This is a genomic window from Elusimicrobium sp. An273, assembly GCF_002159705.1.
In the GTDB taxonomy this organism is placed as follows: Bacteria; Elusimicrobiota; Elusimicrobia; order Elusimicrobiales; family Elusimicrobiaceae; genus Avelusimicrobium; species Avelusimicrobium gallicola.
The window spans coordinates 171,671-268,694 of the sequence record NZ_NFJD01000004.1; the positions used below are offsets into that span (position 1 = coordinate 171,671).

Here is a 97,024-nt window from a genome sequence, read left to right on the forward strand (position 1 = left end):
GGGGAACTTTTCCGCCGCGGACGTGCAAAACGCCGCCGCGTTTTTGCGGCCGTTAATGGGCGTGATGTGGTTTTTGGCCATTGTTTCCATGCAGAACAATGTGGTTGCCGCCGGCAGAAAAGTAAAAGAAAGCCTGCCGTATGCGCTTAGCTGTATTGGACTGTTTATTCTGTTGGTTCCGTTTACGATGAACCGATGGGGCGCGTTTGCGTTTCCCTACACGCAGGTGGGGTGCAATGTAGTCAGCTTATGGATTAATTACCGCTTGTTTAAAACGCATTTTCCGCAAATACGGTATATGCAGTCGCTGCGGGATGCGGGGCGGGTGCTGGCGGTGAACTTGCTTGCCTTGCTGCCGGCGGCGCTGTGCGGTTTTTACCTGGCGGGAAGCGGCGTACTGGCAACGTTGCTGGCAAGCGGAATCGTCTTTTTGGCGGGCGTATTTTTCTTATCGGTTAAGAGCGGCGAATGGCAGGCCTTTGCAAAACATTTTGCAGGCTCCCTTTCTTAATGCGGCAAAATCCGCCGCAAGGCCGCCAATACCGCTTGCGCGGTAATGCGTTCCACACACGGTGCGGGCTCGTGCCCAAGCGGGCAGCGCTTCATCCAATCCGGCGTGATCCACATACATCCGCCGCAGGGGCCGCAATCCAGATTTTCGTTTTTGGCATATCCTAAAAAATGGGCAGAGGACGGGCCGAACAACACCACACTGCGCACCGGCAAAAACTGCGCCAAATGCACTAGGCCGCTTTCCGTATCCAGGTGGGCCAGCGCACCGGCTAACAGAGAGGGCAGCTCCGCCACGGCGGTTTTGCCCACCAGGCACACGTCCGCCTCTTCATACACCGGGCTGTTGCGGCCGCCCAGCTGCACTAACTTAATTTGCGGAAATTCTTTTTTAAACAACCGAAAAAATTCACACCACCGCACCGCCGGCCACGCCCGCGTCGGGCGCACATGCGCCATCACCTGCGCTTCGCTGGTGCCGTCGTGAAACGTAATATATTTTACGCCTTCCAGCCCCCATTTTCGGCGGGGTTCTGCGTCCGTTTGGAGCTGTTCCTGCGCGTCGTGCGGAAGTTCCACGCCGCCCGTATACGAAAGCAGTTCAAACCGCCGGGCGCCTTGTTCATACAGCCACCGCCCCAATACGCCTTCGGTTAAAAAGACATCGTCCAATAAACTGCCCAGCGATTTTTGCGCTTCTTCGGCCCGCCGGACGACCTCCCCAAAACGCGGCGCCAGGCATTCTATCCGCTCCGGCGTAACCTGCAAAAATTTAACGGCCATACACGCCTGCAGAGCCAAGTCATAATCAAACGGCGAAAAATCGTCCTTTTCCAAAATGCGCGTGTTTTTATCCGCCCCAAACAGCATTTTCGCCACGCCGGGCAAAGGGGCATAAATGTCAAACCGGGCCTGCGGCAGGAAAAAACGGTAGGCCGTTACCAGCCGCTTGGCGCAGGCCGCATCCCCCAAGCCTCCGGGCAGCCAAAAAAGCACCCGCAAAGAATCCGTTTCCGCGGGCGTTTTTTTACGGCGAAGACGCCACTTAAGCGTGTTTAAAAATTTCTTTTTCCAACGGCTCCACGCAAACGCCCCCCGCACCAGGCGGCTGTCCCGCCCGCGCCAATCCAGCAGCTGCTGCCATTCGGCAATGCGTTGTTGTACGTCCGGATCCTGCCAGTTCATTTGACGGCTTCCTTGCATAACGTTTCGTATGCATCCAAGTATTTATGAAGCGAAAAGCGTTTGGTAATTTCGCGGGCTTTTTCGCCGAATTGACGGCGAAGCGCCTCGTCTTTCATCAACTCCGCCATTTTGGCGGCCAAGCGGTCTGTATAGTTTTGCTTGACCAAAAATCCGTCCACGCCGTCGCGCACGATGACGTCCGGCCCGGTGCAGTTAAAACTTACCACCGGCAGCCCAAACGACATGGCTTCCAGCAGCACCATCGGGAAACCTTCCGCCCGGGAGGACATCGCATACAAATCCACATGGCGGTACACGGCGTCCAAATTTTTGACCGGTGCCACGAACTGCACGCAGTACTGCACATCCAGCGTATCGGCCAAGCCTTTCAGTTCGGCTTCTTCCGGCCCGGCGCCGATAATGCACAGCCGCCAATCGGGAAAATCTTCACAAATCCGCCGCCACGCTTCCAGCAGGCGGTCAAACCCTTTTTGCTTGGCCAGCCGTCCTACGGCCAGCACATATTTTTTGCCTTCTTGCAAGAAATCCGGCCGCGGCTCAAAATTCTTTTGCGGCGGCAAGGCGGGGTTGTAAATAACCGCCGGCTTCCAGCGCGGGTGGTAAAGCGCAATAAACTTGCGGTCGCGCTCGGAAAGAACCGTTACGCGAAACGCTTTTCCCAATAAGAAATTACGCAAAATTTTCCATTTTAAAGAGTAGGCCAAGTGGCGCACGTCCAAGTGGTCGGCATAAATATACGGAATGCGCAACAGCCAGCACGCGGCCAAGACGCTAACCGTCATAAAACTGACGACCACTTCCGGCCGGGTGGCCCGCACGGCCCGCGTCAGCTTCCACAAGCGGGGAATCCCTCCCCAAAAACCGGCTTTTTTAAAGGTGGGCAAGCTGATATTCACGCGGCGCACGCCGTCCGGCACCGAATAGAAATCAGGCACGGAATCATCCAGCGTCAGCAGCGTTACTTCGTGCCCGCGCGCGGCTAAGCCCCCGCACAGGTACGTCATCACGCGTTCTGCTCCGCCGCCGCCCAAAGTGCCGATTACGCACGTAATTCGCATGTGGCTTCCTTTTGCAAAACGCCCCGGCCGAACGCCGGGGCATTGTTTATTTTAAAAGTTCGGCAAACACGCGGACAAAATCTTCAAACGGATATCTGTCTTTGAGTTTGCTGGCCTCCACCGCCAGGCCCACCCGTTTGCCCCAGTTGACCATTAAATCGTCCAAGGCAACGGTAAAAGGTTCTTCTTCGCCCGCATTGACGATGACCCCATTAATGCCATTGGCCACCAAATCGGTTACGGGCTCGCTTTCGCACGCCACGCACGGCAGTTTGCTGGCCATGGCGTCGAGCAAAATATCCGCGTTGGCAGGGTTTAAAGCGGGATACGCAAAAATGTCTGCATTGCGAAGCAGACTGTAGACATCGCCGTCGTCGGTAACGATTTCGGTGCTGTCCTGCAAATTGTTTTTAGCCACAAACTTGGCCAACGCCGCTTTGCCCGTTCCGTCCCCCACAATCGTTAAGTGCCATGTGGAGTGCGCAGGCGCCAAGCGGGCCCAAGTTTTAAGCAAATTTTCAAAGCCGCTTTCTTTGGCAAATTTGCCCACGGCCACAATGTTGTTTTCTTTCTTAAAGCAAGCGGGTTTGTTGTAGTTGTAATGTTCCACCCAAACCGCCGGATTGGTAACTTCCTGCACTTTCAAGCCGGCATACGCTTTTTTATTAAGCGGTTTTTCCGTCGTTTTGATGACGAGCACCTGTTTGGCTTTTTTAAGGATGGCCTTTTTATCTTTTACCGCTTTGTCTTCTTTAAAGCCTTCGTTTTCCGCATAGACAAAGGGAACCCCCGCTTCCAGCGCAGCTTGGCAGCCGGTTAAGTTCATAAGCGAAATCACAAAATCAGCCTGGTCTTTTTTAAGCGCGGCCGCCAAGGTTTTGGGTTTGGCGGTTGCCGCGTATTCCTGCAGGATAACGGCGGAATCTTTACTTTTTACTTTCCCCTTTACCGCACGCAGCGTCACTTCCAGGCCTTTGCGGGCCAATTCTTCGCCCAGTTTAACCCCTAAGCGGGAGGCGGTGAACGTCTTATTCCCCCCCACAAAAATGGATACTTTCATACTTCCTCCTCACAAACGGCAAACCCTGTTTTCTGTTCGTTTTTTTAGTCTAGTTTATTGTACATAAAAAACCGCCGAAAAGAAACTAAGTTGTCGTCTAACTTGGTTATTTGCCCCATAAAAAAACCGCCCTTAAGGGCGGTATATAATAAAAATCTTGCGGGGACTGGATTTGAACCAGTGATCTCAAGGTTATGGGCCTTGCGAGATACCAGGCTTCTCTACCCCGCAATATTATTATAACACTTTCCCCCGGCAAATGCAAACGCTTTCTTCATGCGCTCCGCCGAAAAACACCCCCGCGCGCTTTTCAAATAACTCCCCACAAAAAACCCTCCGCTGCCGCGGAGGGTTTTAACAATTTGCTTACTGGCAGGTACAGCTGCGGCTGGTGTACGTTAGCGTACAAGAGTACGAAGCGGGCGTTCCGCCGCTGTCTGCACTGGTAACCTTGCAATTAGAGAGGTACGGATTGTTGTTGCACAGCGCCCCGCTGGAATCGCAAGTACCGCCCGTGTTGCAGGTTGGGGGATTTGTCCAGCCTTCCGTACCGGCAATACTGAAGGAAGACGTAATATCCGACTGGCTGGAAATCTTTTCAAACAAGTCCCCTGCTGTATAGTCAATGGAGACCGTTTGCTGAACCGATTGTCCGGATCCCCATGTGCAATTTGTGCCAGGGGTAGTTCCCCCGGAAGAAGGAATTCCGCACACGTATTCTGCATGAGACCCGTTACCGGCGATTTTGCAATAACTGTTCTTTTCGGATAGGCTGACCGAGCTCATGGGGTCGCAGTTGCCAGAGGTTCCATCCGGATAGAAACAGCACACATTTACCGTACCGCAGCAATACGCGGCATCAGTAAAGGTCTCCCCCGTTTCCGGCTCATAAACAGAACTCCCTTTGCAGCACAAAGCGGTTTCTTCTCTTCCTCCCACTAAATCAAACGGGTGGCTGGAGCACGGGTCGGAACATTCCGCCTCCGTTTTGCTGCAGGCGCCCCAAGCGCCTGTTTGCCAAGCGCCCGTCGTGGTATCGCAAGTAACGCTTCGCGACTGTGTGCCGCAGCCGTTGCAGGTTTGCGTGCTGGCCGGTTCGGTGCCGGTGCACTGGCATACATCCGAAATACTGCAGCTGCCCCAAGCGCTCCATGTGCCGGTGGTCGTGTCGCAGGTGCGGCTTTGCGTCCCTTTATTCTGGCAGCCGCAGCTTCGCGTAGACTCTCCCACGCAGGCAATCACCGTCGGGCCTTTCTCGCCGGCGCACTCTTCGCCGCTTTGGTAATCCGCCCGCGCAATCAGCTCCGAGCAGAGCGGATAGTCTTTATTTAATTTCAAACATTCTTCTTCATTGTCGCAGCACAAACGCCCGTCTTTATAAGACGGCATTTTGAGTGTATAGCCGAATTTGCCTTTGCTTTGCGCCTCAATTCCCGTTCCCTCCGCATTGGTGCTGTACACAAAGTTTTTCGTATCCGTGGACGGGATAATATCCGACAGTTTGGAAAGATCCGATAAATAATCCTGATCCAAAGAGCACCGTTTTTCCTGTTCGGTGCGCACCGCGGCCATTAATTCTTCCGCTTCCGTAGTTTTGCGCGTCTCAATTACCTTGCTGAACTTAGGCAGCACTACCGCCGCCAAAACGCCGATGACAATAACCACCACCAACAGTTCCGTCAGGGTAAACGCTTTTTTCTTTCGTTGCGTTTTCATAAGCTCTCCTTATGGTTTAAAATGTTTGCCCCAAATTAATCATTTATACTCGTCCGTATTCGTATACAATAGTATACATTAGATTTTGAGGATTGGAATATCTTTTTGCCATTTTATTCTTTATACATCGGGTAAAAATAAATGCCCATATAGACCGGGTTATCCACAAAATTCTTTACGTTGGAACGCATCGCCCACAGGCCGGTGGGGTGCACGGTATAGATTTGCATGGCGTCTTCATACATAAAATTATGCACCTGGCGGTAGAGCAAGTTGCGTTTGGAAAAATCGGTCTCCGCGACGGCTTTTTCAATCAAGCGGTCGGCCAGCGGGTTTTTATACCCCTGCGACAGCGCATAGCGGCCTTGGCTGTGAATGAACGGGAAATAAAAGTTATGGGCGTCAGCATAATCGGCCACCCAGCCGCGGGCCCACATGGGCATTTGGCGTTTGGCGGTCTTTTCCAAAAAGGCGGGCCACGTTACGCCGCGCAAATCAATCTGGAATTTGGGGTTTAAACTTTCCACATTGCGTTTTAAAATTTCGCTGGCGATTTGGCGCATATCGCCGCTGGTGTTGTAGGTAATGGTAAATTTGAAACCTTTTTCCCACACTTGCCCGTTCCAAGCCTTTTGAAAATGTTCTTTGGCTTTTTCCAAATCGAAATGGTAGCGTTTAAACCCGTCATCATAGCGCACCAATCCCGCCGGGGCCGGGCCGATGGCCCGCTCGCCGCGGCCTTCCATAGACTGTTCCAAAAACGCATCGTAATCAAACGCATATTCAAACCCTTTGCGCAGGTCTTTGTCGGCAAAGAAATTGGACGGAATGCCCTGCCCGTCCAACTGGCCGGAACCGACGTCCGGGTTGGCCTGCATATTGATATCCAGCGTAAAGAAAATCACCGGGTCGGTGCGCAGGCGGGGCAGATTGTCGTAGACGGTAATGTCCGGGTTTCCTTTTAATTGGGCAGCAAACTTGGTGGAAATTTCCGCCACGTCCGCATCGCCCGATTCCAGCATCAGGCGCAGGGTGGAGGGTTCGTCCACCGTCATCATATGAATGGTTTTCAGCCGCGGCGCACCCGCAAAATAGGCTTCGTTGGCGGCCAGCGTCAGGCGTTTGGCGGCAATATCCCACCGCTCCACCCGGAAGGGGCCCGTTCCGTTTTCTTGGGAAAAGAAAGGAGAAGAATCTTTGGAAAAATTGTTAAACTGTTTCCACGTTTCTTCAGTTCCGTCCCACGCAGCGCGCTGAACGGCCCACTTTTTGCTTACCACATAGCTCCACCGCGCCACGATAGACAAAAACGGCGCAAACGGACGCTTGAGGGTAACTACCACGTTATCCCCTTCTACGCGCACGGCGTCGGCCGCGTCTTGGAAATTTACGATAATGTTTCCGTCCGCATCGCGCGTGGAGGAAACCCCTAAAATCGGCTCTAGCAGCAGGCTGGAAGGGCCGCCCGATACGTCCGAAAGCAGAAAGCGCAACAACGAGTAGCGCACGTCTTCCGCCGTAAGTTCCGTTCCGTCGTGGAATTTAACGCCTTTTCGAATGGGAAAGGTATACGTCAGGCCGTCGGGCGAGATAAGCCCGTTTTCTTTGGTGGGAACCTGCGTGGAAAGAGAAGGCTCCAGCTCCGTTAAGGAACTGCCTTTAAATTTAAGCAGCGTATCATATACGTTAATAAGCAACCCGTGGGTTACCCCGTCATACGAATAAACCGGATCCAGCGATTCCATTTCCCCTTTATGGGCCACAATTAAGGAATCTTTCATCTCCTGCTGGGCACACGCCGCGCAGAGCAGCCCGGCCAAGCAAAGCATCAGCCAACTTTTTTTCATTTTTTCCTCACTATATAAGCGGCTCCCCGTTTATGGCGGAGCCACGCATTTGCAAATTCCCGCGCGTTATACGCGCGCAAAACAGTTTGCTTTTTAAGCGCGGCCGGATCGGCTACGCACACGGCGCCGTTTTCCCACCCGCACACCACTACCAAATGTCCCGCCGTGCGTTCCATCGCCGCGCCGGTCAGTTCCCCTCGCTCGTAAGCGATACTGGCCAACACCAGCGAGTCGGGCGTAACAAAATCTTTCAGCTCCGAAAGCGCCCCAAAGCGGCGCACATAAGCCTGTACCCCGCAGGATCCGGCATACGCCGTATTAAACACCCAGTTCCCATAAATGTTGGCGGACGCGTCATACACGCCCTGCATCACTTCTTCGGCAGAACAGGCCACCCCCAACGCATTGAGGGCCATGCAAAGGGAAACCGGGCTGCATACCCGCCGCCGGTCGGGGTGGTTTAATTCCATTTGGGAAATAGGTGCAATTTCTTTTTGAAAATGACCGGCAGGCAATCGGGCCGCTTTATTTTCTTCATACTCAAAAGGACTTCGTACCGCCGAAGCCGCCAAAAGCGTCAGCTTGGCTTCCCCGCAAAATTGAATCCGGTAGCGGTACGCCTGCGCCGGGCGGGCAAGCGCCAATTCATCCGTCTCCACGCGGCCGAAAGCGCTATCCTGTGACGGGAAACTTTTTTTAATCCCTTGTGAAAAAAGCCCCAGCTTAAAAAAATCGCTCCACTTGCCCTCTTCCAACACTTGGGCTTCCAATAAAATAAAGCTGTCTTTGGGGGCCGCATAATTGAGCGAAAACACCAGCGAAGCAAACGGAAAAGCCGTTTGAATAGGGGCAGAAAGTTCCGTGCGGATACCGTCCGTGAACGATTCCCGTTCCACATCCGCAGGCGTATGAAAAGCATTTAAAACGGGCGACTGCCAAGACGCATGCTGAACCATAGCAAAACCTTATCGGGGCACCCGGACTTGAACCGGGAACCTCCCGCTCCCAAAGCGGGCGCTCTACCACTTGAGCCATGCCCCGAATGTGTATATTGTAGCAATTTTGCGCGCCTTTCCAAACGGAAAATCAGGAGCATCCCAACCCGCAAACAACCGAAGGGCGGCCCGGCTCGCGGTTTTGCCCTTGCAAAAGCGCAACGCAAAACATCGCTCCGCCTTTCAAGTCCGGCCGCGCACCAAGCAGTTGGTGCGCTTGGGCGCAAAAAACCCGCGCTTGCACGCGGGTTTAAATGCTCTTTTGCTTGCCTTCCGGTAAAATGCCTGACCGCATTTTCCTGCAGGCCCGGCTCGCGGTTTTGCCCTTGCAAAAGCGCAAAGCAAAACATCGCTCCGCCTTTCAAGTCCGGCCGCGCACCAAGCAGTTGGTGCGCTTGGGCGCAAAAAACCCGCGCTTGCACGCGGGTTTAAAACTGCGCCCACCAGGACTTGAACCTGGAACCCACCGATTATGAGTCGGTTGCTCTAACCGATTGAGCTATAGGCGCTAAATCTTTTTTTATTATAACAAATTAAAACCTTGGACGGGGAAATGCAAGCGAAAAACGAAAAATTTTCTCTTTTCCCAAAAATGTGCTAAAATATTTATGTTGATCCGGGATGGTGTAATGGTAACACGGATGCCTCTGGAGCATTAATTCTAGGTTCGAGTCCTAGTCCCGGAACCAGATTTTAACCGCCTGTAAGGGCGGTTTTTTATTGGCCGGGAAAGCAGGCCAACTGCTTGGCCTGCGCTAGGACGAGAAAGCCGCAGCGTTGTACGAGTTTGCCCCCGGCAAGGCGAGTACCGCGAGGCGGGGCCGACCGCGCCGCACGTCAGTAAGGCGACGGGTGGCAGAGGCCCGGCCCGGAACCAGATTTTAACCGCCTGTAAGGGCGGTTTTTTCTAGGTATAAATTCCCTTTGCCTCTAGGCCAAAAGACCTTTGCGCCGCACACGCAAAGACGGTACTATTATAATATGAACAAGTTTTTAAAATCCGTTTTTTGCCTTAGTTTTTTAGCAACTTTCTTACTGGCTCCGTCCACTCCGGCCCATGCCCAAAAATGGCGCACGCTTAAAAAAGCCTTGTTCCTGCCCCAAATACAAACTCAAGGCATTATCCTACAAACCCGGCTGGAACGCACGGTGCTGCGCGCCGTGAGGCGCATGCCCAAGCGCCCCTATCCCTTGCAAGTGTCCTTTCAGCAAGGCGCGTATCATTTTACTACTCCCAGCACACTGCTGGCTCCCGCCGGGCAGTTAACCTATAGCCGCAACCTGCCCCCCTTTCCGCTGCCCAACCAAAAAAACGAAATGTACCGCGGCATGGTGCTGGATGAACACGGGGACGACTTGCGCCATATCTTAAAAAACGGGTTGGAAGTATCCAAATCCCACTACGAAATTTTCGCGCCCTATAACGGGGTGGAGTATCCGGAAGGAACCAAAGCCATTTATGCCGCCGCCACTTCCCGCCAGGCCATTCCTTTCTTAATTCCCGATGCAGGCAAAACCGGCCTCTCGGTATTGCTGCACCTCAAGCGGGTGGGCTGGCGCCCGGTCGTTTCCATTCCGCACGACATTCCGCCTTCCTGGATTTTGCGCGTCAGCGCGTTATTAAATATAGACGGGCAGCTGCGCTGGGGCGAGCTGAAATTAAATAAAGACGGCACGTTTTCTTTCTTTCCTTATCCGCCGGCTCCCGTTTCTTCGGTTTCTCATCCATAAAAAAGGCCTCCCGAAACGGGAGGCCTTTTAAATCAGAAATTTTTCAGCGCAGCGGCTGCAAAATGGAAAGCACCAACATCGCTTGGCGGTAGTCGGTTTTTTCCTGGTCGGACAGTTGCGGATTTTCCGCCAAGGCTTGGGCCACGGTTTTGCCTTCCGGGCCGGGGAGGTCCGGGTCGGCCTTGGCCCGAAGCAGCGATTTAATGATACCGGCATTATTGTATTGCGCCGCCAAAAACAAAGCGGTATTTCCTTCGTTGTCCGCCGCGTTCACGTGGGCGCCGTTTTTGGTAAATTCTTCCAGCACGTCCACCGAAGGGTTATACTGCGCCGCCACCATAAGAGCCGTTTGGCCGTTTTCGTCGGCGATATGCAAATTGGCGCCCGCTTCCAGCAAGTCCCGCACCACTTGCGGATCCTGCGCCGCGCGGGCCGCATAAAAAAGAGCCGTCTTGCCGGATTTGTCGCGGATGTTGATATCTTCGCTTTTTTCAATCAGTTTCACGGTATCGTTTAATTCCGCATGGTTTTCAATGGAACGCATCAACCGCGTGGCGCCGCGTGCGTCGGTATCTTTGTTGTGATAGCGCAAATACAGCCCGCCGCACAGTATGCCGATGACAATTAAAACCGTTACTACCGTACTCATTTTCATATGCAAAAACCCCCGTGATTTATTGTATCAATTATTAATCCCTCCGCGCGTCCACTTCCCAATTTGCTACAATAGAATTAATACCAATGTAAGAGGTTTTACCGATGTCAACCGAACATACGCAACATACACACAACAACGCACTGGATGAAATTATCGCCCAGCGCTACGCGGAAATAGACGAAATCCGCAAAATGGGCATTGCCCCCTATCCCAACCGCTGCGAAAAACAGATTTCCTGCTTGGACGCCAAAAACGCGGCCGAAGGAACCGAAGCCGTTACCGCCGGACGCCTGATGCAGCTGCGCCTGATGGGGAAAGCTGCCTTTGCGCATCTGCGCGATTTTTCGGGCCGGGTGCAGCTCTATATTTCCAAAGACAATTTGGGCGAAGAATCCTACGCTTTTTTTAAAAAACATATCGCCGTGGGGGATTTTGTATCCGTTACGGGGCACGTATTTGTAACCAAAACCGGCGAGAAAACCATTAAGGTAACCAAACTTACGCTTTTGTCCAAAGCCATCCGCCCCATGCCGGAAAAATACCACGGCCTGCAGGACACGGAAGTCCGCTTCCGCAAGCGCCATTTGGATTTAATTGCAAACGAAGACGTAAAAGATATTTTCATCAAACGCGCCAAAATTATTACCTCTATTCGCAAAACATTGGACGACAAGGGATTTTTGGAAGTGGAAACCCCCATTTTGAACCCCGATGCCGGCGGCGCCGTGGCGCGCCCGTTTGAAACGTACCACAACGCGCTTAAAATGCCGCTGTATATGCGTATTGCGCTGGAACTGTATCACAAGCGTTTGATTATCGGCGGGATGGATAAGATTTATGAAATCGGGCATATGTTCCGTAACGAAGGCATTGACACCACCCACAACCCCGAATTTACGATGATGGAACTCTATCAGGCGTATGGGGACGTGAACACCATGGCGGATCTGTTTGACGAAATTTTGGGCAACGCCGCCAAAGCCATTGGTATTGAAAAAATTCACTTCCGCGGGCACGAAGTAGACCTGCGCCCGCCCTACACCCGCGTGCACATCCCGGAAAAATGGAAAGAAATGTTCGGCCGCGATATCCACGAAGTGTTAGACGGCCGCCAATTCAACCGCGCCAAATTGGAAGAAGTCGCCAAAGAACAAGGCGTCAAGTTTACGGCGGACGATTCCGACTCCGATATTTTTGACGAACTCTTTGAAGGCAAACTGCTGGCGGAATATCACAACCCCGTAATCGCGATGGATTACCCCACCGCGGTGAGCCCCTTCTCCAAGACCAAACCGGGCGATCCGGAAATTGTGGAACGCTTTGAAGTGTTTGTAAACGGGCAGGAGCTGGGCAACGCCTACACCGAGCTAAACGACCCGGCCGACCAGCTGCAACGCCTCAAAGACCAGGCCGCCGCCAAAGCCATCGCCAAAGGCGAAGACGCCAAAAATGCCGATATCGTGGACGCCGATTACATTGAAGCCATGGAAAGCGGCATGCCGCCTACTGGCGGGATGGGCATCGGGATTGACCGCATCGTCATGATGCTCACGGGGCAAGACTCCATCCGCGAGATTATCTTGTTCCCCACGCTTAAAAAGCTGGACGAAAAAGAAGAAAAAGCCGAAAAATAACTCTGACGTGCTTAGAAAAAAACCCGCACTTTTTAAGGTGCGGGTTTTTTCGTAAAAAGATCGTTTACAACTCTTCCACCATTACATTGTTTCCCATCGTGGCGAACATATCGCACACGGGCTTGCCCAGGGCCGATTCATATCCGCAATATCCTCCCCAATTGCTCCCGTCACTGGTACTTACATAGCCTTTATAATAATCATTGGTGTCGCCGTTATTGCGGTAAAACTGGATTTCGCACCTTTTCGTTTCACAAAAAATACTATAGGAATAATTTTTGCTCCCGCAGGTTCCCGCAAACGAGCCCTCGCAATCCAAACTGGAAGATACGTCTATATCCAGCAAACCTTCTTTTAAAAGTTCGGTGTGGTGTGGCCGCCGATTAATTGGTCGTCCAGCCGTTTTGCGTCAGCTGGTCGCACATCGTTTTCCCGGCCGCGGAAGACTGCGGCACGCAATAGCGTGACCATTTGCCGTTCATCAACAGCTCCTGCAGCATAAACATTGTATTGGAAGAATCAGACGGTTTATAAATGATGGCATATACCAAATACAGGTTCTGTTGGCCGCGGATGCTCCACCCTACCGACCAGCCGCCTCCCAAATCGCTGGTGCAGGTATTGGTGGTACAATTAATTCCAGTAACTTCTATATCCATAGCGTCCAGCAAATCTTTCTCCAAGATATTCACCGCCCCGTTTGCCAAATAAAAGGTATCAATCCCTTTTTTCAACGAATCCATCATCGTGAGCACCTGCGTAAAACGGGCCTTGTCTACCGCTTTGGTATACTGCGGCACGGCTACGGCCGCCAGAATGCCGATAATTAATACTACCACCAGCAATTCAATTAATGTAAACCCTTTTTCCATAAATTCTCCTTCCATAAATGGATTTGCTGATTATAGTTTAATACTTTTTTGGTGCGGAAGCAACCGCTTTATTGCAGGACAACCGCCTCTAATTAAGGTAAAATACAACTATGAAATTTGAACGCTTTGTAGCCGTGCGCTACTTAACCCGCCGCCAAGGGCTTTTTGCCTTTATCACAACGCTTATCGGCGTGGCGGGCGTAAGTGTGGGCGTGGCGGCTTTAATTACCACGTTATCGGTTATGAACGGGTTTCAGACCGACATCAAAGACAAAATCATCGGTGCGCAAAGCCATATTTTGGTGTTTGGACGGATGAGCAAGGACACCTATCAAAAAAACATCCGTTTGATTGAACAGCTGCCGCTGGTGGAAGCGGCGGCGCCGCATATTTACGGGCAGGGAATTATTACCTATGCCGGGCAAAGCGTGGGGCTCATCGTCCGCGGCTTAGACCCCGAACAGGAAAAAAAGATCAACACCCTGGCCGATTCGGTGGAAGAAGGTTCCTTTACGCCCGACTGGCCCGAAGACGCCCCGCCGCCCTTGGTGCTGGGCAGCGAACTGGCCGCCAACCTGGGGGCGGATATCGGCGACGACGTGGTGCTGATTTCCCCGCAATCCATTTCCACCTCGGCGGGAATGTTCCCCAAGATGAAAAAATTCCGCATCAGCGGCCTTTTGCGCACCGGATATTACGAATTTGACAATACCATCGCCTACACGCTTCTCTCCCACGCCAGCGACTTTTTGGGTCTGCGCCAAGGCACCACGGGCATTGCCGTCAAGCTCCACAACATAAACGACGCCGACAAAGCCGCCGCCCAAATTCAAGACGTCATCGGCCACGGCTATTCCGTGCGCACCTTCGCCCAGCTTAACAGCACGCTCTACGCCGCGCTGAAGCTGGAAAAAACGATGATGTTTATTATTTTGTTCTTAATCATCGGGGTGGCGTCGCTTAACATTGCGGGCAACCTGATTTTGCTGGGCACCGAAAAACTGCGCGACATCGGCATCATGCGCGCCATGGGCGCCAGCCCGCGGATGATACGCAAAATTTTTATGTGGGAAGCCATGGTGATTGCCGGGCTGGGCATTGTGCTGGGGCTGTTGCTGGCCTGCCTGCTGTGCTGGATTATCGCCACGTTTAACATTGTGGAACTGCCCGGCGACATTTACTATTTAACCAAAGTGCCGGTGCGCATGCAGCTGTGGGATATTGTGGCCGTCATCGGCGGCAGCTGCCTGATTTGCTTTGCGGCCGGGCTGTATCCGGCGGTGAAAGCGTCGCGCGTGCACCCCACGGACGCTATACGGTACGGATGATATGATAAAACTGGAACATATAACCAAAATCTACGGTCAGGGCGACGAAAACCTCTGCGTGCTGGAAGACGTAACGCTTACCCTTCCGCGCGGCAAATTTACGGTGCTTTTGGGGCCCAGCGGATCGGGAAAAAGCACGCTTCTAAATTTAATTGCCATGCTGGATAAGCCCACTTCCGGCACGATTTATCTGGACGGGCAGAACATTACCGCGCTTAAAAGCGAAACCGCCCGCTCGGCCCTGCGGCTTAAAAAAATGGGTTTTGTTTTCCAATTTGACGGCCTGCTGCCCGAGTTTTCGCTTCTGGAAAATGTAGACATGCCCGCTTTGATGCGCGGCCGTCCGGATCCTAAAAAGGCGCAGCAACTGCTGGAAAATCTGGGGCTGGGTGCCATCAGCCACAAGCTGCCGGCCGATTTGTCCGGCGGCGAAAAACAGCGCGCCAGCATCGCACGCGCCCTGCGCAACGACCCGCCGCTCTTATTGGCGGACGAGCCCACCGGCAATTTGGACACCGCCCGCAAACAGCAGGTGTTTGAAGATTTTGCCCGCATGAGCCGCGAGCAAGGCCTTACGGTATTGATGGTAACGCACGACGTACACGCCGCGGATTACGCAGACGAGGTCTACACGCTGGAAAACCGGAAACTGGTAAAAACCAAATGAAAAAACTATTGCTTTTGCTGCTTTTCCTCCCGCTCAGCGCCGCCGCCCTTTCGGACTGGGCTTACACCGACGCCGAACAGGAACAGCACAAACTGCGCCAAACGGCCGAAAAGCGGGCGTTTAAACAGGTAAAGGCCGAAGTAAAAGCCGGGTTTTCCGATTCTCTTGCGGATCTGGCCGATTTGTATTACAACGGCATCGGCACGAAACAGAATTATAAAAAAGCCTACAAATACTACCAACAAGCCGCGCAAAAAGGCGACGCATACGCCGCCTATTCCCAAGCTTTTATGCTGATGTACGGCCAAGGCGTAAAGAAAGACCCGCAGCTGGCATTTAACCAGTTGGAAACGCTCGCGCAAGAGGGTTCTTCCTGGGCGGCGCTGGAAATGTACCGTGCGTACCAAAACGGAAACGGCTGCCCCAAAGACCCCGTCCAAGCCCGCCATTGGCTGGAAACAGCCGCCAATTACCGCCTGCCGGCGGCGTTGCTGTACTTGGGGATGGAAACACTGCCGGAAGATCCCGCACGCGGGTTCTTTTTGCTAAAAGAAGCGGCCGACTTGGAAAACGCCCGCGCCCAATACCTAACGGCCCGGTGCTACCGCGAAGGCACCGGCACCGCCGTTCATCCGCACCAAGCCTTTAATTATATGCTCCTTGCCGCCAAACAGCACTACGGGCCGGCCCAATGGGAAATCGCGCAGTGGTACCGGCAGGGCTACGGCACGGAAAAGAGCCCGTACCAGGAATTTCGCTGGACGCGCTTGGCCGCCCAGGCAGGCGAAAAACCCGCCCAACAGCGCCTGGCACAAATGTACCAAGAGGGCATTGGCACGCCGGTGCATAAAAAGTTAGCTCAAAAATGGGCGAAAGAAGCCCTTAAAAAAACCGAACAGGAGGCCTCTTATGGAACAGCTGATTGAAACCCGCACCGGGTTAGCAATTATTTTTATTTTGGCGCTGGCGCTCTTTTTTCTGCGCAAACATTCATATAACCCCTTTAAAAAAACGCTGGAAAAAGCCTCCGCCGGCGACCCGCAGGCCCAATTTGAAATGGGCCGCCTGTATTACCGCGGCAAACACGTCGCGCAGGATTTTGTGCAAGCCTTAAACTGGTTTGACACCGCCGCCAAAAACGGCAGTGTGCCCGCCATGAATGCCCTGGCCGGGATGTACCACGCCGGGCAAGGATGCGAAGAGCCCAACCCGCAAAAGACGTTTTCCTGGTATCAAACCGCCGCCCACACGGGCGATTTTGAAGCGCGGGTGAATTTGGCCGTGTGCTACCTAAACGGCATCGGCACCGAGAAAAACGAAGCAAAAGGATTTGAAGTAATGAAAGCCGCCGCCGACGAAAAAAGCCCCATCGCCCAAACGCTGACCGCGGACTTGTACGAACGGGGCCTGGGTACCGAGAAAAATGAAAAACTGGCCCTGCACTATTATTTTTTGGCTTCCAAACAAGGCGAGCCCATGGCCAAACGGAAAATCAAAAAGCTGCAGGAAGAAGCCATGCGCCAGCTAAAATAATTTACCTTCCGCCCGTTAAAAAGGCCGCTCCTTACGGGGCGGCCTTTTGACAAACAAACAAGCTCTTTACAGCGCAATTTTAAGCTTCCGCGCCAACGCCCGCAGAATATCTTTCTTTTTGGCTTCTTCCCCCAGCGCCCGCAGCCCAAAAAAGACAAATTCCTGGGCGCGCACGGCATCGGGTTCGAATCCGAAAATTTCGGCGTAGTTCAAAAACTCCACCAGTTTCAGGGCGCAGGCCGTATCCGAAGGATTGCGCGCAAAAGCAAAAGCCAGCCGTTCCAGTTTCTCGCTTACGGCCTCGCGCACTGGGCCTTTGGAAACGTCCAGCCCCAGCGTTTTGACGTCTTCCATCAGTTCTTCTATTTCGTTGACGTTTACGTCCGCCGCGCGGAATTCCGCTTTCAAATCGTTGGAAAGCACAAACTCCGCCACCGTCAAAAACGGCTTGGGGATCGGCGCGCCGATTAACTGCAGGCCGCGCACCACCGGGTATTGGTCTTCAAATACTTTCGTAAATTTTTGGTCGGTTTCCTCGTCCATTTTCCGCAGTACCAAATCCACCACTTTGCGCCGTACGTCCAAAAACATGGATGACAGCGGATACTGCTTGGGAAAAGAACGGCGGATCAGCGCCGCGCAGTCTTCATATTTGGCGGCCTGAAAAAGTTCTTCCAATTGGCCGAATACGGCCCCGCGGTCCAGGGTGCCTTCCGTGCCGGCCGCGCATAAAAAGTCCGTCGCTCCGTGCTGAAAAACGGCGAAATGCATTTTCCGCTCCAACAGCGTGGTGCGGGATTTAAGGGTAATGTCCCCAAAGCACAAGTGAAACCCCGGCGCAGCAAGCTTTTTGGGGGCGTAGGCCAATACGTCGCATTCATAGGCTTTTTGCGGGTTTACCGTATCGTCTGCCAAAAGCGAGACGACGTGCTCCAGCGCAATTTTTTCAATCGGCATTACCTGCGGTTTTACATACCGTTCATATACCACGGCGCCGTTTTTAAGTTCTTTTAAATTGCTGGGCGCGGCGGAGAGTTTCTCTACAAACGCCGGCTCCAAATCCACCCCGCTGATCGCCCGGTTTAATTCTATCGCCCGCGCGGCATACTGCATAATCTGCACCGTTTCAATGCCGCTTATCTCGTCAAAGAACCACCCACAGCTGGTATACATCAGCATGGCGTTGCGCTGCATTTCCAGCAGGCATAGCGCGGTGGGGCGGTCGTTCCAGGCTTTTTCCGTGGCGTGTTTTAAGAAAAAGCGGTGCTGGGCGTCCAGCGAGCGGTCTAGCACCAAATCGATATAATCGTTGCGCGCGTCCCACGGGTTTTTGAAATACTGGGAGCCGACGGTCTCAAACGTTTTAATCATTTCGTCGCGCACAAAATCCAACGCTTGGCGCAGCGGCCCGCGCCATTTTTGGTGCCAGCCCGGTTTCATGCCGGAATTGCACCCGCAGTCGGCCCGCCAGCGCTCCACCCCGTGAAAACAGCTCCACGAGGAATTTTCCACAATCTGCGCTTCGTACAGCGGCGGATGTTTGGCCAAAAATTCGCCGTACACCGTCAGTTCCACGTCCGGCGTTTCTTCCACTTTTTTAAGGCAATATGCCAGCGCCATTTCGGCAAATTTCTGGTGGTGGCCGTAGGTTTCCCCGTCGGTAGCGATGTGCATCAGCTGGGGCTCGCCGCCCGCGTTGTAGGTGCCCAGCAGGCGGGCGGCAAATTTCTCGCCCGAGGAAAGCGTATCGGAAAACGCAATCCCCTGCGAAATGGGCCCGTCATAAAAGAAAAGCGCAATGTTCCTGCCGCTGGGCAAATTGCAGCGGTAGGCGCGTTTGGGGTCTACCCCGGCGCCGACCTCCTGCCATTTTTCTTCCCCTATTTTGCGGATCCGCTTGCATTGCCCCGGCGCCAAAATTACAAATTTCATCCCTTCCGCGGCCAATACTTCCAGCGTTTCGGTATTGCAGGCCGTTTCCGCCAGCCAGATGGCTTCGGGCTTGCGGCCAAAGCGTTTTTCAAAATCGGCAATGCCCCATTTGACTTGGGTTTCTTTGTCGCGCGCGTTGGCCAGCGGCAAAATCATATGGTTGTACACCTGGGCAATGGCGCCGCCGTGGCCGCCGAAGCGTTCGCGGCTGAGTTTATCGGCCTCCAACACGGACTGGTACACTTCGGGCTCGTTTTTTTCCATCCACGAAAGAAGCGTGGGCCCAAAGTTAAAACTGATGTGGGCGTAATTGTTGGCTAAATCAATCAGGTTTTTATTTCCGTCCAGCAGCCGCGCCAGGGCGTTGGGAGAGTAGCATTCCGCACAAATACGGCTGTTCCAATCGTGAAACGGGGCCGCACTGTCCTGCTGTTCAATTTCTTCCAACCAGGCGTTTTCGCGCGGGGGCTGGTAAAAGTGTCCGTGTATGCAAAGATATTTCATATATATATTTATAGCAATTAATGCTAAAATATGCACAACCCCGGGCCGCCCGAAGAGGGCTTGACGTCCGCCCGGACGCGGTTATACTATAAACAGACCCACAAAAACGTTCTGCTCAGAAGGGGTATACTTATGAAAAAAACATTTATTTTGGATACAAACGTCCTATTGCACGACGTAAACTGCCTGCATGCGTTTGAGGATAACGACATTATTATCCCGATGGCCGTCATTGAAGAATTGGACGCGTTTAAAAGCGAAGGCGACACCCGCGGCAAAAACGCCCGCATGGTTTCCCGCACGCTTGATGAAATGCGCAAGCAAGGCCGTTTGAACGAAGGGGTAAAATTGCCGAAAGGCGGCATTTTAAAAATTGAGTTGGATAAGCCCAATGCCCTGCCGCAGTCGCTGGCGTTTAATAAGGCGGACAATTCTATTTTAAACATTGCCTATACCCTAAGCAAAAAAGAAGGTTCGTACAAAAAGAACGCCGCCCCCGTGATTGTGGTCACCAAAGACATCAACATGCGCCTAAAAGCCGAGGCGTTGGGCCTCTCGGCGCAGGATTACACGTCCGACAAAGTGAATGTGGACGAACTCTACACCGGCGTGGCGGAAATGGAAGTATCCCCCGAGCAGATTGACGCGTTCTACCGCGACAAAAAACTGCCGGTGGATCCCAACGTCTATTTTCCCAATGAGTTTATTATTTTAAAATCGTCGGACGGGAGCAAAAAGTCCGCCATTGGGCGCGTGTCCAACGGGGCGGAATTTGTGCTGCGCCCGCTTTCTTCGCAGGAACCGGTGGCGTGGGGCATTAAACCGCTGAACAAAGAACAGCGCTTTGCCATGGAACTGTTGCTAGACGACAGTTTGGATATCGTTACCTTGGTGGGTACCGCCGGCACGGGCAAAACCTTAATCACGCTGGCTACCGGCCTGCAGCGCACCATGGACGAAAACGCCTACCGCCGCCTGGTGGTGTGCCGCTCCATCGTGCCGGTAGGCAAAGACATCGGCTTCCTGCCCGGCACCAAGGAAGAAAAACTGGAAGCGTGGATGGGCGCTATTTACGACAACCTGGCCTTCTTGGCAGACCGCAAAAACCCGGACGAAGGCGAAGAAAAAGCCCATTATTTGTTGGACAGCGGCAAAATTGAAATCGCCTCTGTTACCCACATGCGCGGCCGCTCGCTGCCCGGCCAATATATGATTGTAGACGACGCGCAAAACCTCACCCCGCACGAAATGAAAACCATTCTTACCCGCGCGGGCGAGGGCACCAAAGTGGTCGTAACCGGCGACCCGTACCAGATTGATACGCCGTATTTGGACGTGGAATCCAACGGGCTGACCTATCTGGTAGACCGCTTGAAAGGCCAAAAAAGCCACGGGCACATCACGTTTACCAAAACGGAACGCAGCCATCTGGCGGATTTGGCTTCCAAATTGTTATAGCCGTATTTGTGATCCGTTGCAGGGCCTACCCGGCGGGTAGGCCCTTTTGCTCCGAAGGCCTAGGCCTTTTGGCCTCTGGAAAAACCATCCAAAAACGGTACAATATACATAAGTAAAGCTATATCGTTTTAGAGGAGAACTTTATGCAATCTTTTCTGTGCCGTGTAATGGCGTTGGTCTTTTTATTTAACTGCATGCTGCCGGCCCCGGGCGCGTGGGCGCAGCCGAGAGTGTCGTCTGATCAAATTCGCCAGCATGTAGACCAATTCGTCACTGAGTACTTGGAAAGCAGCGTGGCGGCCGCTTCCGAAGAGCTGCAGTATGCCCAAACGCCTGCGGAAATAGCAACTGCCATTACCAAATTGCACAAAGCGGTAGAAGAGAGAGCCGCCGCCAAAAAGCAGGAAGAGGCCAAACGCCAAAAACTGAAGGAATCTCTCGTGGCTCCGCGTTCCTCTACTTACGTGGCCCCCCCGGTTAATCCGTACAAAGTTTTCAAATCGCTCAATCAAAACGAAGTGCTGCAAAAACTGGCCAAGGATGAACTGACGGTGGATGACATGATTAATTATATCGATCCGTTTGAACCGGCTGATTACAACCTTCAAAACCTCATCTACGCCAGCGAGGTGCTGGGCAACTCCATTGACGCCGTACTGGTGCAGCCGGATGAATTAGTCATCAGTCAAATGAACGGGCTCATCTTGTTTGCCCAACTGCGCGTGCTGTACCGCCTGGAAAAATTATCCAAAAAAGCGCCCGCCTCTATCTACGACGCCATGGCGCTGGGTTCTTTGCGCATTACGTTATGGAAACTGCATAACTTTTACGTGCAAACCGGGCAGGAAGACCCCCTCTTGGCTCCGGAAATCGGAGATCCTTTGTCCAACAGCTCCATTCCGGCACCGCAATTCAACCGCGAATTGCCTTGGATTGTCATGAACTCTTGGACCCAACGGGAGATTCCCTTCCAGCTGCCGCCGGATATTTATCAGCAAATCAACCATCAATTCTTAACGGAACTCAGCACGATTAAATCGCACAACCCCAAAGAAGGCAGTGCTGAATATCAGGTGATGCTGTCCCTGGCGGACTACGCCACCGTATACGCCATGCTGGAAGATCCGTCCCAAATTACCCCTTTAGTCAAACTGTTTGATGAGGGGCCGAAACGCTCCATGAGAGGAAAAGTTGTCCCCGGTAAATTCCAGCAGCCTTACAGCCCGGTGCTTAATGACATTTTTACCTCCGTATATGAGAGCGTCAAATACTTAGTGTCGGATTCGGCCGTCTGGTCGCAAATCATCTTTATGCTCAAAGATTTTTCCGACCCGGCCCAATACTCCCTGCCGACCAACATCTTTGCCTTGGAAGCGGCCAGCTTGATGTACAGCCAAAGCCAAAACTGCCAAGCGGCAGCGGGTGCTGCGGCGGCGGATTATCCCGTGTTTCTGCGCTGCAACAGCGGCAACATGCAAAATGATACGCTGCGCCCCTTGTTTGCCCAGCGCACCGCCGACTTGTATGCGCCGCTGACCCGCACGCACTATTTAGGAATTGAAGACTATGGGCTTGATTCCCAACAAATGCAAATGCTGGCAGACAAATTGGCCTTTATCTACAACGGATTTGCCAATGATGAGCTGAAATGGGATTATTCCCGCCCGCGTATGAAAGGCAGCTACGTCTTGGATAAAGGAGAGGATGGAAAATCGCTGATTTTAAACGACAAAAATTCTGTCCCGCGCTTGGTGCCGATTAACCGCGGCCACCAATTCCAATTGCCGGACGGATCGCTGAAAACCATCAGCGGCTTTGCCCGCATGTCCGACGGGACGTGGGTGGAAATGCAGCTTAAAAACGGATTAAACGCCAAAAAAGCATCCGATGAAGCAAACGCCAAGTTCTTTTGGTTTGTCGGAAACGCCATTTTCTGGATTTACGGCGGCGAGGTACTTACCTTCATCGGTACCGCCTACCGCACCACCAAAGGCGCCATGCTGGCCCTGCCCAAAGCGTTAAAAGCTGCGGCTCAAGCCAACAAAGGCCGCCGCGCGCTGAGCTTTGGCGTAGAAATTCAAAAGGGCGTGCGCTTTGCCAATTTGGCCAAAACGTTAAAGAAAAACGCTGTCACTTTGCAAGTGGAACGCATAACGGAAAAAACCGTTAAAGGCTCCCAAAAACGCATGCCGGCTCCCCAATCTTATACCCCGGCCATGGAGTCCAATTTTAAAACCATTACCACCCAACACGCTTTGGAAGGGAAGTATTCCAAATGGAATCCCAAACGCTGGGTCGGCAAAGAACCGGCGCCCATTACCCGTTTCTCCTTTGAGCAACCTATCCCCGGATTTGGCGGGGTTCGGCAAGGAACCGTAGAGGTAACGGGCACCTCGTTGGATAAGGGCGTGCGCAGCTGGGATGATTGGCGCAAACTGCGCAGCAGTTTCCGTCCGCTGGACGTTCCGCCTCCGAACACTTCCACAGAGGCGCTTTCCACCTTTACGAGAGGTTTCCGATCTTCCGCGGATCCGAAGGCCATCGTTTTTCCGCGGTTCTACGATTACACCACACGCAAAGGATTGATACAGGAACTGCTCTTAACCAATGCTATTACCAAGGCCGCAAAAGGTGGAGCCTTCAATGCCTGGGTACCGATTAAAACCCCCGTTTTTGAAGGAACGGCCGGCACGGCCAGCGGCGAAACGGTAACGTGGTGGAACGTCACCCGCTTAGGGGCGCCCGGCAATGAATTGGCGGCAGGATTTAACCACATTGTGTTAACGCCGGCCATTGGCGGCAAGGCGGCCCGCATCACGTCAATTGACCCGACCAAACTGAAAAATGCCATTGAAATTCCCCTGCAGCGAGTAACCAGCAATACCTGGCAGCCGACGGTCATCCACCATTATTTCAACGAGGTCGAGCGCACCGGCATCGGCAAATACTTATTGCCTAAATATGTGCCCAATGCCAATTATTGGCAGACGGCAAAATCCAACTGGCGTTTTGCTTTGCCGGTTCTCAAAAATACTGCTTCCAACACCCGTTTCTGGCAGGGGCTGGTAGGCAATATGGTGTTCTTCGGGACATGGGCGGGCTTGGATATGGTTACTTATCCGTCTATGCAAGGATGGATTATGTCCGCCGCGAAAGAAGACCAGGAAAAAGCAATGGCTAAATTTGGCGATGCTTTTGACCCGGAAAAATTAAAGGAAGACGTGCAGCGCCAGGAGGAACAAGCCCAGCAGGCCGGAGTAGATGCCTCGCAAAACGCCTCGTTGAGTACGTATCAAGACGTCTCGGCGGCGGTAAAACAAAGCTCGGAAGGGGCCTCGCTGACCTTCCCCATTATCAGCGTCAGACACGCGCTTCCGGAAGGATTTGGCAATTTGTCCTTTGTAACCGAACAAGATGAAGCCAAATTGGCGCAAATGGCTTCCCAACTGCAACTGAACCGGGCCCTTGTCAAACAGGCACAAGCCCAACAGGAAAAGTTTGCTCAGGCCGAAAAAGAGATGAAAGAAGAGTACTTGCAAATGATACTGGCCACCGTTGAAATAGATCAGGCGTCCTATGAAGACTATGCCTCGCGTTATGGAGGAGAAAATTATAAAAAAGACATCACGGCTATTTTCAACGAGTATAAAAAGCGCATTACGCAGACGATGAATTCTGATGAGCCGCTGGAAACCGTTAACAACAAATTGAATACCATCCAGCAGGATATTCAAAACAAGCTGACGCAGAAAATAGAAGAAATAGCCCGCATGATTGAATTGTTGCAGCAGCAAGCCGTAGAGGAAGAAGAATATCTCCCCTATGGCGATGACGGCGGAACGGAAGGCTATTTTGAAGAAACGCCGGTAGAAGCCTATTAAAACTTTGCCAACAAAAAAGCCCGCCTGAACCGGCGGGCTTTTTTATGCGTTGCTAAATTAATGCAAGCCGCATTTGCAAACGTGATCTTTTTCGTAGAGCTTCAGGCTTTCCGCTTCCTGCGGGCGGTACTCGCTGGTGCGGCGGATGAGTTCGTCAAAATCAATGGTTTTTGACGGGAACATCGGGCCATCCACACACGCAAAGCGCACCTTGCCTTCCACCGTTACGCGGCAGCAGCCGCACATGCCGGTGCCGTCTAGCATAATAGGGTTCAAGCTGGCGTGGGGTTCCATGCCCAGTTTGTCCATTAAGCGGGAAGTAAACTTCATCATCGGAATCGGGCCGATGATAAACCCCGCATTAATTTTTTCGCCCTCATCGTGCAGCTTTTGGATAGCATCCGTTACCATGCCTTTCATCCCGTAACTGCCGTCATCGGTGGTGCTTACGGTTTTGTCGCACAAAGCTTTCATTTCATCTTCCAAAATCAAGAGCGACTTGGTGCGCGCGCCCAACACGGCAATCACACGGTTGCCGGCCTCCTTAAACGCGCGGGCAATCGGGTACACTTCGGCAATACCCACCCCGCCGCCTACCACGGCCACCGTACCGTAGTTTTTAATTTCCACGGGTGTGCCCAGCGGGCCGGCGATATTTAAGAATTTTTCGCCTTGTTTAAACGAATTAAACATAGAGGTGGATTTGCCGATGGCCTGAATGATAATGGTGATGGTGCCTTTTTCTTTATCCCAGTCCACCAGCGTAACCGGCACGCGTTCGCCCCCTTCGCGCCCGCGCAGAATAACAAACTGCCCGGCCTTGGCCGAAGCGGCCACCAGCGGTTTGTAAATCACAAACTTTACCACGACATCGCTTAAATTTTCTTTAACTAAAATGGTATTTTCTTCCATATTATTTTCCCTCTTTCAAATAAGCGTTAATCCGGCGCGCGGCCTCAATGCCGTCTTTCATGGCCAACAGCACCGTGGCCCCTCCGCGGATGATGTCCCCCCCGGCATATACGCCCGGCAAGGTGGTTTTCCCTTCTTCATCCAAGGCAAGCACGCCGCGTTCGGTCGTTTTCAGTTCCGGCGTGGTTTTAGCAATAATCGGGTTGGGTTTCTGCCCGATGGCCACAATAATCGTATCCACCGGCATCACAAATTCCGAACCGGGGATTTCCACCGGTCTTCTGCGGCCTCTTTCATCGGGTTCGCCCAATTGGTTGCGCGTGCATTTTAACCCGGTTACGCGGCCCTTATCGTCCATCAGTACTTCTTTGGGCGTTACCAGGTATTCAAATTGGACGCCTTCTTCTTTGGCGTGTTCCACTTCTGCGGCGCGGGCGGGCATTTCGGCCGCGCTTCTGCGGTAAGCGATGGTTACGCTGTCCGGCCCCAGGCGCATGGCGCAGCGGGCCGCATCCATGGCGCTGTTCCCGCCGCCCAAAACGGCCACGTGTTTGCCCACCTGAATGGGCGTATCCGTTTCCGGGAATTTATACGCCTGCATTAAATTGACGCGGGTCAAAAATTCGTTGGCGCTGTATACGCCCACGGCATTTTCACCGGGGATTCCGGTCATCGTAGGAAGCCCCGCGCCGCTGCCCACATACACGGCGTCAAACTGTTTTAAAAGATCCGCCACTTTTTCCGTAGCGCCGATTAATACGTCGGTTACAAACTTTACGCCCATGGATTTGACGGTTTCAATTTCGTGGTCAATCACTTCCCGCGGCAAGCGGAAAGAGGGAATCCCGTAGCGAAGCACGCCGCCAAAGGCGTGGAGCGCTTCAAACACGGTTACTTCATGCCCGGCGCGGGCCAGCTCCGCCGCGGCCGCAATGGAAGACGGGCCCGAACCGATGCACGCCACTTTTTTGCCGGTGGGAGCGGCGGTTTTGGGGGCTTTTAACAAGCCTTCTTTGCGGGCGGTGTCGGCGGTGTAGCGTTCAAGCATGCCGATATTGACCGAGCCGAAACGGTCTTTTAAAATACAATTGCCTTCGCAGTGTTTTTCCTGCGGGCAAACACGGCCGCAAATGGCGGGCAGCAAGCTGGTTTCCATAATTTTGCTGGCGGCTTCGCCTACTTTGCCTTCCTTTAACAAAGCAATAAAGTCCGGAATTTGCACTCCTACCGGGCAGTTGGCCTGACAATGCGCATTTTTGCAATGCAGGCAGCGGTCGGCCTCGGCCATGGCTTCTTCTTTGGTGAAGATTTGAGCCACTTCTTCAAAGTTATGTTTGCGCACTTCGGGGTCTAATTGCTTCCCGTTGTGGCGCGGTGCGGACGGATTTGGCATACGGTTCCTCCATCTAATTCAAAATAGTAAGAGCAAAAAATATATTTTACAGCTATACTATTAACAGGAACGGAAGTTCCCTGTTTTTGTTGTACAATATATATACATTATAGCAAAGCCACAAGGAGGGGGATTATATGTGCCATAAATGCGATTGTGCCGGAAAAGGACTGGCCGCTTTCTTATTGGGCGCCATTGTAGGCGCGGCAGCGGGCGTATTGTTTGCGCCGGCCAAAGGGGAAACCACCCGCCGCAAACTCAAACGCTGGGCCGACGATACGTATGAAGAACAAAAAGAATACGTCTTGGAACATGCGGAAGATTTAAAGGGAAGAATCAAAGAACACGCGGCGGATTTGAAAGAAAAAATTTCCGCCCATGCCGAAGACGCCCGCGAACGCCTGGCGGAAGGAAAAGACAAAGTGGTAAAAGAATTCAACCGCCGCAAAGACGAAATCGCCGCGAAATTTAAAAAAGACGAAGAGTAACCTCCCTATACAAAAGCCCCAGCCGATCGGCTGGGGCTTTTTGTACGGTTATTTTTTGCAAAACGCTTTTGCCATTTCAAAGGCTTCCGCAATATCGGGCGGTTCCGGCCCCACGTATACTTTGCTGATAAACATTTCATGGTTGGAAACCGCATGGATAATTTCGTCCATCAGCAGGCCTTTATCCGCCTCTTTCTCCACGGCGTCCACCACGGAAGAAGCGTTCTTGGGTGCCAGGATATTCTCCACCCCGCAGTGCAGCATTTTAATGGCGCTCGCGTCTTCGTAGCGAAGCCGCCCCTTAAAAAGCGGAAAACTGACCACGCAGCCTTTATAATTGAGCCGTTTTTTGAGCAATCCCTTAATCACCCGATCGGAAAGCATGGCTTGGTGGTCGTTGTCTATATTCGGGAAGATCATATCCGAGGGCATAATGGCGTCCGCCCGGCGGAAAATATGTTTGTACGGCACAAATTCGGCGTCTTCCATCTGGGCCAGCGTTTTAAGCACGCCCGACACGCCGGGGAAATACTTAATGCAGTTAAGCGCCCCCCCGTTGGAAAGCCCGGCGATAAAATCCCCCGCCAGGTGGGTAACCGTCAGCGGTACGTCGGAAAAAGCCGGCGGGGCGTATCCCAAATCCACTACGGGGCAAAGCACCCAGTCCAGCCCCATGCTGCGCGCCATGCGCGCAATTAAATTGCCTTTGCGGTAAGCCCCGTCCTGCGGGCAGGAAAAATGCTGCAGCGTTTCATTGGCCGGCAGAGCGGGGGCGTCGGTTACGATTTCGCTTAAATCTTCGTCAATATCGGCGCAGAATAACAATTTCCCGTACGGGGACAGGTCGTTCATGCGCTTGGTAAAATCTTTGGTTTCTTGGGCCGTTCCCCCGTACACGCAAAATCCGCCCACTCCGCGGCGGGTCAACTCTTCCGCTTCCTGCAGACTGCTTTGACCAAACCAAAAACCGGGAAAAACAATGCGAGCGGGCTTCATATTTATCTCCTGGGTTATAAGGCGCCTTGCTGCACGCCCAAGACGGACGGCACGAGCGACTCTTCCGTTCCGGACGGCGGCACCAGCAATCCCTGCGTGTTGGTAGGAACGGTCAAATCCACCGCCGGGGCGTCCGGCAATACTTCCGGCTTGTGCGGCGTTTTGAGCCATTGGATTACCGCCGGGCGCAGGTATTTATCCAACATATCGTGCGAGGTTAAATCATAAGCGGTTAAGAAAGTTACTTTGCCTTCTCCCGCCGTTAAAAACGCCACATTGCGGATGACGCTGGCTTCCAAAAAACTTTTTTTGTCGGCGGCGCCGGCGGCAATCAAAATATCGCCTTTGTACAGACGCATGGCCGGAATGGAAAGAACATCTCGGTTATTGGTGGTGGGGCTGATTAAGGCCACCCCGCCGATATCCGGCGAAAAACTCATGCTTTTTGCCGCCACGTTGGCGCCCAGCCCGGCCCCCAGCACCACCATATCCTGCTGGGAAACGCCTTTCTTGTCCAGAAAGGAAACGGCGGCTTCTACGTCGCGCGTCATTTTGTTATATTCGTTGTCCACCCCTTCCCGGGCAAACGAAAAGGCCTCTCCTTTGTTGGTGCTTTGTCCGTGGCCGCGCAAGTCCAGGGCCAAGTAGCCAAAGCCTTCACTGCCCAGGTTGGCTTTAAACGTGGAAAATTCTTCTTTATTTTTGCCTAAATCATGCAACAAAATAACCGTCCGCTTCCCCTCATCCGCCGGGCGGTACAGCGCGGCAAGCGCCCATCCGTCCTGCGTGGAAAGCGAAACGGCCTGTTCTTTAGCGTCCGCACCGGCGGCCGGCAGCGCCAAAAGCGCCAGCGCCCATACCGGTGCGGCAAACTTTAATATGCGGCAAAACATGTTAACGGTCCAAAACCTCTTCGGGTTTAAACCAGAGCGCAATTTCTTTTTCCGCATCTTCCGGCGAGCCGGACGCGTGCACGCAGTTTTGCATTACATCGCCGATAAAGCGCCCAAAGCTGCCGCGGATCGTCCACGGAGCGGCTTTTTCGGGGTTGGTGCTGCCGATTTCCTGGCGCACTTTGGCAATGGCGTTTTCGCCCTGGAAAACGAATGCGTAAATTTTGTGGTTGGGCACATTGTTAAATTCACCCATCATATACTGGATGACTTCTTCCAAGAAAGGTTTCCCTTCCAAATTCTTATAGTGCGCCCGCGCCAATTCTTCAGTCAGCGAAACCACTTTTGCCCCGGTCATTTGCAGTCCGAGGTGATCCAACCGGTCTAAAATAAGACCGCTGATGCGTTTTTCAATCGCATCCGGTTTAATTAGAACAAGTGTTCTTTCCATATATCTCATATGTAAACATTATACCAATCTAAAAAAACCTGTCAATCTTTTTACGAACGCGAAGGATTTTTGCCCAATAGACGGGCACTTTAAGGTATAATAGAAAAAACGGAGATGATTTTTATGGCCCAAGACAAACCCCTTAAATTCGGCGTCATCGGCGCCGGCAAAATTGGCACTTTTCACACCCGCACGCTGGCAAATATGAAAGGCGTTTCGCTGGTGGGCGTATGCGACCCCGATTTAATGCGCGCCCAAAAACTGGCGTGGGAACACAACTGCACCCCCTACTCCAAGCCGGAAGAACTGGTGGGGCAGGTGGACGCCGTCATTGTAGCGGCGCCTACGCAGCTGCACCATCAAATTGGGATGTATTGCCTGGAACACGGCGTGCATACGCTGGTGGAAAAACCCATTGCCGTAACCATGCAGGAAGCGCGCGACTTAATCCAATGCGCCAAACGCCAGGGCCTGGTGCTGCAGGTGGGGCATGTGGAGCGGTTTAACCCCGCCGTAGTGGAAGCGGTAAAATACATTGAAGATCCCCGTTTTATTACCATCACCCGCCAAGGCCCGTATGACGGCCGCATGGCCAACATCAGCGTGGTGCTGGACTTAATGATTCACGATTTGGATTTGCTCTACACCATTGTGCCCAGCGAAGTGGTGTCCATTGATGCGGTGGGGCTGAGTGTTTTCTCCCCTCACGAAGACATCGCCAACGTGCGCCTGCACTTTGCCAACGGCGCCGTGGCCGACGTTACCGCCAGCCGCGCCAGCTTTGAACGGGCCCGCTTTATGCACTTGTTTCAGCCCAGCGGGTATGTGTCGGTGGATTTTATGAATGCGCGGGTAAAAACCTACCGCAAGGAAAAACCGGTCATTGAAAACATGAACGATTTGACCGTTACTTACCCCAAAGTGGAAAAGCAATTGCCGATTACGGCGGAAATTTTGCACTTTATCGATTGCATCAAAACGGCCAAAACGCCGGCCCCCAGCGGCGAAAAAGGTATGAAAGCGCTGGATTTGGCCCTGCAAATTTGCGAAAAAATGAACCGCTTTGACATTCCCAAAACCGGCCACCTGCACACGCCCAGGCCGCTGCAGGCCATCAGCACCGTTGCCCGCGCCGCACAGGCCGTGCTGGACGAAACGCTGGGGCATTTAAAAGGAGACGATAAATAATGTCTACCATTACGCCGATTACCAAAAATATCCTGTTTGTGGCGGGAGACGTTTCCGGCGACATTCACGCCGCCGGGCTTATCGAGGCGATCAAAGAAGCCGACCCGGATGTGCGCATTACGTCCGTAGGCGGCAAACGGATGCAGGCCGTCAGCGACGAATTTCTGTATGATTTGGCCAGCAAAGGCGCCAGCGGGTTTATTGAGCCCCTCAAAAAAATGCCGCTTTGGATTCGGCTGATGAACCAAATCCGCGAATATATGGAAACGCAAAACCCCGTTGCGCTGGTGGTGGTGGATTTTTACGGGTTTAACCACCAAATTTTGGGCATGGCCAAACACCGCCATATCCCGGCGTATTATTACGTAACCCCTCAAGTATGGGCCAGCCGCCAATACCGCGCCAAGCGCCTGGCGGAACTGACCCGCAAAATGTTTACGATTTATCCGTTTGAACCAGAATTTCATAAAAAATTTGGCGGAAATGCGGTCTTTCTGGGCAACCCGCTTTTAGACCAGCTTCCCTTGCCTACGGAAAAGGACTATCACATCCCCGACCACAAAAACCACGCGTGGAAACTCGGCATGCTGCCCGGCAGCCGCATGGGCGAAATCAAACGCTTAACGCCGGTGTTTTACCAAGCCTATAAAGAAGTTTTAAAAGAATTCCCCAATACGCAAGCCTATATGTTTCTGCTGCCGGATGCGGACGAAAAAGTGTTCTTAGATTTAATCGGCGAAAAACCGCACGCGAATTTTCATTTGGTAAAAGACCTGCATTACGAGCTCCGCTCGCAAATGGATTTTTTGCTGGCTTGCTCCGGCACGGCTACCTTGGAAAATGCCCTCTTGGGCATCCCGATGGTGGTGGCGTACAAACTATTTTGGCCCACCTACCAAATTGCCAAACGGGTCATCAAGGTACCGTACATTTCGCTGGTCAATCTGCTGTCTAAAAAACCGTTGGTAAAGGAACTGATTCAATACGACGCCACCCCGCGCGCCTTGGCGGCGGAAACGATGGCGATGTTCCAAAATCCGGCCAAACTGGCCCAAATGCGCAAAGAACTGTTAAAACTGCGCGCCTCGCTGGGCGAGCCCGGTGTGGCCAAACGGGCGGCGGCGGAAATTTTAAATGATTTAAAACATGAGTAACCCTATGCAAGACGCACCTGATTTGTCCGCTTTACTGCGTAAATTTAAAGAATATAACCCCAATCAGGATACTTCGCTGATTGAGAAAGCCTACCATTTTGCCGAAAAAGCACACGAAGGGCAAAAACGCGAAAGCGGCGAGCCGTATTTTACGCATTGCTGCCACGTGGCCAACATCCTGATGGACTTTAACCTGGACGCCGACACCATCTGCGCCGGCCTTTTGCACGATACGGTGGAGGATACCCCGGTTACGCTGGAAGATCTGCGGCGGGAATTTAATAAAGAAATTGCCCACATGGTGCAAGGGGTTACCAAAATAAGCGATTTAAAGTTTTCCTCCACCGACGAAGAAACCGTGGAAAACTGGCGCAAAATGCTTATTGCCGTAGCCGAAGACGTGCGCGTCATTTTAATTAAACTGGCCGACCGCACCCACAACATGCGGACCATGGATGTCATGCCTCCCGACCGCCAAAAATTTAAAGCCTACGAAACCATTTCCTTATATGCGCCCTTGGCCCAGCGGCTGGGGATGTTTACCATCAAGACCGACCTAGAAGACCTTTCTTTCAAATACCTGCACCCGCAGGAATACGCCAGCATCAAAAACCAGGTGGAAGCCCGCACGGCCGACCGCCAGGCCGCGCTGGACGCTTTTAAAAAGCAGCTGGAACCCGCCCTGCAGGCCGAGCATATGGACTTTCGCATTTTGGCCCGCGCCAAAAATTACTATTCCATTTACCGCAAAATGCAAAAACACCACTGTTCCTTTGCGGAAATTCAAGATTCGCTGGGCGTGCGCATTATTACCAAAACCGTGCAGGATTGTTACCGCGCCCTCGGCCTGGTGCACAGCGTGTTTAAGCCGATTGCCGGCACGTTTACCGATTATATCGCCACGCCCAAAGCCAATATGTACCAAAGCATTCACACCACGGTACTGGCCCCCACGGGCGACATTATCGAAATTCAAATCCGCACCGAAGACATGCACCGCACCTGCGAATACGGTATCGCCGCGCATTGGCGCTACAAAATGGGCAACGTAAAGCCGGATAAAAACTTTGACGAAAAAATAAACTGGATCCGCCGCTGGATTGAGTGGCAGCAGGATTTAACCGCCCCGCGGGAATTTTTGGAAGGATTTAAAACGGACGTCAACCTGCAGCAAATTTTCGTTTTTACGCCGCGGGCGGACGTAAAATCCCTTCCGGAAGGCTCCACCCCGATCGATTTTGCCTACGCCATTCATACCGACATCGGCGACCACTATGTGGGCGCCAAGGTAAACAACCGCATGGTGCGTATGGATTACGCCTTTAAAACGGGCGACGTATGCGAAATTATCACCCGCAAAAACGGCGAACCCAAGCGCGACTGGCTGGAATTTGCCAAAACCGCCGGCGCGCGCAGCCATATCAAGCGCTACCTGCGAAGCAAAGGAGTAGAGTTATGAACACCTGCCCCCGCTGCCAAAACCCGACCGACGAAACCGATAACTACTGCCGCCACTGCGGCCGCAGTTTAAAACCGGGCACGGGTTTTTTGTTCTCGCACACGGGCATTATTCTGTTGGCCTTTGTATTGGGGCCGTTTGCCCTGCCGTTTGTATGGATGTCCAAAACCATCGGGCTGGGCGCCAAGTGGATTTACACCGCTTTGCTGGCGCTGATCAGCGTATATTTTGTCATGGTATGCTACCGCTCGTTTCTAATGCTGCAGGAAGCCGCTCAAACGCTTATGACCGTCCCTCTCTGATTTTTTCCCCGCTCAATCCATCATATTTTTGTACAATATGGAGTACCCTGTTAAAATTGCAAGGAGAAATCAATGACATCAGAAGTAGCAACCGTTAAAACCGAAAAGCAGCCCACCGGTTTGTATATTCTGTTTTTAACCGAAATGTGGGAACGCTTCAGCTACTACGCCATGCGCGGTATTCTCGTGCTGTATTTGATTAAAGTCATGCAGTTTTCGGAATCTCACGCCAGTAAAGTTTACGGCGCAGTAACCAGTCTTATTTACCTCAGCCCTCTGTTGGGCGGCTATATTGCCGACCGTTTCTGGGGCCAAAGACGCGCCATTATCGTGGGCGGCATTTTAATTGCTTTAGGGCAATTTGCCATCGCCTCCAACCCGACGCTGTCCTTCTTATACACGGGTCTTTTCCTGTTGATTTTGGGGAACGGGCTTTTTAAACCGAACATCTCCACGATTGTAGGCGAACTCTATGAAAAGAATGACTCCCGCCGCGATGCTGGTTTCACCATTTTCTATATGGGTATCAACTTGGGTGCCTTTATCTGCAACTTTGTAGCGGGCACCTTGGCGGAAAAAGTAGGTTTTGGCTGGGGCTTTGCCACGGCCGGTTTCGGGATGATTTTGGGCTTGGGTATTTTTATCTGGGCAAAAGACAAATACCTCCAGGGCCAGGGCAAAAAACCCAAAAAACTGACGAAAGAAGAAAAACTGGAACACCCCACCAATCCGCTGACCACGGAAGAAAAACAGCGCATTGCCGTCATTTTCATTATGGCGTTCTTCAGCATTTTCTTCTGGTCTGCTTTTGAACAGGCCGGCGCTTCCTTGACGATTTTCGCCGAAAAATTCACCGACCGCTTCATTTTTGGCTGGGAAATGCCTACTTCTTGGTTCCAGAGCGTCAACCCGATGTTCATCATTCTCTTGGCGCCTGTTTTCTCCAAACTGTGGTTAAAACTGGCTAAAAAAGGCTTAGAACCCTCTACCCCGGCCAAATTCGTATGGGCGTTTATGTCCTTGGCGTTTGGCTTCTTGATTTTGGTGGCGGCTTCTTACGTCATCCAAACCACGGGTGCCAAAGTGGGTATTTTCTGGCTGGTGTTTGCGTACATGTTCCACACGATGGGCGAGCTGTGTTTGTCCCCGGTGGGGCTGTCGCTGGTAACCAAATTGGCGCCGCTGCGCTTTGCTTCCCTGCTGATGGGAACTTGGTTCCTGGCGAACGCGCTGGCTAACTTTACCGCCGGCTTCTACTCCGGCTACTTTGGCCACATCAGCAATGTCCAGTTCTTTACGTGGCTGGTTATCATGCCGGTGTGCGGCGGGTTAATCCTGCTGTCCATTAAGAAATTCGTAATCAAATGGATGAACGGCATTCAATAAGTATTTGCTGTAAATCAAACAAAACCCCGCCCAAAAGGCGGGGTTTTTTATTATTACAAGAAAGATTACACAAAAAAGCAACCTTTCGTTTTTCTGATAAATAAAAACCGGAACAACAGACGTTCCGGTTTTTACTTTTTCCGTGCAGCAATCTTTATTCTTCCGGCATTTCCGTTTCGGGCTCTTCCGCCGGTTCAATATGCAGGCTGGCCAGCAGCATATCCACCAGCCGTATATCGCTGGGATACTGTACCAGTTCCCGTGCTTTTATCAACGATACCCAGCGGATGGCCAAAATCTCGGACGCATCGTGCTTGCCGATGCGGCCCAGCTTCTTCATCAAATACCACTGCACCATCTTTTTGACGTAATTGCCCTGAAACGTAAATGCGTATTTCACCCGAATCATCGGCCGGACGATAACCGCCTTGTAGCCGGTTTCCTCCAGCACTTCGCGCAGCGCGGCCTGCCGGGGCGTTTCTCCCGGCTCAATATGGCCTTTGGGGAACGTCCAAATCTTTTTCCCCTTCATATTCTTGACTTGCACGAGCAACACCTTCCGCCCGTCCAAAATCACGCCGCCGCACGAAAATTCGGAAACAATCATAATCCTTTCTCTAAATTATAGGCCGCATTCAGAATTTTTTCTTCTTTTAAAATCGGCCCGTAAAACTGCACGCCTATCGGCAGTCCTTTGGCGTCTTTCCCAAACGGCACGCTAATGCCCGCCAAACCGCCGATATTGCCCTGGCACGTGTACAAATCCGCCAGATACAAAGCCAGCGGGTCTTCGTCGTGCTGGCCCAATTTAAAAGCCGTCGTGGGCGAGGTGGGCGTAAGCAAAACGTCCACTTTTTCAAACGCTTTTTTAAAATCTTCGCGAATCAGCTCACGCACTTTCATCGCTTTTAAAAAGCATTCTTCGTACCGCTCCGACGTCAGCGCATACGTGCCGATAATCAGGCGTTTTTTTACTTCCAGCCCAAACGGCGCGCGGGAGCCTTCATAATATGTATTTAAATCCTTGGCGGCGTTGTCGGCATACCCGTAGCGGATGCCGTCGTAGCGGCCCAGGTTGGAGCTGGCTTCGGCGCTGGTAATAATGTAATAGCAGGGAGCGGCATATTTTGCCAGCGGCACTTCTACTTCCACCAATTCGGCGCCCAAATCTTTTAAGCGGGCAGCGGCTTGGGTTACTTTTTCTTTAATATCCTGCCCAAGGCCGTCCAAAAATCCTTTAGGAAGGCCCACTTTCATTCCTTTTAACCCGTTTGTAAACTGGGCGTCATACTGCGGAACAGGCGCCTCCAGCGAAGTGGAGTCGTGCACGTCTTTGCCGGAGATAATTTCCAGCACTTTGGCTGCGTCCGCCACGGTGGAGGACAAAATACCCACCTGGTCGGCGCTGGACGCAAAAGCGATAATCCCATAGCGGGAAATACGCCCGTATCCGGGCTTAATGCCTACTACGCCGCAAAAACCGGCCGGCTGACGCACCGATCCGCCCGTATCCGTCCCTAACGCAACCGGCACCATGCCCGCCGCCACGGCTGCAGCACTGCCGCCGGAAGAACCGCCCGGCACACATTCCAGATTAGCCGGGTTCTTCACCGGGCCGTACACGGAGGTTTGGTTGGTGCTGCCCATGGCAAATTCGTCCATATTCGTGCGGCCGATAATGACCGCATCCGCCGCCAAGAGGCGTTCCACCACGGTAGACGTATACGAAGCAACGTAATTTTCCAACATTTTGGAACAGCAGGTTGCTTTGTGCCCTTTGTAAAGGATGTTATCTTTAATCCCCACCGGCACGCCCGCCAGGGCGCCCAATTTTTCGCCGCGGGCGCGTTTGGCGTCTATTTCTTTGGCGCGGGCCAGTGCGTCTTGTTCAAAAACTTCTACAAAAGCGTTCACGTCCGGATTTTTTTGGGCAATGGCCGCAAGGGCCTGCCGGGTAATTTCTTCGGCGGTTTTTTCGCCGGCAGAAACGGCTTTTACAATTTCTAAAGCGGTCATCATATTACAATACCTTTTTCACCTTGGCGCACTGATCTTGTTCTTCATCAAACGCGCGGCGCAATTCTTCCGCCAGCGCAGGATGAGAAGAAGCAACGTCCGGGCGCAGGTGCGCACAGTGGTTCACGTTGGTCAATTTTACGGCATCGGTATTCACGGCGGCAAGTTCCGCCACCCATTTAAAAAGGGCTTCCAGTTGGGCTTGGTAAATGGAGACTTCCTGCTCGCTGACGCGCATTTTGGCCAGCTTGGCGGCAAGCTCCACGTCTTTTTTAGTTATTTCCATATAAAATGCTCCCTTTGAAAGTATATTTTATATAATAATGTGGCCGTTTGGCTACCCAAAGCGAAAGGATCCTTTCAGCACAGGCACGCCCGACGGAAGGGGGATTGTATGACAGAAGAAAAAGAAACGGCGCCGCGCGCCAAAAATACGGACGACTATAAATGCGGCTTAAACGGGGAAGGCTGTTTAAACAGCCGTTTTACCCTGTCCATTATAGCGGTTATTTTATCTTGCTTTACGGGATTTTTTACGATTCCCATTGCTTTGGCGGCGCTGATTTTATCGCTGCGCGCGCAGGACTGGGCCCGCGACGGCAGAATGGCAGAAGCCCAACGGGTGGCCTGGTGGGCCGGCTTTTGCGGCTGGCTGACGGTAATTATTGCCTTAATTCCCATCTTCTTGATTATCTTTTTCGGCGGCACGATTATCGCCTTTTTAACCGCCATGCTGGCCGCGGCCTGATCCTAGTCAATCCACAAGTCTTCCGCGTTTAGGCTTTTGATATTGTTGCACACGGATTTTCCTAACGGGGTATACGGCACACAAAGTACTCCGTTAGGAACCGAAGCATGCGCATACCACAACAGCAGGAAAAAGTCCTGTACGGAGTCTTTTTCAGACGGCATTTCTTCAGGCGTCGCACTGGAAGAGGGCGTTTGCCATCTGCTAAAAAACTTAATTTGAGCCGACCCCTGATTTTCGCCTTCAAAAGTTGTCGCCACATTGCTGATTTCCGCAAAAGGGCACTCCAGCATCCACGGGGCATCTTTACGAATTTGGCATACGTGGGAATAATCTACATCCAAATCGCTTAAATTTTCGGCATAGGCTCCGTTGGCCAGATAATAAACTTCCTGCTGGCGGCGCAAATCCAGCGCCATTTGATAGTACTTCATACTTCGGCTGTAAAAACCGCCGTTTGATAGCGGGGCACGGCCACCGCCGCCAAAATGCCGATAATCAATACCACCACCAACAGCTCTATCAGCGTAAACCCGCCGCAATTTAAACAGAAAGTTTTTTCTTCATAAATAGAATGTAGCAAAATCTTTTGGACAAAAAAAGACGCGCGCCTGTTCGTGCGCCAGATCCCGTTTACAACAGCTCCAGCGGGGCGAACTTGAGCATAAACGTGCGCCGCACGCCGTTGCCAAACAGGACGGTAATTTTGGCGCTGTCGCCCGAGCCGGCGATAGACACGATTTTCCCCTGCCCAAACACCCCGTGCTTGACTAATCCCCCCACGGCGGGTTCGCCGTTTTTCTGGGCGGGCGGAGTGGGCGCCTCTTGCGAAGCGGAAGCAGGCGAAGGGGCCGGGCGGGAAAAAGCGGGCTTTGCATACAGCGAGCCCAACCCGGAAGAACCACCGTAAGAGGAAGACGTATAGTCCAAATCGTCATCTTCCTGAATTTCGTATCCGTCCGCGTCATAGCGTTTTTGAAAACGGCTCTTAGAGGCATACCCTTCAAACGTTTGGTAGCGGTTGGCGCCAAAATTATTTTTGCCGCGCGCATACCCGCCGCCGTAATGGCCGCCGGAATAGGAACCGCCCGCCCCGGCGCCGTAAAGGCCGTAGCGGGAATGGTAATCGGTGTATCGCGGCTGGGAAGCGCGGGCTTCCTGCACTTCGCTTTCGTCCAAAAGGCCGCTTTCAAACAAAAAGCGCGAAGGCAAATTGTCCTGCAGCTGCCCGAATTTGCGCCGGGTGCGGGCATAGGTTAAAAAGAGTCTTTCGCGCGCGCGCGTCATGGCTACGTAGCACAGGCGGCGTTCTTCTTCCAGGTCGTCTTCGTTGTCGCGCCCGATGGGGAACAAATTCTCTTCCAACCCGGTTACAAAAACATTGTTAAACTCCAACCCTTTGGCCAAGTGCACCGTCATCAGCGTAACAGCGCCGTTTTCATCCGCCTGCGAATCGTCCTCCCCGGACAAAAGTGAAATTTCCTGCAGAAAATCCGCCACCGACGGCTCTTTTTCCCCTTTTTGGCAGCGTTCTTCGTATTCTTTTACGGCGTTGATCAAAGCGTCCAAGTTTTGCAGGCGGCTTTCGGCCTCGGGGTCTTTTTCCATTTCGGCTTTCACGGCGTCCATATAGCCGGATTCCGTCATAATTTTATGGAAGATATCCGCCGGATCGGTCAGCAGCATGTCGCCGCGCCAATTTTCAAACAGCTGCACCAGCTTAACCGCCGCTTTGCACGCCGCCGAGCTAAGCCCCGGCACATAGGCGGCGTTTTTTAACGCTTCATACAGGGAAATGTGGTTGTTTTCGGCATACTCCAGCAGCCGCTCCTGGGCTACTTTGCCCAACCCGCGCGTGGGCGTATTGATAATGCGCAAGAGGCTTACGTTGTCGGCCGGGTTGACCAGCATGCGGGCGTAGCACATGATGTCTTTGATTTCTTTGCGGTCGTAGAAACGCACCGTTCCCACCAGGCGGTACGGAATTTGGTAACGGCGGAACGAATCTTCAAAGCTGCGGCTCTGGGCGTTGGTGCGGTAGAAAACGGCAATTTCCTTCAGGCTCGCCCCCTCATTTACCAAAGCCTTGATGTTCTGGCTGACCCAGCGGGCTTCGTCGCCTTCGCTCATCAGTTCGCGCACTTCAATGGGATCGCCTTGGGATTTATCGGTAAAAAGATTTTTTTCTTTGCGTTTTTTGTTTTTGGTAATCAGGCGGTTGGACGCATCCAAAATGGCCTTGGTGGAACGGTAGTTTTGTTCCAAGGTAATGGTTTTTACGTCTTGGAAATCTTTTTCAAATTCCAAAATGTTGCGGATATTGGCCCCGCGCCAGGAGTAAATACTCTGGTCGGGGTCGCCCACCACGCACAGTTTGCGGCGTTTGGCGGCCAGCATTTTGGTAATTAGGTATTGGGTGTGGTTGGTGTCCTGGTATTCGTCCACCAAGATGTATTGGAAAAAATCCTGGTAATAGTTGCGGACGTCTTCGTGGTCGCGCAGCAAAACAACGGTTTTGACGAGCAAATCGCCAAAATCCAATGCACCCGCTTCCTTGAGTTTTTGCTCGTAGCGGCGGTACACTTCGGCCGCGCGGATTTTAAAATCCAATCCGCTGGCCGTGGCGCTTTGCATCATGGTTTCAGGCGAGACCATATCGTCCTTGGCGCGGGAAATCAGGCTGACGATTTGATTGATTTCTTTTTTGGGGTCTTTAATGCCCATTTGTTCCAAAATCAGGCTGACCACTTTTTTCTGGTCGGAATCGTCGTAAATGGCGAAATCGCGCGAAAGGCCCAGCGCCTGCGCGTTCTGGCGCAGCAAACGCACGCCGAACGAGTGAAACGTGTGAATCCATACGCGGTTGCCCGTTCCGGGCACCAACGCTTCCACGCGTTCGCGCATTTCCTGGGCGGCCTTGTTGGTAAACGTTACCGCCAAAATACGCGCCGGGTGGTAGCCGTCGGCAATCAGCTTGGCGATTTTGGTCGTCAGCGTTTTGGTTTTGCCGGTGCCGGCCCCGGCCACAATCAGGCACGGGCCGCCGTCGTAATTGACGGCTTCCAACTGCTGGGGGTTTAATGATTTTAAAGCGTCTTGCAAATCCATAACTATCCTGCTGCGGGCCGGCGGTATGCACGGCATACGCGCCCCGCCCGGTTATTTTAATTTCATTTGAACAAAGGTTTCAATATGTTCGCTGTGCGGAAAGAAGTCAAACGCTTCTACCTGCAAAATGTCGTAATGCGGCGTGAGAATTTTAAGGTCGGCCGCCAAGGTAACCGGATTGCAGGAAATGTAGAGCACCCGCTCCACGCCCGACTCCGCCACCGCCTTGGCCGCTTTGGGGTGCATCCCGCCGCGGGGCGGATCCAAAATAATCAGCGCGTCTTTGCGTTCAATGGGGTGTTGTTTGACGAAATCTTCCACTTTGGAGCAGAAAAACTGCACATTGCTTACGCCGTTTAGATTGGCGTTTTCAATCCCGTTGTAAATGGCGGGGGCCACGCTTTCCACGCAAATGCTTTTTTCGCACAAGTCGGCGCAGGAAAGCGAAAAACTGCCCGCCCCGCCGTACAAATCATAAATGCGTTTGGGCGCCAACGCCTTGACCACGCGCCGCACGCGGGAATACATTTTTTGCGCGGTGAGGGTGTTGGTTTGAAAAAACGACTGCGGCGAAAGCTGGAAAACCACCTCGCGTTCGGTTTTGCCGGACGCGTCGGTTAAAAAGATTTTTTCAAAAATATGGTCTTTGCCTTTCAGCACCCGCAGCGATTCCGGCGCCGCCGTATCGGCCAGCCCGGTGTTGACTGCCGCCATGATGTTGGCCTGCGGCAAAACGCTTTGCACGGCCTGCACAAATGTTTTTTCGTTAAAATCGTCCGTTACGAACAGCACCACAATTTCTTCGCCGGTGTTTTTGCCTTCGCGCACCATCAGGTGGCGCAGCACGCCGGTGTGTTTGCGCTGGTCGTAATAGTCCAAATTTTCGGCCTTAGCCCAGGCGCGGATGGCATTTAGAAGCGGGATTAACTTGTCATTAAACAAAACGCATTCGGTAATGTCCACCGCTCTGTCCCAGCGGCCTTTTAACTTAAAACCCAGGGCATTTTCAAACTCCAGCGGGCGGGTTTTGTTGGCGGGGTCTTTTTTGTCGTAATCGGGGCGCCATTTTACCTGGTGGCAAAAGCCCAGCTCCACCTTGTTGCGAAAGTTTTTCGGGTCGTCCGTTACGGTAACGGGAATGTCCCCCGTCCAAAATTCGCTCAGCGTTTGCTGCAGCTTGGCCCGTTTCCGGGCGACTTGTTCTTCGTAAGGCAAGTCCAGCAGCGCGCAGCCGCCGCATTGGCCGAAATGGGAGCAGGTCATCTTAGGCATTTACTTTAAACAGGCAAACGTCGCCGTCCTTTACAATATAGTCTTTGCCTTCGGAGCGGATCAACCCGTGCTCGCGAAGGGCTTTTTCGCTGCCGTATTTGACGAGGTCGTCAAACGTATACACGTCGGCGCGGATGAAGCCTTTTTCAAAATCGCTGTGAATTTTGCCCGCCGCCTGCGGCGCCGTACAGCCCACCGGTATCAGCCAGCTGCGCACTTCCACTTCTTCGCCGGCGGTAAAATACGTACACAGGTTTAACAGTTTCATCCCTTCGCGCACGATTTTTTCAAGCCCGGTATAATCGTTGCCGGTTTCGGCCAGGAAAGCCTTCTTTTCTTCTTCCGAAAATTCCGCGATGTCGGCTTCAAACTTCACGCACAGCTCCACAAACCCCGCGCCGTTTTCCCGCGCGTAGTTGGCCACTTTTTCGGCGTTTTGCACGTTGCGTTTTTCGGAATTGTTGCCCACGTAAAGCACCGGTTTGGCGGTTAAAAATTGGTAGTCTTTCAGTTCTTCTTTTTCCAGCCCCAGCGAGCTGACGGGTTTGCCGTTTTCCAGCGCGGCTTTAATTTCTTTCATCCGCTCCCACGCGGCCACGGCGTCTTTCTTGCCGCTTTTGGCGTTGGAGGCCAGCCGGTCGCAGACTTTGGTGGCCGTTTCCAAATCGGCCAGCATCAGCTCGGTATTGATAATTTCAATATCGCGCAGCGGGTCTACGGAGTTCATCACGTGGGTTACGTTCTCGTCTTCAAACAAGCGCACCACATGGATAATCGCGTCCACCTCACGGATATTGGCCAAAAATTTATTTCCCAGCCCTTCGCCTTGGCTCGCCCCTTTGACGATGCCGGCAATATCCACAAATTTAATAAACGCGGCCGTCTTCTTGGGCGGTTTAAACATTTCAAACAGTTTGTCCAGGCGTTTGTCCGGAATGGGCACAATGCCCACATTGGGCTCAATGGTGCAGAACGGATAGTTGCTGGCTTCCGCTCCGGCGCAGGTAAGCGCATTAAAAAGGGTGGATTTGCCTACGTTGGGCAGGCCGACGATACCAATTTCCATAAAATACAGACTCCTTAGACAATAATAAAACGGAATAATTACTTATATTTTACCATTTTACAACGCCCCCTACCACGCAAAACGCCCCATAAAAAACCCCGCCTGAGGCGGGGTAAAATAAAAAAACGTCCCGTACGAGATTCGAACTCGTGATCTCCGCCTTGAGAGGGCGGCGTCCTAGACCACTAGACGAACGGGACTTCTTTATTTATTTTACCATATTTTGTTTTTATGCGGCGGGCACACGGTTAATAAGCTCATTTTTTATATAATAACTAGGCTGGCCGCCGCACGCGCGGCCTATCTTATGAAGAGGTGCCGTATGGAATTATCCGTTCTTCAAACCGTCTTACTTGCTTTACTGATTGTAGTGGTCTTGTTTTTGCCGCTTACGGTGCACAAAGTGGAAGAAAACTTGGAAGCGTTTCTCTTCCTCTGCGGCGCGTTTGCGGTTACCGTTTCCAAAAGCTGGAGCGGGCAACTGGTGCTGACTGCGCTGGAAGACCCCATTAAAATTACCATCGCCGTATTGGTGGCGGGGCTTTTATTTCGCAAATTTAACAAAAGTTTGCAGAAACTGACGCAAAAAGCCGTCAAAGGCTTGGGCCTGCGCTGTACGCTGTTTGGCATTGTGTTTGTGCTGGGGCTTACGTCCAGCTTAATTACCGCAATTATTGCGGCGCTGGTGCTGTCAGAAGTGGCGGTTATGCTGCCGCTGGAGCGCAAAGGCCGCGTGAAACTGGTGGTGTATGCGTGTTTTTCCATCGGCATGGGGGCCGTGCTTACTTCCATCGGCGAGCCGCTGGGCACGGTGGTGCTTTCCAAACTTTCCGGCGCGCCGCACTATGCGGATTTCTTCTTTTTGATTGACCATTTGGGCTGGTTTGTGCTGGGCGGCATCCTGTTTATGGCGGGCTTGGCCAGTGCCATCCGCGACAACCCCATCCAAAAAGCCCCCGGCCCCAAACCGGCCGAAACCGCACAGGACGAACATTCCGTCAAAAGCATCGTCATCCGGGCGGCAAAGGTATATTTGTTTGTAATGGCCCTGGTCTTTTTGGGGGACGGTTTAAAACCGCTTGCCATGCAGACCATTTCCCACTTGTCCGCCGGGTGGCTGTACTGGATTAACACCTTGTCGGCCGTGTTGGACAACGCCACCCTGGCCGCCATTGAGGTAACGCCCGACATCAGCACCCGCACGCTGACTTTCCTGCTGATGAGTTTAATCATCTCCGGCGGCATGCTGATCCCGGGCAACATTCCCAACATTATTTGCGCCTCCAAATTGGGAATCAAAAGCAAAGAATGGGCCAAAGCCGCCGTGGCGTTGGGCGCGCTGGTGATGTTGGTGTTCTTTGTGATTTTAAATGCCGTTTTATAACACACGCCGTTCTTCAAAAAGCCGCTCCTTTTTAAAGGGGCGGCTTTTTTGCAGGTTGCGGGGGCAAGTACGCCGCTAATTTTATATAATCTGGTTATATTATTCTATCAGGGGAGATTTTATGAAAATCCATTCTTTCAACGTACAGCCCAACTTGCCCGAAAACATCAAGTTCCTGGAAGAGTTGGCCAACGATATGTGGTTTACCTGGAACTGGCAGGCCATTTTGCTGTTTGTGCAGGTAGACCCCAAACTCTGGACGTCCGCCAAACGCAACCCCAAATGGTTCTTGGGCTGTGTGCCGCAAAAACGCTTTGAAGAATTAAGCAAAGACGAAAAATTTGTACACGATTTAAACCAAGTCAAAGAAGCCTATTACAACTACAAAAACAACCAGCACACCTGGTACAAAGAACACCGCCACGAAAACGGCAACCTGCTGACGGCCTACTTCTCCATGGAGTACGGCATCGGCGAAGGGCTGCCCATTTATTCGGGCGGCTTAGGCATGCTGGCCGGCGACCATATGAAATCCGCCAGCGACTTGGATATGCCGATCATCGGCGTGGGTTTGTTCTACAAACAGGGCTACGTGCAGCAGGTGCTCAACCGCGAAGGCTGGCAGAATGAAGAATACCCCGATAACGACTGGGCGCATATGCCGGTGGAACGCGTAACGAAAGACGGAAAAGAAATTACCGTAGATATTCCGCTGGGAAATGAAACCGTCAAAGCCTGCATCTGGCGCGTGCCCGTAGGGCGCACGTCCCTTTATTTGCTGGACACCAACTTGCAGGAAAACACCCCCGCCCAGCGCGCCATTACCGAGAAACTCTACGGCGGCGACCGCGAAAACCGCATCCGCCAAGAAGTGGTGCTTGGTATCGGCGGCGTAAAAGCCTTAAGCGCCATGGGCATCCGCCCCACCGTTTACCACATCAACGAAGGGCACAGCGCGTTCCTGCTTTTCCAGCGCATTATTGATATTATGAAAGAGAAAAACCTCTCTTTCGCCCAAGCGCGCGAAATTGTGTGGGCTACGTCCGTCTTCACCACCCACACGCCCGTCATTGCCGGCAACGAACATTTTGACCCGGCCTTGGTGCGCAAATATATGGATTTTTACGCCCGCGAGATGGGCATTTCCTGGGACGAGTTTTTGGCCCTGGGCAAAGAAAAAGCCGACTCCGCCACCTATTGCATGACGGTGGTTGCGCTGCGCCTGTCGGCCTTCTGCAACGGGGTGGCCAAATTGCACGGCAAAGTAAGCCGCGAAATGTGGCACAACCTGTGGCCCGGCCTGCCCGTCAGCGAAGTGCCGATTACCAGCATTACCAACGGCATTCACAGCGCTTCGTGGATTTCGCACGAACTCAACGAGCTGTACCGCAAATATCTGTTTAACAACAATCAGCGCGGCGAAGTAGATCCTTCGGACGAAAAAATCTGGGCGAAAATTTCCGACATTCCGGACGCCGAACTGTGGAACGTGCACACAATCCGCAAAAACAAACTGATTGACATGGTGCGCGGCCGCTTAAAACGCCAGCTCACCCGCCAAGGCTTTGACGTGATGAGCGTCAAAAAAGCAAGCAAAGTCCTCCGCCCCGACACGCTGACCATCGGCTTTGCCCGCCGCTTTGCCACTTACAAGCGCGCCACGCTGCTTTTTAAAGATTTAAACCGCTTGGACAAAATCGTCAACAATCCGCAGCGCCCGGTGCAGTTCGTCTTTGCCGGCAAGGCGCACCCGGCCGATACCGCCGGAAAAGAATTTATCAAAATGATTGTAGGCCTGACGCAAAACGACCCGCGCTTTAAAGGGAAAATCGTGTTTGTGGAAGACTATAACATGAACACCGCCCGCTATATGGTGCAGGGGGTGGACGTGTGGCTCAACAACCCGATCCGCCCGATGGAAGCCAGCGGCACCAGCGGTATGAAAGCGGCGCTGAACGGGGCGCTTGCGCTGTCCATCTTAGACGGCTGGTGGGACGAAGTAGGCCCGTGCGACTTTGGGTGGTCTATCGGCGGAGCCGAAAATTATAAGTCCGACGCGGAACGCGACACCGTAGAATCCGAAGCGATGTACAACCTGATTGAGCAGGATATCGCCCCCGCCTATTACGCCAAGGAAAACGGCTCGGAGTATTCGCTGCCGTGGCTGTCTTTGATGAAAGAATCCATCAAGCACATCGCGCCTGTTTTTAACACCAACCGCATGGTAAAAGAATACTACGAACGCTTCTACGTGCCGGCCAACAATTACGGCCTTATTTTAAACGAGCCCGGCAAAGCCGAAGCCGTGGCCGCGTGGCGGCGCAGAATTGCGGAAAACTGGTACCGCGTAAGCGTAACGGACATTACGCCGCAGCCGGAAACAGCCATTTTGATGGGCGACAAGGTACACTTTAAAGCCCGCGTGGTATTGGGGGCTTTAACGCCGGAAGAAATCCAGGTAGAGCTGTACCTGGGCCAGCGGGGCACCTTGGGCGACATCGTCAAAGAAGACGCCATTGATATGACCTGCACCGGCAAAGACGGCGATGCGTATTTGTACGAAGTGTCCATGTCGCCGCTTAACAGCGGGCGGCAGGACTATGCCCTGCGCATTCTGCCCTTTAATAACGACATTCCCAACGTGCTGACGCCGTTGTTCATCCGCTGGGAAGAGTAGTTGTCCGCTCCCGTACGGGACGGAACAAATCTGACGCAATACGGCCGGAGAAATGTCCGCTTGCGCGCAAGCCAGCCATTTTTCCGGCCGATTTTACTGATATGCTAAACATTGTTCTTGTAAATCCGGAAATTCCTTTCAACACCGGCAACATCGGCCGCTCGTGCGTGGCCACGGGCACGCGGCTGCATTTGGTAGGGAAACTAGGCTTTAAAATCGCTTCCAAAGAAATACGCCGCTCGGGGCTGGACTATTGGCCCCATTTGGACTACCGCCGCTACGACACGTGGGAAGCGTTTTTGGAGGCGGAAAAGCCGACGGAAGACAACATGTTTTTCCTCTCCACCAAAGGCAAAACCGCGTATTGGGACGCGTCATTTCCGCCGGATGCTTTTTTGATTTTCGGGGCGGAATCGTGCGGCCTGCCCAAAGATTTCTACGAGCGCTACCGCCACCGCCTGTTTACCATCCCGATGCCGGGGCCGGTGCGGTCGCTTAATTTATCGTCTTCGGCGGCAATCGTGCTGTTTGAAGCAATTCGGCAAAACCATTTCAAATAAACACCCAGAAAAACCCCCTCGCTTTCGTGAGGGGGTTTCTTTTTGGGCTTTTTGTTTATTGAAAATTTAAAATTAAATTACTGTTGCTGTAGCTGTCTGTAAAAGTAGCTTCTTCCATCCCGGCGTTTTTACAGAGTTCTGCATCGCCCGAACAGGCAATATATTTCAACTCGCCGTCTTGATTGATGGCATACAAGTCGTAGCTGCCGTCTGCGCGGCTGGTAAAAATAACCGCCGTGTCGGAACTTAACGAATAAAGCAAAGGAAAGCCAAAATACGATCTTTTGGTCGTATCTCCCCCCAAAAGTCTGTCAGAGGTATCGGCAATACTGTTTTTGACGTATTGGTTGCCTTGCATCACGTATTTGGCATTTACAAAATCGCTGGCCGCCCGCAAATTGCTGATTCCTTCCAAGGCGCGGCCGCGCTCCATGGACGAATAGTATTTAGGCAGGGCCACCGTTACCAAAATGCCCACCACCACCATTACAATCAATAATTCAATTAAAGTAAAACCTTTTTTCATAACGCCTCCTAAGAGATAGTTTATTATATAAATTTGCCCCTTTGCTGAACAGGCCCATACGTTTGCGCTTGTAATTTTATAGAATAAAAAAGCCCTTCCCGGCAGCGTTATGAACACGAAACATTTGTTTTGGATTTTATTTCTGTTAAACCTGTTTAATTATATAGACCGGCAGGTTCTCTATTCCGTATTTCCGCTGTTGCAAACCGATTTGCACCTAAGCGACTGGCAGCTGGGCACCTTGGCCTCGGTCTTTATGCTGGTGTATATGTGTTACGCTCCCGTCGTGGGCTATTTTGCGGATCGTTCCCCCCGGCAAAAATGGATTGGCGCCAGTGCGCTTATTTGGAGTGCGGCTACCCTGGCCTGCGCCACGGCAAGAAACTATTTTTCCTTGTTGTTTACGCGGGGCCTTATTGGCGTGGGAGAAGCCGGGTTTACTACCATTGCCCAGCCCTTTTTAGCGGAGAACTATCCTAAGAAAAAACGGGCCACCATTTTAGCCGTTTTCGGGCTGGCCATGCCGGCCGGCAGCGCCTTAGGCTACATGTGGGGCGGCGCCATAGGCTTGCATTGGGGGTGGAGAACCGCCTTTTTGCTGGCCGGAGTTCCGGGGCTGGTGCTGGGGATATTATCCCTGACACATCTAAAAGACATTCGCCGCGCGCAGCAAACCGCCGCCGAAAAACCCTCCCGGCACGATTATAAAGCGCTGTTTCAAAACAAGCCCTTCCTGTTTATTTGCCTGGCCCATGCCATGATTACTTTTATTATTGGCGGCCTTTCTGCCTGGATGCCCACTTACCTGCACCGCTACCTGCAAATGGATGTGGCGCAGGCCGGCACATGGTTTGGGGCGTTGGTTATTTGCTGCGGCGCGGCCGGAACCTACGCCGGAGGAAAACTGGCCGACAAATGGCTGGAATTTTCGCCCAAGGCTTATTTTTGGGTCATCGGAGTATCCTTTCTGGCGTTGCTTCCCCCCGCGTGGCTAGGCATACAAACCAACCGCCCCGCACTGGCGCTCGGCTGTTTTGGGCTGGCTATTATTTGCCTCTTTTTGCCCACCGGCCCCATTGCCGCCGCGTTGGTGGCGTCCACCCGCAACAAAGTGCACGCCATGGCTTTTGCCGTAAATATCTTTATCATCCACGCACTGGGGGATGCGCTGTCCCCCATGCTTTTGGGGCATGCCTCGGATCTGTGGAATTTAAAAATTGCCGTTTTACTGTGCTCTTTGGCGGCGGTGCCCGGCCTGGTGTTTACGTGGATGGCCGCCAGCTTTGAGCGACGCCTGCCCGAGCCGCCGCTTCCTTAACTAAGACCTCTTTCATTAGAAAACAAAAAAGGGAAGGATAAACTCCTTTCCTTTCTGTATACGGAGCAAAAGGCAAAACAGATTAATGTTTGCTATGCGGCGTAAGCGCGGCGCGCCCATGCAGCTGCATATAATTGTACAGGGCGTTTGCAATACGGGCGCCGCCGTTATCTGCACGAAAGCCGACCGAGGATATAAATCCGTCCGCTCCGTGTTCAAACAAATCTTCCGCCGGCACCTCATCGTCCATCAAGGCGCTGTTTACCAAAATGACGGTCTCTTTATCCCCCTCCATGCGCAGGCGGTCTATCATAAAAACGCTGATTCCGTCTTCCAACACGTAATCCATTAAAATCACGTCGTATTTTACTTCTTTTGTCCACTCCATTAATTTGGTAAGCGAGTCAAATACCGCCACCCGGCTGCCGGGCCCGAAGAAACCTTGGGCATTCCAATTACGCGCCCATTCTAAAATTTCCGGATCGTCATTAAGCACGGCAATCGTCATCGCCGGCAGCTGCGCCGCCATTTGGCGGGCCTGGGTAAATCCTTCCGAGCCGGGAGAAGTGTTTTTCATAGTTAAAGAAGTTCCGTTTGCATCTTTCAATAAAAACTTATTTACATCAAACGAATTTTCCGCACGCAGCCGCTCCGGCATGGAGATTTTGCCCGAGGCACCAGACCACGCATAGGTCGGCTTTATGGCGTTCATTACCCGTTCAATGTATAATTTGCCAAAATGCACGCCCGGATCCCGCGCGCCCACAATGCGTTCCATCCGCTGCAGGGCTTCTTTGCCCTCACGTGCATATTCCCAGCGGGCATTGGCTTCGGCCGCGCTGATCTTTTGCGGCTCAAGCAATTGGTAACGAAGAAAAATATCCATTTCTTTTTTGACTTCTAAAAATTTATTTAAATTTTCGCGGTATTGCTCGGATTTGCGCAGGCTTTCCTCTATGCCGTGTGCCACCAAACTGCTGCGGATTGCCTCCGGCGTTTTAAACTGGGTAATGGCAAGCGGAACGGGATTAGCAAAAAACTCCCGGGCGGCAATTTGCGAAAACTTGCTTCCGTGGGACACTACACCCGTCCGAATGGCCTGCATCGCAGTGGTATAACGGTTTTGTGCCCGGCTCTCCCCCGCCAGCAATAGAAAACAAAAAAAGAATAAAACAACCGGCATTTTTTTCATGCAAATTTCCTCCTGCCAGGAATTACTTATAAATTAACTCTTTATCCAAACGGGCACAAGGGAAAAAAGACCTACTTGTTTGATAGGCCTATAAGTACATAAAAATTCCCCGGGCTCTTCACTCCCGGGGAATAAATTTTGCACTTCTTGCGTCTATTTATTTCACTGCGTCGTATCCGGCCTGCAGCGCTTTTTTCACGAGGCATTAAAATTCCCCGGGCTCTTCGCTCCCGGGGAATAAATTTTGCACTTCTTGCATCTATTTATTTTACTGCGTCGTATCCGGCCTGCAGCGCTTTTTTCACGAGGCATTAAAATTCCCCGGGCTCTTCGCTCCCGGGGAATAAATTTTGCACTTCTTGCGTCTATTTATTTCACTGCGTCGTATCCGGCCTGCAGCGCTTTTTTGTTCAGCTCCAGCATTTCCGGTTTGGCGCGCTTATACACTTTTTTCATCGCATGCTCTACGCTTGTCAGCGTAACGGCACCCGTTTTTTTAATAAACGCACCCAACGCCACCAGGTTGGCAATACGATCCATCCCCAATTCTTCCGCAATTTTATTGCACGGCACGCACACCACGGTAATATCGGTGCGGGTGGGGCGGGAGTTGATAAGCGAGCTGTTGATAATCATCAGTCCGCCTTTTTTGAGCAAGGGCTCAAATTTAGGAAGCGACGGCTCGTTCATAATAATTACCGTATCGGGGGCCGATACAATAGGCGTATAGACTTCCCCGTCCGATATCACCACCGAGCAGTTGGCCGTTCCGCCGCGCATTTCCGGCCCGTAAGAAGGCAGCCAGCTGGCGTTTTTCTTGTCTTCCACGCCGGCTTGCGCGAGGAGAATCCCCGCCGAAATCACGCCTTGTCCGCCGAAACCGGCAATTCTGATTCCTTGATACATTATTTGCCTCCCTCGTCTTTAAAGACGCCCAGCGGATACTGCGGAATCATCTTCGTCCGCACAAATTCTAACGACTGCGGCACGCTGGCATACCAGTTGGTCGGGCATTGCGAAATCACTTCCACCATCGAAAAGCCCACGCCATTCACCTGGTTTTCAAAGGCTTTTTTAATGGCTTTCTTGGCCTGCATCACGTGCTGGGGCGAATCCACCGCCACCCGCTCCAGGTATTTGGCGCCGGTAATCTGCGCGAGCATTTCGCACATATTAATCGGCCAGCCCTGCAATTTTGGGTCACGCCCTTTGGGGGCCGTGGTGGCTACTTGGCCCACCAGCGTGGTGGGAGCCATTTGGCCGCCGGTCATACCGTAAATGGCGTTGTTGATGAAAATAACGGTAATGTTTTCACTGCGCACCGCAGCGTGAACGATTTCCGCCATGCCGATGGAAGCCAAGTCCCCGTCGCCCTGATACGAGAAAACAATCGCTTCGGGTTTGGAGCGCTTGATGCCGGTGGCAATGGCCGGGCCGCGCCCGTGCGCGCCCTGCACCATATCACAGGCAAAATAAGAGTCCGCAAACACCGCGCATCCCACCGGGGCTACCCCGATCACGCGGTCTGCAATTTTCAATTCATCAAAAGTTTCCCCCATCAAACGATGGACAATTCCGTGCCCGCAGCCCGGGCAGTAATGCATGGGCAAATCGGTTAAGCTGGCCGGTTTTTTGGCGATAATAGTCATCTTATTTGCCTCCTTTCAAATCGCCCTGCATGCCAAGCGACGTATCGCGCTTGCATTCATAGCTAAAGCCTGCGGCGTGTTCCTGCAAGTCAAACAGGCCTTCTTTGCCGCCGTTTAAAATAGAGCGAACGGCCGTAAGGATGGTGTTGCCGTCCGGCTGGCCGCCGGCAGGATAAGCGTTTAAATAAACCGGCGTTTTACCGTTGACGGCCAGTTTGATATCCTGCACCAGTTGGCCCAAGCTCTGCTCCACCGAGAGCACCCCTTTGGCCTTGGCCGCCAATTCCGCCAAGCGTTTGGACGGGAAGGGCCACAGCGTAATCGGGCGGAACAAGCCCACCTTTAACCCTTCTTCTTTGGCTTTGTTGACCGCTTCCAAGCATGCACGGGACGAAAGGCCGTAGGCCACCAATAACACATCGCAGTCTTCGGCGTCGCGTTCTTCCCAGCGGGCTTCCGTTTTTTCAATCAGGCCGTAGCGTTTGGCGCGTTCCACCACATCGGCGATTAAATTATCGCCTTTGTAGGAAAACACATTGTTTTTCTTGCGGCCGTTTTTGTGGATATCCACCGCCCAGTCAAATTTGCCCAGTTTGTTGGGGTCAATCGGATCAAAATTAAACGACATGCTCTCCATCATCTGCCCCAAAATGCCGTCCGCCAAAATCATACAAGGCATCCGATACTTTTCGGCCAGTTCAAACCCCAATTTGGGGAAATTGCCCAGCTCTTCCACCGAGTTCGGCGCCAGCACAATCACGTGATAATCCCCGTTGCCGCCCCCGCGCGTGGCCTGGAAATAATCCCCCTGCGAGCCGGAGATGCTGCCCAGCCCCGGGCCGCCGCGCATTACGTTTACAATCAGGCACGGCAAATCCGCACTGGCCAAATAGGTAATACCTTCCTGCTTAAGGCTGATGCCCGGCGAGGAAGAAGACGTCATGCTGCGCGTCCCCGTAGAAGCGGCGCCGTACACCATATTGATGGCGGCCACTTCGCTTTCGGCCTGCACAAACGCACCGCCCGCATCGGCCATATAGGCCGACATGTATTCCGGCACTTCGTTTTGCGGAGTAATCGGATAACCGGCAAAAAAGCGCGCCCCGGCGCGGATAGCGCCTTCGGCCAACGCTTCATTGCCTTTTCGTAATGTTTTTTCGGTCATAGTTAAAATCCTTAAATTGTCAGTCTTTAATTACCGTAATGGCAATATCGGGGCACATCATGTAGCACATGGCGCAGCCAATGCAATTTTCCGGGTGTTCCATTTCCGCCGGAAAATACCCTTTTTTGCTAATGGTTTTGGATTTGCCCAAACATTTTTTGGGGCAGGCGTTGACGCATAAATAGCAAGCTTTGCATTTGTTGGCGTCTACTTCAATTCTTGGCATAGTTCTCCTGTGGGCCCGGGGATATACCCGTAAAAACCCATACATAAAGTATATTTCTTTTGCATACGAATGCGCAATAATCAAATTGCTTTTGCTACAATACCCGTATGACCGCTGTTTCCAAAACACAACTATACCACGATTTATTGCGCCAGGCCCAAGCTTTGCTGGAAATAGAGCGCGACCCCGTAGCCAATATGGCCAATTTGGCGGCCGTGCTATATAACGGGCTGCCCCAGATTAACTGGGCTGGATTTTACGTGCTAAAAGAAAATGTGCTGGTGCTGGGCCCGTTTCAGGGAAAACCGGCCTGCGTGCGCATTGCCTTGGGAAAAGGCGTATGCGGAACGGCCGCGCAAACGCAGGGAATCCAATGCGTGGCGGATGTGCACGCGTTTGCGGGGCACATTGCCTGCGACAGCGCTTCCCGCAGCGAAGTGGTGCTCCCTGTCTTTAAAAACAAAAGCCTTTGGGGCGTATTGGATATAGACGCACCCGTCCAAGCGCGGTTTGACGAAGAAGACTGCAAAAATCTGGCAGAAATAGTGCGCTTGTTTGAGCAAAACAGCGCGTTATAACCGATTTTCCCGTCGGTAATTGCAATTTTATTGCCGAAGGTTTTTAAATTTTGTATGATAATTAGGTAATGCCGAGGTAGCTCAGTGGTAGAGCACCGGTCTGAAAAACCGGGTGTCGACAGTTCGATCCTGTCCCTCGGCATTTCTTTTTTTGATTTGAAACCGATTAAAAACCCCGCCGAAAAGCGGGGTTTTTGTTTATTTCGTAAAAGCGCTTACCAACGAGTTGCGCACATACTGGCGGGCTAATTCCCGGCGCGCTTTGGAAAGCCCGGCCGAAGCATAGGAAAACAGCAAATTATACATCCGCGGCATATTCCCCATTTGATAGGTGGTTTGCAGCATTTTTTGCTGTTCCGAAGAAAGGCGGGCCGCCGCCGGATTGGCGTGGTAGATTTTTAAATACAGCAAATAGGACGTCATCATTTCTTCCAGGGCTTCATCTTCTTGAAACAGCCGGAGCAAATACTCATCGGTTAAGTTTACCGCATTGTCCGGATAGGCTTTTAAAAATTCCAGCAGTAATTTTTTATTGGCGGTTAATTTCTTTAAATTTTCCAGCGGCAGCGTATTAAACGTAACAAACGGCACCGTTTGGCTTTTTTGCAGTTCCTGGCGCAGTTCTTTTCTGAATTGGCTGATTTCCTGCCGTCTTAAATCCGGAAAATTTTGATACAGCTGTTGGCGGATTTCCCGCGCTTCTTTCGTCTTATACATGGCCATCAGTTTAGGCGCCATCGGATGTTCCGTTTCCCACGCCAGCAACTCCTGCCGCTGGGCCACCAATTGCTTATAGGTGGCTTCTCGGGTGGTTTTGTCTCCGGCGAAACCGGCCGTAAACATCAAGATAAAAGCAACGAATAAAAAAGAAACTTTACGCATACATTCCTCCTCTTGCAACGACCTTCTTCCACCATTATGCAATAATTGCCCCTTCTGAAACAATTCCCCACAAAAAAACCCGGCCGCAAAGCCGGGTTTTTTAAAATGTGTCGGAAGTGTTACCGAAGCTGAACCAGTGCAAAATGCAGGTATTCCGTTTCCGGCATGCCAATCAGCACTGGGTGGTCTTTAGCTTGCCCGCGCAGTTCTACCAGCACGGCCTTGCGCCCCGACTTGCTGACCCCTTGCCGAATAATGTCCACAAACAGCTCCCGCGAAATATGATGCGAGCACGTGGAAAAGGCCAAATATCCGCCCGCTTTAATTCCTTCCAAGGCCATTTTAACCAGCTTTACATACAGCCCCACCGCCTGCGGAAGCGCCTTGCGGCTTTTGACAAATGCCGGCGGATCCAGCAATACGATGTCGGGCTGATCGGGCAGTTCGCCTTTTTTGAGGGCGGAAAGCAGGCGCTCGGCATCGTCGCGGTGGAAAACCACCGAGTCGGACACGCCGTTAAGCGCGGCGTTTTTCTGGGCACACTCCACGGCGGCCGCGGAAGAATCGCACCCCCACACCTGGCTGGCGCCTGCCAAGGCGGCCGTAATGCCAAAAGACCCGATGTAACAATATAAGTCCAGCACCAGTTTGTCTTTAAAATACGGTTTTAAAAATTCGCGGTTTTCGCGCTGGTCAAAATAAAAACCCGTTTTCTGCCCGCCGCGAAGCGGAACCAGATATTTTACTTTGTTTTCTTCTATTTCCACCGTTTCCGGCACGTCGCCAATGATTTCGGGCGTATTAGTCAAGCCTTCCAGCGCGCGGAAAGAACTGTCGTTTTTGTAATAAATGCCTTTGGGCTTAAAAATTTTCTGGACTGCCTTGGTAATGGCCGGTTTTAATTTTTCCATACCGGCCGTCAGCACGTCAATCACCAGCACGTCGCCGTAGCGGTCAATCACCAAACCGGGCATATTGTCGGCCTCGCCGTAGCACATCCGCCCGTATTTGCGCACGCCGATTTCTTTGCGGTAGGAATAGGCGTTGTCTAAATTTTCAAATACAAAGTCCTCCGGCAGTTCGCCCTCGCCTTTCATCAGCAGGCGCACCGAAATTAAGCTGTGCGGGTTAAAGTAGCCAATGCCCACTTGTTTGCCTTCGTGGTTCAGCACCCGCACCAGCGTGCCCGGTTCCACCGAAGTGTCCAATCCGTCAATTTCGTTGGAAAACACCCACCAATGGCCGGCCTGCAGGCGTCTTTCTTCTTTGGCTTTTAATTTAATTTCAATCATACGATAAATCCCTCTGTCAGTTATTTTCCCGTTTCTTCCAGTTTTGAAAACGGCAGCCCCGCCGCACACAGCGGGCATTCCTTGGCGGTAAACGTTTGCATCGGGTACGACAGCAAGGCCCTCAGCGGTACGGCCAGCGGCAGATATCCCATCGAGCGGTCTACAATCACGCCTACGCCGATTACGTTGCCGCCCATTTTGCCCACCAGTTCAATGGCCTTGTTGATTTTGCGGCCGGAAACGGCCACATCGTCCACGATTAACACGTTTTCCCCTTCTTTAATGGTGAAATTGTGTTTCAGCAGCATTTCGCCGTTGTCGGCGCGGGAGGCGAAAATAGCGCGTACGCCGCGGGCGCGCGCCACTTCCTGCGCCAGCACGGAATCCGAAGGCGTCAGTGCCATAATCACATCGGCTTTTTTAGTAAATTTATCCGAAAGCGCCCCCGCAATGCGCTGCGCCAAATGGGGGTGCTGCATAAGCAGAGAAGTCTGAATATAGGTTTGGCTGTGAAACCCGGAAGGCATTACAAAATGGCCTTCCAAAATCGCTCCGTGTTCTTGCAGGAGGCAAAGCACGTCCATATTATTTCTTGGCATGAAAATCTCCTTGGATAAATTCCTGTGCGGCTTTAAAACTGGTATTTAACCCCTGTTCCTGGGCGGTGCGAATGGTTTGGCCGGTTTTTTTGGCGCGCATCATTTCCAGCTTGGGTTTCAGCATGGAAGACGACACGCGAAACGCCAGCGCCGGATTGCCCGATTCATCCGTCAGGTTCTCCGCCAACGCGCCCGAACGCGAGGTATTGTTAAACATCGTCCATATAATGATATCAAAATTTTCGTTTACCCAGTCCGTCCATCCGCTGACCGCGGCCGAAATGGTGGGCCCCACCGTATAGGCGTTATTGATTTGCATGCGGCCTTTGTCAAAATTCACCGACACCGCCATATCGTTAAACGGCACATCTTTTAACACTTGCCCCACTTTAAAACTTCCGGCCCGTTCCATGCGGTGCATCAGAATAAACGGCTGGAACGTGATGTTAAGCGCCTGCTGTTCTTCGGCCAATTTTTCCATCTGGTGAATCACGCCGCCCTCCAAGCGCGCTTCCAGCGGGCCGGAGAGGTTTTTCATCCCGGCGCTCATGCCGGTAAAATCAAACTCGGCGCTGAAGCGGTTGCCGGAAAGCACTTGAGTGGAAAACGTATCCGCCGTTAAGTTCCCGGCAAAGTTGGGCATAAATTTGGGCAGCCGGTCGCGGAAGTTGCGCAGCCACGCCAATTCCCCTTCCACCGGCTCTTTAAATTTGGCGCCCTTTTTAAGAAGCGGCGTAATGACCGTAACAAAATCTTTTACCGTATCAATAAACGCCAGCGGATCCAGATCCTTCCAGTAAATGGACGTACGGATTTTGCGGCGGGCGCTTTTTAAATTATTGACCGACAGGCTCAGCTTAAACGGCACCTTGTTCAGCTCGGTGGACGCAATATAGGCATACAAGTTGCCTTTGCGCCAGCTGGCGCTCAGGTCTAGCTTGTCAAACACCGAATTATGAACGGTTACCTTGCCTGCCGTAGTGCGGGCGTACAAGTCCGAAAAATTTTGTTTGGCCTGGAATTCGCCGTCTATATTTTCGGCCTTAAAGCCGTAGAACAAACCCGAGACGTCTTTCCCTTGTACGTTTAGAAGCGGCAGCGAAAATTTGCCTTTTTGCCGCTGCAGCTGGGCCGAAACGGCGGCTTGACCGGTGAGCTTATATTGGCGGATGTCCGGATAATACGTGTGTTTGTCCGCGAGTTTAAAGAAATTTGTCTTTGCAGACAGATCCGCCGTAAAAGGCGTCTGCGTAAAATCAAGCGTGCCGGAGCCCTGCGCCTGTACGTCTGCCGCCGAGACCGACACTTGGCTAAGCGTCAGCAGGCGGTAATCCTGTTCCAGCTTGCCTTGGGCGGTAAGCTGGGCCTTGGGAATAGAAAAGCCCAGTTCTTTTTCGTGGAAGAGCGACAAGTCTTTGCTTGCAAACGCCGGCACGCTGGCCTTGACGTTAAAATAGGGCGTGCGCAAATTATCCAAATCAATCAGCAAATCCACCGGTTTTTGGAACAAAAATACTTGCGTGCGCAAACTGCGCAGGGCAAATTTGCTCCAGTCAAAATTGGCGAAATTGACGTGCCCCGTTCCCTTGATCTCCATATCGGAGATATTGTCTCCCCATTTGTTGCGCAAAATCATTTCCGCCTGGAAGCGGGAAAGTTCGTTAAAGCGCAGCTGTTCAAAATGCATATTCAGCCCGTAAATGGCGTGCGACACGCCGGAGGCCAAATCTTTGTAGCTCAGCACCCCGTTATGTACCGACCAGTCCTCCACGCTGACCGCCAACTTGCGCCCGGTCAGCTCGCTGGTATAGACGGATTTTTCCTTAGGCGTGCGGATTTGCGGCATGTTATAGGTGCCGTCTGGCAAACGTACGATGTTAAAACGGGGAGAATTGAGGGAAACTTCATCAATAATCAACTGCTGGTCTAACAGCGGGAGCAATTTAAACTGCAAGGTAACCGAATCGGCCGACAGCAGCGCATACCCCGGCGCGCCTTCGGTATCCACCACCGAAAAGCCTTTGAGTTCCACCGTATTGATAAATTTTAAATCCAGCGAAGAAATAATAACCGGCCGGTCTAAGCGTTTTTGCAGTTCTTCCGTAATCAGCTCGCTGATGTGCTGGGCGTTGAACGTTTTTAAGAAAAGCAGCCACAGCCCCGCCGCAATCAGCAACAGGAGCATCACGGTAAACAGCACCGTGCGCAGGCTTAACACCACGCACGATTTGATAAACCGCCACACCCAAGACCAAAAGCTTCGTTTTTTCTTTTTCTTTTTACTCATTTGCTAGGCCGCGTTGATCGCTTTCTCCACTATATAGTTTACTATAATTCGCCATATATTGACGGTTCCCGCCAGCACGTTTTTCCCCGCTTCCAGCAAAGAAACCGTTTCCGGAAACAACGCCTTTAACACCACCGCCAGCACCACCAAATTGGCCAGCGTAATCATCACGACCGAAAACACTTTCCCGCCGGCTAATTTTAAATCGGGCTGGTCGGCCTCGAACAAGGTTTTAAACGTTTGGATAAAATGAAAAGCCATAAAAAAACCGATGACAAACAAAAAAACTTGCCGGTAAGGCGATACGTCCACAAACAAATCCGCAATCACATACACCAGCGCCGCCGCAATGACGTACGCCGGCACAAAATACGGCGCCAGCACCACAAACGCATTGCAGCGATCCATCTTCACGTATCCGCTGTCCTGCCCGATGGACACATCTTTAATGCGGCACCCGCACAACAGCGCCGCCAGGGCGTGCGTTATTTCGTGCGCAAAAACATACGGGCGCGAAAAATTATAATACCCGTAATGGATCCCGCTGTATACCACCAGCCCGGCAATAAAACTGACCGCCGCCGACAGCTGCCCCAAAACCGCAAGCAAAATCCGCACGGTTTGGGCAAACGTCAGCACCGCGGTAGGCAGCAGCAAAAGCGCAATTAACAGTTTAAGCAAGCGAACCATTAAAATTTCTCCGTCCACGCCTGGGTATGATATTGGGCGCGGGCCAATTCTTTTGCTTGCAGCACCCATTCTTCGGTGGCCCGGTGCGGATGCAAATCTGCCGCCAGGTAGGCACGCACCGCCGCAATAATGGCGTTTTTATAAGCCGGGTTTTCCCGCGCCTGCGGCAGCTGCAAAGAGCCTTGATACAGCACCGTCGTGCCAAACCGGCGCAGGGCGCCGCCCAAAATTTTATGCCCGTTTGCGGCTAACAGATCGTTTTCCACCGGGTTTGAAAAACACGCACTGGCCGTATGGTTGACGCTGGGCGCATAGGCCGAAGCGGGCAGAGTTTTATCAAAAATTTCTCCCTTTTCGCCCAAGCGGTTTAACTGGGCATGGATGTGGGCATGGAAATTTTTATAAATATCCGCCGGGCGGCCCGGCGCCTCAAACACGAGCGAAAAAGTTAAATCGTCCTCGTGAAACACGATTCCGCCCCCCGTCGGCCGGCGCGCGGCGGGGCCGCTAAAACGGCGCTGCGCCAGGGTGCGGCGCACTTCGCTTATAAATTGGGCGTAGCCAAACGTAACCGCCGGGCCGGGCGTCCAGCGGTAAAACCGAAGCGTTACCGCCTGCGGGTGCACCCGCACCAGGGTTTCGTCCAAGGCCATTTGTTCAAATACGTCCAATTGGGGAGATGCCAGCAAAATATCCATATTCTCAGCGGCCTCCGCCCGCAGGGACGGAGGCCGTACCGTTTCAAACCTGTCCGCCCGCTAATCGGACGGAGCCGCTTTTACCAACGCAAGTTGGGTTCTCTGGCGGCGGAAACTTCGTCAATGCGGGCTACGCATTGGCTGTGCGGGGCGTCTTTTACCGTTTGGGGCTCGGTCTGGATTTCGTCATAGATTTTTTCCATAACGGCCACAAACGCGTCCAGCATTTGTTTGCTTTCTGTTTCCGTCGGCTCCACCATCATCGCTTCGGGCACAATCAGCGGGAAATAAATGGTGGGCGCGTAAAACCCGTAGTCCAGCAGGCGCTTGGCAATGTCGGACGTATGCACCCCGTTCATCTCGGCCGGGCGAATGCTCAGCACACACTCGTGCATACACGTGCGGTCAAAGAACGCATTAAATTTGCCTTTCAGCGCCGCCCGTACATAGTTGGCGTTTAAAATGGCATTTTCGGCAATTTCTTTAAAGGTACTGTCGTCAAACTGACGCAAGTAGCAATATCCGCGCAGGCAAACGGCGATGTTGCCGTAAAACGCTTTCATTTTGCCTAGGCTCTTGGGCATTTTGCCGCTTAGCGTATATTTCCCGTTTTTATATTCCACAATCGGCTTGGGCAAAAACGGCGCCACATGCGCCGCCGCGCCCACCGGCCCCGCGCCCGGGCCGCCGCCGCCATGCGGGGCGGCAAAGCTCTTGTGCACGTTTAGGTGCATTAAGTCCGCCCCCAAATCGGCCGGCTTTACCAAGCCCGCCAACGCGTTGAAGTTGGCCCCGTCCAAATAGAACAGCGCCCCCGCTTTATGCACCATCTGGGCAATTTCGCGGATGTCTTTTTCAAAAAGGCCCACCGTGTTGGGCACCGTCAGCATCACGACGGCCGTTTTGTCCGACAAGGCTTTTTGAAGGGCCTCTTTGTCCACGCAGCCGTCCGGCGCCGAGGGAATGTTCACCACCGTATAGCCCGCCATATGGGCGGTAGCCGGGTTGGTGCCGTGGGCAGTGTCGGGCACGATGACTTCCGTGCGGTTAAAATCTTTGTGCGCGTCGTGATAGGCCCGCGCCGTCAAAATCCCCGTCAGCTCGCCCTGTGCGCCCGCCGCCGGCTGCAGCGTAAAAGCGGCAAACCCGGTTACTTGTTTAAGCAGTTCTTGGAAGTGATACATCATTTCCAAGGTGCCCTGCACCGAAGATTCCGGCGCAAACGGATGCATTTGGGTAAAGCCTTCCAGCGCGCTTAACGCATCATACGCTTTGGGGTTATATTTCATTGTGCAAGACCCCAGCGGGTAGAACTCGCCGTCCAAGCAATAGTTCAGCTCGGAAAGCCGCGTAAAATGGCGCACCGTTTCAAACTCGGACAGTTCTGGCAGTTTGGGCGCCGTTTTGCGCAAGTATTCCTGCGGCACATACGCCGAAGCCGGTTTTTGGGCCCATTCAAACCGTACGCCGCGCCGCCCGGGGCGGGATTTTTCAATAGAAAGCTGATTGTGTGTTAAAATCGGTTCCATTTTAAATACCCCCCAGCGCATCGGCATATGCCTGCAAATCGGCCGCGGTTTTGGTTTCCGTAGCGCAGACGAGCAGGCAGTTTTTCAGTTCCTTAAAGTCCGTTCCCAAGGCATACCCGGCACTGATGCCTTTTTTGGCCAGTTTTTTAATGACCTGCTGGGCCGGGATCGGGCACTCCAGCACAAATTCGTTAAAAAAAGGCGCCGTAAACTTTACGCGAAAGCCCGGAATGTTGCCCGCTAAATCCGCCAACTGATGTGCGCGTTCCAAATTCAGCTCCGCCACTTCCCGCAAGCCTTGCGGGCCCAGAAGCGTTAAATAAATCACGGCGTTTAACGCACACAACGCCTCGTTGGAACAAATGTTGGAGGAAGCTTTTTCGCGGCGGATATGCTGCTCGCGCGCCTGCAGCGTCAGCACAAAAGCGCGGCGGCCGTTTTTGTCTTTGGCAATACCCACCATGCGCCCCGGCAACTGGCGCATATACATTTTTTTAGCCGTCATAATGCCCAACCCGGGCCCGCCAAAGTTCATGGCGTTGCCCAACGGCTGGCCTTCGGCTACGGCAAAATCGGCGTTATAAGCGCCCGGCGTTTGCAGTACGCCCAAAGCCAGCGGATTGACTACCGCCGTCAACAGCGCCCCGGCCTGATGCACGCGGGAAGAAATTTCTTCGGCGTGTTCCAAACAACCCAAAAAATTGGGATTGGGCAACACAAAACAGGCCGTTTTTTCGGAAAGTTCCTGAGAAAGGATTTCCAAATCAAGCGTGCCGTCTTGCTGAAAAGGAATTTCTTTGACGCAAACGCCTTTTTGGTGGCGCACATACGTCTTAAGCACTTCTTTATAGTGCGGATGCAGGGCGGCCGAAATCAAAATTTCGCTGCGCCCCGTAATGCGCAGACACGCCAGCACGGATTCGGCCAAGGCGGTGGCGCCGTCGTAGTGAGAGGCAGTGGCCACATCCATATCAAACAGCGAGCAAATGCAGCTTTGAAATTCGTAAATGGTTTGCAGGGTGCCTTGGCTGGCTTCGGCCTGGTAAGGGGTATAGGCGGTTAAAAATTCCCCGCGCGAAGAAAGCGCGCCGACTGCGGCGGGAATAAAATGTTCGTAAATGCCTGCGCCGATAAAATTTTTAAGCGGCTGGTTGCGGGCGGCTAGTTCGTGCACGTGGGCCGTCAGTTCCTGTTCCGTAAGCGCTTTGGGCAGGCCTAAGGCAGGGTATAAGAGTTCCTGCGGAATTTGTGAAAGCAAATCTTTAACGGAGGAAACGCCGATTTTGCGCAGCATTTCTTCGCGGTCTTGGGAAGTGTGAGCAATAAACATAAAAATCCTGGTGAAAATCCCCCGCCGAAGCGGGGGATGCGTTTTTAAACCTTATTTGCCAAGCGTAGCTTTGTACGCGCTCAGATCCATTAAGTTTTCGTATTCAGCCGGGGCCGACATTTTGATTTTAAACAGCCAGCCGTTTCCGTGCGGTTCGCGGTTGACGAGGGCCGGATCGTTGGCCAGCGCAGTGTTTACTTCCACCACTTCGCCGCTGACGGGGGCGTAAATTTCGGAAGCGGATTTGACGGACTCAATCACGCAGCAGTTCTGCCCCGCTGTTACCTGCTGGCCCACTTTGGGAAGATCCACAAATACGATATCGCTGATTTCTTCCTGCGCGTGGTTGCTGATGCCCACGGTGGCAATGTCGCCCTCCATATGGGCCCATTCGTGTGTTTTGGCAAAACGGCAATTTTCTTCGCTATGCATAAGCTCTCCTTTCTAGTTAAACTCGGTTTTTATAAAAGGGTGTTTTTACGACTTCGGCTTTGGCGCGGCGGCCGTGGATTTCAATTTCCACTTCCGTGCCCGGCACCGCGGCTTCCGCCGCCAAATAACCTACGGCGATTCCCTTAAACAGCGGCGAAAAAGTGCCGCTGGTCAGTACACCTTTTTCCTGTCCGCCGGCAAACACCTTGCAGCCGGCGCGCGGCACGCCGGGGCTTTTAAGCACAAATCCGGTTAGTTTTTCTTTTACCCCCTGTGCTTTTTGCGCCGCCAGCGCGTCTTTTCCTACAAAATTTTCTTTGGCTAACTTTACCACCCAGCCGCATCCGGCTTCATACGGGGTGCGGGTTTGGTCGGCATCGGCGCCGTTTAGCAAGTATCCCGCTTCCAGGCGCAGCACGTCCCGCGCGCCCAGCCCGCAGGGCTTTACACCTTGCTGCAAGAGGGCATTCCACAAATTTTCTATTTTGTCGCCGGGCAGCATAATTTCCACGCCGTCCTCGCCGGTATATCCGGTGCGCGTCAAATAGCCTTTGACGCCAAACAGTTCAATTTCTATAATATGAAACCGCGCCACCTCTTTGGCTTGCGGCAGCAGTTTGGCCGCCTGTTCCAACGCCTGCGGCCCCTGCAGGGCAATCATTCCCCAGCTGGCGCTTTCGTTGCGGACGGTTACGTTAAATTTTGCGGCCTGTTTTTCAAACCAGGCAAAATCTTCGGCAATGCAGGCGGCGTTGACCACGACCAAAAACTTTTCCGGCGTTAAGCAAAACGAAATGGCGTCGTCAATAATCGTGCCTTTTTCGGTCAGGATATGGGAATACACGCCCGCTCCGGGTTCGTTTTTGATGTTGTTGCAGTTGATATACTGCAAAAAAGGCCACGCGTCTTTGCCTTCCACAAAAATCTGCCCCATGTGCGACACGTCAAACATACCGGATTGGCTGCGCACGGCATGATGTTCGGCGATAATCCCCTCAAACTGCACGGGCAGCAGCCACCCGTGGAAGTCCACCATTTTGCCGCCGGCTTTTTCGCAAGCAGAGCAAAGCGGCGTTTTTTGTAAATCGGTATGGTTCACAGGACGCCTCCAAAAGTATACGTCCATTGTATAAAATTTAACCGTTTTTTATACAATATATATATGGCAGACACCCAAAGCGTCATCAGCGACGTAAAACTGTTTATCGAACGGCTCAAAAAAGAGCTGCCGGAGGTATTCGGCCAGCCGGACGCCAAACCGGGCGCCGCCTCTGTGCAAACGCCTTCCGACACGGACAACAAAGTGCTCTATAACGGCGATTTGTTTGAAGCCCGCATGTACGTAACGCCCGACCAAGAAGAGGGCGTGGCGTTTGACGGAACAATTTTTCACATCTACTTGCATTCCAAAGATTCCGACCCGTCTGCACTGGTAACGGAGTGGCTTCGCAACAAAGCCAACGAAACGCTGAAAGCCAAAACAAAAGAATGGGCGGAGAAAATTGGGGTAGAGTTTAACAACATCGTCATTAAAGACCAAAAGACCTGCTGGGCCAGCTGTTCGGGCAAGAAAAACATCAATTATTCCTACCGCATCATCAAAATGCCGCTGGCCGTACAGGATTATTTAATGGTGCATGAACTCTGCCATTTGGTGCATATGAACCACGGGCAGGAATACTGGCAGTTGGTGGCGCAGTTTAGCCCAGACTACAAAAGCCACCGCCGCTGGTTAAACGAAAATAAAGGCTCTATTTTTGCGGAAGTGGAACTGACTTACCGCGAAGAACCGCAGGAAGACGCCCGGCTCAAAGATGAAACCACAACCTAATAACGACGGCACAAGCAGCTGGACGCTATCCCTTCAAATAGGTGGACACACTCTAACACTATTGATTGACTTGCTGATAACACAGGTAAGTTCCCACCACTACATCTTGATAGCCCATACTTTGTAAGAATTTCTTCCATTCGGGCCAGTTGGGATTCGTACATTGCTTTATAACCCCCCCTACTTTTCTGTCTTCCCGCGGGAGCGACAAATAGACTCCAAACCCATGCTCGGCGTATTTCCCCGCAGAAAATACCACGCGGATAAACTGTCCCTCCGTCATAAGTGTCATCCCGGGAAAATCATTTTCCGTTGCAACTGTCATTACGCAGTCATTCGCCCAGTGGCCGCCGTCCCAATATCCCGACTCTTGGGTAATCACTTTAGAAAATGTTTTTTGATAATCTATATCCAGTAAATCCAAACAGCGGGTATAGCGCCCGTTAGCCATATAATAGGCTTCCTGCGCTTCCAATAAATTCTTGGCCCATACCTGTAAGGGAACGGAACGGCTTTTCCATACAGCTTGTTCATACAGCGGCACCGCAACGGCCGCCAGAATGCCTATAATTAACACCACTACCAACAGCTCTATAAGCGTAAATCCGACATTTTTCCCTTCAGAGAATAATTTTTGATAATTTTCGTCCATAGACAAAATTTATCAAAAAAAAAATGAGTCAAGCTCAACAGGAGCTTCATTTCCATTCATGCATGCGCTTCAAATCACATGTTTGATGGACCCAAAATTTTTTCTGCAAGAAATCACAAACACACACCTCCAAATATATTCCTATGCACAATTAAGGAAATCCCCATGTTGTTGCATGGACTGTCTGCCGTCCTTTTCATACGCCGTATTTTACGTTTTACATTTGAATTCGGTAAAAAACCGCCGGCTGCAAACCGGCGGTTTATAGGAGACCCCCTCGTCCCTGGCTTGAGGAGAGGAAGTTTTGCTATCTGAACGCAAACAGCCCTTTTTGGTGTTGCGTGCGTAAAAGAGTCAGCGGTTTTTCGGAAACGCCGCCCCAAAAAGAAACGGGCAGGCGGGAGGGAACTTCCCGCACCAAAGCAACCACCTTTCCTTGATAAAAGAAGGGATCGCCCACTTGCAGGGTATTTTTTGTCCCCGTTATTCGGTTCGCCCGCCCCGATACTACCCCCCGATTAATAAAAAATTGCAACAATTCATCCAAAACGCTGTTTCCAAAAGCATCCGCCAAACTTTCCCCCGGGGCCACTGTTGCCAGCGGAACACCTTTTAACCCTTTTGTTACTTGCGGCGAAACCCAAATTTCCGCCAATTCACCATTCATAGATACCGTCCGCTTGGAACCTAGCCCTTTTTGTCCATTGGAAAAAAGAAGCGTAACGGACTTAAGCGTAAATCCCTCCGGCGCTTGCGCACATTGCACAGGCGTCAGCACGCGGCGGCCGCCTTCCACCAAAACCCCGCGGCAAGAGGTATTTTTTTGTTTCCGTTGAATGAACGTGTCTTTAAACCCCGGGCGGCGGCGGGAAACAAAGTCGCTCAAGTACACCTCTTTTTCCCAGCGGAAATTTAAATTTACAACGGACGTTTGCATCCGATGCTTCTTTTCGGCTTGAACGGCTGCCCGATCTAGAGCCGGTTTCATCTCTTTTACGGTCTGGGCCGCCCCCCAGCCGGCAAATCCGGTAAGTACGGCAAAAACAACCACTGCTTTTGTGTAAAAATTACTGTTCATGGAGTCCTCCCTTGCTTAGGTATATTTATTATACAAAAGTTAGGATAAACTAACAAGTATTTTAATAAAAAAGCAAAATACCGTCGGCATAAATAGTATTTTGCTTTACTTGTTTTATTTTGAAAAAGTTAGTTTATTCTATCTTTAATATACTATCCACCCCGCCAGCCCACATACGGCTATCACGCTGATGGGGCCCAGTTTGTATTTCCACACCGCCACAAATGCCGCCGCAAAGAAAAGAAGACTTTTTACATCCACAAAATTTTCCCGGTTGCACAGCACCAACGCCGCCGCCGCAATCAGCCCTATTACCGCGGGGCGAAGACCGCTAAACACCGCCTCTACGGATGCGGCCTTGCGGTATTTTAAAAAGAATTTGCTGACTGCCAGCATCAAAATAAAAGAAGGCAAACACACCGCCAGCGTGGCCACACACGCCCCCCACACGCCGTCCGCCGCCGTATAGCCCGTATACGTAGCCAGGTTAATGCCTACCGGGCCAGGGGTTACTTGGCTGATGGCTACCACGTCGGTAAACTCGGCCGTGGTCAGCCACGCGTGCTTAAAAACTACTTCGTTTTGCATAAACGAAATCATTGCGTATCCGCCGCCAAAATTAAACAGGCCGATCTTAAAAAACGTAACAAATAATTTCCAGTAGATCACGGATGCCTCCGGCTATGCCTTGCATAGAGAAAACCGCCCAACCCCGCCGCCAAAATAATATATACCGGCGACACCTTCAGCAGCCACACCAGCCCCGCGCAAACGGCCGGGATCCACACCGTCCTATACGTAATGCCGGCCGCTTTGGATAAATTAAACACCGGCACCGCAATCAGCGCCACCACCGCCGGGCGAATGCCCATAAACACCCGCTGCACCACGGGGTTATGTTCATACTCGTTAAAGAACAGGGCAATTAATAAAATAATCACAAAAGAGGGCAGCGCCGCCCCCAAAGAAGCAATCACGCTGCCCCAAAAATTTTTAATCTTATATCCGGCCAGTATCGCCACGTTGATGGCCAAAATGCCCGGCGCCGCCTGCGCCACCGCCACGCAATCCAAGAATTCTTTTCTGTCCAGCCAGGCCTGTTTGTCCACGAGCTCTTTTTCAATAAGTGGCAGCATGGCGTACCCGCCGCCTAACGTAAACGTGCCGATTTTGGCAAAAATCCAAAACAAAACCAGAAATGCTTTCATGAAGAGGCCGTTCCTTTGTGCTAAGCAGTTAAAAACCCGCGGGCAAGCGGGTTTTTAAGTTTAATCAATCCAACCTTCTTTCTTGGCATAATTGACAATGCCGGTGTAAATGCCTTTTGCCGTGCGGTCGCGCACGGTGCCGTTGGCCAGGCGGCCGCGGTCTTTGCTGCTGCTGATGTAGCCCATTTCCACCAAAATGGCCGGACTGTTGACGCCCTTTAATACGTAGAAATTGGCTTGCCGCACGCTGTTGTTTTGGTTTACGGCAATCCCGATGCCCGGCTGTTTATACACCGCATTGCGCACATAGCCGGCCAGTTTGGAACTTTCGTTAATGTACTCGTTCTTCGCCATGGACTGCAGCAGCGCGTCTACAAAGTTGTAGTGCACCTCTTCGTATTGCATGGCTTCGTTTTCCAAGGCGGCAACTTCGGCAGCTTCCTTGTCGGTGGCTTTTTCCGAGCGGAAATAGACTTGAAAGCCGTTTGCACTGCGGTTTTTGGACGCGTTGGTGTGGATGGACACAAACAAATCGGCTTTAAACTGGTTGGCTTTTTTGGAGCGTTCAGACAGGGCGATAAACGTGTCGTTGTCGCGTGTCATTTGCACTTCAAACCCGCCTTTTTTAAGCAGGCGCGCAAGCTCCTTGGCTACGTCCAAATTCCAGTCTTTCTCGCGGTAGCGCCCGCGCACGGCACCCGGGTCTTTCCCGCCGTGGCCGGGGTCTACCATAATGCGCATTTTTTTATGGGCCGTACGAATGGCCAACGGGTTCGGCTCCGCTTTAATAACCGGCGCCGGTTTGGACGCCGCGGGTTTTTCCGCCTTCATAACGGGCTGAACCGCGGGGGCCGCTTTCATTTCAATAAAACCGTCATCTTCCATTAAAACGGAAGGCTTTTCGTTGGCAAGAGAAGGCCCTTTAAGGGCAGGTTTTGCGTCCGGCTGAGAAGTGGGCGCTTCGGCCTTTTGCGCGGCGGGCGCCGCCGCCAATACGGGCGCCGCTTTTTGCGCCCCGGCACGAAATACCAGTTTTCCATCCGTTTCGGTAAAGCTCCAGTCTTTGGCGTTTTTGCCCAAAATCACTTTCAAAACGGCTTCCCCGTTGCGCCCTTGCCGTACGTCCATAGACGCGATGAAATCCGTCCGCGTGCGCGAGTGCAAATCCCGCTTGAGCGTCACGTTGGGAAACGTAACCGTTACCGTATGTTTGTTAAGTTGTTTTGTTTCGTACGCGATTTTTTTTCGGGCGTCAAACACCAGCAAAGTGTCCGTTTTGTTTTTTTGCTCGCCGGAAAATTCCAAATTAAAACGCCGCTCTACGTAGAAAGCTCCGTCTTGAAAAGAGACATATTTGTCCACCGCTTCCTGAAACTGCGGCAGGAGAAAAAATTCCGCCGGCACCATCATTTTACTGCCCTGAATCAATACCGGGGCGGAAAGCGTGTGCGGCTGGGCGTTGATGATAATTTCCGCCAGCGGCGCCGTTAAAATGGCATAAAAGCCTTTGGTGGAAATTTTGGCTTGCTTGGATTGTGCAAACAGTTCAATGCCGGTGCCAAATTTGCGGGCCGTTTTCTGTACGTCCACATAGGTTACGCCGTTGGATTCCAGCGCCGATACGGAGCCTTTATCCCGCCCGGAAACGATAAAATCCACTTTTTCCAAGGCGTGCCCCGCCCCGGAAACGAACAAGCACAACAGCCCCGACAATAAAAATTTACACAGACGTTTCATAGTAAGCAAGAAACGTCCGGCCCTAGCGGCCGGACGTATATCGGTTATTCCAAGACGATTTTGTAGTCTTCCCACGCAAGCTGCGGATCCGCCTGGATTTTAAGCGTGCGGTGGATGTTTTGTTCAATGTCTTCCTGGCGCGCCTTAATAGCCTCTGCCAGCACCGGATGGAGCACCACCCGCAGATTGCCGCCGGGGCGGCCGCTGGTCAGGTCGTAAATTTCGCGCTGAATTTTGATGCGCATGCTCTCGGCCGAGAGAACACGCCCCGAACCGTGGCACTGCGGGCATTCTTCGCTGATAAAGCTGCCTGTGCTGGCGCGTTTTCGTTCGCGGGTCATTTCCACCAAACCCAAGCGCGTAATGGGCAGAATGCGGATTTTGGCGCGGTCGCCGTGGACGGCCTGCGCCAGCGCTTCCACCACGCGGTGGCGGCTGGAGGCTTTGCGCATATCAATAAAGTCAATCACGATAATCCCCCCGATGTTGCGCAGGCGCAGCTGGTGGGCGATTTCGTTGGCGGCCTCAATGTTGGTTTGGGTAACGGTTTCTTCCTGCGACTTGTTGCCGGTAAATTTGCCGGTGTTTACGTCAATAGCGCAGAGGGATTCGGCCTCTTGGATAATGATGCTGCCGCCGTTTGGCAAGGGCAGTTTGGTTTTGCGCAGGTTGTCGATTTCCGTTTCAATGTCGTACGCTTCAAAAATAGGGGTTTTGCCTTTGTAGAGTTTTACGCGGTCGGCCAGATCGGGCGAGTTTTTCTCCACAAAATCCAAGACGCGTTCATAGTCTTTTTTGCTGTCCAGCAAATACACCTTGGCATTTTCGGACAGCACGTCCCGCGCTACCTGCAGCACGGCGTCCATATCTTCGTGCAGCAGTTTGGGGCCGCGGGCCGCTTCAAATTTTTTCACGATGGACTGCCACTGCCGGTACAGGTATTTCACTTCCCGTTCCAGTTCTTCTTTGGTGGCTTCCTCGGCTTCCGTGCGCACGATGCAGCCCATGCCGTCCAAGTGTTTGGCGGCCAGTTCCTGCATAATTTCGTTTAATTTATGGCGCGCTTCGGAGTCTTCAATGTTTTTGGATACGCCCACAAAGCTTTGGTGCGGCGTCAGTACCAAATAGCGCCCGGGAAGGGTAACGTCCATCGTTACTTTCATGCCTTTGGTGCTGATGGCGTCTTTGACGACTTGCACCATCACTTCCTGTCCTTTGTGGAGCACTTTGTCGATATTTTTTTTGTCGCCGCCCAACACATCGGAAATATACAGGTAGGCGTTTTTCTCATACCCGATGTTTAAAAATGCACTGGAAATGCCGGGCAGTACGTTTTCCACCACGCCTTTATAGATGTTGCCTACGATATTGAGTGCGCCGCGGCGCTCCCAAATCAGTTCGTTGACGCGTTCATCTTCCAAAATCGCGATGCGCGTTTCTTCAAAAGACGTATTCACCAATACTTCTACGGTGGGCTGTCCTTCCAAATTTTTACTCATAATTCAAATCCTCTCTGTTCCCCAAATGTGGGGCGTGTTAAATCAAATGAAGCGCTCCCTGGCTGTCCTGCCAGAAGAGTCCTTCCCTTATAAACGATAAACCTTCTACCGTAAACAGCTCGTCCTGCAGCGGCACATTCAGCCCCAGCCACGCGGCTACCGCCGTTTGCGGTTTGATCCATTTCCCTTCCACGCACGTCAGCGTCATGCGCAACACACGCGGCGAAAGGAGCTCGGCCCCCGCCACGTACGCTTTTACATCCTGTGTAAGGCTCAGGCCGTTTTCTGCCCGGCGCACCAAATCAATGCGGGGGGCATTAAAAAATTCTTCCGGCGTTTTTTCCGGGCCGTACAATTCAAAATTTCCTTCCACCCGGTAACGGGCCGCAGCCGCCAGATGCTGCACCGAAGGCAAGGCATACGGAACCCGATCCACGCCAAGCAGTGCCACTCCCTGCGGCAATACCCGCTGCAGCGCTTGGCGCACGTGTTCGGCCGAAACAGGCTGCGTCAGGTAAATATCCAAATACTCCCGTTCCGCACGCTGGCCAAAAGCCGGTGCCGGGCCGTACGCCAGGCGGGGCCAGTTTTTATTAATCTTGGCCGGCTCAAACGCAAGCCCGCTCGCCAGCACCATATTCCTTAGCGCGTTAAAAAGGTTCGTGTGCCCCGTGCCTTTTTCAGGCCCGCTTAGCACTATACGCATTTTATAAATTTTTGGCGTATTTATCATCTTTTTATGCCCGTATGCGGCGCGCATATACGGACTGCACCACCCCCAGCGCCCACAAACTGGCCACCAGGTTGGAACCTCCGTACGAAATAAACGGCAGGGGAATCCCCGCCACCGGCACAATGCCAATCAGCATGCCGAAATTGACTAGCATATACGTAAAAAACATGCCGAAAATGCCCGCACACACCAGATAGCCGTATCGGTCGCTGGCGCTGTAGGCCACCACAATCGTCCGCCACAAAATTAGCAGATAAAGCCCCAGCACCATCAGCGTGCCCCACAGGCCCAGTTCTTCGCCGACTACGGCCAAAATAAAATCGGTATGTTTTTCCGGCACGAACCCCAAGCGCGACTGCGTGCCCGAAAAAAGCCCCGTGCCCAAAATGCCACCCGCTCCCATGGCGATTTGTGCCTGCAGCACGTTGTATCCCGCGCCTTGCGGGTCGGAACGGGGGGCTAAAAACGTTTCCACGCGTTTGCGCTGGTGGGGTTTCATTTGATGGTCTACCACAATTCCGCCAAACAGCCCCGCCAACACCACCAGCGTAGCCACCACAAAATAAAACGACGGCAAAAAGATGCGAAGCTGTTTAAAAAACCACCACGCCCCGTAGCCGCCCAACATCACCAACACCGAAAATCCCGCCATATACCACGGGCTGTGCGCCAGCTGATAAAAAGCGTTTACAATCCAATAATCCAACAGCTCCGGATGCAGGTAAATATACGTCCACCCCACGGTAAAAACGCCCACCACGCCGACAAACAAACCGATAAGCCCCAAATAAAATACGTTTACTCCCGTGCAAAACAGCAGCACCAACAGCGCCGGCAGCGTAACCACAACCGAAGAAAAATCCGGCTGCATCATAATCAGCCCGAAAATAGGCAGCAACAGCAGCCCCAGCCCAAACAGGCTGGACACGTCCCGAATCCGCTGGCCGCGGCGGTCTAAGTATGCCGCCGCCACCAAAATGGTGCACACGCGGCAAATTTCGGAAGGCTGCATGGAAAAGAACGGAAACACAAACCACGAGCGCGACCCGCGCTGATAGGAACCAAACAAAAGAACGCCTATCAACAGCGCCAAAATAAACCCATACAGGTACTTCCACTGTTCGTCAAAAATCTGATAGTTAAAACTCCACCCCACAAAAAAGGCCAGCGCCCCTATCGGAAGCGCGACCAGGTGCGTCCGCACCACGGGGTTGGAAAAAGACAAGCTGTTAACCGCCGACATAATACACAGCGCCCCCAACACCACCAGTGCAATCATCGCGCCAAACAAAATATAATCCAACCGGCTGCGGCCGGAGCGCAAAGTAAAATTTCTAAATGCTGCCATCTTGTTCTCCCGGAGTCAACAATTCTTCGTAATCCTCTTCCGTCCGCTGGGGCACTTTGGCCGCGGCCGGCTTTGGCGCGGGCTTTTCAACACCAAAATAGGCCTCCAGCATGGAGCGGGCAATCGGCCCGGCGGCGGAACTGCCGCCTTTTCCAAATTCCACAAATACCGCCAAAGCAATGGAAGGCTCCTCCCCCTTCCGCCCGGCAAAAGCCAAAAACCAGCCGTGGTCGTCCCCGTGAGGGTTTTGGGCCGTGCCGGTCTTGCCGTATACGTCCAAGCCTTCAATGCGCACCCGCGCGGCGGTGCCGTGGTCTACGGTGTGTTTGAGCGCTTGAAAGAGCAAATCGTAAGTTTCCGGCTTTAAATCGGCTTTTTGCAAAATTTCCGTCTTGCCGATTTGCTGGACTTTGCCGGTTTGGTTGCTGACGATTTTGTCCACATAATAAGGCCGGTATACGTTGCCCCGGCTGGCCACGGCCGCCGCAAACTGCGCCAGTTTAAGCGGCGTAACCAGCAGTTCCCCCTGCCCGATAGACAGGTTTAACGTATCGCCGATGAACCAATAGGTTTTGTTGCGGGCACGGCGGGTGGGGCCGTAGAGGTTGCCTGCTTTTTCCCCCGGAAGGTCAATCCCGGTTTGGCGGCCAAACATAAATTTGCGCTGCACCCGTTCAATGGCGGCCGAGCCCGTTTGGGCGGCCACTTGGTAAAAATAAACGTCGCAGGAATTGCTCATCCCGTCAAAAAAATCCACCGGGCCGTGGGTGCCCCAACACTTAAACACCCGCGGGCCGGAATCATAATAGCCGGGACAGTTGATTTTGCGGTGCACATCCAGGTGGCCGTATTCCAGCGCGGCCGCCGCCGTGATGATTTTAAACGTGGAGGCCGGCGGATAAGTGCCTTGAATGGCTAAATTGTATTCGCTTATTTTTTTGGACTGCTTGGGGTTTTCTTCGTCGCTGTACTGCACAAAAATATTCGGGTCGTACGCGGGCGCGCTGGCCATAGCAAGCACCGCCCCCGTGCGCGGATCCAGCGCCACGGCGGCGCCGCGGCCCGTGTTCGATTTTTTGAGGCCTTCTTCCGCCGCCTGCTGCAGTTTAAAATCAAGCGTCAGGTAGACGTCACTTCCGGCCGACCATTTTTTGTCTTGAATAATGCTTTTGACGCGCCCGCGGTAATCCACTTCCAAATACACGCCGCCGTCGCGCCCTTTCAATTCTTTTTCAAATTTTTTCTCAATCCCGTTCTTGCCGATCTTGGAATTTAACCGATACCCCATCCGCAAATCGCGGTTGCGCCATTCCCGGTCGTCCATACTGCCGATATATCCCAGCAAATGGCTGGCAAACCCGCCATACGGATAGGTTCGCTTGGTTTCTTCAATCAAATAAACACCGGGGTAATACAGCTGCAGTTCCTGCAAGGCGACCGTGCTTTTGGTAGACAAGTTTTCCGCCAGCAGCGTGGCTTTTCCGGTTTTGACGCCCTGCTCCAACTTGGCAAGAATTTCCTGCGGCGTCATTTTAAGCCGCGGGGCAAAATCGCGCGCCAGCTGTTCCAAGTACGCGGGGTCTGTATTTCCCGCGCCCAAGTAATAAAAACTAAAAGAAGGGGCATTGGTGGCCACGGCCACGCCGTCTGCCGTAAACACACGTCCGCGCGGCGCCGTTTGATAGATAACTTGGGTGCGGTTTCGCTCCGCCATTTGCAAGTAAGCTTGGTGGCGAAGTACTTGTATGTCCACCAGGCGCAGCGCAATCACGCCGCCTGCAATGCAAGCCAGGGCCATCATCACTTTTAAACGCGCGTTAAAAAAAATCTTGGTAACAGCCATGTTGATTGTACTCTACAACTGCCGGCAGATGCTTCCTTTGCCCAGCACCCGTCGCACCAGCCAAAAAACGACCGGCGCAAAAACGGCGCTTACAAAAGCCCCGCCCAATAAGCTCCAAAATCCCGGCCACAGGGCGGCCGACGTAAACCACAGGAAAAGCAAACTGTTCAATACCCCCGCCAGGAAGGTAAGCCCAAAGACGGTAACAATTTGCGGGAAGAACGCATCAAAATCAAATCGTTCGGACAAATTATAAACAATACACGCGCACACCGTAAACGTAAAGGCGTTGTTGCCAAAAAGTTTCGTACCGAAAAAATCCAAAAACAGCCCACAGAAAAAAGCCGCCGGATAGCCGAAAGCCGGTTTTAAAACGGCGCAAAACGCCGCCGCAAACGCGAGCAAAATGTTTACGCTCAGCCCCCAGTACGAAAAAATAGACGCAAACGCCCAGTGAAAAACAGTGGCCAGTACAAATAAAAAAACCAGTTTTACAAAACTCCACATAGTTATTTTTTCGCCTCGTTATCCAAAATCACAAACACTTCTTTGACCGCCGCCGAAGACACAAGCGGATCGACATTGACCGTAAGCGCCGTTTGGAAACTTTCATCTTCCCGCACGCCGCTTACTTCCCCCACTAAAATCCCCGCCGGAAAAATGCTGCTGGTGGAGGCCGTAAACACTTTGTCGCCTTTTTCCACGTGTGTTAAAAGCGGGATATACTTAATGCGCACCGGCCGGGGCCCGTTTCCTACCAAAAGGCCTTCTTCCTGACCACGCTCCAGATAAACGGCCGCCGAAAAATCTTCATCCCGCACCAGCAACACCTTGGACGTATTTTCCGTTACTTCCACCACTACGCCCGCCAGGCCCTCTTTCCCTTCCTGCATGGAAATGACGGCGCTTCTTTCGCGGATGCCGTCGCGGCTGCCTTTGTCAATAATGACCGTGTTCCACTGCGTAGGCTCCCGGTACGCCACTTTGGCCCAAACCCCCGTCCAGCGGCGGGCCGGATTTAAACGCAAAATTTCCGTCAGCCGTCCGTTTTCGTCCAAAATTGCTTCCGCCTGCGAGGCCAGCAATTTGGTCATTTCAATTTCTTGCTTGAGTTCGCGGTTTTCGCGGTGGGCGTCTAACAGTTCCCGCACCGTTTGATGCACATTTTCGGCATATTTTGCCGTCCCGTGCGCCAAACGCACCTGCGGAATAAAAACGTACGCCAATACCGCTTTGACCGAAGACACAAAGCCTTCCAGCGGCAAGATCATCAATAAAAAGGAAAGCAGCAAAAACGACAGGGGCAGCAAAAACCGCCGCCGGGCCCCCGGCGTGGTTTGTTTTTTAGGTGTTTTTTTTCGCAATGACATATCAAATTTAAAATTTCTTTTCCCCGCAAAATTTGTGTTTTCCGGCTATCGGGGCCGGACAAAGTACGCCTGTAAACTTAAAATTTAAATTTACCGGGGAAACCCATATAGGCAAAATATCAAAAATCAAAAAGCGGACACTGTCCCCGAAAGAACCGTGTCCGCTTTAAATGTTTTCAGCAACCGTCCGCTAGAAAGATTTGTGGCGGGAACCAAAGAACCGGGAGCCTTTTTCGTTCAACTGTTCCAAGAATTTTCCCGTACCCAACGCCACACAGCTCAGCGGATCCGCCGCACGGTGAACGGGAATGTCCGTTTCTTTGCGGATCAGCTCGGTAATGCCTCTTAGCAGGCTGCCGCCGCCGGCCACTACCAAGCCTCTGTCCACCAGGTCGGCCGCGAGCTCGGGCGGAGTTTCTTCCAAGGTGCTCTTGATGACGTCAATAATCAGCCGCACCGGTTCCATGAGCGCTTGGCGGATTTCTTCCGAAGTTACCGTCAGCGTGCGGGGCAGGCCTTGCGTCTGGTCGCGCCCTTTTACTTCCATGGATTTTTCTTCTTTCAAGGGATAGACGGAGCCTAAATTGATTTTTACTTCTTCCGCCGTCGTTTCGCCGATAATCAAGTTGTATTTCTTGCGGAAATACTGCACAATGCATTCGGTCAATTCGTCGCCGGCCACATCAATGGATTTGGCCACCACCATTCCCCCCAGGGAAATGACGGCCACTTCCGTCGTACCGCCGCCGATATCCACAATCATGCTGGCATGCGGTTCTGCAATCGGCAAATCGGCGCCCATGGCCGAAGCCATGGGCTCCTCTATCAAATAGACCTCGCGCGCACCCGCTTGGCGGGCGGCGTCATCCACCGCGCGTCTTTCCACGCCGGTAATGTCCGAGGGAATGCCAATTACAATTCTAGGACGTAACAGACTGCTTCTGCTGTGAACTTTGCGGATGAAGTAGCGAATCATTTCCTGCGTAACTTCAAAATCCGCAATCACGCCGTTTTTCATCGGGCGTACGGCCACGATGTTGGCGGGCGTACGGCCCAGCATTTGCTTGGCTTTGGCCCCCACGGCCTTTACTTCGCCGGTTTCCCGTTCCACAGCGACTACGGACGGTTCCCGCAATACGATGCCTTTGTCCTTTACATAAATCAGACAGTTGGCCGTACCCAGATCCATCCCTAAGTCTGAGGAGAAAAGCCCTCCCAGATAGTCTATTACCATAAAGTCCCCTATTCTACCAATTTAACGATAGCCACTTGGGCGTTGTCGCCTTGGCGCACACCCGCGCGGTAAATGCGGCAGAAACCGCCGGCGCGGTTGGCATAGCGGGCAGCCAACACTTCAAACAGCTTTTTCATGGCCGCGGCATCTTTCAAGGTGTCTTTGGCGGCGCGTTCGTTTTTGGCTTTGGCCAGGGTAATCAACCCTTCCACCACGCGTCTGACTTCTTTGGCTTTGGGCAAGGTGGTCTTCACTTCTTCGTGAAGGATAATGCTCGTGGCCATATTGTTGAGCATCGCTTTGCGGTGGGACGCAGTCTTGCCAAGTTTTCTGTATCCGGTATTTTTAATCATACTAAAACTTACTCCTTAAATTTTCATACCGAGCGAAAGGTTCATCTCGGCAAGTCTTTCTTTAATCTCGTCCATGGATTTGGCGCCGAAGTTCTTGATCATTTTCAGATCGTCTTCGGACATTTTCACCAAGTCGCGCACCGTGTTGATGTTTTCGGACTTGAGGCAGTTGATGGAGCGGGAAGACAATTCAATAAACTCAATGGATTGGTTGAGCAATTCATCCAGTTTGGAATTGACGTTCGCCCCCGCCACGGAACCCGTCATCGAAACCGGTTCCTCCACCGCTTCGTCGCTGGTGGTGGCTACGCAGTCGTCTTCGCCTTCAATCGTGAAAATATGCAGCGAGTTGGACAGCAACACCGCCGCGCGGTGCAACGCGCGGGCCGGCAGCAACGTGCCGTCGGTCGTGATTTCCAGAATCAAGCGGTCGTAGTCCGTCTTCTGCCCCACACGGGCCGGTTCCACATCGTAGTGAACCTTCACAATGGGAGAGAACAGCGCATCCACCGGAATAAAACCGGCCGGGCGCTGAATTTTGGCTAAATCTTCGGCAGGAACATAGCCTTTGCCGCGGGAAATTTCAATTTCCATATCCAAGCTGCCGCCTACTTCCAAGGTGGCCAGGGTCAGGTCTTTATTGACGATTTCCACTCCGTCGGATTCTTCAATATCGGCCGCCGTGATCACTCCCGGCTTGGCAACATGCAGCTGCAGGCAGTCGCGGTTCTTGCCTTCCATTTTCACGCGCAGGCGTTTCAAGTTAAGCAAGATGTTGATGACGTCTTCCCGTACATTCGGAATCGTGCTGAATTCGTGCACGGCCCCGGCGATTTTAACGGCGGTAACGGCGGCGCCTTCCATACCGGACAGCAAAATCCGGCGCAAGGAGTTGCCCACCGTGTGGCCATAACCGCTTTCGTACGGCTCCGCGATAAATTTACCGTAGGAGTCGGACGCAGTCTTTTCTTCCAACTGAATCTTTTGGGGAAGGACTAATTCATTAAAAGCCATTGTATCCTCCAAATTATTTAGAGTAGTATTCTACGATGAGCTGCTCGTTGACAGGGTAGGACATTTCCGCTCTGTCGGGCCATCTTAAGAGTTTACCGGTCATTTTCTCCGCGTCATATTCCAAAAAGCTGGGGCGCTGGTTGCGTTTTTCCGCTTCGGTAAGAGCCTGCTTGACCTGGACATTTTCCGCCAAGGCGTTGTTGAGGGTTACCTTATCGCCGATGCGCAGCTGGTAAGACGGTACGTTGACCGCTTTTCCGTTCACGGTTACGCATCCGTGCAGCACGAGCTGGCGGGCGGCTTTCAGCGAAACCGCAAAACCTAAGCGGCGCACGACATTGTCCAAGCGGGTTTCCAGTTTGCGCAAGAAGTTTTCACCCGTCTGGCCTTCGGCCTTGGCGGCGGCGTCAAACAAATTGCGGAACGGAATTTCCGACATGCCGGACTGCAGTCTGGCTTTCTGTTTTTCCTGCAAGCGAACACCGTATTCGGACACTTTGGCTTTTCTGACTTTGCCGCCGCGTTTGGTTACGGCCGCCAACTTGTCAATCACGCAGTTGGTGTAGCATTTGGTTCCTTTCAAGAAAAGTTTGCAATCTAATTTTCTGCACTTTTTGCAGCTGGGTCCTGTATATCTAGACATAAATTTTTATACTCTCCTGGCTTTGGGCGGTCTGCATCCGTTGTGGGGGATGGGGGTGATGTCTTTAATAGAAGACACGGTAAGGCCGGCTTGCTGCACGGCGCGCACGGCAGTTTCTCTGCCCTGGCCCGGCCCGCAAACTTTTACGGCCACTTCGCGCATGCCCATGGCGGCAGCTTTTTCGGCCGCTTTGTGGCTGGTAATCTGCGCGGCAAACGGAGTGCTTTTCTTGGTGCCTTTAAAGCCGTGAGATCCGGCGGTAGACCAAGCAATCGTGTTGCCCTTGTCGTCCGAAACAGTCACAATCGTGTTGTTGAACGAGCAGTAAATGTGCACCACACCGAAAACCGGTGCTTTGGCGTTTTTCTTTCTTCCTTTCGCCGCGGGAGCTTTCGCCGGCGCGGCCGTTGTTACTTTTTCTTCTGCCATATGTTTAAATTCCTAATCTCTAAATTTATTTGGTTTTGGAACCCACGGTTTTTCTTCTGCCGCGGCGGGTTCTGCTGTTGGTTTTGGTGCGTTGTCCGCGAACCGGCAGGTTGCGGCGGTGGCGCTGGCCTCTGTAAGAACCAATTTCAATGGCGCGGTGAATGTTTTGCGCCACTTCGCGGCGCAATTCGCCTTCCACTTTGTATTCTTTCTGCAAAATGGTGTTGAGCAAACCGGCCTGCTGTTCGGTCAAGTCTTTCACGCGGGTGGCGGGATCAATCTGGCCGTTCAATTTGGCAAGCACTTCTTTGGCGTTTTTCTTGCCGATGCCATAAATGTATTCCAACGCGACATCTATTCTTTTATTTTTCGGTAAATCAATACCTGCGACTCTAGCCATATCTTATAAAACTCCTATAAATTAACCTTGGCGCTGTTTGTGCTTCGCGACTTCGCAAACCACACGGACGACGCCGTTGCGTTTAATGATTTTGCATTTCTGACATATTTTCTTTACACTGGCTCTGACTTTCATTTATTTCTCCCTATAAGTTATTCTCCCGCGGGTCAGATCGTACGGAGAAAGTTCCAGCCTGACCTTGTCGCCCGGAAGAATTCTTATATGATGAACTCTCATTTTGCCGGATATATGCCCCAGAATAACTTTCCCGCCCGGGATTTCTATCTTGAACATCGCATTGGGCAGCGCTTCCAGGACTTTACCTTCAATTTCGATTTTATCGCTCATACAACTCCGAGTCCGGATTAAATCTCAGAACAAACGTCCGCCCGCGCCATTTTTGTTGCTAAATGCGCGGCCGAATTTTATTCAAAAGCAGTGAGAATTTCACTGCCGTTAGCGGTAACGGCTACCGTGTGTTCAAAGTGGGCAGCGTAGCTGCCGTCTCTGGTTACCACCGTCCAGCCGTCATCCAACTCCCTGACTCTAAACGTTCCCGCAGTAAGCATGGGCTCTATGGCCAAGACCATTCCTTTCTCCAACAACGGCCCCGTGCCCGGTTTCCCGAAGTTCGGGATACTGGGCTCCTCGTGCATATTGCGGCCGATTCCGTGCCCGCAATAATCACGCACCACGCCCATACCTTGGGATATGGCAAAAGTTTCCACCGCGTGCTGCACATCGCCTAAGCGACGGCCCGGCTTGACTTGCCCGATTGCCTTATATAAAGACTTTTTGGTTACGTCCATCAGTCTTTGGGCTTCATCGGAAACTTTCCCCACACCGAGGGTGATTGCGGCATCCGAACAGAAGCCGTCAAGGCGGGCTCCCGTATCGATACTGATAATATCACCACTCTTTAATATTCTATCTTTTTTTGGAATTCCGTGCACGACTTCTTCGTTTACCGAAGCGCAAATGCTGCCCGGAAACCCATAGTAGCCCAGAAACAGCGGCGTCGCCCCGAAGGAGCGGATCGTCTTCTCGGCTGCCTGATCCAAATCCAGCGTAGAAATGCCGGGCTTCACCATTTCGGTCATCTGCTTCAAGACCGCCGCGGTTACTTTGCCCGCTTCCCGCATTTTTTGGATTTCGTTATCGTTTTTTACTTCTATCATTTTACCTTCTTGAGGACACGTACAATGTCTTCAAAAACTTGTTCGGGCGTTTGATTCCCGTTAATTTCTACATACTTGCCGCTGTTCTGGTAAAAGTTTTTTACCGGCAGCGTTTCCGTGTGATACACTTCCAAGCGGTGTTTCACGCGTTCGGGCGTGTCGTCCGGGCGGGTATACAGCTCCCCGCCGCACACCGGGCAGGCACTGCTGGCCGGCGCATCGGGCGCCACGTGTAGAATTTCCCCGCATTTGCGGCATTGGCGGCGCGAAGCAATCCGGCTGACCACTTCGCTTTCCGGCAGCTCAATCATAACTACTTCCGTAATTTCGCGCTGCAGGCGTTTCATCATTTCGTCTAACGCCTTCGCCTGCGCCACCGTGCGCGGGAACCCGTCAAAAATAATTCCTTTGTCCGTCGCCTTTACGATTTTTTCCAAAATGGAAATCATCAGTTCATCCGGCACCAAATTGCCTTTGTTGATGATACCGGCAATTTCTTTTCCCAAGGCGGAACCGGAAGCAATTTCCGCACGGAGCACGTCCCCCGTGGAAATATGCTTTAAATGAAACACATCCTGCAGTTTCGCCGATTGGGTGCCTTTTCCGGCACCGGGGCAACCCATTAAAACGATATTCACTTTTAAGTCCTTTACAAACAATACCGCGTTTAGACCCGCAGATCTAAACGCAAAAATCATTTTCCGCCCGCCGGGAGATCAAGCACTTTGCGGCCGCCCCTGGCGGAAGGGAGGGAGACCGGACGCTTCTTCGTTGCAAGAGCCCAATCTCCCCACCGTTTAAAATTACTGGCCTACGTTAAACCAGCGGCCTTTAATCCGTTTGCTGCCTTTCATCAGCGGTTCGTAGTTGCGCGCCAACAAGTGCGCCTGTACTTGGCCTACCGTATCCAACGCAACGCCTACCACGATTAACAGCGCCGTTCCGCCGAAATAAAAGTCTACGTTAAATTCCGCGCGGAAGAAGTCCGGCAGTACCGCAATCAAACAAACGAAAATGGCACCGCAGAACGTCAGCCGGTTCATGACCCATTCAATGTAGTTCTTGGTCGGTTCGCCGGGGCGAATGCCGGGGATAAAACCACCCCACTTCTTCATATTATCCGCCAAGTCGGACGGGTTAATCGTCATCGAGTTGTAGAAATAGCAGAAGAAGATAATCAGCGCCGAGAACACCAGCATATACAGCCAGCTGCTGTGGTTCATGGCTTCCAGCATTTTCTGCGCCCAGGGAGCTTCCTGGTTAAAGCTGGCAATCGTCAGCGGCAGCGAAATCACGGAAGAAGCAAAGATTACCGCGATTACGCCGCTCTGGTCAATTTTCAGCGGCAAATAGCTGGTCTGCCCGCCATAGGTTTTGTTGCCCACCTGACGTTTGGCATACTGCACCGGAATTTGGCGCTGGGCCGTTTCCAGCCACACCACCAACGCGGTAATGACCACCGCCGCGCCGAAAATAACAAGCGCCATGAAGAAATCCATTTCTTCCGTTTGTACGCGGTTGACCACTTCCATAATCGCGCCGGGCAAGCGGTCTACGATTCCGGCAAAGATGATGAGCGAAATACCGTTGCCCACCCCTTTTTCCGTAATTTGTTCACCCAGCCACATCACAAACATCGTACCGGCAGCTAACGTCAGCACGGTGGTGACGAAGAACATAAAAGAGGGATTTACAACCGCAGATACGCCGCCTGCGCCTTCTACTTTCGTAATGGCAAACGTCATCATCGCGCCCTGCAAGAGCGCCAAAAACAGTGCAAAAATACGGGTAATCTGGTTTTCTTTTCTTCTGCCGGATTCACCCTCTTTGTGCATCCTGTCTAACGCCGGGAAAATGTGCGCTCCGCGCACCAGTCCCATGATGATGGACGCGTTGATGTACGGCATAATACCCAGGGCCAAAATGGAAAACTTGCCCAATGCGCCGCCCGAAAAGATATTCATAAACCCAAGAATACCGTTCTGGTGTGCGGCAAACAATTGTTTCAACACATCGGTGTTGATGCCGGGTATTGGGATTGCGGCCGCAATCCGGAAAACAGCCAACGCCCCGATCAAGAAGAGAAGTCTCTTCTTGAGTTCGGGGGCGTTAAAGATATTTGCAACTGTGTTGTTAGCCATTATTTGGTCTTCTGTTCAAGCACGGTCACAGTGCCGCCGGCTTTTTCAATCGCCGCTTTCGCGGTGGCGGAAAAACCATGGGCGGACACTTTCAAAGCCTTGGTCAAAGAACCGTTGGCCAACACTTTCACGCGGGTTACATCGTGAATGATGCCGGCTTTTTTCAAGGCTTCCGGGGTTACTTCGGCACCCGCGGCAAACACTTTTTCCAACGAGCCGACGTTTACATAATCGTAGCGTCTGGCAAAGTCTTTATTGGAAAAACCGCTTTTCGGCGTGTGGCGGATCAACGGCATCTGACCGCCTTCTTTGCTTTCTTTGCGGGTGTTGCCGGAGCGGGAGGTTTGCCCTTTCATCCCTTTGGTGCAGTAGTTGCCCAAACCGGAGCCGGGGCCCAAGCCCAAGCGTCTTTTTTCTTTTCTAGACCCATGTTTAGGGAAAAGTTTATTCAAAGTTACCATTTTATTCTCTCCACAAAACTATTCGGCCTTAGCGGCTTCGGCGGGTTCTTCCGCTTTCGGGGCTTCGGCAGCCGGGGCTTTTTCAGCCTTGCCGCGCAAAACGTTCACCGTTTCTTTGCTCTTGAGCTGTTTGAAAGCTTCCATCGTGGCGTACACGAGGTTGCACGGGTTGGAGCTGCCCAGGCTTTTGGCCAAGACGTCTTTAATACCGGCGGCTTCAAACAATAAGCGCGCACCGCTGCCGGCGATTACACCGGTACCGGGGGCGGCGGGTTTCATCCACACCGAAGCGGCACCGAATTTGCCGATGACTTCGTGCGGAATCGTTTCGCCTACGATCGGGAACGTGATCATGTGTTTTCTCGCGTGGGATTCAGCCTTGGCGATTGCCAGCTGAACCTGATTCGCCTTGCCAATAGCAACGCCCACTTTGCCCTGGCCGTTTCCGACCACTACGAGCGCGCGGAAGCCAAAGCGTTTACCGCCTTTGACTACCTTGGCCGTTCTGGCTACGTGGATGACCGTCGTCTTGCCTTCGGAGAGCGGTCTTGCTTTTTGAAACTCGGCTCTTTTGCCTTTCGCTTCTTTTCTGTTGTCGCTTTTCACTAGCGTTTCATTGGACATTAAATTCACCTAAACCTTAGAATTTCAATCCTGCTTCTCTGGCGGAATCCGCAAGCGCTTTGATTCTGCCATGGTACACGCGTCCGCCGCGGTCAAACATCACTTCGCTGATGCCTTTTTCCAACGCTTTCTTGGCGATGGCGGCACCCAACGCTTTGGCGGCTTCAATGCTCTTGGCGGAGGTGTCAAACTTGCCTTCAAATTCTTTGGACAACGTCGTCGCAGACACTAACGTGCTGTGGGTGTTGTCGTCAATGATTTGGGCGTAAATATATTTCAAGCTTCTGTACACGGAAAGGCGCGGGCGGTGGGCACCGTTTTTAAGCAGATGTCCGCGGCTGCGGTCCTTTCTGTATTGATATCTTTCTTGTTTAGTGGCCATAATTATTTGCCTCCCGCCGCAGTTTTACCGGCTTTGCGAACAATGTGTTCGCCCTGGTATTTGATACCGCTGCCTTTATAGGGCTCCGGAGGTCTGATTCTTCTGATTTTGGCCGCGAAATCGCCTACTTTAAACTTATCGCTGCCTTTAATCGTTACCGCGCCGGATTTCGGATCCACCACGACCGTAAGGCCCGCGGGGATATCCAAATTGACGGGGTGGGAGAAGCCCAATTCCAAATTGAGTTTCTGCCCGGCGACGTTCGCACGATATCCCAACCCGTTGATTTCCAACGTTTTGGAAAAACCGTTCGTTACGCCTTCAATGATGTTGAATACGTTGGCGCGGGTCGTGCCGTGCAACGCGTTTAATTCTTTTACGCGGTTTTCCGGGATGGAGAACGTCAAAGCGGCGCCTTCCATCTTCGGGGTGATTCCTTCCGGAATCGTATAAGACAACGTGCCCAACGCGCCCGTGGCGGTGATTACATTGTCTTTAATTTCCACTTTGGTCTTGGCGGGAATGTTGATGATCTTTTTACCGATTCTGCTCATAGTTCCCCCTTACCAGACCTGGCACAACAGCTCGCCGCCGATTTTTTCGGCTTTGGCCTGCGCATCGGTCATTAAACCTTTAGAAGTGGAGAGAATGGAAATACCAAACGCACCGCGCACTTTGGGAATGTTGTTATAAGAGCTGTACACGCGGGAACCCGGTTTGGAAACCCGTTTCAAGCCCTGGATAACGCATTCGTTGTCAGGCGTATATTTCAAAAATACTCTCACCACGCCGCCCTTGGTTTCGTTGTGGACAGCTTTGAAATTGGCGATGTATCCTTCTTCTTTGAGGATGCGCGCAATTTCGGTTTTGATTTTAGAAAAAGGAATATCCACTTTTTCTTTTTTCTTCATGTTGGCGTTTCTTATTCTGGTTAAGAAATCTGCAATTGGATCCATAATATAGGTTATCGTCCCAAACCACTTTCCGTTGCCGGAGTTGGCCCGAAAGCGATACCTCCTCCTGTAATTACCAGCTCGATTTTCTAAGACCCGGGATGAGACCCTGGTGTGCCATCTTTCTCAGGCAGATACGGCAGAGACCGAAGTCACGGTAGTAACCTCTCGCGCGGCCGCAGATTTGGCATCTGTTGTGGTAGCGCACGGCGAACTTTTGGTCTTTAGCCATTTTTGCAACCCATGCTTTAGTAGCCATAAAGTTTCTTGCTCCTATTATTTAGACGCTTTGCGGAACGGCATACCCATGTAATCCATGAGCAGGCGGCCGCTTTCGTCGTTCTTGGCCGTGGTTACAAACGTAATGTTCATACCATGGGCTTTGGGTGATTTTTCCACATCAATTTCCGGGAAAATATAATGTTCTTTAATACCCAGGTTCAAATTGCCTTTTCCGTCAAAGCTCGGGTTAAAACCCTGGAAGTCGCGAATACGCGGGCAGGCGATGGTGATGAAGCGTTCCATAAATTCATACATCTTCGCACCGCGCAGCGTTACGCGCACGCCGATGGGCATGCCTTCTCTGAGTTTGAAGTTGGAGATGGACTTTTTGGCCCGTCTTACTTGGGCCGCTTGTCCGGCGATAGCGGTCAAATCGTCTTTGGCCACTTCCATCGCTTTAATGTCTTCGCGGGCTTCTTTCACACCGATGTTGATGACGATCTTCGTCAATTTCGGCGCGGCCATAGGGCTTTTTACGCCCATTTCTTTGAGCAAGGCCGGAAGCACTTTTTCTTTGTAAAGCACCTGGAGTCTGGGCTGATAGCCTTCCGGCGCTTTCGTCACGTTTTTGGTTTCTTTCTTAGTCATTTTAATTCGTACCTAGATTAAATGATCGGCTCGTTGCATTTGCGGCAGACGCGCACTTTTTTACCGTCGGCCGAAACTTGCACTTTGGGCGTCATGGCTTTTTTGCATTTGCCGCAGATGACCGCTACGTTAGAAGCATCCAACGCCGCTTCCACCTGAATAATGCCGCCTTGCTTGTTTTGAGAAGGTTTCGTGTGTTTGGAAACCAAGTTCACGCCCGCCACTACTACTTTGTTTTTGGCCGGGTTGACCGATTTCACTTCACCCTTCTTGCCTTTGTCTTTACCAGCTAACACCAGAACGGTATCTTTCTTTTTGATAATCATATACTATACCACCTCGGGAGCCAGGGAAATGATTTTCAAAAAGTTCTTTTCTCTGAGTTCTCTGGCAATAGGCCCGAACACACGGGTGCCTTTGGGTTCCCCGTTATCGTTGATGATGCAAACAGCGTTGTCATCAAAGCGAATGTAGGAACCGTCTTTTCTTCTTTTTTCGCGGGCCACGCGCACGACTACCGCGCGAACCACGTCGCCTTTTTTAATGGCGGAGGTAGGGATCGCATCTCTGACGGAGCACATCACGACATCTCCCAAAGTTGCGATATCCCGGTGGTGGCCGCCGCGCACTTTAAAGCACTGCACTTTGCGGGCGCCGGAATTGTCGGCCACATTGACTATGCTTCTTAATTGAATCATACTTTAATAACTCCGTAGTTTTTAAAAACTATGCTCTGGCTTTTTCCACAATCTTGGAAACACGCCATTTCGTCGTTTTGGAAACCGGGCGGCAGCTCATAATTTCCACTTTATCGCCGATTTTGCTTTCGTTGGCCTCATCATGCGCGTGGAATTTGGCCGCTCTTTTGAGCGTCTTGCCGTAGCGTTCATCGTGAACCAGGCGTTCCACCGTCACGGTGCGGGTTTTGTTCATCTTGTCCGACACTACCACACCGGTGAGAACCTTTCTTTTAGCACGGGATTCTTGATTTTCCATGTTTCAAACCTCTATTTTTGCTCTTTCTTCTGATTAATCAGCGTTTGCAAAAGAGCAATCTCGCGTCTTACAGCTCTGATTTCCATCGGGTTGGCGATGGGAGTGGTGCTGTGTTTGAAAAGAAGGTTGAACTTCTTTTCCTGGGCTTTGCCGAGCGCTTCGTTCAGTTCGGCCAACGTTTTGTTTTTCAAAGCTTCTTTTTCGTTCGTTTTCATAAACTACCTTCTGGTTACCAGTTTCGTCTTAATCGGCAGTTTGTCGGAAGCCAAACGCATAGCTCTTTTGGTGTCTTCTACAGAAGCGCCTTCCAATTCAAACAAAATTCTGCCGGGCTTCACGACCGCAGCCCAATATTCGGGCGCGCCTTTACCTTTACCCATACGGGTTTCGGCCGGGTGCTTCGTGATCGCTTTATCCGGGAAAATGCGGATCCAAAGTTTACCTTTCTTTTTGATGAAACGAGACAAGGTAATACGGGCAGCTTCAATCTGCCGGGCGGTAATCCATTTGGGTTCCAACGCTTTCAACCCAAATTCGCCGAATACCACTTCCGTGCCGCGCTTGGCGTTGCCTTTAATGCGGGGCGCGCTGAAGGGTTTGCGATATTTAACTCTCTTAGGCATTAACATAAGTCAAAGTCCTCTATTTGGTTTCTTCGGCCGCCGCAACGGGTTCCGTTACGACTTGGGCAGAAGCGTTTTCCATGTCGCGGTGTTTCTTGAGTTCATTCATAATCTCTTTGGGAGATTTGGCAAAATGGGTTCTCTTGAAAATCCACACTTTAATGCCGATTTTACCGCTGATGGTGTTGGCTTCGGTGAAACCGTAGTCAATATCGGCACACAAGGTATGCAGCGGCACGCGGCCTTCGCGTTTCCATTCCGTGCGGGCAATTTCCGCACCGCCGAGTCTGCCGGATACCATAATCTTAATACCGAGCGCTTTGCCCGACATCGCTTTTTCAATCGCTTTCTTGATAGCGGCACCGTAGTGGGCGCGTTTTTCAAGCTGCATGGCGATGTTTTGGGCAACCAGCTGGGCATCCGTTTCCGGATTTTTGATTTCCATTACGTTGACAAACGTCTTGCTGCCGGTCATGGCTTCAATTTCTTTGCGCAACGCTTCAATGTCGGCGCCTTTTTTGCCGATCACCACGCCCGGGCGGGCGGTGTGAATGTTGATGCGCAGGAACGCGCCGGCTCTTTCAATGCCAACGTAGCTGACGGCCGCCATTTTGAATTTGTCGTCAATAAGTTTGCGGATCTGGAAATCTTCCATGATCAGCGCGGGCATATTCTTAGGCGCGAACCATTTGGAACGCCAATCCTGAATATATCCCAATCTGATTGACCGGGGATGAATCTTGTGTCCCATAAATTAGCGACCTCCCTTTTTTTCGTCGGTAACGATAACAGTCAAATGACACATGCTCTTTTTGTAAGGCATCGCGCGGCCTTGCGGGCCGGGCTGCACTCTTTTCAAGTGGCCGCTGGGGCCGAGATTCGCAAACGCTTCTTTAATGAAGACTTTGCTGAAGTCCAGCTTTTTACCGGCTTTGACTTCCAAGTTGGCAGCGGCGCTGTGTAAGGTTTTGGCTACCAAATCCGAGGTGCGTTTGGCTACGAAAGGAAGTACTTCTTCCGCCGCCTTGACGTTTTTACCGCGGATTTGATCCAACACCAGGTTCACCTTGCGGCTACCAAACCGTTGAAATTTAGCTTTTGCACAAGCTTCCATATCAAATCCTCAACTCTTATTTCAGGGCGGTGGAATCCTTCGTCATGCCACCGTGACCTTTGAACAAACGGGTGAAAGAAAATTCACCGAGCTTGTATCCTACCATTCTTTCGGAAACGTAAATGGGAAGAAATTTTCTGCCGTTATGCACTAAAAAAGTGTGTCCCACAAATTCAGGCACAATGGTGCAGGCTCTTGCCCACGTCTTGATAGGTTTCTTTTCGTTGGAAGCGTTCATCGCTTGAACTTTTTCCAACAGGTTTAAATCCACATACGGACCTTTCTTTGTTGATCTTCCCATAATTACTTAACCTTGTTTTTTCTTCTGTCGCTGATAATCATCCAGCCAAACGCTTTCTTGGTAGAGCGCGTCTTCAAACCGCGGGTCTGCTGGTTCCAGGGAGAGCGCGGAATGTTGCCGCCTTTACCGTGACCGCGGCCGCCGCCCATCGGGTGGTCTACCGCGTTCATGGCGCTACCGCGGACGGTAGGTCTTTCCCCGCGGTGTCTGTTCCGGCCGGCATTGCCGATCACGATGTTGCCGTGATCAATGTTGCCTACTTGGCCGATTGTCGCGCAGCAAGCGCTGGGTACCAAGCGGATTTCGCCGGACGGCATCTTGATATGGGCATAGTCCGCTTCTTTGGCCATAAGCTGAGCTTGGCTGCCGGCGCTGCGCGCCAACTGCGCGCCCTTGCCGACTTTGAGCTCAATCGCGTGGATAAAAGTACCTTCAGGGATATTTTTCAAAGCAAGGCAGTTACCCACTTTAATATCTGCAGCCGGGCCGGACATCAATACATCGCCCACTTTTACGCCTAACGGGTGAAGAATATATCTCTTTTCGCCGTCAGCGTAGTTTAAAAGACAAATGCGCGCGCTTCTGTTCGGGTCGTATTCAATAGAAACAACCTTGGCAGGAATGCCGTATTTTTCTCTTTTAAAATCGATCTGTCTGTAAGCACGTCTGTGGCCGCCGCCAATGTGGCGCACCATAATCATACCGGTGTTGTTTCTGCCGCCGGTTTTGCGCAGACCTTTGGTTAAGCTCTTCTCCGGAGTGGTCTTGGTAATGTCGGAATAGTCCGATACCGTGATCGTTCTGCGGGAAGGGGTGTAAGGTCTAAATGACTTGATAGGCATAGTTAGTAGTTTCTCCTTTCAGCTACTTTGAAGCGGCTTCCACCACTTCAATTTTATCGCCTTCTTTCAAGGTTACAAAGGCCTTTTTGTAATCAGGTCTTTTGCCCTCGAAGCGACCCATACGGTGGGTCTTGCCCGTGACGGAAATCGTGTTGATCTTGGTAACGGTTACGTTAAAGATTTTTTCCACCGCGGTTTTAATTTCGCCCTTGGAAGCGTCTTTGGAAACAACAAAACCGTAGCGGTTGTGATTGTCTCTTTCAATCAAGCTTTTTTCAGTCAACAGGGGCTTTTTCAAAATTTCATACGTGCGGGACATTATTTGCCCTCCTTGGCGAAGGTTTCGCACAGTTTTTCAACGGCAGCCTGGGTCAAGATGACCTTCGTGCTGTTGAGCACCACGTAGGCGTTGATGTCCTGCGTCGGGATATGGGTCAACCCTTCCACGTTGCGGCAGGCCAAAGCGGCGTTCGCGTCGGCAAAGTTGTCCAGCACGAGCGGCTTGCGGCCGGCGGACAAGGTTTCCAACACTTCGGCGAAAGCTTTGGTTTTGGGTTCTTTAAAAGTCAACGAATCCAAGACCACCAAGTTGCCTTCGGCCAGTTTGGTGGAAAGCGCCATCGCAAGGGCGGTTCTTCTTTTGGCGGCCGGCAAATCCTGACGATAGGAATGCGGGGTCGGCCCGAAAGCGATACCGCCGTGGCGGAACTGAACGGCGCGCAAGCTGCCCTGGCGGGCGCGGCCGGTGCCTTTCTGTTTCCACGGTTTCTTACCGGTACCGGAAACTTCGCTGCGGGTTTTGGTGTCAGCGGTGCCGCTTCTTTGGTTAGCCAAAAACGCGGTGATGACTTCGTGCAGGAAGGTCGGGTTGGCTTTGACGGCAAACAAGCTGTCCGGCAGAGCGCAGGTCCCTTTTTCTTTTCCTTTGATATCTAAAACTTTAGTTTCCATGGGTCAAAGTCCTTACTTCTTGTTGGCGGCTTTGGAAGCAGACACTTTATGCTGCTGCGGCGCCACATAGTGTTTTTTGAATTTGGAAGTTTCCAAAACGGAAACGATGGAACCTCTGGCTCCCGGGACGGATCCTTTCAGGAACAAGAGACCATTTTCGTTGTCCACTTTGACGACTTCAATCTTGGCAACGGTGTGGGTGGTGGTGCCATAGTGGCCGGCCATGCGCTGACCGGAAAGCACTTTACCCAAAGAGCGGCGGGAGCCCAAAGACCCCGGAGCGCGGGTTCTGTCGGAAGCACCGTGAGAATCAGGCTGCCCCGCAAAACCGTGGCGTTTCATCGCACCGGCAAAGCCGTGGCCTTTGATTTTACCCTGCACGTCTACATAGTCGCCGGGTTTAAAAATTTTTTCGAGTGAAATGACTTGACCAATTTCAAAGCCGTTCACGTCGGCAACACGGCATTCCTTCATGTGTTTTACCGGCGCCACATTGGCTTTTTTGAAGTATCCAAGTTCAGGTTTGTTCAGCTTGTTTTCTTTCACTTCGCCAAAACCCACGCATACGGCGTTGTAGCCGTCTTTTTCCTGGGTTCTGACACGTACAACTTTGCACGGGCCCGCTTTTACCACGGATACGCCATGCAGGTTGCCTTTTTCATCAAAGAGCTGGGTCATGCCCACTTTTTCGCCGATTACGAAACGAAACGTAGCCGGAGCTTCTTTGACAGTTTCTGCTTTGGCCGCTTCAGCAACGGGCGTTGCCTCTTGGGCACCAGCAGCATTTTTGATTTCTTCAGTCATATTCTGTCAGGTTTCCTATTAGTTGCTTTTGATTGCCACATCTACACCGGCCGGCAAATCGAGTTTCATCAATTCATCCACGGTCTTAGAGGTGGGACTTTTTAGATCAATGAGTCTTTTGTGAATGCGCATTTCAAATTGTTCTCTGCTCTTTTTGTCGGTATGGGGAGAGCGAAGTACGGTGTACTTTTTAATCCGAACCGGCAACAGAACAGGCCCCGCCACGATGGCGCCCGTTTTCTGCGCGGTTTCCACAATGCGGGAAACCGAGGCGTCCAACATGCGATGGTCATAAGAACGCAATTTAATGCGGATTCTTTCTTGGCTCAGCACGTGAGCTCTTTTTTCTGTTTTTTCAGCCATTTTTTGTTTCCTTAAATGTTTTTCCACAAAAAAATTATGGGGCAGAAACCCCACCTCCGGGTCATCGTTCCCGACGAGCCGGTGTGGAATTTTGCTGCCTTAAGTCTAACTTAGTACATTTTATTATACCAAATTAGCGGGCTTTTGCGCTATACATTTACTAGCGGGTTTCACCTTGCCGCGTTCGCTATACAGCTGCCTAAAATTCGCTTAGATATATTTTATAATATCTGTATTGTATTGTCAAAATAGAAACGCAACTTTTTTATTAAAACTACGCCTTTTTTGAAAAAACAAAAACCGGCCTTTTAAAGCCGGTTTCTGATAAGGTCTAAATTTAGTTAATTTTTACTCTAACCTGTTTTTTTACTTCTTTTAGCAACTGGTTAGGGTCTTGTTCCGTTCCCCAGCTAAGATCCAGCTGGTAATCCTCCGGGGCTTTTAAAACCGTATCCCATGGAATTTTGCCCGCTAAACGTTCTTGACGCAACACCTGCCCCAATGCCGTGCCGGACGGAATGAGCAAATAGTAAGGAGCGGCGGTTTGTTCCCCTCTTACGGCATAAGAGCCGGGCCGGAGGAGCGTCTCTTCCAAGGTGGCAAAGGGCAAATCCGTATTAATTTTTAAGAGGGTTTTCCCCTTTCCGGCAAAGCGGGAATACAAACCCGTTTCGTTTTGCTTAAACACCCCTTTTAAGGTGTTGGAATCAGAAAAGGTGGCCGGGTCTTGCCCAAACACCGCAATTTTCGCAGTATATTGTTGGTTTTGAATGCCGCCCGGAAGGCTCAAATCCCAACGCAAAGACTTAAACCCGGGGGCGGTCAGCGTAAGATACGTAGTATTTCTGCCCAAGTAAACGGCATATCCACGTTTGGTTTTCTCCACCCCGCAGCCACCGATACCAGATAAATTGAACTTGATATTAGGGATTTTGGTGTTGATCAACAACACGCCGCATTCATATTCCCCGTTTTCATCCATCCGGTGTTGTTTTTTGCCTAAAGGGCCTTCTTTGGCAACGGGAGAAACTTGAAATTCATACCCAAAAGCTGCTCCCGTAAACAATAAAGTTAACAGCAATAAATACTCTTTTCATAATTTCTTCCGTTGTTTAGTTTATTTTCCGAAATAGCTGTCCATCGGCTTTAATTCCCCGGTGCAAACATTATTTTCGCATTTGGGGGTAATTTGCACGTAGCACATTTCGCGCGTGCAGGGTGCCATCTGGCATTCTTTGTTCCAAACTTTTTGCACTTTTTCAGCCGCTTTAACATTTACGGCTTCATAACCGGCACATTCGCAGCACCCTTTTTTAACGGCTACGCAATCCGCATCGGTTTGACAAGTTTTATCCGCCGCAGTAATAGCTTTATTCAGCTTTACCGGCATAGCATTGATTCCCACTTTTTGAGGAGCAGACGAACACGCCGCCAACAAAGCTGCCGCAAAAATCATCAAATAAGTTTTCTTCATGTTTTTCATCTCCTTCTATTAATAAGCCATATAATCTTCCATCGGTTTCGGCGTTCCTACGCAGACCCCGTTTTGGCAGGAAGTATTAATTTCCACATAGCACATTTGCAGCGTGCACGCAGCCATGGCGCATTCTTTTTCCCACATCGGCTGAAGCGCCGCCGCGGCTTCTTTATTTACCGGTGCATACCCATTGCACAGGCAGCAGCCTCTCTTGACGGAGGTGCAGTCCGCATCCACTTTACAAGTTTTGGCTGCAGACTCGACCGCTTCGGTATAATTTTTGGCTTTCGGATTCACAACCGTATTTTTTACCGGTGTGTTAGCCGCACAGCCGGCAAAAAATAATCCGGCTACTATCATTATACATAAGTTCTGTTTCATTTCAATTCCTCTTCTTTTGCCAGCACGCAACGATGGTTGCGGCAAGCCGTTTTAACCGCAGAGGTATCGGGCTGTTTATCACAGCGAGTATACCAATCTGCTTCCCGAACGCGATTGAAATCCTCTAATTCCCGGCGGTTAATAGCCGTATACCCCCATTGCGGATATTGGCAGGATTTCAATACAGCCACGCAGTCTTCATCTGCATTGCAGGCAACGTGAACTCTTTCCACATAATGGGCAAAAACTTCATTCATATGCCTTTTATGGGAGGCGCACGCCAACAAGAACAGCGGGCTTAATAATACTATCCATTTACACATATCTATATTATACCAAACAAAAAAGGGACTGTTTTACCAGTCCCTTTTGTATTGCAAGTTGCAATTAAACTACTCAATAATTTTGGTTACTACGCCGGCGCCTACCGTATGGCCGCCTTCGCGGATAGCGAAGCGCAACCCTTCTTCCATGGCTACAGGCGTAATCAACTTCACTTCAATTTCGGCATTGTCGCCAGGCATAATCATGTCTTGTTTGAAAGACAGTTCCCCGGTCACGTCCGTCGTTCTCAAATAGAACTGCGGTTTATAACCCGGAGTCAGCGGCGTATGGCGCCCGCCTTCTTCTTTCTTCAAGATGTATACCTGCCCCATGAAGTGTTTGTGCGGATGTACCGTCTTCGGAGCAGCCAATACCTGCCCTCTTTCCACTTGGTTCTTGTCAATACCGCGCAACAAAATACCCACGTTGTC

Annotated in this window: 107 protein-coding genes, 6 tRNA genes and 1 pseudogene (1 of these 114 only partly in view); 24 read left to right on the forward strand and 90 right to left on the reverse strand. The window is 52.0% G+C overall.

Going from position 1 to position 97,024, the window contains the following annotated elements:
* Positions 1 to 511, forward strand: partial view of a lipid II flippase MurJ gene (locus tag B5F75_RS06445; protein WP_087289149.1) — the 3' end only. 1,007 nt of this gene lie to the left of the window's left edge; the window shows 511 of its 1,518 coding nt (coding positions 1,008–1,518); the start codon falls outside the window, past its left edge; the stop codon is at positions 509 to 511.
* Here B5F75_RS06445 and B5F75_RS06450 read toward each other — a convergent pair.
* The 9 genes from B5F75_RS06450 to B5F75_RS06490 form a co-directional block, all read right to left on the reverse strand.
* Positions 508 to 1,713, reverse strand: a complete 1,206-nt coding sequence (locus tag B5F75_RS06450; protein ID WP_143351271.1) for a glycosyltransferase family 9 protein — start codon at positions 1,711 to 1,713, stop codon at positions 508 to 510. The two genes, B5F75_RS06445 and B5F75_RS06450, sit on opposite strands and share 4 nt — an antisense overlap.
* On the reverse strand, positions 1,692 to 2,774 hold the full coding sequence (locus tag B5F75_RS06455) for a glycosyltransferase family 4 protein (RefSeq protein ID WP_087289153.1): 1,083 nt from the start codon (positions 2,772 to 2,774) through the stop codon (positions 1,692 to 1,694). The genes B5F75_RS06450 and B5F75_RS06455 overlap by 22 nt, the downstream gene beginning before the upstream one ends.
* A gap of 46 nt (positions 2,775 to 2,820) precedes the next feature.
* On the reverse strand, positions 2,821 to 3,834 hold the full coding sequence (locus B5F75_RS06460; RefSeq protein ID WP_087289155.1) for a glycosyltransferase: 1,014 nt from the start codon (positions 3,832 to 3,834) through the stop codon (positions 2,821 to 2,823).
* A gap of 157 nt (positions 3,835 to 3,991) precedes the next feature.
* Positions 3,992 to 4,065: transfer RNA gene (locus tag B5F75_RS06465), tRNA-Met, on the reverse strand.
* 135 nt (positions 4,066 to 4,200) lie between these two features.
* A complete protein-coding gene (locus B5F75_RS06470; RefSeq protein WP_087289157.1) occupies positions 4,201 to 5,550 on the reverse strand; it encodes a prepilin-type N-terminal cleavage/methylation domain-containing protein in 1,350 nt (449 codons plus the stop codon).
* 113 nt (positions 5,551 to 5,663) lie between these two features.
* Positions 5,664 to 7,397 carry an ABC transporter substrate-binding protein gene (locus B5F75_RS06475; RefSeq protein WP_087289159.1) on the reverse strand — a complete coding sequence of 578 codons (1,734 nt, stop codon included), beginning with the start codon at positions 7,395 to 7,397 and terminating at the stop codon, positions 5,664 to 5,666.
* Positions 7,394 to 8,353, reverse strand: a complete 960-nt coding sequence (locus tag B5F75_RS06480) for a C39 family peptidase (protein ID WP_087289162.1) — start codon at positions 8,351 to 8,353, stop codon at positions 7,394 to 7,396. Before B5F75_RS06480 ends, B5F75_RS06475 begins: the two co-directional genes overlap by 4 nt.
* Before the next feature lie 12 nt (positions 8,354 to 8,365).
* A tRNA-Pro gene (locus tag B5F75_RS06485) sits at positions 8,366 to 8,438 on the reverse strand.
* 389 nt (positions 8,439 to 8,827) lie between these two features.
* Positions 8,828 to 8,901: transfer RNA gene (locus B5F75_RS06490), tRNA-Ile, on the reverse strand.
* A gap of 106 nt (positions 8,902 to 9,007) precedes the next feature.
* Between B5F75_RS06490 and B5F75_RS06495 the strand changes: the two genes are divergently transcribed.
* Together B5F75_RS06495 and B5F75_RS06500 are read left to right on the forward strand one after the other, a co-directional pair.
* Positions 9,008 to 9,081, forward strand: a tRNA-Gln gene (locus tag B5F75_RS06495).
* Positions 9,082 to 9,373: 292 nt separating this feature from the next.
* The gene (locus tag B5F75_RS06500; RefSeq protein ID WP_087289164.1) at positions 9,374 to 10,123 is read left to right on the forward strand and encodes a hypothetical protein; all 750 of its coding nucleotides are present in this window, start codon (positions 9,374 to 9,376) and stop codon (positions 10,121 to 10,123) included.
* A 43-nt stretch (positions 10,124 to 10,166) separates the two neighbouring features.
* Here the strand turns inward: B5F75_RS06500 and B5F75_RS06505 are convergent, their stop codons facing one another.
* Positions 10,167 to 10,778: an ankyrin repeat domain-containing protein gene (locus B5F75_RS06505; RefSeq protein WP_087289166.1), complete on the reverse strand. Its 612-nt coding sequence runs from the start codon at positions 10,776 to 10,778 to the stop codon at positions 10,167 to 10,169.
* 104 nt (positions 10,779 to 10,882) lie between these two features.
* On the opposite strand from B5F75_RS06505, the gene lysS reads away from it, so the two are divergent.
* Positions 10,883 to 12,415 (forward strand): lysine--tRNA ligase, encoded by a 1,533-nt coding sequence (gene lysS, locus B5F75_RS06510; protein ID WP_087289168.1) that lies wholly within the window; start codon positions 10,883 to 10,885, stop codon positions 12,413 to 12,415.
* A 64-nt stretch (positions 12,416 to 12,479) separates the two neighbouring features.
* Here lysS and B5F75_RS06515 read toward each other — a convergent pair whose 3' ends face one another.
* Positions 12,480 to 12,761, reverse strand: coding sequence for a hypothetical protein (locus B5F75_RS06515; RefSeq protein ID WP_087289170.1), 282 nt, complete (start codon positions 12,759 to 12,761; stop codon positions 12,480 to 12,482).
* A gap of 37 nt (positions 12,762 to 12,798) precedes the next feature.
* Positions 12,799 to 13,287: a pilin gene (locus tag B5F75_RS07745; RefSeq protein ID WP_275531910.1), complete on the reverse strand. Its 489-nt coding sequence runs from the start codon at positions 13,285 to 13,287 to the stop codon at positions 12,799 to 12,801.
* A gap of 110 nt (positions 13,288 to 13,397) precedes the next feature.
* Between B5F75_RS07745 and B5F75_RS06525 the strand changes: the two genes are divergently transcribed.
* From B5F75_RS06525 to B5F75_RS06540, 4 genes are read left to right on the forward strand one after another with little or no spacing between them, the layout of a single operon-like run.
* Complete coding sequence (locus tag B5F75_RS06525; RefSeq protein WP_087289173.1) at positions 13,398 to 14,615, forward strand: ABC transporter permease; 1,218 nt, start codon at positions 13,398 to 13,400, stop codon at positions 14,613 to 14,615.
* Position 14,616: 1 nt separating this feature from the next.
* Positions 14,617 to 15,282 carry an ABC transporter ATP-binding protein gene (locus B5F75_RS06530; protein WP_087289175.1) on the forward strand — a complete coding sequence of 222 codons (666 nt, stop codon included), beginning with the start codon at positions 14,617 to 14,619 and terminating at the stop codon, positions 15,280 to 15,282.
* On the forward strand, positions 15,279 to 16,208 hold the full coding sequence (locus B5F75_RS06535) for a tetratricopeptide repeat protein (RefSeq protein ID WP_087289177.1): 930 nt from the start codon (positions 15,279 to 15,281) through the stop codon (positions 16,206 to 16,208). The genes B5F75_RS06530 and B5F75_RS06535 overlap by 4 nt, the downstream gene beginning before the upstream one ends.
* Positions 16,192 to 16,815 (forward strand): tetratricopeptide repeat protein, encoded by a 624-nt coding sequence (locus B5F75_RS06540; protein ID WP_087289179.1) that lies wholly within the window; start codon positions 16,192 to 16,194, stop codon positions 16,813 to 16,815. The genes B5F75_RS06535 and B5F75_RS06540 overlap by 17 nt, the downstream gene beginning before the upstream one ends.
* A 66-nt stretch (positions 16,816 to 16,881) precedes the next feature.
* On the opposite strand, the gene B5F75_RS06545 is transcribed toward B5F75_RS06540, so the two are convergent.
* Complete coding sequence (locus B5F75_RS06545; RefSeq protein WP_087289181.1) at positions 16,882 to 19,251, reverse strand: DUF3536 domain-containing protein; 2,370 nt, start codon at positions 19,249 to 19,251, stop codon at positions 16,882 to 16,884.
* Between the two features lie 132 nt (positions 19,252 to 19,383).
* Here B5F75_RS06545 and B5F75_RS06550 point away from each other — a divergent pair, with 132 nt between their 5' ends.
* Both B5F75_RS06550 and B5F75_RS06555 read left to right on the forward strand, forming a co-directional pair.
* Positions 19,384 to 20,709, forward strand: coding sequence for a PhoH family protein (locus B5F75_RS06550; RefSeq protein ID WP_087289183.1), 1,326 nt, complete (start codon positions 19,384 to 19,386; stop codon positions 20,707 to 20,709).
* Positions 20,710 to 20,852: 143 nt separating this feature from the next.
* A complete protein-coding gene (locus tag B5F75_RS06555) occupies positions 20,853 to 24,590 on the forward strand; it encodes a hypothetical protein (protein WP_087289185.1) in 3,738 nt (1,245 codons plus the stop codon).
* 57 nt (positions 24,591 to 24,647) lie between these two features.
* Here B5F75_RS06555 and B5F75_RS06560 read toward each other — a convergent pair whose 3' ends face one another.
* Together B5F75_RS06560 and gltA are read right to left on the reverse strand one after the other, a co-directional pair.
* The gene (locus tag B5F75_RS06560; protein WP_087289187.1) at positions 24,648 to 25,502 is read right to left on the reverse strand and encodes a sulfide/dihydroorotate dehydrogenase-like FAD/NAD-binding protein; all 855 of its coding nucleotides are present in this window, start codon (positions 25,500 to 25,502) and stop codon (positions 24,648 to 24,650) included.
* 1 nt (position 25,503) lies between these two features.
* Positions 25,504 to 26,895, reverse strand: coding sequence for an NADPH-dependent glutamate synthase (gene gltA, locus B5F75_RS06565; protein ID WP_087289189.1), 1,392 nt, complete (start codon positions 26,893 to 26,895; stop codon positions 25,504 to 25,506).
* Between the two features lie 137 nt (positions 26,896 to 27,032).
* Between gltA and B5F75_RS06570 the strand changes: the two genes are divergently transcribed.
* On the forward strand, positions 27,033 to 27,383 hold the full coding sequence (locus tag B5F75_RS06570) for a YtxH domain-containing protein (RefSeq protein WP_087289191.1): 351 nt from the start codon (positions 27,033 to 27,035) through the stop codon (positions 27,381 to 27,383).
* A 48-nt stretch (positions 27,384 to 27,431) separates the two neighbouring features.
* On the opposite strand, the gene B5F75_RS06575 is transcribed toward B5F75_RS06570, so the two are convergent.
* From B5F75_RS06575 to B5F75_RS06585, 3 genes are read right to left on the reverse strand one after another with little or no spacing between them, the layout of a single operon-like run.
* The gene (locus tag B5F75_RS06575; RefSeq protein WP_158093799.1) at positions 27,432 to 28,379 is read right to left on the reverse strand and encodes a glycoside hydrolase family 3 N-terminal domain-containing protein; all 948 of its coding nucleotides are present in this window, start codon (positions 28,377 to 28,379) and stop codon (positions 27,432 to 27,434) included.
* Between the two features lie 14 nt (positions 28,380 to 28,393).
* Complete coding sequence (locus tag B5F75_RS06580; protein ID WP_158093800.1) at positions 28,394 to 29,272, reverse strand: alpha/beta hydrolase; 879 nt, start codon at positions 29,270 to 29,272, stop codon at positions 28,394 to 28,396.
* A 1-nt stretch (position 29,273) separates the two neighbouring features.
* Positions 29,274 to 29,723 carry a nucleoside-diphosphate kinase gene (locus B5F75_RS06585; protein WP_158093801.1) on the reverse strand — a complete coding sequence of 150 codons (450 nt, stop codon included), beginning with the start codon at positions 29,721 to 29,723 and terminating at the stop codon, positions 29,274 to 29,276.
* A 123-nt stretch (positions 29,724 to 29,846) separates the two neighbouring features.
* On the opposite strand from B5F75_RS06585, the gene B5F75_RS06590 reads away from it, so the two are divergent.
* The 5 genes from B5F75_RS06590 (at position 29,847) to B5F75_RS06610 (ending at position 35,212) form a co-directional block, all read left to right on the forward strand.
* Positions 29,847 to 30,911 carry a Gfo/Idh/MocA family protein gene (locus tag B5F75_RS06590; RefSeq protein ID WP_158093802.1) on the forward strand — a complete coding sequence of 355 codons (1,065 nt, stop codon included), beginning with the start codon at positions 29,847 to 29,849 and terminating at the stop codon, positions 30,909 to 30,911.
* Positions 30,911 to 32,065 (forward strand): lipid-A-disaccharide synthase, encoded by a 1,155-nt coding sequence (lpxB, locus tag B5F75_RS06595; protein ID WP_087289201.1) that lies wholly within the window; start codon positions 30,911 to 30,913, stop codon positions 32,063 to 32,065. Before B5F75_RS06590 ends, lpxB begins: the two co-directional genes overlap by 1 nt.
* Before the next feature lie 4 nt (positions 32,066 to 32,069).
* Positions 32,070 to 33,524, forward strand: coding sequence for a RelA/SpoT family protein (locus tag B5F75_RS06600; protein ID WP_158093803.1), 1,455 nt, complete (start codon positions 32,070 to 32,072; stop codon positions 33,522 to 33,524).
* A complete protein-coding gene (locus B5F75_RS06605) occupies positions 33,521 to 33,826 on the forward strand; it encodes a zinc ribbon domain-containing protein (protein WP_087289205.1) in 306 nt (101 codons plus the stop codon). The genes B5F75_RS06600 and B5F75_RS06605 overlap by 4 nt, the downstream gene beginning before the upstream one ends.
* Positions 33,827 to 33,898: 72 nt before the next feature.
* Positions 33,899 to 35,212: a peptide MFS transporter gene (locus B5F75_RS06610; RefSeq protein WP_087289207.1), complete on the forward strand. Its 1,314-nt coding sequence runs from the start codon at positions 33,899 to 33,901 to the stop codon at positions 35,210 to 35,212.
* A 154-nt stretch (positions 35,213 to 35,366) separates the two neighbouring features.
* Here the strand turns inward: B5F75_RS06610 and B5F75_RS06615 are convergent, their stop codons facing one another.
* Genes B5F75_RS06615 through B5F75_RS06625 form a run of 3 tightly spaced genes read right to left on the reverse strand, consistent with a single transcriptional unit; the run spans position 35,367 to position 37,514 of the window.
* The gene (locus tag B5F75_RS06615) at positions 35,367 to 35,819 is read right to left on the reverse strand and encodes an NUDIX hydrolase (RefSeq protein ID WP_087289209.1); all 453 of its coding nucleotides are present in this window, start codon (positions 35,817 to 35,819) and stop codon (positions 35,367 to 35,369) included.
* On the reverse strand, positions 35,816 to 37,231 hold the full coding sequence (gene gatA / locus B5F75_RS06620; RefSeq protein WP_239406355.1) for an Asp-tRNA(Asn)/Glu-tRNA(Gln) amidotransferase subunit GatA: 1,416 nt from the start codon (positions 37,229 to 37,231) through the stop codon (positions 35,816 to 35,818). The genes B5F75_RS06615 and gatA overlap by 4 nt, the downstream gene beginning before the upstream one ends.
* 1 nt (position 37,232) lies before the next feature.
* Positions 37,233 to 37,514 (reverse strand): Asp-tRNA(Asn)/Glu-tRNA(Gln) amidotransferase subunit GatC, encoded by a 282-nt coding sequence (locus tag B5F75_RS06625; RefSeq protein ID WP_087289211.1) that lies wholly within the window; start codon positions 37,512 to 37,514, stop codon positions 37,233 to 37,235.
* Positions 37,515 to 37,622: 108 nt separating this feature from the next.
* Here B5F75_RS06625 and B5F75_RS06630 point away from each other — a divergent pair, with 108 nt between their 5' ends.
* On the forward strand, positions 37,623 to 37,976 hold the full coding sequence (locus B5F75_RS06630; RefSeq protein WP_087289213.1) for a hypothetical protein: 354 nt from the start codon (positions 37,623 to 37,625) through the stop codon (positions 37,974 to 37,976).
* 2 nt (positions 37,977 to 37,978) lie between these two features.
* On the opposite strand, the gene B5F75_RS06635 is transcribed toward B5F75_RS06630, so the two are convergent.
* From B5F75_RS06635 to B5F75_RS06660, 6 genes and pseudogenes are all read right to left on the reverse strand, one after another.
* Positions 37,979 to 38,410 (reverse strand): hypothetical protein, encoded by a 432-nt coding sequence (locus B5F75_RS06635; protein ID WP_087289215.1) that lies wholly within the window; start codon positions 38,408 to 38,410, stop codon positions 37,979 to 37,981.
* Positions 38,410 to 38,547 (reverse strand): annotated as a pseudogene (locus B5F75_RS06640) (type IV pilin protein); the annotation flags it as partial. The gene B5F75_RS06635 and the pseudogene B5F75_RS06640, both read right to left, overlap by 1 nt.
* A gap of 62 nt (positions 38,548 to 38,609) precedes the next feature.
* Positions 38,610 to 41,084, reverse strand: coding sequence for an ATP-dependent helicase (locus tag B5F75_RS06645; RefSeq protein ID WP_158093804.1), 2,475 nt, complete (start codon positions 41,082 to 41,084; stop codon positions 38,610 to 38,612).
* Between the two features lie 51 nt (positions 41,085 to 41,135).
* Complete coding sequence (rlmD, locus tag B5F75_RS06650) at positions 41,136 to 42,347, reverse strand: 23S rRNA (uracil(1939)-C(5))-methyltransferase RlmD (RefSeq protein WP_158093805.1); 1,212 nt, start codon at positions 42,345 to 42,347, stop codon at positions 41,136 to 41,138.
* A 1-nt stretch (position 42,348) separates the two neighbouring features.
* Positions 42,349 to 43,422 carry a redox-regulated ATPase YchF gene (ychF, locus tag B5F75_RS06655; protein ID WP_087289222.1) on the reverse strand — a complete coding sequence of 358 codons (1,074 nt, stop codon included), beginning with the start codon at positions 43,420 to 43,422 and terminating at the stop codon, positions 42,349 to 42,351.
* A gap of 126 nt (positions 43,423 to 43,548) precedes the next feature.
* Positions 43,549 to 43,622, reverse strand: a tRNA-Glu gene (locus B5F75_RS06660).
* Positions 43,623 to 43,744: 122 nt separating this feature from the next.
* Here B5F75_RS06660 and B5F75_RS06665 point away from each other — a divergent pair.
* From B5F75_RS06665 to B5F75_RS06675, 3 genes are all read left to right on the forward strand, one after another.
* On the forward strand, positions 43,745 to 44,806 hold the full coding sequence (locus B5F75_RS06665) for a DUF1646 family protein (protein ID WP_087289225.1): 1,062 nt from the start codon (positions 43,745 to 43,747) through the stop codon (positions 44,804 to 44,806).
* A gap of 121 nt (positions 44,807 to 44,927) precedes the next feature.
* Positions 44,928 to 47,483, forward strand: coding sequence for an alpha-glucan family phosphorylase (glgP, locus tag B5F75_RS06670; RefSeq protein ID WP_087289227.1), 2,556 nt, complete (start codon positions 44,928 to 44,930; stop codon positions 47,481 to 47,483).
* A 101-nt stretch (positions 47,484 to 47,584) separates the two neighbouring features.
* Complete coding sequence (locus B5F75_RS06675) at positions 47,585 to 48,043, forward strand: tRNA (cytidine(34)-2'-O)-methyltransferase (RefSeq protein ID WP_087289229.1); 459 nt, start codon at positions 47,585 to 47,587, stop codon at positions 48,041 to 48,043.
* A 55-nt stretch (positions 48,044 to 48,098) separates the two neighbouring features.
* Here the strand turns inward: B5F75_RS06675 and B5F75_RS06680 are convergent, their stop codons facing one another.
* Positions 48,099 to 48,569 (reverse strand): type IV pilin protein, encoded by a 471-nt coding sequence (locus B5F75_RS06680; protein WP_087289231.1) that lies wholly within the window; start codon positions 48,567 to 48,569, stop codon positions 48,099 to 48,101.
* A gap of 109 nt (positions 48,570 to 48,678) precedes the next feature.
* Here B5F75_RS06680 and B5F75_RS06685 point away from each other — a divergent pair, with 109 nt between their 5' ends.
* Positions 48,679 to 49,887 carry a spinster family MFS transporter gene (locus B5F75_RS06685; RefSeq protein WP_087289233.1) on the forward strand — a complete coding sequence of 403 codons (1,209 nt, stop codon included), beginning with the start codon at positions 48,679 to 48,681 and terminating at the stop codon, positions 49,885 to 49,887.
* An 82-nt stretch (positions 49,888 to 49,969) separates the two neighbouring features.
* On the opposite strand, the gene B5F75_RS06690 is transcribed toward B5F75_RS06685, so the two are convergent.
* From B5F75_RS06690 to B5F75_RS06710, 5 genes are all read right to left on the reverse strand, one after another.
* Positions 49,970 to 51,079 (reverse strand): response regulator, encoded by a 1,110-nt coding sequence (locus B5F75_RS06690; RefSeq protein ID WP_087289235.1) that lies wholly within the window; start codon positions 51,077 to 51,079, stop codon positions 49,970 to 49,972.
* A 369-nt stretch (positions 51,080 to 51,448) separates the two neighbouring features.
* Positions 51,449 to 51,985: a 2-oxoacid:acceptor oxidoreductase family protein gene (locus B5F75_RS06695; protein WP_087289237.1), complete on the reverse strand. Its 537-nt coding sequence runs from the start codon at positions 51,983 to 51,985 to the stop codon at positions 51,449 to 51,451.
* Positions 51,985 to 52,728: a thiamine pyrophosphate-dependent enzyme gene (locus tag B5F75_RS06700; RefSeq protein WP_087289239.1), complete on the reverse strand. Its 744-nt coding sequence runs from the start codon at positions 52,726 to 52,728 to the stop codon at positions 51,985 to 51,987. Before B5F75_RS06700 ends, B5F75_RS06695 begins: the two co-directional genes overlap by 1 nt.
* Before the next feature lies 1 nt (position 52,729).
* The gene (gene vorB, locus B5F75_RS06705; RefSeq protein WP_087289241.1) at positions 52,730 to 53,893 is read right to left on the reverse strand and encodes a 3-methyl-2-oxobutanoate dehydrogenase subunit VorB; all 1,164 of its coding nucleotides are present in this window, start codon (positions 53,891 to 53,893) and stop codon (positions 52,730 to 52,732) included.
* A gap of 19 nt (positions 53,894 to 53,912) precedes the next feature.
* Positions 53,913 to 54,119, reverse strand: a complete 207-nt coding sequence (locus B5F75_RS06710; protein ID WP_087289243.1) for a 4Fe-4S dicluster domain-containing protein — start codon at positions 54,117 to 54,119, stop codon at positions 53,913 to 53,915.
* 107 nt (positions 54,120 to 54,226) lie between these two features.
* Between B5F75_RS06710 and B5F75_RS06715 the strand changes: the two genes are divergently transcribed.
* A complete protein-coding gene (locus B5F75_RS06715; protein ID WP_087289245.1) occupies positions 54,227 to 54,697 on the forward strand; it encodes a GAF domain-containing protein in 471 nt (156 codons plus the stop codon).
* Positions 54,698 to 54,767: 70 nt separating this feature from the next.
* Positions 54,768 to 54,839, forward strand: a tRNA-Phe gene (locus B5F75_RS06720).
* A gap of 56 nt (positions 54,840 to 54,895) precedes the next feature.
* Here B5F75_RS06720 and B5F75_RS06725 read toward each other — a convergent pair.
* The 10 genes from B5F75_RS06725 to gcvT form a co-directional block, all read right to left on the reverse strand.
* The gene (locus tag B5F75_RS06725) at positions 54,896 to 55,579 is read right to left on the reverse strand and encodes a hypothetical protein (protein ID WP_087289247.1); all 684 of its coding nucleotides are present in this window, start codon (positions 55,577 to 55,579) and stop codon (positions 54,896 to 54,898) included.
* 119 nt (positions 55,580 to 55,698) lie between these two features.
* A complete protein-coding gene (locus B5F75_RS06730) occupies positions 55,699 to 56,871 on the reverse strand; it encodes a class I SAM-dependent rRNA methyltransferase (RefSeq protein ID WP_158093806.1) in 1,173 nt (390 codons plus the stop codon).
* 20 nt (positions 56,872 to 56,891) lie between these two features.
* Entirely contained in the window at positions 56,892 to 57,470 is a 579-nt protein-coding gene (locus tag B5F75_RS06735) for a phosphoribosyltransferase family protein (protein ID WP_087289251.1), read from the reverse strand.
* Entirely contained in the window at positions 57,457 to 59,757 is a 2,301-nt protein-coding gene (locus B5F75_RS06740; protein ID WP_087289253.1) for an AsmA family protein, read from the reverse strand. The genes B5F75_RS06735 and B5F75_RS06740 overlap by 14 nt, the downstream gene beginning before the upstream one ends.
* A 3-nt stretch (positions 59,758 to 59,760) precedes the next feature.
* A complete protein-coding gene (locus B5F75_RS06745; protein ID WP_087289255.1) occupies positions 59,761 to 60,447 on the reverse strand; it encodes a M50 family metallopeptidase in 687 nt (228 codons plus the stop codon).
* The gene (locus B5F75_RS06750) at positions 60,447 to 61,145 is read right to left on the reverse strand and encodes a lipoyl protein ligase domain-containing protein (protein ID WP_087289257.1); all 699 of its coding nucleotides are present in this window, start codon (positions 61,143 to 61,145) and stop codon (positions 60,447 to 60,449) included. The genes B5F75_RS06745 and B5F75_RS06750 overlap by 1 nt, the downstream gene beginning before the upstream one ends.
* Positions 61,146 to 61,225: 80 nt before the next feature.
* Positions 61,226 to 62,674 carry an aminomethyl-transferring glycine dehydrogenase subunit GcvPB gene (gene gcvPB / locus B5F75_RS06755; RefSeq protein ID WP_087289370.1) on the reverse strand — a complete coding sequence of 483 codons (1,449 nt, stop codon included), beginning with the start codon at positions 62,672 to 62,674 and terminating at the stop codon, positions 61,226 to 61,228.
* A 1-nt stretch (position 62,675) separates the two neighbouring features.
* On the reverse strand, positions 62,676 to 64,004 hold the full coding sequence (gene gcvPA / locus B5F75_RS06760) for an aminomethyl-transferring glycine dehydrogenase subunit GcvPA (RefSeq protein WP_087289260.1): 1,329 nt from the start codon (positions 64,002 to 64,004) through the stop codon (positions 62,676 to 62,678).
* Between the two features lie 51 nt (positions 64,005 to 64,055).
* Complete coding sequence (gene gcvH, locus B5F75_RS06765; RefSeq protein ID WP_087289262.1) at positions 64,056 to 64,436, reverse strand: glycine cleavage system protein GcvH; 381 nt, start codon at positions 64,434 to 64,436, stop codon at positions 64,056 to 64,058.
* Between the two features lie 16 nt (positions 64,437 to 64,452).
* Positions 64,453 to 65,535, reverse strand: coding sequence for a glycine cleavage system aminomethyltransferase GcvT (gcvT, locus tag B5F75_RS06770; RefSeq protein WP_158093807.1), 1,083 nt, complete (start codon positions 65,533 to 65,535; stop codon positions 64,453 to 64,455).
* Positions 65,536 to 65,598: 63 nt separating this feature from the next.
* Here gcvT and B5F75_RS06775 point away from each other — a divergent pair, with 63 nt between their 5' ends.
* Complete coding sequence (locus tag B5F75_RS06775) at positions 65,599 to 66,267, forward strand: M48 family metallopeptidase (RefSeq protein WP_204201216.1); 669 nt, start codon at positions 65,599 to 65,601, stop codon at positions 66,265 to 66,267.
* 58 nt (positions 66,268 to 66,325) lie between these two features.
* Here the strand turns inward: B5F75_RS06775 and B5F75_RS07750 are convergent, their stop codons facing one another.
* The 47 genes from B5F75_RS07750 to B5F75_RS07005 form a co-directional block, all read right to left on the reverse strand.
* Positions 66,326 to 66,919, reverse strand: coding sequence for a type IV pilin protein (locus B5F75_RS07750; protein WP_087289266.1), 594 nt, complete (start codon positions 66,917 to 66,919; stop codon positions 66,326 to 66,328).
* Between the two features lie 307 nt (positions 66,920 to 67,226).
* On the reverse strand, positions 67,227 to 67,997 hold the full coding sequence (locus B5F75_RS06785) for a hypothetical protein (protein ID WP_087289270.1): 771 nt from the start codon (positions 67,995 to 67,997) through the stop codon (positions 67,227 to 67,229).
* A 144-nt stretch (positions 67,998 to 68,141) separates the two neighbouring features.
* Positions 68,142 to 68,666, reverse strand: coding sequence for a chromate transporter (locus tag B5F75_RS06790; RefSeq protein WP_087289272.1), 525 nt, complete (start codon positions 68,664 to 68,666; stop codon positions 68,142 to 68,144).
* Entirely contained in the window at positions 68,663 to 69,205 is a 543-nt protein-coding gene (locus B5F75_RS06795) for a chromate transporter (RefSeq protein WP_087289274.1), read from the reverse strand. The genes B5F75_RS06790 and B5F75_RS06795 overlap by 4 nt, the downstream gene beginning before the upstream one ends.
* A gap of 60 nt (positions 69,206 to 69,265) precedes the next feature.
* Complete coding sequence (locus tag B5F75_RS06800) at positions 69,266 to 70,942, reverse strand: N-acetylmuramoyl-L-alanine amidase (protein ID WP_087289276.1); 1,677 nt, start codon at positions 70,940 to 70,942, stop codon at positions 69,266 to 69,268.
* A 44-nt stretch (positions 70,943 to 70,986) separates the two neighbouring features.
* The gene (locus B5F75_RS06805; protein ID WP_087289278.1) at positions 70,987 to 72,441 is read right to left on the reverse strand and encodes an Rne/Rng family ribonuclease; all 1,455 of its coding nucleotides are present in this window, start codon (positions 72,439 to 72,441) and stop codon (positions 70,987 to 70,989) included.
* A 37-nt stretch (positions 72,442 to 72,478) separates the two neighbouring features.
* A complete protein-coding gene (locus B5F75_RS06810) occupies positions 72,479 to 73,147 on the reverse strand; it encodes a TIGR03936 family radical SAM-associated protein (RefSeq protein ID WP_158093808.1) in 669 nt (222 codons plus the stop codon).
* Between the two features lie 31 nt (positions 73,148 to 73,178).
* A complete protein-coding gene (locus B5F75_RS06815) occupies positions 73,179 to 74,522 on the reverse strand; it encodes an FtsW/RodA/SpoVE family cell cycle protein (RefSeq protein WP_087289283.1) in 1,344 nt (447 codons plus the stop codon).
* Positions 74,509 to 76,365 (reverse strand): penicillin-binding protein 2, encoded by a 1,857-nt coding sequence (gene mrdA, locus B5F75_RS06820; protein ID WP_087289285.1) that lies wholly within the window; start codon positions 76,363 to 76,365, stop codon positions 74,509 to 74,511. The genes B5F75_RS06815 and mrdA overlap by 14 nt, the downstream gene beginning before the upstream one ends.
* Before the next feature lie 12 nt (positions 76,366 to 76,377).
* Positions 76,378 to 76,872 (reverse strand): rod shape-determining protein MreD, encoded by a 495-nt coding sequence (mreD, locus tag B5F75_RS06825; protein ID WP_087289286.1) that lies wholly within the window; start codon positions 76,870 to 76,872, stop codon positions 76,378 to 76,380.
* Positions 76,873 to 76,874: 2 nt separating this feature from the next.
* On the reverse strand, positions 76,875 to 77,735 hold the full coding sequence (gene mreC, locus B5F75_RS06830) for a rod shape-determining protein MreC (RefSeq protein WP_087289288.1): 861 nt from the start codon (positions 77,733 to 77,735) through the stop codon (positions 76,875 to 76,877).
* Positions 77,736 to 77,925: 190 nt separating this feature from the next.
* A complete protein-coding gene (gene mreB, locus B5F75_RS06835) occupies positions 77,926 to 78,969 on the reverse strand; it encodes a rod shape-determining protein (RefSeq protein ID WP_087289290.1) in 1,044 nt (347 codons plus the stop codon).
* 8 nt (positions 78,970 to 78,977) lie between these two features.
* On the reverse strand, positions 78,978 to 79,322 hold the full coding sequence (gene rplQ, locus B5F75_RS06840) for a 50S ribosomal protein L17 (protein WP_087289293.1): 345 nt from the start codon (positions 79,320 to 79,322) through the stop codon (positions 78,978 to 78,980).
* A gap of 15 nt (positions 79,323 to 79,337) precedes the next feature.
* Positions 79,338 to 80,336 (reverse strand): DNA-directed RNA polymerase subunit alpha, encoded by a 999-nt coding sequence (locus B5F75_RS06845; RefSeq protein ID WP_087289295.1) that lies wholly within the window; start codon positions 80,334 to 80,336, stop codon positions 79,338 to 79,340.
* A 13-nt stretch (positions 80,337 to 80,349) separates the two neighbouring features.
* Complete coding sequence (rpsD, locus tag B5F75_RS06850; protein WP_087289296.1) at positions 80,350 to 80,979, reverse strand: 30S ribosomal protein S4; 630 nt, start codon at positions 80,977 to 80,979, stop codon at positions 80,350 to 80,352.
* Positions 80,980 to 80,985: 6 nt separating this feature from the next.
* The gene (gene rpsK / locus B5F75_RS06855; RefSeq protein ID WP_087289298.1) at positions 80,986 to 81,408 is read right to left on the reverse strand and encodes a 30S ribosomal protein S11; all 423 of its coding nucleotides are present in this window, start codon (positions 81,406 to 81,408) and stop codon (positions 80,986 to 80,988) included.
* Between the two features lie 25 nt (positions 81,409 to 81,433).
* A complete protein-coding gene (rpsM, locus tag B5F75_RS06860; protein WP_087289300.1) occupies positions 81,434 to 81,808 on the reverse strand; it encodes a 30S ribosomal protein S13 in 375 nt (124 codons plus the stop codon).
* A gap of 21 nt (positions 81,809 to 81,829) precedes the next feature.
* Positions 81,830 to 81,943, reverse strand: a complete 114-nt coding sequence (gene rpmJ, locus B5F75_RS07485) for a 50S ribosomal protein L36 (protein ID WP_177746066.1) — start codon at positions 81,941 to 81,943, stop codon at positions 81,830 to 81,832.
* Positions 81,944 to 82,156: a translation initiation factor IF-1 gene (gene infA, locus B5F75_RS06865; RefSeq protein ID WP_204201217.1), complete on the reverse strand. Its 213-nt coding sequence runs from the start codon at positions 82,154 to 82,156 to the stop codon at positions 81,944 to 81,946.
* 77 nt (positions 82,157 to 82,233) lie between these two features.
* A complete protein-coding gene (map, locus tag B5F75_RS06870) occupies positions 82,234 to 82,986 on the reverse strand; it encodes a type I methionyl aminopeptidase (protein WP_087289301.1) in 753 nt (250 codons plus the stop codon).
* Positions 82,983 to 83,684 (reverse strand): adenylate kinase, encoded by a 702-nt coding sequence (locus B5F75_RS06875; protein ID WP_087289303.1) that lies wholly within the window; start codon positions 83,682 to 83,684, stop codon positions 82,983 to 82,985. Before B5F75_RS06875 ends, map begins: the two co-directional genes overlap by 4 nt.
* 105 nt (positions 83,685 to 83,789) lie before the next feature.
* Complete coding sequence (gene secY, locus B5F75_RS06880; RefSeq protein WP_087289304.1) at positions 83,790 to 85,127, reverse strand: preprotein translocase subunit SecY; 1,338 nt, start codon at positions 85,125 to 85,127, stop codon at positions 83,790 to 83,792.
* Positions 85,127 to 85,588 (reverse strand): 50S ribosomal protein L15, encoded by a 462-nt coding sequence (gene rplO, locus B5F75_RS06885; RefSeq protein ID WP_087289306.1) that lies wholly within the window; start codon positions 85,586 to 85,588, stop codon positions 85,127 to 85,129. Before rplO ends, secY begins: the two co-directional genes overlap by 1 nt.
* Before the next feature lie 18 nt (positions 85,589 to 85,606).
* Complete coding sequence (gene rpsE, locus B5F75_RS06890; protein WP_087289308.1) at positions 85,607 to 86,212, reverse strand: 30S ribosomal protein S5; 606 nt, start codon at positions 86,210 to 86,212, stop codon at positions 85,607 to 85,609.
* 16 nt (positions 86,213 to 86,228) lie between these two features.
* Positions 86,229 to 86,594 (reverse strand): 50S ribosomal protein L18, encoded by a 366-nt coding sequence (gene rplR, locus B5F75_RS06895; RefSeq protein WP_087289310.1) that lies wholly within the window; start codon positions 86,592 to 86,594, stop codon positions 86,229 to 86,231.
* Between the two features lie 2 nt (positions 86,595 to 86,596).
* Complete coding sequence (gene rplF / locus B5F75_RS06900) at positions 86,597 to 87,148, reverse strand: 50S ribosomal protein L6 (protein WP_087289311.1); 552 nt, start codon at positions 87,146 to 87,148, stop codon at positions 86,597 to 86,599.
* 9 nt (positions 87,149 to 87,157) lie between these two features.
* On the reverse strand, positions 87,158 to 87,550 hold the full coding sequence (gene rpsH, locus B5F75_RS06905; RefSeq protein ID WP_087289313.1) for a 30S ribosomal protein S8: 393 nt from the start codon (positions 87,548 to 87,550) through the stop codon (positions 87,158 to 87,160).
* A gap of 70 nt (positions 87,551 to 87,620) precedes the next feature.
* Positions 87,621 to 87,806 carry a type Z 30S ribosomal protein S14 gene (locus B5F75_RS06910; protein WP_087289315.1) on the reverse strand — a complete coding sequence of 62 codons (186 nt, stop codon included), beginning with the start codon at positions 87,804 to 87,806 and terminating at the stop codon, positions 87,621 to 87,623.
* 17 nt (positions 87,807 to 87,823) lie between these two features.
* Complete coding sequence (gene rplE, locus B5F75_RS06915) at positions 87,824 to 88,417, reverse strand: 50S ribosomal protein L5 (protein WP_087289316.1); 594 nt, start codon at positions 88,415 to 88,417, stop codon at positions 87,824 to 87,826.
* A gap of 17 nt (positions 88,418 to 88,434) precedes the next feature.
* Positions 88,435 to 88,743: a 50S ribosomal protein L24 gene (gene rplX, locus B5F75_RS06920; protein ID WP_087289318.1), complete on the reverse strand. Its 309-nt coding sequence runs from the start codon at positions 88,741 to 88,743 to the stop codon at positions 88,435 to 88,437.
* A 3-nt stretch (positions 88,744 to 88,746) separates the two neighbouring features.
* The gene (gene rplN, locus B5F75_RS06925) at positions 88,747 to 89,115 is read right to left on the reverse strand and encodes a 50S ribosomal protein L14 (protein WP_087289320.1); all 369 of its coding nucleotides are present in this window, start codon (positions 89,113 to 89,115) and stop codon (positions 88,747 to 88,749) included.
* Between the two features lie 28 nt (positions 89,116 to 89,143).
* On the reverse strand, positions 89,144 to 89,413 hold the full coding sequence (rpsQ, locus tag B5F75_RS06930) for a 30S ribosomal protein S17 (RefSeq protein ID WP_087289322.1): 270 nt from the start codon (positions 89,411 to 89,413) through the stop codon (positions 89,144 to 89,146).
* 11 nt (positions 89,414 to 89,424) lie between these two features.
* Positions 89,425 to 89,628, reverse strand: a complete 204-nt coding sequence (gene rpmC / locus B5F75_RS06935) for a 50S ribosomal protein L29 (RefSeq protein WP_087289324.1) — start codon at positions 89,626 to 89,628, stop codon at positions 89,425 to 89,427.
* Positions 89,629 to 89,631: 3 nt separating this feature from the next.
* Positions 89,632 to 90,042, reverse strand: coding sequence for a 50S ribosomal protein L16 (gene rplP, locus B5F75_RS06940; protein ID WP_087289326.1), 411 nt, complete (start codon positions 90,040 to 90,042; stop codon positions 89,632 to 89,634).
* A 13-nt stretch (positions 90,043 to 90,055) separates the two neighbouring features.
* Positions 90,056 to 90,787 carry a 30S ribosomal protein S3 gene (gene rpsC / locus B5F75_RS06945; RefSeq protein WP_087289328.1) on the reverse strand — a complete coding sequence of 244 codons (732 nt, stop codon included), beginning with the start codon at positions 90,785 to 90,787 and terminating at the stop codon, positions 90,056 to 90,058.
* Between the two features lie 3 nt (positions 90,788 to 90,790).
* Entirely contained in the window at positions 90,791 to 91,150 is a 360-nt protein-coding gene (gene rplV / locus B5F75_RS06950) for a 50S ribosomal protein L22 (RefSeq protein WP_087289330.1), read from the reverse strand.
* A 16-nt stretch (positions 91,151 to 91,166) separates the two neighbouring features.
* Entirely contained in the window at positions 91,167 to 91,451 is a 285-nt protein-coding gene (gene rpsS, locus B5F75_RS06955; RefSeq protein ID WP_087289332.1) for a 30S ribosomal protein S19, read from the reverse strand.
* A 2-nt stretch (positions 91,452 to 91,453) separates the two neighbouring features.
* Complete coding sequence (gene rplB / locus B5F75_RS06960) at positions 91,454 to 92,293, reverse strand: 50S ribosomal protein L2 (RefSeq protein ID WP_087289334.1); 840 nt, start codon at positions 92,291 to 92,293, stop codon at positions 91,454 to 91,456.
* A gap of 22 nt (positions 92,294 to 92,315) precedes the next feature.
* The gene (locus B5F75_RS06965; RefSeq protein ID WP_087289336.1) at positions 92,316 to 92,612 is read right to left on the reverse strand and encodes a 50S ribosomal protein L23; all 297 of its coding nucleotides are present in this window, start codon (positions 92,610 to 92,612) and stop codon (positions 92,316 to 92,318) included.
* Complete coding sequence (rplD, locus tag B5F75_RS06970) at positions 92,612 to 93,244, reverse strand: 50S ribosomal protein L4 (protein WP_087289338.1); 633 nt, start codon at positions 93,242 to 93,244, stop codon at positions 92,612 to 92,614. Before rplD ends, B5F75_RS06965 begins: the two co-directional genes overlap by 1 nt.
* Positions 93,245 to 93,256: 12 nt before the next feature.
* Positions 93,257 to 94,048, reverse strand: a complete 792-nt coding sequence (gene rplC / locus B5F75_RS06975; protein WP_087289340.1) for a 50S ribosomal protein L3 — start codon at positions 94,046 to 94,048, stop codon at positions 93,257 to 93,259.
* 18 nt (positions 94,049 to 94,066) lie between these two features.
* Positions 94,067 to 94,411 carry a 30S ribosomal protein S10 gene (rpsJ, locus tag B5F75_RS06980; RefSeq protein WP_087289374.1) on the reverse strand — a complete coding sequence of 115 codons (345 nt, stop codon included), beginning with the start codon at positions 94,409 to 94,411 and terminating at the stop codon, positions 94,067 to 94,069.
* A gap of 337 nt (positions 94,412 to 94,748) precedes the next feature.
* Complete coding sequence (locus B5F75_RS06985) at positions 94,749 to 95,492, reverse strand: hypothetical protein (protein WP_087289342.1); 744 nt, start codon at positions 95,490 to 95,492, stop codon at positions 94,749 to 94,751.
* Between the two features lie 36 nt (positions 95,493 to 95,528).
* On the reverse strand, positions 95,529 to 95,885 hold the full coding sequence (locus B5F75_RS06990; RefSeq protein ID WP_143351273.1) for a hypothetical protein: 357 nt from the start codon (positions 95,883 to 95,885) through the stop codon (positions 95,529 to 95,531).
* Positions 95,886 to 95,903: 18 nt separating this feature from the next.
* A complete protein-coding gene (locus B5F75_RS06995) occupies positions 95,904 to 96,269 on the reverse strand; it encodes a hypothetical protein (RefSeq protein WP_087289347.1) in 366 nt (121 codons plus the stop codon).
* Positions 96,266 to 96,592: a hypothetical protein gene (locus B5F75_RS07000; RefSeq protein ID WP_143351274.1), complete on the reverse strand. Its 327-nt coding sequence runs from the start codon at positions 96,590 to 96,592 to the stop codon at positions 96,266 to 96,268. The genes B5F75_RS06995 and B5F75_RS07000 overlap by 4 nt, the downstream gene beginning before the upstream one ends.
* A 69-nt stretch (positions 96,593 to 96,661) precedes the next feature.
* Positions 96,662 to 97,024, reverse strand: a 363-nt coding sequence (locus B5F75_RS07005) for an EF-Tu C-terminal domain-related protein (RefSeq protein ID WP_481967606.1), incomplete at its 5' end; no start/stop codon positions are given.

Excerpts from the sequence above, each read along its gene's own strand:
- B5F75_RS06450 (WP_143351271.1), bottom strand. The coding sequence starts at position 1,713 with ATGCAAGGAAGCCGTCAAATGAACTGGCAGGATCCGGACGTACAACAA.
- B5F75_RS06455 (WP_087289153.1), bottom strand. The coding sequence starts at position 2,774 with ATGCGAATTACGTGCGTAATCGGCACTTTGGGCGGCGGCGGAGCAGAA.
- B5F75_RS06460 (WP_087289155.1), bottom strand. The coding sequence starts at position 3,834 with ATGAAAGTATCCATTTTTGTGGGGGGGAATAAGACGTTCACCGCCTCC.
- B5F75_RS06470 (WP_087289157.1), bottom strand. The coding sequence starts at position 5,550 with ATGAAAACGCAACGAAAGAAAAAAGCGTTTACCCTGACGGAACTGTTG.
- B5F75_RS06475 (WP_087289159.1), bottom strand. The coding sequence starts at position 7,397 with ATGAAAAAAAGTTGGCTGATGCTTTGCTTGGCCGGGCTGCTCTGCGCG.
- B5F75_RS06480 (WP_087289162.1), bottom strand. The coding sequence starts at position 8,353 with ATGGTTCAGCATGCGTCTTGGCAGTCGCCCGTTTTAAATGCTTTTCAT.
- B5F75_RS06500 (WP_087289164.1), top strand. The coding sequence starts at position 9,374 with ATGAACAAGTTTTTAAAATCCGTTTTTTGCCTTAGTTTTTTAGCAACT.
- B5F75_RS06505 (WP_087289166.1), bottom strand. The coding sequence starts at position 10,778 with ATGAAAATGAGTACGGTAGTAACGGTTTTAATTGTCATCGGCATACTG.
- lysS (WP_087289168.1), top strand. The coding sequence starts at position 10,883 with ATGTCAACCGAACATACGCAACATACACACAACAACGCACTGGATGAA.
- B5F75_RS07745 (WP_275531910.1), bottom strand. The coding sequence starts at position 13,287 with ATGGAAAAAGGGTTTACATTAATTGAATTGCTGGTGGTAGTATTAATT.
- B5F75_RS06525 (WP_087289173.1), top strand. The coding sequence starts at position 13,398 with ATGAAATTTGAACGCTTTGTAGCCGTGCGCTACTTAACCCGCCGCCAA.
- B5F75_RS06530 (WP_087289175.1), top strand. The coding sequence starts at position 14,617 with ATGATAAAACTGGAACATATAACCAAAATCTACGGTCAGGGCGACGAA.
- B5F75_RS06535 (WP_087289177.1), top strand. The coding sequence starts at position 15,279 with ATGAAAAAACTATTGCTTTTGCTGCTTTTCCTCCCGCTCAGCGCCGCC.
- B5F75_RS06540 (WP_087289179.1), top strand. The coding sequence starts at position 16,192 with ATGGAACAGCTGATTGAAACCCGCACCGGGTTAGCAATTATTTTTATT.
- B5F75_RS06545 (WP_087289181.1), bottom strand. The coding sequence starts at position 19,251 with ATGAAATATCTTTGCATACACGGACACTTTTACCAGCCCCCGCGCGAA.
- B5F75_RS06550 (WP_087289183.1), top strand. The coding sequence starts at position 19,384 with ATGAAAAAAACATTTATTTTGGATACAAACGTCCTATTGCACGACGTA.
- B5F75_RS06555 (WP_087289185.1), top strand. The coding sequence starts at position 20,853 with ATGCAATCTTTTCTGTGCCGTGTAATGGCGTTGGTCTTTTTATTTAAC.
- B5F75_RS06560 (WP_087289187.1), bottom strand. The coding sequence starts at position 25,502 with ATGGAAGAAAATACCATTTTAGTTAAAGAAAATTTAAGCGATGTCGTG.
- gltA (WP_087289189.1), bottom strand. The coding sequence starts at position 26,895 with ATGCCAAATCCGTCCGCACCGCGCCACAACGGGAAGCAATTAGACCCC.
- B5F75_RS06570 (WP_087289191.1), top strand. The coding sequence starts at position 27,033 with ATGTGCCATAAATGCGATTGTGCCGGAAAAGGACTGGCCGCTTTCTTA.
- B5F75_RS06575 (WP_158093799.1), bottom strand. The coding sequence starts at position 28,379 with ATGAAGCCCGCTCGCATTGTTTTTCCCGGTTTTTGGTTTGGTCAAAGC.
- B5F75_RS06580 (WP_158093800.1), bottom strand. The coding sequence starts at position 29,272 with ATGTTTTGCCGCATATTAAAGTTTGCCGCACCGGTATGGGCGCTGGCG.
- B5F75_RS06585 (WP_158093801.1), bottom strand. The coding sequence starts at position 29,723 with ATGGAAAGAACACTTGTTCTAATTAAACCGGATGCGATTGAAAAACGC.
- B5F75_RS06590 (WP_158093802.1), top strand. The coding sequence starts at position 29,847 with ATGGCCCAAGACAAACCCCTTAAATTCGGCGTCATCGGCGCCGGCAAA.
- lpxB (WP_087289201.1), top strand. The coding sequence starts at position 30,911 with ATGTCTACCATTACGCCGATTACCAAAAATATCCTGTTTGTGGCGGGA.
- B5F75_RS06600 (WP_158093803.1), top strand. The coding sequence starts at position 32,070 with ATGCAAGACGCACCTGATTTGTCCGCTTTACTGCGTAAATTTAAAGAA.
- B5F75_RS06605 (WP_087289205.1), top strand. The coding sequence starts at position 33,521 with ATGAACACCTGCCCCCGCTGCCAAAACCCGACCGACGAAACCGATAAC.
- B5F75_RS06610 (WP_087289207.1), top strand. The coding sequence starts at position 33,899 with ATGACATCAGAAGTAGCAACCGTTAAAACCGAAAAGCAGCCCACCGGT.
- B5F75_RS06615 (WP_087289209.1), bottom strand. The coding sequence starts at position 35,819 with ATGATTGTTTCCGAATTTTCGTGCGGCGGCGTGATTTTGGACGGGCGG.
- gatA (WP_239406355.1), bottom strand. The coding sequence starts at position 37,231 with ATGATGACCGCTTTAGAAATTGTAAAAGCCGTTTCTGCCGGCGAAAAA.
- B5F75_RS06625 (WP_087289211.1), bottom strand. The coding sequence starts at position 37,514 with ATGGAAATAACTAAAAAAGACGTGGAGCTTGCCGCCAAGCTGGCCAAA.
- B5F75_RS06630 (WP_087289213.1), top strand. The coding sequence starts at position 37,623 with ATGACAGAAGAAAAAGAAACGGCGCCGCGCGCCAAAAATACGGACGAC.
- B5F75_RS06635 (WP_087289215.1), bottom strand. The coding sequence starts at position 38,410 with ATGAAGTACTATCAAATGGCGCTGGATTTGCGCCGCCAGCAGGAAGTT.
- B5F75_RS06645 (WP_158093804.1), bottom strand. The coding sequence starts at position 41,084 with ATGGATTTGCAAGACGCTTTAAAATCATTAAACCCCCAGCAGTTGGAA.
- rlmD (WP_158093805.1), bottom strand. The coding sequence starts at position 42,347 with ATGACCTGCTCCCATTTCGGCCAATGCGGCGGCTGCGCGCTGCTGGAC.
- ychF (WP_087289222.1), bottom strand. The coding sequence starts at position 43,422 with ATGGAAATTGGTATCGTCGGCCTGCCCAACGTAGGCAAATCCACCCTT.
- B5F75_RS06665 (WP_087289225.1), top strand. The coding sequence starts at position 43,745 with ATGGAATTATCCGTTCTTCAAACCGTCTTACTTGCTTTACTGATTGTA.
- glgP (WP_087289227.1), top strand. The coding sequence starts at position 44,928 with ATGAAAATCCATTCTTTCAACGTACAGCCCAACTTGCCCGAAAACATC.
- B5F75_RS06675 (WP_087289229.1), top strand. The coding sequence starts at position 47,585 with ATGCTAAACATTGTTCTTGTAAATCCGGAAATTCCTTTCAACACCGGC.
- B5F75_RS06680 (WP_087289231.1), bottom strand. The coding sequence starts at position 48,569 with ATGAAAAAAGGTTTTACTTTAATTGAATTATTGATTGTAATGGTGGTG.
- B5F75_RS06685 (WP_087289233.1), top strand. The coding sequence starts at position 48,679 with ATGAACACGAAACATTTGTTTTGGATTTTATTTCTGTTAAACCTGTTT.
- B5F75_RS06690 (WP_087289235.1), bottom strand. The coding sequence starts at position 51,079 with ATGAAAAAAATGCCGGTTGTTTTATTCTTTTTTTGTTTTCTATTGCTG.
- B5F75_RS06695 (WP_087289237.1), bottom strand. The coding sequence starts at position 51,985 with ATGTATCAAGGAATCAGAATTGCCGGTTTCGGCGGACAAGGCGTGATT.
- B5F75_RS06700 (WP_087289239.1), bottom strand. The coding sequence starts at position 52,728 with ATGACTATTATCGCCAAAAAACCGGCCAGCTTAACCGATTTGCCCATG.
- vorB (WP_087289241.1), bottom strand. The coding sequence starts at position 53,893 with ATGACCGAAAAAACATTACGAAAAGGCAATGAAGCGTTGGCCGAAGGC.
- B5F75_RS06710 (WP_087289243.1), bottom strand. The coding sequence starts at position 54,119 with ATGCCAAGAATTGAAGTAGACGCCAACAAATGCAAAGCTTGCTATTTA.
- B5F75_RS06715 (WP_087289245.1), top strand. The coding sequence starts at position 54,227 with ATGACCGCTGTTTCCAAAACACAACTATACCACGATTTATTGCGCCAG.
- B5F75_RS06725 (WP_087289247.1), bottom strand. The coding sequence starts at position 55,579 with ATGCGTAAAGTTTCTTTTTTATTCGTTGCTTTTATCTTGATGTTTACG.
- B5F75_RS06730 (WP_158093806.1), bottom strand. The coding sequence starts at position 56,871 with ATGATTGAAATTAAATTAAAAGCCAAAGAAGAAAGACGCCTGCAGGCC.
- B5F75_RS06735 (WP_087289251.1), bottom strand. The coding sequence starts at position 57,470 with ATGCCAAGAAATAATATGGACGTGCTTTGCCTCCTGCAAGAACACGGA.
- B5F75_RS06740 (WP_087289253.1), bottom strand. The coding sequence starts at position 59,757 with ATGAGTAAAAAGAAAAAGAAAAAACGAAGCTTTTGGTCTTGGGTGTGG.
- B5F75_RS06745 (WP_087289255.1), bottom strand. The coding sequence starts at position 60,447 with ATGGTTCGCTTGCTTAAACTGTTAATTGCGCTTTTGCTGCTGCCTACC.
- B5F75_RS06750 (WP_087289257.1), bottom strand. The coding sequence starts at position 61,145 with ATGGATATTTTGCTGGCATCTCCCCAATTGGACGTATTTGAACAAATG.
- gcvPB (WP_087289370.1), bottom strand. The coding sequence starts at position 62,674 with ATGGAACCGATTTTAACACACAATCAGCTTTCTATTGAAAAATCCCGC.
- gcvPA (WP_087289260.1), bottom strand. The coding sequence starts at position 64,004 with ATGTTTATTGCTCACACTTCCCAAGACCGCGAAGAAATGCTGCGCAAA.
- gcvH (WP_087289262.1), bottom strand. The coding sequence starts at position 64,436 with ATGCATAGCGAAGAAAATTGCCGTTTTGCCAAAACACACGAATGGGCC.
- B5F75_RS06775 (WP_204201216.1), top strand. The coding sequence starts at position 65,599 with ATGGCAGACACCCAAAGCGTCATCAGCGACGTAAAACTGTTTATCGAA.
- B5F75_RS07750 (WP_087289266.1), bottom strand. The coding sequence starts at position 66,919 with ATGGACGAAAATTATCAAAAATTATTCTCTGAAGGGAAAAATGTCGGA.
- B5F75_RS06785 (WP_087289270.1), bottom strand. The coding sequence starts at position 67,997 with ATGAACAGTAATTTTTACACAAAAGCAGTGGTTGTTTTTGCCGTACTT.
- B5F75_RS06795 (WP_087289274.1), bottom strand. The coding sequence starts at position 69,205 with ATGAAAGCATTTCTGGTTTTGTTTTGGATTTTTGCCAAAATCGGCACG.
- B5F75_RS06800 (WP_087289276.1), bottom strand. The coding sequence starts at position 70,942 with ATGAAACGTCTGTGTAAATTTTTATTGTCGGGGCTGTTGTGCTTGTTC.
- B5F75_RS06805 (WP_087289278.1), bottom strand. The coding sequence starts at position 72,441 with ATGAGTAAAAATTTGGAAGGACAGCCCACCGTAGAAGTATTGGTGAAT.
- B5F75_RS06810 (WP_158093808.1), bottom strand. The coding sequence starts at position 73,147 with ATGCGTATAGTGCTAAGCGGGCCTGAAAAAGGCACGGGGCACACGAAC.
- B5F75_RS06815 (WP_087289283.1), bottom strand. The coding sequence starts at position 74,522 with ATGGCAGCATTTAGAAATTTTACTTTGCGCTCCGGCCGCAGCCGGTTG.
- mrdA (WP_087289285.1), bottom strand. The coding sequence starts at position 76,365 with ATGGCTGTTACCAAGATTTTTTTTAACGCGCGTTTAAAAGTGATGATG.
- mreD (WP_087289286.1), bottom strand. The coding sequence starts at position 76,872 with ATGTGGAGTTTTGTAAAACTGGTTTTTTTATTTGTACTGGCCACTGTT.
- mreC (WP_087289288.1), bottom strand. The coding sequence starts at position 77,735 with ATGTCATTGCGAAAAAAAACACCTAAAAAACAAACCACGCCGGGGGCC.
- mreB (WP_087289290.1), bottom strand. The coding sequence starts at position 78,969 with ATGGTAATAGACTATCTGGGAGGGCTTTTCTCCTCAGACTTAGGGATG.
- rplQ (WP_087289293.1), bottom strand. The coding sequence starts at position 79,322 with ATGATTAAAAATACCGGATACAGAAAACTTGGCAAGACTGCGTCCCAC.
- B5F75_RS06845 (WP_087289295.1), bottom strand. The coding sequence starts at position 80,336 with ATGGCTTTTAATGAATTAGTCCTTCCCCAAAAGATTCAGTTGGAAGAA.
- rpsD (WP_087289296.1), bottom strand. The coding sequence starts at position 80,979 with ATGTCTAGATATACAGGACCCAGCTGCAAAAAGTGCAGAAAATTAGAT.
- rpsK (WP_087289298.1), bottom strand. The coding sequence starts at position 81,408 with ATGGCAGAAGAAAAAGTAACAACGGCCGCGCCGGCGAAAGCTCCCGCG.
- rpsM (WP_087289300.1), bottom strand. The coding sequence starts at position 81,808 with ATGGCTAGAGTCGCAGGTATTGATTTACCGAAAAATAAAAGAATAGAT.
- rpmJ (WP_177746066.1), bottom strand. The coding sequence starts at position 81,943 with ATGAAAGTCAGAGCCAGTGTAAAGAAAATATGTCAGAAATGCAAAATC.
- infA (WP_204201217.1), bottom strand. The coding sequence starts at position 82,156 with ATGAGCGATAAAATCGAAATTGAAGGTAAAGTCCTGGAAGCGCTGCCC.
- map (WP_087289301.1), bottom strand. The coding sequence starts at position 82,986 with ATGATAGAAGTAAAAAACGATAACGAAATCCAAAAAATGCGGGAAGCG.
- B5F75_RS06875 (WP_087289303.1), bottom strand. The coding sequence starts at position 83,684 with ATGATTTTTGCGTTTAGATCTGCGGGTCTAAACGCGGTATTGTTTGTA.
- secY (WP_087289304.1), bottom strand. The coding sequence starts at position 85,127 with ATGGCTAACAACACAGTTGCAAATATCTTTAACGCCCCCGAACTCAAG.
- rplO (WP_087289306.1), bottom strand. The coding sequence starts at position 85,588 with ATGGTAACTTTGAATAAACTTTTCCCTAAACATGGGTCTAGAAAAGAA.
- rpsE (WP_087289308.1), bottom strand. The coding sequence starts at position 86,212 with ATGTCCAATGAAACGCTAGTGAAAAGCGACAACAGAAAAGAAGCGAAA.
- rplR (WP_087289310.1), bottom strand. The coding sequence starts at position 86,594 with ATGGCCACTAAACAAGAAAGATATCAATACAGAAAGGACCGCAGCCGC.
- rplF (WP_087289311.1), bottom strand. The coding sequence starts at position 87,148 with ATGAGCAGAATCGGTAAAAAGATCATCAACATTCCCGCCAAGACCAAA.
- rpsH (WP_087289313.1), bottom strand. The coding sequence starts at position 87,550 with ATGGATCCAATTGCAGATTTCTTAACCAGAATAAGAAACGCCAACATG.
- B5F75_RS06910 (WP_087289315.1), bottom strand. The coding sequence starts at position 87,806 with ATGGCTACTAAAGCATGGGTTGCAAAAATGGCTAAAGACCAAAAGTTC.
- rplE (WP_087289316.1), bottom strand. The coding sequence starts at position 88,417 with ATGACTAAGAAAGAAACCAAAAACGTGACGAAAGCGCCGGAAGGCTAT.
- rplX (WP_087289318.1), bottom strand. The coding sequence starts at position 88,743 with ATGATTATCAAAAAGAAAGATACCGTTCTGGTGTTAGCTGGTAAAGAC.
- rplN (WP_087289320.1), bottom strand. The coding sequence starts at position 89,115 with ATGATTCAATTAAGAAGCATAGTCAATGTGGCCGACAATTCCGGCGCC.
- rpsQ (WP_087289322.1), bottom strand. The coding sequence starts at position 89,413 with ATGGAAAATCAAGAATCCCGTGCTAAAAGAAAGGTTCTCACCGGTGTG.
- rpmC (WP_087289324.1), bottom strand. The coding sequence starts at position 89,628 with ATGAAAACGAACGAAAAAGAAGCTTTGAAAAACAAAACGTTGGCCGAA.
- rplP (WP_087289326.1), bottom strand. The coding sequence starts at position 90,042 with ATGTTAATGCCTAAGAGAGTTAAATATCGCAAACCCTTCAGCGCGCCC.
- rpsC (WP_087289328.1), bottom strand. The coding sequence starts at position 90,787 with ATGGGACACAAGATTCATCCCCGGTCAATCAGATTGGGATATATTCAG.
- rplV (WP_087289330.1), bottom strand. The coding sequence starts at position 91,150 with ATGGAAGCTTGTGCAAAAGCTAAATTTCAACGGTTTGGTAGCCGCAAG.
- rpsS (WP_087289332.1), bottom strand. The coding sequence starts at position 91,451 with ATGGGAAGATCAACAAAGAAAGGTCCGTATGTGGATTTAAACCTGTTG.
- rplB (WP_087289334.1), bottom strand. The coding sequence starts at position 92,293 with ATGCCTATCAAGTCATTTAGACCTTACACCCCTTCCCGCAGAACGATC.
- B5F75_RS06965 (WP_087289336.1), bottom strand. The coding sequence starts at position 92,612 with ATGTCCCGCACGTATGAAATTTTGAAAAAGCCCCTGTTGACTGAAAAA.
- rplD (WP_087289338.1), bottom strand. The coding sequence starts at position 93,244 with ATGGAAACTAAAGTTTTAGATATCAAAGGAAAAGAAAAAGGGACCTGC.
- rplC (WP_087289340.1), bottom strand. The coding sequence starts at position 94,048 with ATGACTGAAGAAATCAAAAATGCTGCTGGTGCCCAAGAGGCAACGCCC.
- rpsJ (WP_087289374.1), bottom strand. The coding sequence starts at position 94,411 with ATGGCTGAAAAAACAGAAAAAAGAGCTCACGTGCTGAGCCAAGAAAGA.
- B5F75_RS06990 (WP_143351273.1), bottom strand. The coding sequence starts at position 95,885 with ATGAAGAAAACTTATTTGATGATTTTTGCGGCAGCTTTGTTGGCGGCG.
- B5F75_RS06995 (WP_087289347.1), bottom strand. The coding sequence starts at position 96,269 with ATGAAACAGAACTTATGTATAATGATAGTAGCCGGATTATTTTTTGCC.
- B5F75_RS07000 (WP_143351274.1), bottom strand. The coding sequence starts at position 96,592 with ATGTGTAAATGGATAGTATTATTAAGCCCGCTGTTCTTGTTGGCGTGC.